The following is a 115,343-nucleotide window of genomic DNA, read 5'->3' as shown; positions in this document are numbered from 1 at the left end:
GTTATGTTAGGAATTAACGAAATTAAAAAGATCATTCCACATAGATTTCCAATGTTGTTATTGGATCGAGTAGAGGAATTAATCCCTGGAGATACAGCGACTGCTTACAAGGCAGTATCGTACAACGAGCCATTTTTCCAAGGACATTATCCAGAAAAACCAGTTATGCCAGGAGTATTAATTATTGAGGCGCTTGCACAAACTGGAGCAGTAGCAATCTTAAGTTGTGAGAAATACAAGGGGAAATTAGTTTACTTTGGTGGAATCACGAAAGCTAGATTCCGTAAGCCAGTAGAACCAGGCTGTATACTTAAACTGATTACAAAGATAACCAAGATGAAAGGTCCCGTTGGTGTTGGAGAAGCAAAAGCATATGTAGGGGACGATTTAGTAGCAGAAGGAGAATTAACATTCTTCTTACAATAAGATAAAGTAGTTATCCATAGGGTATTCGCTAAGAAAAGTGAATGCTCTTTTTTATATTTTTTGTAACGAAACGTGAAATTGTGCTATTAATTATAGAAAACGTAAGGAGAGGAGGATATAGTTTGAATGATAGCAAGGATTCTATGGAACGGATTTATATAGAATACTCGAAGATGGTATATAAATATCTTTTCTCTTTCACACATAATGAAAGTATAGCAGAAGAATTAATGCAAGAAACGTTCTATCAGGCCATTCGTTGTCAATCAAGGTATGATAGGAGTTGCAAGATTACCACATGGTTATGTGCGATAGCGAAAAATCAATGGCGTAATTATTGTAAGAAGCATCATATGGAGGAATCTCTGGGTGAAGAATTAATAGATAAACCAGTACCATCTTCTGAAGATATTGTGTTAAGTAATATGAATAAGATGGAGATTATGAAAGCCTTACACGGGCTAAAGGAACCACAGCGAGAAGTAATGTATCTGAGATTATCTGCTGATCTCTCCTTTCGTGAGATTGGAGAAATCATGGGACAGTCAGAGAACTGGGCAAGAGTAACATATTACCGCGGTAAGGGAAGAGTATTAGAGGAGGTAAGAAACAATGGATCGTAGGTTAAGATGCGAAATAGTTCGTGATTTGTTACCAACTTATATTGATGGATTAACAAGTGAAGTTACAAATGAAGAGATGGAGTCACATCTATCTTCATGTAAGGAATGTGAGATGTTATACAATGAAATGAAGATACCAATAGAAACCCCTATGGAAACGAAGGAAATGGATTACCTAAAGAAGGTAAAGCAACGAACGAATAAAAGGATTATCACAGGGGTTGCACTGATTGTAGGAATGTTCTTGCTGTTTATAGGAATACGCATGTATATAGTCGGAGATGATGTTAATAACGTTGCAAACTATGAAGCTTTCTTGTCTAGGACAGGTGAAGGAAAAGAAGTGTTAATTGTTCAGGGAGAATTAACAAATCGTGCAAGAGTCTATAAGAAACACAAGATAACAGTGAAAGAGGGGACGGCTACTATTGATCTAGTTGAACGGGCCGCCTTACCATGGGAAGACAATAACAAGTATTATGTAGGTTATGAGATACCAAGTGGAGTAAAACGAATTATTATGAATGAACAGGTTATATGGGAAGATGGCATACTAATTAGAGAAGACACGAATGAGATTTATGATACCAAACATGCATACGTAGGGGATATGTCGGCTAATGGTAGAACAGCAGGTGCGTTACAGATTGGAAAGTTTGGACAATTTCTCAGTTCTCTTCAAACGACAGAGGAGCCATATGGTTGGACAATGGAATTTACTGATACGATAACAAAAGATACTATATTTAATGGACGCATGACACAATATGCGTATGTAATTCTATCTCTAATTGATAATCTTGGGGAAGTATCGTGGGAGTATAACAATGGAAGTAAGGTTATCACTAAGACGGTAACAACTGAGGAGGCTACCAAAGCACTAGGGAAGGATATCAAAGAGTATTCAAAGAGTATAGGCCAATTTCAAAATTTGTTAGACCAATTGTATCTCTAGATCGACAGCATAAAAAGAATTTAAATAACGGAGGTAAAAGAATGGGTAACGAGAATGAAGTAAATACGTATCTGCAAAAATTAACAGGGAATGAGAAAGAATGGATGGAGTTTTTTGTAGATTACATGAGAAAAGAACATCCGGATCTGGAAGAGGTAATTTCATATCAAATACCAACATATAAACTTGGAACGGGTAAACAACGCAATTATATAGCGTTTTCCCTTGCTAAAAACCATTTCTCTATGCACTCAATAGATTTTGAATATATTGCATTACTTAGAGAGAAACTCACGAAACCTGGGAAAGGAAAAGGGTGCGTTACTATTCCATATACGAATATAGAGGAGAGAGATATTGTTATTAGCGGAATCGAAGAAATAATAAAACGACATGAATTTAGATAACAGAAGAGGTCCTATGTGTGATAGTTTATTAACACATAAGACCTCTTTTGTTATGGAATTGATGATTTGTTTTAATATTATTTGGGAAATATCCAAATATGCATTTAATGTGTCCAAACCGACAATAGTTACTGCAGGTAATAAGTTTTGATAATCGGTTGTAAGGTGTGATAACAATAGGGTACTAGGGATAATCTAATTAACTGGCAAGATAAAATACCATTGAAATGATATATTTAAAAATTGCAAGATAAAATTTAACTAAAAATTATTGTTATTTTTATAACAAAATAATCCTTGTACAACAAACGAAATAGAGTATAATTGGTAGGGTATACAGATAATTATAATTACGAAAGAAAGAAGGAACAGTATGGCAGTTTTAAAATTACTCCGCGCACCATCAAAATATGTACAAGGCAAGGGTGCATTGTTAAAGTTCTATGAGGAAACAAAGAATTTAGGAGATTCTTATCTCTTTATTTGTAGCAATAGTGGTTATAAGATGTGTCAGGAAAAGATTGAAAAGAGTTTTGAAGGAAGTAACGGTAAACTTCACTTTGAAATCTTTGGAGGTATTAGCTCGAACGGTGAAATTAGCCGAATGAGAAAGATAATACAAGACGAGAAGATTAATGTTGTTGTTGGTGTTGGTGGGGGTTCTGCCATTGATACAGCAAAAGCCTGCGCATATTATGAGAATCTGCCAGTAGCAATCATTCCTACTGTTTGTGCAACGGATGCACCATGTACAGGACTTTCTGTAATATATAATGATGATGGTACTTTCGATACATATATCTTCTATCCTAAGAATCCAGATGCAGTACTTGTTGATTCAGAAATCATTGCAAAAGCACCAGCCAAATTTCTTGTTGCTGGTATGGGTGACGCATTAGGAACATATTTTGAGGCAAGGGCATGTGTTAGAACAGATTCTCCAAGTCTTGAAAATGGAGGTATTTCATTATCTGCTATGGCATTATGTGAGTTATGCTATAAGACACTTTTAAAATGTGGATACCAAGCAAAAAAAGCTTGTGAAAATAATTTGGTTACACCAGCATTAGAGTCAATCATTGAAGCAAATACATATTTAAGTGGTGTGGGTGCAGATAATGGTGGATTGGCAGTAGCACACTCTGTTTATAATGGGTTTACTGCATTGGAAGAATGTGAAGCTACAATGCATGGCTCAATCGTAGCGTATGGAACGATTACACAATTATTAATTGAGAATGCGCCAAAAGAAGAAATTAAAGAAGTTATGGATTTCTGCCACAGCGTAGGATTACCAATAACATTAAAAGAAATGGGTGTTACAGATGTTAAAAGAGTAATGATCGCAGCAGAGAAAGCGTGTGCTCCTGGTGAAAGTATTCATAATATGGCTGGAGATGTTACTCCAGATCAACTTTATGATGCATTATTAGCAGCAGATTTATTAGGACAAGATTATTTGTAATCTTCCAGAGTCATGCAGAATAATTTGGACATGTATGTTAAAGGCTTATATTCAGAAATGTATTCAGAGATTTGGAAGATATGTAGCATTAAGGGAAAACATGTTTAATAATGCTTTGGACAGTTAAAATAAATATTGTAAGTAAAGAGCCATTCCATCGGTGGAATGGCTCTTTTTCTCTTTATTAACTTGTACCTTGACTCGAACAAGTTAAAAAGATATTGCTTTTATCATATTATATGCTTAAGATAGAAGAAAGGTAGCAATTGGAAAAGTCATATAATCTTTGGAGGAATCATATGAAGGTGTTTTTGGTAGAAGATGAAGTGATTGTACGTGAAGGAATTAAGAGAAATATAGATTGGGGCAGGGAGGGGTATGAATTCATAGGAGAAGCTAGTGATGGGGAACTCGCGTATCCTATGATTCAGAAATTAAAGCCAGATATAGTGATTACGGATATTAAGATGCCCTTTATGAATGGCTTAGAGTTAAGTAAGTTAATAAAGAGGGAGATGCCTTGGATACAGATTATCGTGCTTAGCGGTTATGACGAGTTTGAATATGCAAAACAAGCAATAACTATAGGAGTAACGGATTATATTACAAAACCAGTGACGGGAAATGAATTGTTAGTGGCAGTAAATCGCGTCAAAGAAATTATAGAAAGCCAAAAGAAAAAGGAAAAACAAATCCTTATGATGCAGCAAGATATGCAGGAGATTCAGATAATTAAAAGACAAAGATTTTTCTATGACTTAGTAGCAGGAAAGCTGTCCTTATCAGAGATTCATGAATTGTCAGCAAATCTAGAGATTAAACTTGCCTCCAGTAAGTATAGTATTATTCTATATAAACTCTACGAAGGGGAGGAGGAGAATCATAATTATTCAAAGGTCGCAAATGAAATGAAGAACCGATTGAATGAAGACTTCTCGCATGAGCCTTCCATTGCAGTGTTTGAAAGGGAGAATGAAGAAACGGTACTTGTGGTGATGCAACAAGAAGGGGGGAGTTTACATAGTAGTATTAAGGCATATGTGAATCGAATTGTTAGCACGGTTACTAATACGACTCCTGATGCGAATCTAAAGTATTTTGTAGCTATTGGTAAAGAAGTCCAGAGATTGAGTGAACTACCAAAATGCTATGAAGAAGCATGCAAGGCTTTTGCATATCGTTATATTCTTAGTAAGAATCAAGTTGTGGATAGTGATAAGCTAGTGAATTATCAGATTATGCAGGATTCAGGGATTGATATGAGTACACTAGATGTGAATAAGATGGACAAATCAATCGTGATGAATTTCTTAACCTGTGGAGAAGAAGAGGAAGTGGAACATTTTATTGAGGAGTATTTTGCTAGTCTTGGTAAGAGTTCAGTTACTTCTCTTCTCTTTCGCCAGTATATAGCAATGGACATGTATTTTTGTTGTAAATCATTGTTGGAACAATTGGGGATAAGTATAACCATATTGAAGGAGTTTGGGGAAGGATTGAAAGAATCTTCAATTATCTTTCAATCTGTACATGAAACAATTTCATATATGAGTCAAATATTTCATCTTACAATTCAATCAAGAAACGAGTTAGCAAAAGGTAAGTATAGAACGTTAATAAAAGAAGCTAAGGATTTCATTCATGATAACTATTCCAATGAAGATATGTCTTTAAATATGATTGCTTCTCATGTTAATGTTAGTCCAAGCCATTTTAGTAATATCTTTAGTCAGGATATGGGAGAGACGTTTATTGAATATCTAACGAGAATGCGTATGAAGCGTGCCAAGGAATTATTAAAGTGCACGAGTATGAAAAGTTCTGAGATAGGATATGAAATTGGATATAAGGATCCTCATTATTTTAGTTACTTGTTTAAGAAGACACAGAACTGCTCACCTAAGGAATATAGAGAGAAGGGGACCTATGAAGGCAACACTAAAATCTAGAATTAGAATGATGATGTTTGTTATGTTAGCCCCGTTGACCATATTCAGTACATATCTGCTGTATAGAATGAGTTCTTATGCAAATTATTACGATGCAATCTATCAAAACATCTCGGTTGCCAATATCCTAGGGCAAAACTTTAAGCAAGAATTAGATTATAGTATGTATCGTATCGTAATCGGATCAAGTAATTATGACGATGAAAAACCTTATGATCAGATCCAAACGGCAAAGGACATGGTTGCAAAGATGAAGAGCGGCACAAAGCTTAGTGAGAATAAACGAACCGTTAAGAAGCTAATAGGGTTTTTAGATAGTTTACATAATAGTATTCAAATTATAGAGGAGAACTTAGGCAAAGACGGACCGAAGTACGATGTGAATAATACGATTCTTGATAATGACATATACGGAACAACAACCTTGGTTGTTGAGAGTGCACAAGAATATGTATATTATGAGACGCTTCAGATGAAAGAATTACGTTCAAATTATGTTCATGAAATCTATACTACGATTAAGTTTGGCTTAACCATCTTAGGAATTATGTTACTCGTTATTATATTCTGTACAGAGATTATATCTAGAACCATAACGGAGCCAATCAAGAAATTATGTGGGGCAATTAAGAAAGTGGAGACAGGTGACTTTACCGCAAGAGCAGAGCTTGCATCAGATGATGAGATTACTACATTGACGCAGAGTTTTAACAGTATGACGGAAAAGATTGGAGGGCTCGTGGAGGATGTGAAATTAGAGCAGACCAATCTTAAGAAGATGGAACTTCGGTTATTACAGGCACAAATTAATCCACATTTTTTGTATAATACATTTGATACAATTATATGGTTAGCAGAGGATAATCAGAATAAAGAAGTTGTGAGTATGGTAAGTTCATTGTCAAACTTCTTTCGAACTAGCTTAAGTAAAGGAAGAGATTATATTACATTAGGAGAAGAACAGTTGCAAGTAATGAGTTATCTTCAGATACAGCAAACTAGGTACAAGGATATACTTAATTATTCCGTTGAGATACCTGAAGAACTTAATGATTGTATTGTTTTAAAATTAATTTTACAACCAATTGTTGAGAATGCACTGTACCATGGAATAAAGAACAAAAGAGGAATGGGTATGATTCGTGTGTGGGGGGAACAGAAGGAGGATAACTTATACTTTCATATTCAGGATAATGGTATAGGCATGAGGGAAGAGGAGCAAAACAGAGTTCGTATGTTGCTAGCAGAGAGAGCAAGGGACTATGAAGATACATACTCGGGTTTTGGATTGGCGAATGTAAATGAACGTATCCAGTTAAGCTATGGTTTAGAATATGGTATATCGTTTACATCTATATATGGAGAAGGAACTACGATGGTGGTATGTATTCCTGCCAAATCTAATAAAAACTAACTTTTTAACAAAATTATTAAAACTTTTTAAGAAAAATAGCAATTTATATTATTAGCATCTAAAATTCATAAAAAAGTCAAAAAAATCAAAAAATAATGCATTTCTATATTGCATTATTTTTTTTATAATAAGCACATAACAAGTGAAGTAACGGTTGAGGTGATTTACATAAGGCAACTACCTAGTAGTTTCGTGTTGGGGAACTGGGAAGTTATATACCTTGTTATCAAAGTTATACCATTGTTATAAATATATATACCAATGTTATAAAGATCTATGCCATTGATATGAAAAAAATAACAGGGTATGAAGCAAAAATAGGAGGAGATAGATTATGAAAAGAAAAGTGTTTGCGTTACTAATGAGTGTACTATTAATCGGGGCAATGGTAGTAGGTTGTGGAAGCAAGAATTCCACAGATTCAAAAGACACTTCTGGAGATGCTTCTTCGGATGCAAGTCAAAGTGGAGATCTTATTACAATTGGATTCTCGCAAGTTGGCGCTGAAAGCGATTGGCGTGTTGCCAATACGGAATCAATGAAATCCGCATTATCCGAAGAAAATGGTTTCAAGTTAATATTTGCAGACGCACAGCAAAAACAAGAAAATCAAACAAAAGCAGTTAGGGATTTTATTTCACAAGAGGTTGATATTATCGTAATCGCTCCTGTTACAGAAACAGGTTGGGAGACGGTTCTTGGAGAAGCAAAAGATGCAGGAATCCCAGTAATTATCGTGGATAGAATGATTGATGTTTCTGATGATACCTTATATTCCTGTTGGGTTGGTTCAGACTTCAAACAAGAAGGTGTTGATGCAGCAAACTGGTTAGTTGAATACATGGATAAACAAGGAACTGGTGATGCGGAACATAATATAGTTGTTCTACAAGGAACCATTGGTTCATCAGCAGAAATCGGACGTACACAAGGTTTTGATGAAACAATTGCAGCTCATGCAAACTATAAGATACTTGAAGAGCAAACAGGTGAATTTACACAAGCAAAAGGTCAAGAAGTAATGGAAGCATTCCTAAAGAAATATGACAACATTGATGTAGTTATAGCACAAAACGACAACATGGCTTTTGGTGCAATTGATGCATTAAAGGCAGCAGGTAAAACACCGGGGAAAGATGTTACAATTGTATCCTTTGATGCTGTAAAGGCAGCATTCGAATCCATGATTGCAGGGGATATGAATGTTTCTGTTGAGTGTAATCCACTTCATGGACCAAGAGTTTCAGAGCTTGCTAAGAAGTTAATGGCTGGTGAGTCCGTTGAGAAGATTCAGTATGTAGACGAAGGAGTATATCCTGCTGAAACAGCAGAGAAAGAATTACCAAACCGTCAATATTAATTAAGACATATTTAATAACAATATATAGTCAGGTGTGAGCCATGGAAAGCCACCAAGTGGTCGTGCCTCATACCTGACTTTTTATTAAGTATGAAACTCTGGATATGTTCCGTATCATTTAATAATGCGGTGTACACGCATAGAATACTTAGGGGAGTAGCGTGTTTTGTATTATAGACCGTTATTAAAAAGATTTGAATAGCATAACTTGAGTTTGATAAATATGAAAGGATGGTCCACATGGAGAAGGAAAAAAACATTGTGTTATCTATGCGGCATATATATAAGAATTTCCCCGGAGTAGTAGCTCTATCGGATGTGGATTTTACGTTACGTTCTGGAGAGATACATGCACTAATGGGAGAGAATGGGGCAGGGAAATCAACTTTAATTAAGGTGCTTACTGGTGTAGAAGAATTTGAAACAGGGGAAGTCCGTACTGATGGAAAAGCAGATCTAGTTATTAGTCGTTCGCCACAAGAGGCACAGAAACATGGAATCAGTACAGTGTATCAAGAAGTAAATCTTTGCCCAAACTTATCTGTTGCAGAGAATATATTTATCGGAAGAGAGCCTATGAAGTTTGGGAGGATTAACTGGAAGGCGATGAATGTAAAGGCAAAAGAGTTATTAGATAGCCTTAATATAGAGATAGATGTTACAAGAGCACTTGAGAATTATTCAGTTGCAATTCAGCAAATGGTTGCTATTGCAAGAGCAGTTGATATCTCGGCAAAGGTATTAATCTTAGATGAACCAACATCTAGTTTAGATGAATCAGAGATTAGGAAATTGTTCGGGGTAATGAAGAAGTTAAAGGAGCGGGGAACAGGAATTGTATTCGTAACACATTTTCTTGAGCAAGTATATGAAGTATGCGATCGTATTACTGTGTTGAGGAATGGGAGATTAGTTGGAGAGTATGAGGTGGATAATTTACCAAGAGTACAATTAGTAGCTAAGATGATGGGAAAAGAGTTCGATGACCTAGCATCAATAAAAAAATCTTGTTCAAATCAGGCAGAGAATGTGGAGACAGAAAAAGTAATTGATGCTAGAGGACTTGGGCATACGGGAACGATAAAACCTTTCGACCTAGCAGTTCATAAAGGGGAAGTGATTGGTTTATCTGGGCTTCTTGGTTCTGGGCGTTCTGAACTTGCCAAGGTGATCTATGGGGCAGATAAAGCCGATGCGGGTTCTGTGTATATGAAGGGGAAGAAATTAGTATTGAAAGCTCCAATTGATGCAATGAAGGTAGGAATGGCATTTTGTCCGGAGAATCGTAAAGAGGAAGGGATTATAGCAGACTTGTCTGTCAGGGAAAATATGATTCTAGCGCTACAAGCAAAACGTGGTATGTTCCACTTAATCAACAAAAAGGAACAAGAGGAATTAACGGATCGATACATCGATATCTTGCAAGTTAAGACTGCAAGTAGAGAGACACCAATCAAGCAGTTAAGCGGCGGTAATCAACAAAAAGTTATACTTGGTCGTTGGTTAATGACAAATCCAGAATTTCTAATACTTGATGAACCGACAAGAGGGATTGATGTGGGTACTAAGACAGAAATCCAGAAGTTAGTTGTTAAGCTAGCAAGTGAGGGAATGTCCGTTATGTTCATCTCATCGGAGATTGAAGAAATGCTTCGTACTGTCAATCGAATGGCGATTCTTCGTGATGGACGTAAGGTGGGAGAACTTGTAGAGGAGGAGCTATCACAAGACAATATCATGAATGCGATTGCAGGAGGTGGGGAAGTTGAATAGAAAAAAAATAAAACATATTACAAAATATCGCTTATTCTGGCCTATTGTTTGCTTAATCCTTGTGCTGCTGTTCAATCTTATTAAAACACCTACATTCTTCAAAGTGTCAATCAATTCCAATGGAGTCTTGTATGGGTATATTATTGATATTATTAATCGTTCCAGCGAGTTAATTATATTAGCAGTTGGTATGACCTTATGTGTGGCCTCTTCAGCAGGAACCGATATATCAGTGGGAGCTACCATGGCGGTTGCAGGGGCAGTATGTTGTTCTATCTTAGGAAGTGGAGAAGCTTATAATGCACCATATTTTGTAGGAATTCTCGGAGCACTATTAGTTGCTGTTTTGTGTGGGGCATGGAATGGTTTCCTTGTAGCAAAATTAAAGATTCAGCCGATGGTAGCAACATTAATACTATTCACAGCGGGCCGTGGTATTGCACAGTTGATTACAGGAGGAAATATCTTATACATTAAAGTAGATAATTTCAAATACCTTGGTTCAACACTACCTCATGTGCCTGTACCTACTCCTATATTCGTAGCGATTGGTGTTGTTATACTAACCTATCTGTTACTTAAGAAAACAGCTTTGAATATGTACATACAAAGTGTTGGTATCAACTCAAAGGCAAGTCGTCTATTAGGCTTAAATTCTACGCTCATTATATTCCTGACGTATATGTTCTGTGGTTTGTGTGCAGGAATCGCAGGAGTAATTGCCACTTCTAGAATCTATTCTATTGATGCTAATAACGTAGGCCTAAATCTTGAACTAGATGCAATTTTAGCGGTTGCACTTGGTGGAAATAGTTTAGGAGGAGGTAAATTCTCTTTAGCAGGAAGTGTAATTGGTGCTATTACAATTCAAGCACTTTCAACATCTCTATACGCAATGGGAGTATCAGCTGATCAGTTGCCAGTGTATAAGGCGGTGGTAGTAATATTGATTGTTACATTGCAATCACCTGAATTTAAGAAGTTTGTTAATCATCAAAAACAAAAGAGAGTCGAGAAGATAGGAGAGAAGGTGGCATAATGAATATAGCGAAAAAGACAAAGGAAAAATTGGACGGTAATAACTTCTTATTGATGATAACAATCCTTCTGTTTTTTGCATTATACCTAGCTGGAATGTTTGCATTTCATGAGAAAGGGTTTGGTAAGCCACAGGTATTCTTAAATCTATTCATCAGCAATGCAGGCTTGTTGATTGCAGCTGCTGGTATGACAATGGTGTTAATTACAGGTGGAATAGATATATCCATAGGCTCGGTAATTGGTATGACCTGTATGTTACTTGCATGGATGATGGAGAAAAAGGGAATTAGTGCTGGTGCTAGCATTGTGATTGTATTAATCGTGGGTACGGTATTTGGGCTTGTACAAGGATTTTTGATTGCATATCTTAAGATTCAACCGTTCATCGTTACTTTGGCGGGTATGTTTTTTGCCAGGGGTATGACCGCAATTATTAGTAAAGATATGATTACTATAACGAATGAAACATTTCTAAGGATGGCAGGAGAGAAGATTAACTTTAACTTTATTACCACCTATAATAAAAAAGGTATGGCAATTCACCCGTACATCTATGTGAGTGTAATCATAGCGATTATAGTTTTTATTTTGATATTTTTATTTCTTAAATACACTAAGTTCGGACGTTCTATCTATGCGGTGGGTGGTAATGAACAATCTGCTTTGCTTATGGGACTTAATGTTAGGAGAATCAAGTTACGGGTTTACGTTATGAATGGCTTTTTAGCGGCTCTTGCGGGTTTTGTATTCTGTCTTAACTCCAGTGGTGGTTTCGTAGAACAAGCCCGTGGTTTTGAGATGGAGGCGATTGCATCTTCTGTTATAGGTGGAACTCTTCTAACAGGAGGTGTGGGTAATGTCATTGGTAGTCTGTTTGGTGTTTTAATTAAAGGAACGATTGAATCCATTATTACGTTCCAAGGCACATTGTCTTCGTGGTGGACAAAGATTGCAATTGCAGCTTTATTATGTTTCTTTATTGTAATGCAAAGTCTGTTTGCGGCTGTTAAGAAGAAAAAATAGTATAGTCAAACAGGAGAAAATTCTGAGTAACTACAATTAAAAGGTATTACAGGGCAACGATATTTCCATTGTATGGACGATAGCGTTGCCCGTTTTCGTTTAGCTGATCTTTATGAAACGTTTGCAATCATAATATAGAAGTAGTAACGCTTCTATGTGGAATTATATGGGGAAATAGAGTATAATAACAAGAGATTTGATTATAATATAGTTCTACATTCCTACTATGGAACAATAAGAAGAAGGGTTTTGAAGAAAAGAGGTAGACAACATGTACGTACTAGAAAAAGGTAGACCTTCTAACGAAGAAGGTAGATTATCTAAAGAAATTAGAGTATATGACTTACTTGATAGGTTGCATATTGAATATGAAAGAGTCGATCATGAAGAAGCAAATACGATTGAGGCATGTAAAGAAATTGATGAGGTTTTAGGTGAGGAGACAAGTATTTGTAAGAATTTATTCCTGTGTAATTCACAAAAAACAAAATTTTATCTACTAATGTTACCAGGAAGCAAGGTGTTCAAAACAAAGGATTTATCAAAGCAGATAGGTAGTTCCAGATTATCCTTTGCTAACCAAGAATTTATGGAAAATTTTTAGATATAACGCCGGGATCTGTAAGCGTTATGGGTTTAATGAATGATATAGAGAATCAAGTACAATTATTAATTGATAAAGAGGTTGTAGAACCTGAGTTTTTTGCATGTCATCCATGTATCAATACGTCTAGTATTAAGTTGAGATGTAAGGATATCTTACAGGTCTTTTTACCAGATGTTCATCATGAGCCAATCTATGTAGAATTATAGATAGGAATCTGGAATGATATCTTGGGCTGGGGACTGACAGTCTTCGGCGGAGCCACACCAGGAAGCCACTAATCGATGTGAGCGTTTCATGGCAGCCTAGGTTTTTTAGAGGAAGAAAGGAGAAATTAATAATGTTCAATACATATATCTTTGATTTATACGGAACACTTGTAGATATTCGTACTGATGAGGAATCGTTAGAATTATGGGGAAAGATGAGTTTACTTTATGAATACAAGGGTGCTAGTTATACACCTTCAGAGCTTAGAGATGCTTTTGAGCAGTCTATAGAGAATGCATTTGATGAAGCAACAAAGAAGGATAGATCGTTAACGAATACACAGATGTTAGATAGCATTTCGAAAACAACAAAGCTTGAGATTCAAATTGAGTATGTATATCAAGAACTATTTCGGAACAAAGGGGTAGAAGTAACCATCGATGTATGCGTCCAATTAGCAGAGGTTTTCCGAGCATTATCTACGCGATATGTAAAATTGTACAAAGGAGCCGTAGAATTGCTACAAAGTTTAAAGGAAAAGAATAAGAAAGTATATCTCTTAAGCAATGCACAGGCGGTATTTACAAGAGGAGAACTACAATTATTAGGAATCTTGCCATACTTCGACGGAATTTTATTATCATCAGAGGCGGGATATATGAAACCTGATCGTAGATTTTACCAACGTTTATTAGATACGTATCATATCGATCCATCAACTGCGATTATGATTGGTAATGACTATAGAGCAGATAGTATGGGTGGTGCTAACGTAGGATTACATACCTGTTATATTAATTCTAATCTTTCACCTAGTGAAGATGGGAATAGTATTGGTGAAATGAAGGCAGACTTTATTCTTAAGAGTATGGATTTAGGAAAAGTGAAACAGTTAATATTGAGATAATAAAACAGTTATTAATGAGACATTACCCAGTTATTACATTATTCATAATTGGGTGATTAGTGGGAGAAGCATGGTTTATGAAAAAGTCATTGACCATGCTTTTGTTATAAGAAATAATACAAATAAATTATAAAATAAATTTGAAAAAATTGAAGACATATTGCAAACTCATTCGTTATAACTAATGGAGAGTAACAAAAAAGGTAACAGTAAGATAACTAGAGCGTTACTAAGAAGTTACTTGTTTTCTCGCGAGGATAGGTCGACGGCGCCGTCGCCCTGAAAACCGGTTCATAAAACAAACAAGGGGGGTGGATAAAATTCGTGCGCAGGAGTATATTGCAGATTGGATTGAGACGTATCAGAACTTGGTCTTCTCGATCTGCTGTAAGATGACAAGGGATTATTTTATTGCGGAAGACTTAACACAAGAAACGTTTTTATCCGCTTACCGAAACGCAAATTCTTTCGACGGAGAGAATGTGAAAGCATGGCTATGTAGAATCGCAACGAATAAATGTATTGATTATCAAAGGCAGGCAGCAAGAAGAGTCACCCCAGAAGATGATGTGGAGCTTGAACATATAGAATCTAATAGCAGTTTACCAGAAGAGTTGATTATGGAGAAGGAAGTAATCAAGGAATTAAGGAATAAATGCCAACAATTAAAACCGCCATATGACGAAATTGCAATTTTGTATTTTTGTCAAGAGAGAAAACCAGAAGAGATTGCTACAATGAAACAGAAGAATCTTAAGACGATCCAGACACAAATCTATCGTGCAAGGGCGATGTTAAGGAAATTGTATGGAAAGGAGCGATTATAGGATGAAAAACAATATTGTTAGAATGCAAAAAGATAAACAAGATTATCTATCGGAAAAAGAGTTACAGAGTCTGATTGACAGCATTGAGCAAGAAGAGATGGTTCATGCGCCACAGTATCTAAAGGAATCTATCCTAGATAAAATTATGAGTGAAGAGCGTATCAATGCCAGTAGTTCCCATCGCTCCAGCAAAGTACAGCTAATTACGTATGCAATGAAGGTTGGAGCAGCGGCAGCGGCAGCGATTGTTCTCTTGGTGTTAATTCCGGTTAAAGATTATGGTAGTTTCCCGGATGAAGAAACTAGGTATGAAGAGTGGTTGGACTATCAAAATCAAATAGATGATAAGGAAAGATATGAAGAAACTTGGGATAAGGAAAATTCTGAATATTATAAGGGAAATAAAAGCATATATGAAACTACGAACGAAATATGTAGCAAAATATTAGAGAAAACAAATAAATTATTCGGTAAGGAGGATAAATAATGATTCGTAAAAAAAGTAAGTTTTGGACCTTTTGGTTCTCATTTATTCCAGGAGCGGCAGAGATGTATATGGGATTTATGAAGATGGGACTAAGTTTAATGACGGTGTTTTTTGGTCTATTTGCGTTAAGCGTTATATTGGAGTTAGGCCCGGTGATGGTTTTTACGGCCATATCATGGTTTTATAGTTTTTTCCATGCACATAACTTAGCTAGTATGCCTGAACAAGAATTCTACGAAGTTGAAGATACGTATCTCTTTACAGTTGCAGATGCAAAACAAGGTAGCGACTTGATCCGTACGTATCGAAAAACCTTTGCAGTAGTACTGATATTTATAGGTGTTGTATTGACATGGAAAACATGTATGTCCATGCTTTATGGAATCATTCCTTATGAGATATATAATGCATTAAACCATATGATGTATCGTTTTCCACAACTTGTTGTTGGTGTTGCTATTGTTTATCTAGGGGTGGCAATGATTCGTGGAAAGAAAGTGGAACTGGATGAGCAAGCCAGTTATAGTGATTCTAAGGCCGACAACAATTCTATGAGTGATAATATGAATAATAATATGAATTACAACACTATGAATCAAGATATGAATAGTAATGTTGAAAATGATCCATATAGTTCAACCGTTCATGTGAATGCAATTGAGGATAAGAAAGAAGGAAAATAGGATGAATGAGATGGGAGAAATAAAGGAGCTAAGAAAGCATAGAATCGGTAGTTATACGTTCGGTCTAACGCTTATTGTATATGGTGTGTTATTTCTTGTGCATATAGTTGCGCCTGCAATCAGCTATGATTTTATTTTTCGGTTATGGCCGCTATCTTTTATTTCATTAGGTATTGAAGTAATTATAGGATCTCGCAGAGAAGATACAAGATTTGTATATGATAAGGCAGCAATTTTATTACTAATTCTATTGACGTTATTTGCTGTATTTATGGCAGGAGTGGATTGTTTTATGAGGGATTATGAGTATTGGAGAAATATAACTTTTAGCTAAAGATGAATGGATATGAAGGAAAAGGGAAGGCTATAAGACTAATGAACAACCGATAAGATTTTAATATAATAAAGTTGAAAATTAATATATAAGTATTATTAGAGTACTACCTCGTTGAAAATAGCTAATTAAATAGCTAGTTTTAACGGGATAGTGCTCTTTTTTAGTTGGATTTTATTAATATTATACAATATAATGTGATAATCGGTTGTCATAAAAATAATAAACAGACTAATTAGAACTGTATATATCATATAAAAGCAAGCAGAGAATATATATAAAAAATGAATAAAAGCGCATGGAATCAGAGCTTTTGTAAAGGGAATTTATAAAATATAAATAATATAAAGCTTATATCAATTTAAAAATTATAAAAAATGTATATCAACCGATTGACATAACATACAACATATGATATTATACATACATAGCAAAGAACAAAAGCATAAAACAGTCAACTTGCACAAAGACTAACATCCGACATGGCAGATAGAGATAAATACATAAAGAGTCTATTAGTCGTTAGCATGTTGATTGAATAAGGAATTCATTTGGAGGGTAAATTTATGAGAAAGATGAAAAAAGTTATCTCAGCATTACTAATTGGTTCAATGGTAATGACATCACTAGTTGCTTGTGGAAAAAAAGATTCAGGAGAAGGTACCACAGCTAAAAGTGAAGTAGCAATCACATTACTAAATTCTAAAGGTGAAATTCAAGAAGGTCTTGAAGCAATGGCAGAAAGATATGAAGCCAAAACTGGTGTTAGTATCGAAGTTATGGCTTGCGGTTCTGGTGAATCACCATTCCAAAGGATATCAAGTATGTACAGTGCGGGAAATCCACCGACATTAGCAATTCTTGATACTACTGATGTTAAACAATTGGCAGAAGAAAAAGCAGTTGACTTGTCAAACGAAGACTGGGTTAAAGAAATGAACGGTCTTACAGCGGATGTAAATGGTAAAATATATAGTTTCCCATTGTGTATTGAAGGTAGAGGTATTATCTACAATAAGACAGCAATTGAAGAAACACTAGGTAGAGAATTCGACCCATCATCAATTAATTCTTACGATTCTCTAAAAACTACCTTTGAAGAGTTAAGAGCAGCTGGTATGGAATATCCAATCGTAGTTTCGAAAGAAGACTGGTCTTTAGGTGCTCACCAATTACAATATGTATACGAAGTAAAAGATGGTAACTTAGGTTGGGAAGAGGTAATTGATCAATTAAAATCTGGAGAGTTAAAACTTGCAGATTACGATCGCTTTGATCAATTTGTTCAAACCTTTGATTTATTAAAAGAATACAATATCAACAATCCAGAACCTTTAGCAGCAACTTATGAACAAGATCCAATATTCTTAGCTGAAGGAGAAGCAGCATTCTGGTTTAATGGTTCTTGGGCGTGGCCAAACATTGTAGAAGCTGGCGGAGAAGATAATGAATATGGATTTATTCCTTATGTATTCGGTAATGACACATCCGATTTTGCAAACAATAAAATTCAAGCTTGCGCTTCAAAACAAGTTATGATTGATAAAGAAAAAGCTACGGATGAACAAATTCAAGCAGCAAAAGATTTCTTAAACTACTTAGTATACGATGATGAAGGTCAAAAAGCTTTAGTAGAAGATTGTAGTCTTATCCCTGTGGCTTCAAACAACGCTTATGAACCAGCTGATCCACTTGGAAAAGCAATCAAAGCAGCAATGAATGAAGATAAAGTATACACTGCAGCAGCAATCGTTCCTGGTGATCACTGGTCAGTTCTTGGAGCAGCAATGCAAAAGTACCTTGCTGGAGGAAGTACTAAAGACGAGTTAGCAAAATCAATCGAAGACTACTGGACTTCTCAAAACTAACAAAGTAGGATTTAACTAATAAATTAGGAAGAAGATGGGGAGGGGGCTTAATGATTTTGAGCACTCCCATTTTCTGTTTTAGGATTAAGTTTCTTTTAAAGTGGATCTGATAATTAAGAAGAAAGAAGAAAGAAGGAAGAAAGCAATGAGAATTAAAGATAAGAAAGAAGGGCTCAAGGTATTTGGGATATTTGCATTGCCTGGATTATTTGTTTTTGTGGCAGTGGTAATTATTCCGTTTCTATATGGACTATATTTGACATTCACAGATTGGAATGGAATCTCAAGTGCGACAAATCTTATAGGATTTAATAACTATGTTAATGTATTTAAAGATGCAGAATTCTGGAAATCATTACTTCTTACATTAAAATATGTAGTGTGCAGTGTTGTTTTAGTTAATGTTGTAGCATTCTTCCTAGCATATGTGCTAACGAGTAAGCTTAAGGGAGTTGGATTTTTTCGTACAGGATTCTTCACTCCAAACTTAATCGGTGGTGTTGTATTAGGTTTTATATGGCAATTTGTGTTCTCAAGAGTACTTGTTAATATTGGTAGTACTACAGGCATTGGCTTTCTATCAAAATCTTTCCTTGCAGATCCAACAAAGGCATTTTGGGCATTGGTTATTGTTACAGTATGGCAAACTTCTGGTTACATGATGTTAATCTATATTGCAGGTTTTACTGGAATTTCAGCAGATGTACTTGAAGCAGCAAGTATCGATGGAGCTACAGGTTTCCAAAAATTAAAGAGAATTACAGTACCTTTAATGATGCCATCATTTGTAATTTGTATTTTCCTTACGTTATCAAGAAGTTTCATGGTTTACGATTTGAACTTATCATTGACGGGAGGAGAACCATACGGTACGACAGTAATGGCTGCTATGCATGTATACAATAAAGCGTTTACATCTAGACAGTACGGGGTAGGTCAGGCAGAAGCGTTAATATTATTCCTGATGGTTGCAATTATTAGTGGTATTCAGATTTATTTGGGTAAGAGAAAAGAGGTGGAGGCATAATGGCAGCAAATAACATTGGCGGAACCAAAGCAAAGATAAAGAATATTGGTACGTATGTAGGACTTACTTTGGTATTTCTACTATACATGTTTCCATTTATCTTTATACTAATTAACTCATTCAAAACGAAAAAAGAAATTATTAAAACACCTTTAAAACTAATAAGTGATGTTGGGTTGAACTTTGATAACTTTATAAAAGCATACGAAAAGATGGACTTTACAAAAGCGTTCACTAACTCGATGTTCGTTACTATATCATCTACAGTTATTGTAATTACCCTAGCAGCAATGACAGCATATTATTTCGTTAGAATTAACAATAAAATAGCTAAAGTATTTTTTGCATTAATGGTGGCTTCTATGATTATTCCGTTCCAAGCAATCATGATTCCATTAGTTTCTATCTATGGTGCAAAATTAGGTATGTTAAATAGCCGTGTTACATTAATATTCATGCATGTTGGATTCTCCATCAGTATGTCAGTATTCATATTCCATGGATTTATCAAGAGTAATATACCGATTGCATTAGAAGAAGCAGCATACATTGATGGTTGTACAAGAACAAAAACGTTCTTCAAGATAATATTCCCATTATTAAAACCTACAACTGCAACATTGGTTATTCTTAATGTATTAGCGTTCTGGAATGACTTCTTATTGCCATCGCTTGTATTAACAAAAGAAAAACTGTTAACATTGCCATTGTCAACGTACAAATTCTATGGTACGTATTCCGCAGATTTGGGTACCATTATGGCCGCACTTGTATTAACTGTGGCACCAGTCCTTGTCCTTTACGTATTTCTTCAAAAATATATTATTAGCGGTGTTGTTTCAGGTGCAGTTAAATCATAATAGAGAGATTAAATAGCTGGGAGAATAAATATGAAATTTAAGATTAATTGTGAAAAATCCTATCTATGGATTCCTGTGCAAGTGCATGGAGAGCAAACAGAAATTACTTTTGAGATTGATGATGAAAAAGTTATGGAATTTAAGGTTCCGATTGGAAATGACTCTAGTATAGATTTCTATGCGTCTATCCCTATTGATGATTTTAAAGGTAAGACGTTCGTGCTTTCGGGAACGGATGGAATAGACTTTTACAATGGAATAACCCAAGAGGACGTTCCGTATCAAAATAAACAGATTACTAGGCCACAGATACATTTTACAGCGAATACAGGATGGATTAACGATCCGAATGGTCTTGTTTATCAAGATGGTGTGTACCATATGTATTTTCAATATAATCCTTTTCACGTTGAATGGGAGAATATGAGTTGGGGACACGCTACAAGTACAGATTTACTTCACTGGAAACAGGAAGATACAGTATTGTGGCCAGATGAATATGGAATGATGTTTTCTGGTTGTGGTTTACGTAACGATAAGAAATTGCTTGATTTACCAAAAGATACACTAGTATATTATTACTCTGCAGCTGGTGGAACAACTACTTGGTCAAAAAATAGAGAGTTTGTTCAAGGAATCGCTTATAGTACAGATAATGGGAAACATATAACAAAGATGAAAGATGTAAACATTCCTACAATAGAAAAAGAAAATCGTGATCCTAAAGTGTTCTGGCATGAGAAGAGCCAAGCTTATATTATGGTTCTGTGGTTGCAAGAAGATGAGTTCGCGGTACTAAGAAGTACAGATCTTAAGGATTTCACAGTTAGTCAACGACTTCGATTAACAGATGCTTTTGAGTGTCCGGACTTATTTGAGCTACAGGTCGTAGGAGAAGAAGAAACAAGATGGGTGTTTTGGTGTGCAGATGGATATTATTATATTGGCGATTTTGATGGATATACTTTCACAAATCATTCAGATAAACTAGTATCTTATGCTAACAAGCTTCCATATGCGGCACAAACAATTTCAGGACTTGATAACCGCCACGTATCAATTCCATGGCTTCGTGCTAGATTTGAAGGCAAACCTTATACAGGTGCAATGGGAATTCCAAGAGAATTTTCATTACTAAGAACAGATGATGAATTACGTTTACAACATAATCTATGTAAAGAATATAAAGATGCTAGACAACTTATTGGGACAACTTCTTTGACAGATCGAATGGTTATTACCAGATCGCAAGTTCCGATGGAAATAGAAATTACATGGGAAGGCGAATGTAATGATGAACTCACAATTGAGATTGGAGAAGAAATAATTAAAGTTGACTTTATAGGTAGACAACTTAACTACAAAGAGGAAACTAGTTCGTTATTCAATGCTTCAACAGGAGAATTATTATCTATTATTATTGATGAAAATGTAATTGAAGTAACAGCCCAAGATTCTACTATATATGCGGTTTATGAATTGCCAGGACAATCATTTACTGGTAAAATAGGAGTGTATTCCAACAAGTCGGAGAAACATTACAACATAAACATATATGAGATAGAAATGGGGAGTTAGATGGCAACGTTAAAAGACGTAGCCGCAAAGTCAGGAGTTACTGTCACAACGGTATCTCGGGTACTTAATAATCGCGGTTATATTAGTGAAGAAACTAGAGATAAAGTATATTTAGCAATGAAGGAACTTAATTACCAACCTAATGAGATCGCGAGATCGCTTTCAAAACAAAAAAGTAACAATATTGGGATTATTGTTCCTCACATTGAGCACCCATATTTCGCGAGATTAATTGGGTATTTGGAAAGAGAAGCTGTAAAAAAGAATTATAAAATAATACTTTGTAATTCACATGCAAAATTTGAAAAAGAAATAGACTATTTAGAAATGTTTCAATCGCATCGAGTTGCTGGAATTATTTTATGCTCAAGGTCGGTCGATATAGGAAAGTTTGTTTCCTTAAATATTCCTGTAGTGAGTATTGAAAGACCAGTTGATGTAGGGACGACAAGTGTGGAATGTGATAATTATCAAGGAGGTATCCTAGCTGCTAAGCACCTTATTGCTAGAGGATGTAGGCATTTGGTTCATTTCTCAGGTATTGAGAATGAAGCGATGCCAGCGGATGCACGTAGTAAGGGATTTATTAAGGTATGTGAGGATAACAATATCTTACATAAAGAGGTAGAGAGTAAAGCAGATGATTATCTCAATATGGAATATCATTCGTTAATAGAAAGTGTTCTTAAGGAGAACCCAGAGGTAGATGGAATCTTTGCTAGTAGTGACTTAATTGCTGCGCAAGTAATTCAAGTAGCTAGAAAGATGAACATTCAGGTTCCCGATCAATTAAAGATCGTGGGATTTGATGATGTTAGTATTGCCTCTTTGGTTAGTCCGACTATTACAACCATACACCAGCCAATAAAAGAGATGGCACAGGAAGCTATAAACTGTCTGATTAAATGTACTGAAGATAGTGTAGTTCCTTCCCGAATTCAATTACCTGTATCGTTAATTAAGCGAGAAACAACATAGAATAAGTAAAACAGTCTATTTTCTTTTGATCAGAGAAAATAGGCTGTTTTTTTATATAGAAGGGCTCTATAGACTTTTTTGTCAAATACTGTTCAATAACCAAATAGTGCTCTTTTAATCTGGTCTTAAGGAGGAAGTTTAGAATGTATGATGTAGTAACTTTAGGAGAATTATTAGTAGATTTTACACCAAACGGTATTACTGAGAATAAAAACCCAAGCTTTGAAAGAAATCCGGGTGGAGGTCCAGCTAATATGGCGTGTACAGTAGCTAAATTAGGTGGAAAGGTTGCGTTCCTTTCTCAAGTTGGTAATGATATGTTTGGCCAAGCTTTACGAAAAATTGTTGCTAATGAGAACGTAGATTGTACACAAGTTAGATTATCAAACGAGTATAAAACCACATTAGCATTCGTTGGTTTAGATGAATCAGGAGAACGTTCATTTAGCTTTTACCGTAAAAATGGTGCAGACACAATGATGAAGACGAAAGATTATGATTTATCTGTATTAAAAGATACAAAATATTTTTTCTTAAGCAGTGTTTTAATGGCAGAGGGGACAAGTCGTGAAACTAGTTTTGAGATTTTAGAGGAAGCAAAAAAAATTGGTGTACCAGTTGTGTTTGATCCAAATCTTCGCTTTAACCTGTGGGAAGACCATAATGAATTAAAAGAATGCGTGCGGAAAGCATTAACATATGCAGATATCGTGAAAGTTTCAGATGAAGAGCTTGCATATCTAATGGATAGTAATAATTTATCGGAAGCAGCGGTAAAGATGAAAGAAGAATTTAATATTGGAATCCTTTTAGTTACACAAGGGAAAGATGGTTGCGTTGCATATACAGATAAAGGAATTGTAAGACATGAAGGGTTTTCAGTTGAAAAACCAGTTGATACAACAGCAGCAGGGGATTCCTTCACAGGTGGATTTATAAACACTTTAGCACGTTATGATAAAAACTATGCTGAACTATCATTAGATGAGATTAAAAGATGTGTAGAAGTCGGTAATGCAGTGGGAAGTTTAACAGTAACAAAGCGTGGTGCAATCTCAGCGCTTCCTACTTGGAATGATGTGAATAAAATTATTCATTAAAAAACGGATAGTTACTTAATTAGAAACAACGATATGTTTAAAATGGAGTTTTTGCTATGTACAAAGACTCCAGACGTTAAGAATAGGCATGTTTATTATTTGGAAAGCGAGGAATCACTTATGGGACAGAAGAATGCAATTGAAAAGTCATGGTGGAAAGAAAGTGTAGTATATCAGATTTATCCAAGAAGTTATCAAGATAGCAACAGAGATGGAATTGGAGATTTACAAGGTATTATAAAAAGACTACCATACTTGCAATGGTTAGGGGTAGATGTAATTTGGTTAAGCCCAGTTTATAAATCACCTAATGATGATAATGGATATGATATCAGTGATTATAGAGATATTATGACTGAATTCGGTACAATGGAAGATTTTGAGTTACTATTAAAAGAAGCCCATAATCATGATTTGAAGATTATGATGGACTTAGTTGTTAACCATTCTTCTGATGAACATGCTTGGTTTGTGGAGAGTCGTAAATCAAAAGATAATCCTTATCGTGATTACTATATCTGGAGAGAAGGTAAAGATGGAAGGGAACCAAACAATTGGGGAGGTAGTTTTGGAGGTTCTGCATGGAAGTATGATGATGCAACCGATATGTATTTTCTCCATACTTTCTCACCGAAACAACCGGATCTGAATTGGGATAATCCAGTTCTTCGTAATGAAGTATTCGATATGATGAGTTGGTGGTTAGATAAGGGCGTTGATGGATTCCGTATGGACGTAATCAACATGATTTCTAAGGTGCCAGGATTACCAGATGGAAATCAAGAAGGACGTCTATATGGAGACTTCACTCCTTATGTCATGAATGGACCTCATGTACATGAATATCTTAAGGAGATGAATCAGAAAGTTCTTAGTAAATATGATGTAATCACAGTTGGGGAGGCTCCAGCTGTTTCAGTAGAAGAAGCAAAGAAATATGCAGGATTTGATTCAGGTGAACTCAACATGGTATTTGAATTCGAGCATATGTGTGTTGATGAAGGAAAATATGGAAAATGGACGAAGCTTCCACTTGATTTAGTGAAGTTAAAAGAAATACTAACAAAATGGGAAACAGGACTAGACGGACTTGGTTGGAATAGCCTCTACTGGAATAACCATGATCAACCGCGCATCGTAAGTCGGTGGGGAAATGATGGTGAGTACCACAATAAATCAGCTAAGATGTTAGGAACTTGTCTTCATATGTTGCAAGGAACTCCATATATCTACCAAGGTGAAGAGATTGGTATGACAAATGTTGATTTTACTTCCATCAATCAATTCCGTGACATCGAATGCCTGAATCAATATGATGATTTTGTTAATAAAATCGGAATGGACAAAGAAGAAGCATTTGCAAGAATTAAGAAATCTAGCCGTGACAATGCAAGAACACCAATGCAATGGGATTCATCAGTAAATGGCGGTTTCTCAGAAGGAACGCCATGGATTGAAGTAAATCCTAACTATACGAATATCAATGTAGAAGCACAAATAAATGATGAGGATTCCATTTTGCATTTCTACAAGAACCTAATTAAATTCAGAAAGAATCATGAAATCGTCGTATACGGTTCTTATGATTTATTATTAGCAGATGATCCGAATGTATTTGCCTACAAGAGAACTTTAGGTAATCAAACATTATATGTATTATGTAACTTCACAGAACAGTCTGTTGATGTTGAAATTCCAGGATATGAAGAAGATAAGAATCAATTAGTGATTCATAATGACACAGAGTGGACAAAAGGGACATTACACCCTTATGAAGCTAGAGTTTATCTAGTTAATTAACTAATTTGGGGAGCAAAAGCCCATTTATATTTTGATTCGTCCATTTGCACAACTATATGCTAAGTATGTAATGCAAGACATAGTTTATTCGCAACGCGCTCTCGCTTGGATGAAGTTCGTAGTGGTACGTAAGGCTCTAAAATACAGAGCCTAAGTACCAACGACTTCATACAGTTGCTCATCAAACTATGTTCTGCATTACATGAGTTAGGTTAATGTTTGTGCAAATTGACGAAGGTAAGTTTTTGGAGGGCTTTTGAATCTAATTAGTAGTTAATAGGTAATTGAGAAACTTAATATATAATTTTCTTAGTTTCTTAGATGACCTATTATAACACGAAACACGCTTCACATCTAAGCACTTCTAATGAAACAGTTAAATGTAATGAAAGTTTCGAAATTGTATAAAATAACCATATAAGCAAAGAGGAGAGATACCATGCCAATACAGTTTAATGAACCTACAAGAGTATTTACATTGCATACAAAGAATTCGACGTATCAGATGCAGGTAGATAAACATGATTATCTACTACATCTATACTATGGAAGTAAGATTGAGAATCAGGACATGTCTTATCTACTTCAGTATAACGATAGGGGTTTTTCAAGTAATCCAGCGGAAAGTATTAAAGACCGTACCTACTCACTAGATTTTCTTCCGCAGGAATTTAGTGTATTCGGTATGGGAGATTATAGAGAAAGTGCATTACAACTTGTTAATACAGATGGTAGTTTTGATGTTCAACTTAAATATGGATCTCATGAGATATACAAAGGAAAACGTAAGCTAGAAGGTCTTCCTGCTTCCTACGGTACAGAAGACGAAGTGGAGACACTTGTGATTCATCTTGTAGATGAAGTAACGAAAGTAGCAGTAGACTTGAGTTATTCCGTATTCGAAGCACTAGATACGATTACAAGAAGTGCTACCATTATAAATGGTGGAGAGGGCGATGTATATCTAGAAAAAGTCATGTCATGTTGTATTGATTTTATGAACCGAGGCGACTTTGATTACATGACATTCTACGGAAAACATACCTTAGAAAGACAAGTAGAACGTACACCGATCCGTCATGGTAAAGTTAGCGTAGAAAGTGTACGTGGTTGTTCAAGTCACCAACAGAATCCTTTCGTAATCTTATGTGACCAAGATGCAAATGAAGTACATGGAGAATGTTATGGTTTTTCATTGGTATACAGCGGAAACTTCAAAGCAACGGTAGAAGTGGATCAAATCAATCAAACAAGATTTGTTATGGGTATTCATGATACAGGATTTAGATATCTATTACAATCCGGAGAGCATTTTGTAGCCCCAGAAGTAATGATGGTTTATAGTGAGCAAGGATTAGGAGAAATGTCTCGAAACTACCATGCATTAATTCAGGAGCATATCTGCCGTGGTAAATACAAGAAGGCAAGAAGACCTGTTTTAATTAATAACTGGGAAGGAACATATTTTGATTTTACATCAGAAAAATTAGCCAGCATTGCAAAAGATGCCGGTGAACTTGGAATCGAGATGTTTGTTATGGATGATGGTTGGTTTGGTGTAAGAAACGATGACTATGCAGGCCTTGGAGATTGGTTCGTTAATACTGATAAAATACAAGGTGGACTTAAAAAATTAGTAGATGAAGTGAATTCCTATGGAATGAAATTCGGTATCTGGTTCGAGCCAGAGATGGTAAATGAAGATAGTGATCTATACCGTGCTCACCCAGACTGGTGTTTAAAGACCCCTACAAGAGAAGGAAACCGTAGTCGTTACCAATACGTACTTGATATGAGTAGAGAGGATGTTCGTGAATATCTATATGAAAGTATTACAGTAATTCTTAAAGAAGCCAATATTGAATATATCAAATGGGATATGAATCGTCATCTAACTAATGTCTATTCACTTAACCTTCCAGCGAATAGACAAGGCGAAGTTTACCATAGATATGTACTTGGTTTATATGATTTGTTGGAGCGCCTTACGACAGAGAATCCAGAAGTATTATTCGAAGGTTGCTCAGGTGGCGGTGGAAGATTTGATGCGGGAATGTTATATTATTCACCACAAATCTGGACTTCTGATAACACAGACCCAATCGACCGTCTTCGCATCCAATATGGAACAAGCTTTGGTTATCCAGTATCATCAATGGGGGCGCACGTATCAGCCATTCCAAATCATCAGACGGGTAGAATTACGCCACTGAATACACGAGGTGTTGTTGCAATGTCTGGTACCTTTGGTTATGAGTTAGATATGAATAAGATGACAGAAGAAGAGAAGGAAGTCGTTAAAGAACAAGTTGCAACGTATAAGAGAAATTATGACACCATCAATTATGGTAAATATTATCGTTTAACAAATCCTTATTCAAAAGAAAGATTTGTAGCATGGCAATTCGTAGCCGATGACGGATTAAGATCTCTTGTAAACTTCGTTCTTACAAAACCAGAACATAATCCACCAATAATCAATATTAAATTACAAGGGTTGCAACCTGATAGAAAGTACCGTGTGGCTGGTACCGATGAATGTTACACAGGTGCGGCATTAATGAAAGCTGGATACCATCTAAAAGAGCAATTTGGAGATTATACAGCAGTTCAAATTGAGTTGGAACTTTGTGATTAGTGGGACGCACTTTTGTGAAGGGTATTATGGATTGCGAAACTCCTTAGGGGTGTCTACATGCTTCTGGTTTCGTACTATGATACGAAACACGCTTTGTAGATTAGTACTTCTATAGTGCATGCAGTACGTATTTCGCTGAAAGTGATAAATCAAAGATTAATAAATCAATACAAAATAGCTTGTAAAAACATGATGAAGAGACACAAATGAAAGGTTGCCATGATGATAAATAAGGCAGTTCAGGAGGAGTTAGTATGAAAAAGATAGAAAATAAAATTATGTTAATCACATATGCGGATTCTATGGGTAATAATCTTAAGGATCTAAAAACAATTTTAAAAGACCATATTGGAGATGCAATTGGAGGTGTTCATTTACTTCCTTTCTTCCCATCTAGTGGGGACCGTGGTTTTGCTCCTATGACATACCGTGAAGTTGACCCTACTTTTGGCGGTTGGGAAGATGTTATGAGCCTTGCTGACGATTATTATCTTATGTATGATTACATGATTAATCATATCTCAGCACAAAGTGAATATTATAAAGACTTCTTAGCAAAGAAAGATGATTCGGAGTATAGAGATTTATTCATTCGCTATAAAGACTTCTGGAAAAATGGTGAGCCAACGCAAGAAGAAGTAGACGTTATCTATAAGAGAAAGCCTCGTGCACCTTATGTAGATGCAATTTTTGCGGATGGGACTTCAGAAAAGGTTTGGTGTACATTTGATGAAGAACAAATTGATATCAATTGTCCACATGAAGCTGCGAAGAAATTCATTCGTGAAAATCTTCGTTATTTATGTGAACATGGTGCAGCAATTATTCGTTTAGATGCATTTGCATATGCAACGAAGAAAGCTGGTACAAGCTGTTTCTTCATCGAACCAGAGGTATGGAACTTGCTTAATGAATGCGAAGATATTCTTAAAGAATATGGAGTAGCTATTTTACCTGAAATTCATGAACATTATACAATGCAACAAAAGATTGAAGAGAAAGATTTCTACGTATATGACTTTGCTCTTCCAATGCTCTTAATCAATGCATTATATTATGGAAATAGCTCATATTTAAAGAACTGGTTAAACATTTGTCCAAGAAAACAATTTACTACATTAGATACTCATGATGGAATTGGTGTGGTTGATGTTCGTGACTTACTACCAGATGAAGAAATTGATCGTACAAAAGAGGATATTTTCAAGTTCGGAGCTAATGTTAAGAAAATTTACAACACAGCAGCTTACAATAACTTAGATATCTACCAAATTAACTGTACTTACTATTCAGCACTTGGTGATAATGATGCGGCTTATCTTTGCTCACGTGCAGTTCAATTCTTCGCACCTGGAATCCCACAAGTATACTATGTAGGTATGTTAGCAGGTAAGAACGATCTAGAATTATTAGAAGAGACAAAAGTAGGACGTAACATTAACCGTCACTACTATTCAGTAGAAGAAGTAGCCAAAGAAGTAGAACGTCCAGTTGTAAAACGTCTTCTTGAGTTAATGAAATTCCGTAATAGTCATAAGGCATTCGATGGAGAATTCATTCTTAATGAAAGTCCAGACAATATCATAAGCATTACAAGAAGATGTGGTGAAGAAGAAGCTAATCTTGTAGTAAATCTTGTGGATAAGGAGATGAAGATTACTTATACGAAAGATGGAGAGATGGTTGAGTTATAAAATATAGAATTATAATTAAGATAGTAAATTAAAGTTATATATGTTAATAAAGATCGTCTCATTCACGGTGTATGTGGATAAGATGATCTTTTTTCCTGTGTTATAACGATACCTAAGACTGCGGCGACTTCTACAAAGAACTATAATCTACAGCGTGGTAAAATCCTCTTTAAACACACCTTAGTAGAAAGAGTATTAACATTGACAATTCTGACTACATATTGTAGACTGTAAGTGACTACAATATGTAGTCAGAACTGTGTTAGAAAGGCTGGTATATCAAATGGAAGAGTTTTCACTAGGAACAATTGAAGGAAGATTTGCAGATATTATTTGGGAGAAGGAGCCGATTTCTATGAATGAATTAATTAAGATTTGTGAGAAAGAATTTGGTTGGAAAAGAACCACTACATATACTGTTTTAAAGAGATTAAGCCAAAAAGGAGTATTTCAAAACGAGAGCGGTACGGTTACATCAATGTTATCGAAACAAGATTTCTATGCATGTCAAAGTGAACAATACGTAGAGAATAGTTTTGGTGGATCGTTACCTGGATTTTTAGCTGCTTTTACAAGAAGGAAGAAGTTAAGTAAGGCGGATATCGAGAATTTGAAGAAGATAATTGAGAGCTGTGATGAGAATTAAGGAGGAGGGTCTATGACACAAGATATCTTTATTAAGCTGTTGAATATGAGCTACCAAGGCGGTATTGTCATATGTTTTGCTTTATTGGCTAGATATATCTTACGCATAATAAGAGCTCCAAAGAAGTTTGCCTATTATCTATGGCTAATTGCATTTGTACGGTTAATCTGTCCTTTTTCTTTTGAGAGTGTGCTAAGCATCTTGCCAAAGGAGATAGAACCAATTAAACAAGAAATTATATATGAACAGGTACCTGAGATACATACAGGAAGTACCGTAGTTAATCAAGTTGTAAACAACGTACTTCCAAAGGCAGATACGGTATCCAGTATCAATCCTATACAGAGAATTATGGGTATTATGCAAGTAATTTGGTTAGTTGGGATTGGAATAGTTTTTATCTATAGCTTTGTATCTTTTATTCGATTGAAGAAGAAATTAATCGGCAGTATAAGTTTTAACACATTATCAAGTGAACAAAACGGTCTCGATACAATATACCTATCCGATCATATTGCCACACCATTCGTATTGGGCTTTCTAAAACCACGTATTTACTTGCCATCTATAATTAACGAAAAAGAGATCTCTTATATACTAATGCATGAACAAGCTCATATAAAACGAAAAGATCATATGATTAAATTGATCGTATTCGTTATCACGGTTATTCATTGGTTTAATCCCCTTGTTCTAATTGCATATGCAATACTGAATCAGGATATGGAGATGTCATGTGATGAATATGTGATGAAAAACTATAAAGAAGATATTCGAAAGGAATATGCAACCTCTTTACTGAACCTATCTGTGGGGAGAAGATTAATATTAGGAGTGCCTTTAGCATTTGGAGAGGGGAACGTAAAGGGACGTATTAAGAATGTAGCCAGATATAAAAAACCTTTGATATCAGTAGTAATCTGTACAGTAATTGGCGTAATTATATTAGGAATCGCTTTGCTAAGTAACCCCTTATCAACTACTACATTTAATAAAATAGTGGAAGAAGTTAACAGTATAGATGAGGATCAAATCGACTCTATAACAATACGTATGTCTGATAAAGAACAAACATTTCCAGCAGCCTATGGTAATGAATTTATTGAATTTTTCAAGACATTAAGGGTAGAGAAGAAGGAGATTAGTAAAGATCGTAGCGAAAATCGAGATAAAGATATTAGTATTACTATTTCCTATGGAACAGGATATGACAAAAGTTACGCTTTCTATATTACGGGGGAGGAGATTTGGTTTGATAATGAAGTGAATTCTTCGTTTTCGTATCGGATTGTTAATACGAAAGATGTGGAAGATTTCATAAAGAGATTACTTGGTAGTATAGAGGAGGCCTTGCCAGTTACAGAAGATAATGAATTACCATCGCAAGTAGAGGAGTTTTCTGAACAAGAGATGAACGAGGTTGAAGTAACCATCCCTACAATAAATCTAGATGGGAATCTAGGAGCAGATGGAGCTATCCTTGATTATGCAGATGGTAATAATATAATCTTCCATGATTACTTTGGACTTTTTGTTTACGATTTGAATATACAGGAATTTGTTAGAGCCGTTGATCTAGAGGCAATTGGCTGTAACTACACACAAGGGGATAATTATTGTGAAGTATCGGTTTCAGCAGATGGTACTTCTGTGTATCTACACCCACTAAGCGAGAAGGATATGTATGTCTTTTATGTACCCACAGGAAAATTATATAAAACTACCTATGACCTTACAGGTATAACGCTGTTTGATGAACTTGTTGATAATGATTTAGCCGGTAGTGGGAATGGTGTTTATTCAATACAGAAGGTTATATTTAAGACAAATGACCTCACTTATTATGGATATCTATACGCTGGTGGAGAAGCAACGATTAGAGACCTTGCATATGTCGAGGATGATATGATATTTAGTTTATTCGAATCTTTGGAAGATGAGAGTATAGTTCCGGAGGGAATATCCATGTCTGTACAGGTGTATTCTCTAACTAAAAAAGGTGCTGTAATTACATTGTTGAACAAGGCAGATAAGGATTACCAATATGGAGATCAATATTACTTGCAAAAGTATGAAGATGGAAGATGGTATGATGTACCTTATGTTATTGAAGATTTTGGATTTAATGACATTGCGTACGGATTGGAAAAGAATAAAGAAAGTGAATTTATAATCGACTGGAATTGGTTATATGGAGAATTAAAGCCAGGAAAATACCGAATTGTCAAAGATATAATGGATTTTAGAGGTACTGGTGATTATGATGTATATACACTGACCGCAGAATTTATTATTGAATAACAGAGATATATAGACTTCTTTCCCACATTCATTCCTAATGTAGAGATCGACATTGTACGCTATTCATTTTATATAAAATATGCTATGATTACAGATGAAATATATTAGGAATGAGTAGTATTTAATTATGAGTAGGTAATAAATTATGGAAATAGAGAGGTAAACAATGGATAATCAAGAACAACAGCATAAAAGACGTGTTCGTTATAAAGGAACACATCCTAGGAGCTATAAGGAAAAATACAAAGAACACCAACCTGAGAAATATAAGGATACAATAGAGAAAGTAATTAGTAAGGGAAGTACACCAGCAGGGATGCATATATCCATCTGTGTGAATGAGATTTTAGAATTCTTGCAGATTAAGCCTGGACAGATTGGACTAGATGCTACACTTGGTTATGGTGGGCATACTTCACATATGTTAAAATGTCTAGAAGGAAAAGGTCATATCTATGGGCTTGATGTAGATCCTATTGAGTCTGCGAAAACGAAAGAGCGTCTAGAGGGTTTGGGATATGGGACAGATATATTAACGGTTAAATTACTGAACTTTGCAAATATTGATCAAATAATTGCAGAATCAGGACCACTTGACTTTGTATTAGCGGATCTAGGTGTATCCTCTATGCAAATTGATAATCCGGATCGAGGATTTTCATACAAAGTAGAAGGGCCATTGGATCTACGATTAGATCCTAGTAAAGGTATCTCGGCAGCAGAACGTTTGAAAAACATTTCACAACCAGAATTAGAAGGAATGTTAATTGAGAATTCGGATGAACCATATGCAAGAGAGATCTCTCGAGCAATTGTATCTGAAATTAAAAAAGGAAGAGCAATTGATACAACTACTAGACTAAGAGAAGTTATTGAAGGGGTACTTACCTCTGTCCCAGCTTCTGAGAGAAAAGAAATCATTAAGAAGACTTGCCAAAGAACATTCCAAGCACTTCGTATTGATGTAAATAGTGAATTTGAAGTATTGGAGCAATTTATGGAGAAACTCCCTAATGTTCTAGCCAAAGGCGGACGTGTTGCCATATTGACATTCCATTCGGGCGAAGATCGTCTTGTAAAGCAATATTTTAAACACTTTTACAGAGAAGGAATATACAGTGATATAGCAAAGGACGTAATTCGACCATCTTTAGAAGAATGTAATATAAATAGCCGTGCCCGATCAACTAAGATGAGATGGGCTATTAAGGCGTAAAGGCTTATGATTTTGAAGCTTTATTTCATGCCAACATATTTATGTTTTGGTTTCCGTTACGATTTTAGGAAAGTTATAACACTGACATAAAAACATTGATATGTTTGTCGCCATTACAAAGTGTATAACAATTGTCTACACTTTATTATTATGAGAGGAGTCATGCGTAACTTTCTTCATATGATTTATTCTAGAAAAGTCACAAGCAAGATTGTAAGATGCATGGAAATTATTATGAGAATTAGCAAGAATAGAAAAAACAGTCTAAATAAAAGACGAGTTAGCTTGATTATTGCAGCGGCAGTAGTGATGTTTGGATTAAGCGCATGCACAGATGATAATAAAGAGCCAGAGAAGAATTCGACGGAAATTGATGCTCCACAAGAGTCTGCGAAGACAGGAGTGATAGAAGATGAGATGAAGGGCTATGACAAGGCAAAACCAATTATCTATAATGAAGGATACAATATTTACTCGGGGTTAATTGGTGCTAAGAATTCGAAAATCGCCTTATACCGCGGTGATAATGGTGATCAAATGGTTTACGTAGTAATTGATGGAGAGGAAATATCTGCAAATATCACAGCTAGTGAGAATGAATTTAGAATTGACGATTCTGCTGATATAGGTATGATTCTTGTGAAAGAACCCTTTGAATTAGGAATCGTATATACGAACACATTAGGTGGAGATGGCATTATTGGTAAGTTCAATAATGGTGAAGGGTATCAGGAAGTTGAGATGCAATTAGACTCCATCGTAACATATCCAACAGAAGGTTTATCAAGAGAAGAAGTTCAAAAATCAATACAAACCATACGAGATCATATTATCAACAAGGAATGGGATCAAGTGGCAGACTATGTTGAATATCCATTGATTGTTAATGAGAATGGTGAGATAACAAAGATTACTGACAAGAAGGAGTTCCTTGCCACTGTAAATGATGCATATTTTTCAGAGGAGTTTCTTGCGGTATTAGAAAAAGAGGATTGTATATTCCCGTTTTATAATTACCAAGGCTATATGATTGCGAATGGCGCAATATGGTTTAATGAAGTGGATAATGAACTAAAGATTTTTGCAATTAATAAATAAGTATAATAATGCAGAATAGTAGGTAAATTTCCTAATGCATAAATAATAAATAGAGGAAAATCATTTGAATTAATAAATCAATGATTTTCCTCTTTTTCTATAACTATATTACCACAAAATCCACAATTTTTCAAGACTTGTAAATAAAAGGGCGTAGATTTACAATAAATAAATTAATAAATAAATAATTTAAACTAAGTGTTGCTCAGATAGTTCTTCTAATAAATATAGCAACCACCCACTTGAAATGGATTTTTTATGTGCGAAGTTTGAGTAAAGATTCAGGTGCCAAAGCCTTTCGCAAAACTTGCGTTCGTCAATTTGCACATATAACAGTCTCACACATTAATTTGTTCAAATTGACGAGATCGAAATCATAATTGGCCTTTGACACCCCAAATTAGTAAAAAATAGGAGGAAGGTAAAAAGAATGGATGAAGATAAAATCTTTCAATATCTAATAGGCCAGCAAGAAAACAATCAACTGACAATACAAAAGCAGATGAAGGACCTAATGGCTTGTAATGACTACACGAAACAATTTGGGATTCAACTATCAGAGAAAGAGGCGCTGGATTTAATCAAGGAAAGAAGAGAAAACCTTATTAGGCAAGAACGGATTGAGTTTGGGGAAGGGATTATTACTAAGCTAATTTTTACATTCTGTGACTCAACCTATATATATCAAGATAATTATGTGGAAACTATTCAAAGACTTCAAGAGATCTTCTATCTCTACAAGAATGAGTCCCTAGATGAATTGACGGATGATGAGTTATTAGAGTATATGAAAGAACAGCTTGATGGTAAGTGCCAAGGTGACTTGGACTACCTAGAGGATACAGCTTTGGAAGCATTTGCACGGAAGATTCGATGCGGGTGGGATGACTAAAGGATATTACGTATTGAGGTATAGTGAAAAGAATAATGGAGTGTGCTTATGTTAGAGTATGAGATGGAAGAGTTAGTACCAATTGTAGCGAAACTTACTGAGCAATATACGAGTAAGGAAAGTAGTTCAATCCGGTTTGAAACAGCCAGACAATTGATGGAGGCAGCTATATACTGTATTCATCATTCTGAATATATGGTTGACAACAATGAAAAAAGTTCAGCATATGTTATGGTGAATAGAGCCGAGCATTTGTCGGCAAAAGAAGCATATGAACATGGATATCATATTCTTGTAGAGAAAGTAAAACGATTGAACGTAAAGTATTCATCACTGCTATCGTACTTTAATTCGTACAGAAATCAGGCATATTATGATACGATTGTAAAGGGAATGCCAGCTTTCTTTTTGTATTATGATGCTAAGTTTGCACCACAGAATCATATCCTTACACTGGATTATCCGACCTTACGGTTTATAGGAGACGTACAAGGGGTAGATGCAATCGAATTATATCTGAATTACACAGAATATGAGCAGACATTTCTCAAAGCGTTTCCAGAAGAGTATATATTGAAGACCTTGGAATTATATCATACAGACTATGAGGAGCTATTAATCAATGTATGTAGTATTGTTTTGCGTAACGTGTTAGTATGTATGTGGATAGACAAACCGATTTCTGGAAATAGATTCACTAAGAATGAGATTAATTATATTCAGGATAAAATCCTTGAGAAGGGGCAGTTGGAGATTGAAATAATTATAATGAATCTCTTACAAAGCTTAATTAGGATGGGATTTGAAGATAATAAGGAGCTACTAGAATACTTAAGTTATGATATTCATGAATTTAGTACTGAGTTATGGAATGCAGCACAGTACAATAATGTGAATATATTGCTTGGTGGAGAAAAAGCATAAGATATATAAGGGGGAGAGTAAACAAATGACGGTAAATAATGTGTCAAAGAATAAGGAGCAACTGGGCTATCAAGGTATAATTGTTACCGTAGACTTGGATTAGGAACAGAGATTTGTAGACAGATTATCAACGAAGGTAAGAAGTATGGTGCTAACGAGGTGTACCTACAAGTGGCGTCAGTGAACGAGGGTGCTATAAGGCTATATGAGAAACTTGGATTTACAAAGGCATATACTTATTGGTACAGAGTGAAAGGTGGAGAGGAAAATCAATGAAGACATTGTATGTAACAGATTTAGATGGAACCTTATTGAATACCAAAGATCGTGTCAGTGAATATAGCATACGTACAATTAACAGATTAATGGAGAAAGGGATGCTATTCACTTATGCAACAGCACGTTCCCTTGTTTCTGCTTCTGTTGTCACACAGGGCTTATCAATTGACATGCCTGTTATTGTCTATAATGGTTGTTTGGTGATTCAACCAAGAACGGGTAAAGTTCTGTCGTCAATTCAATTTACGAGGAAAGAACGAGAAAAAGCAATAGAAATCATAAAAGGTAATCAGATTTCACCGTTAGTGTATTCATACATAGGGGGGAAAGAATGTGTATCTTGGAATCCAGATAAGGAAAACGAGGGTGTGCAGAGGTATCTGAGTTTACGAAAAGGTGATAAACGGCTACGCCCTGTTGAAGATAATCAACTCTATGATGGAGAGAGTTTTTACTATACCTGTATTGGTGAGAAGGAAAAGCTCCTACCAATCTATGAAGCATTATGTCTTGATAATCGTTATCGTTGTACCTTGGCTCAGGAATTATATCGAGAGGAATACTGGTGTGAAATTATGCCGAGTGCCGCAACCAAGGCGAATGCAATCAAGCAAGTAAAAGAGCTTTTTAATTGTGACAGAGTGGTTGCATTTGGTGATGCAGTTAATGATATGAATATGTTTACGATAGCAGATGAATGTTATGCAGTAGAAAATGCGGTATCCGAACTAAAAGAGGTGGCAACGGGAATTATTGCTTGTAATGATGAAGATGGTGTTGCTAGGTGGCTTGAGGAAAAGGTGAGTAAAGAATTCGGCTGATTTATAGACACCTAGAAAAGCTGTATTAATTAGTAAGGCCAAGGCAATTTAATCGGCCTTGACTTACTAATTAACTAAATAAGCTTTACACTGTGGCATAGTTCAATATATTTTATTAATGCCTTTGGTTTTCAATAGATAAGTAAATTTTATTTTTGAATATTTATTAATGAGTTTTTTATATCTTCTTGATATACTCCACCGTGATAACATATGATTTTTTGGATATCATAATTTAGCAATTTGTTAATAGATTTTATGGCTTCACTCATGTCTAATGTATATTGTGGATTTGCGACTGCTAATTTGCCATTCAAGATAACTAAAGCATCGCCAGCTATTAAAGTTTTACTTTCCTTGAGATAAATTGATATATGCCCTGGCATATGTCCTGGTGTTTCAACGATTTCCATACCATCGCACCAATCAAATATATCACCATCATTTAGTGTTATATCTACATCAACATTATCTACTGATTCTAATAATTTCTGGAATGATAGTGCGGCTTCCTTTTGGTCATCGGGCAAGTCATTGTATATCGATTCTGCTTGTTGAAGCCTTAAAGATTTTTCCTTACCATTGATATATTTTGCATCTTTTGAGGAGGCTAATATTTTTATATTAGGGTATTTGGACTTGAAATCAGCTGCTGAACCCATATGATCAAAGTCATGATGAGTGATGATGAGTTTTGTTAATTTCTCTAAATCTATAGTATTCTTACTTGCACATTCTTCTATTAATTGAAGAAAATTAGGATAACCACAATCAATTAAAATCATTTCATTTTCATCTTGTAATATAACAGGATATATTGAATCTATGGCTCCATTGAGTTCAAAATCTATTTCTAATACATATAATTTATTCATATAATGCCTCCATAATTAATAACCTCTGATCTGATTATAAGTATATCACTAATTATCTAAATGAGCATGTCCATAAACAGTTCTGTATTATTCTTGATAATATATAAGTCAATTATCCCTTGATTTTTCTGATCTTATTATTCTTCTTATACTACTTTCTGTTAGATAGTATTCACCTATTAGCTGACTAATTGCCATTCCTCTTTGATATTTATTATAAATTTCTCTATTTCTATCGCTAAGCTCTTTTTTAAATCCACTTTTTTCACCCCAAGATTTTTTGGAATTGTTCTTAAGTGGTATATATAGATATTCACCATCAACATATTCTTGAAGTAGCTCCAGTACATGCTTAGGTAAAATATCTTGTGCTTTTTTATATTTCATACTCTTTGCTCCTAAACTATTTGAGAATTTAATAAATAGTCCATGCAAAGACTGTATTAAGCATAATATTCTATAGTTAATTACGGCTCCAAACAAAATGTTACTATAATGTTTTACAGTCTTTGCTTGGAGCCTATTGCGATTACCAATTTTGATTTATTTAACATTGTTACATTGCCCTTTCTAGAATAGGTTAAGGTGTAAAACCCTCTCGTAATACTTTCCTTCGCCAATTTGCACATCCTTATGGCCCTCTACCAACTTCAGCGGGGCGAGAGAGCGTTGCGGGTGAACTACGTTGACATAATAGGTTCACACATAAATTTGTAAAAATTGACGAGACCTAAATTAAACTGACTTATGACAAACTGGCCAAAATAATAATATCATAAAATTAAAACCCATATTGACAATTCTGTCAATATGGGTTTCATAAATTTCACTGGTAAAGATGGGGAGATAGTGGATTATTAATTCATTAATCTTCTTAAGTTTTCAATCTCACTTCGAAGCTCACCAGTGACCCAGTTAAAACGCCCTTCATCAGCGAATTGACGATACGGTGTCTCAATTGTCATGGCAAGACGACGCCATATTCGGTACAGGGAGATTCTACGTAGCTCCATCTTGGTAAATGTGTTTTTACCATAGCCGTCTAAGAAGTTTTGATCGATTTCCCCATATCCGGAGAAATCATCTTCTAATAGATAATCACCCCATAGACAGCGCTCGAAATCAATGACTCCTGATAGCGTGTTATTATGAATCATGATATTACCATCCCAGATATCGTTATGAATTAGACATGGCTGTTTACAGTCGTCAAAAGCCTCTTGATTGGCAAGGATTAAATTCCAAAGCTCATCATAAGAGACATATGGAATATCAAGATTCTTAGCTAAGCCATCATCAAGGAGCAATCGGAAAACTCCAAGCATGAATTCGCTATTACTAGATGTGAAGGAATCTGGTAATTGGGGTCTTCCAAACTGTGTGTTTGATATGGTGTTGATTTTGGCTGTAATCTCACCAACTCTGTGTTTCACCTGAGCGCGTTCCAGCTCAGATAAATCCTGAATTACTTTATCATAAGAGATGCCATTAATTTTGCTAATGAATAGGTAGGGTGCTTCACAGATGGTACAACTGGTATCATGTAGTATAACACTGGGGATAGGAATAGAGAGTTTTTGATTAATGAAGGTTAGCATTTGTGCTTCGTTTAATAATAGATTGTTCTCGTCTGACAACATTTCAATATTCTCGTGAGGTGCAATTTTTAGTACCATTTCTTTATCATTTGCAGTAATTAAATATACGGCATTACAGAAACCACCATCTAATGGTTTGGCTAAGAAGGAACGGAGTTGTTCTCCTAGTGCCTTCGCTGTCATTTGCCTCAATGTAGATTCTGTTTGCCAGAATTTAGATACAGCGTCCATCTTGTTACCTCCAATATTTTTTGGAATAAGGGGCTACCCAAAATAATCCTTTTGATTTTATTTGTTTATCGGATACATTTACATACTAGTAAAAAAACAATCTTCACAGTTTATATGCGGCTTCACGGATATTACATATCCGTGTTCCACATACGAATCAGTCGAAAGATTGTTTTTTCAGGTACATTTATTATATTTTAAGCTAAAACGGAATTAGTTAGTTATTATAGTGTAATACTTACAGAAGTACTACCAGAAACTGCAGTAGCTTTCTTATCTGTACCAGCAACAGCTACAGTGAATGACTTGTCTGTCGCAGCATAAGAAACTTCGATTACATTACCATTACGAGTAGCTGTGATATCTGTGAGTTTGTTTGCTTCGCTGTCATAAATCGTAGCAGTAGCAGTTTTACCATCTTCAAGGTTGTAAATAGTAGCTTCTGCGTTGTTAAGGTAATCATAAACCACGTTATTTGATGCAAATTCACCAAAAGTAACGATTGAGTTTGGTCTAGCAAGGATTGGCATCTCGAAGTAATTACATGTTCTTGTGTAATATCTGCCACCTTCGTATACATCGTTAGTTATGATATCATACCAAGTTCCTTCTGGTACATAGAACTCAGCAATTCCTTCTTCGTTCATAACTGGAGCGATTAGAAGATTATCACCTAACATGTATTGTGCATCAAGATATTTACATGCAGGATCATTAGAGAATGCTATAACCATAGAACGCATCATTGGCACACCAACTTCGTGAGTTTTGATTGCTTGTGACCATAAGTAAGGCATTAATCTACCTTTTAATTTGGTGTAGAAGCGAAGTACGTCACATGATTCTTCATCGAAGCTCCATGGAACACGGTATGAACTTGAACCATGTAAACGGCTATGTGTAGACATAAGACCGAATGCGCACCATCTCTTGTATACATCAGCTGGAGCCGTAGCTTCAAATCCACCAATATCGTGGCTGAAGAAACCAAAACCAGTTGAGCATAGAGAAAGTCCACCACGAACTGTTTCTGCCATTGCTGAGTATTCAGCGTAGCAGTCACCACCCCAGTGTACAGGGAATTTTTGTCCGCCAACAGTTGCACTTCTTGCGAATAGACAAGCTTTATCTTTTCCGTAGAATTCTTCTAATGCTTCGAATACACATTTATTGTAAAGGTAAGTGTAGTAGTTATGCATCTTAACAGGGTCCATACCGTTATAATATTTACACTTTGTTGGAATTCTTTCACCAAAGTCTGTTTTGATGTTGTTAACACCCATTTCGAATAATTGTTTTAATAATCCTTTGTACCAATCCCATGCTTCTGGATTTGTGAAGTCAACGATTGCCATTCCTGGTTGCCAGAAATCAGTTTGGAATACGCTACCATCAAGGTTTTTGATGAAGTAACCCTTTTCTTTACCAATATCGAATAACTTAGAACGTTGGCCAACATATGAGTTAATCCATACACATACTTCTAAACCTTTATCGTGAAGTCTCTTAAGCATTGCTGGTGGATTAGGGAATTGTCTGGTATCCCATTCGAAGTTACACCATTCGAATTCTTTCATCCAGAAGCAGTCAAAGTGGAATACTTGAAGAGGAATATCTCTATCAGCCATTCCATCGATGAAAGAGTTGATGGTTTCTTCGTCATAATTAGTTGTAAATGAAGTAGATAACCATAAACCAAATGAATATGCTGGTGGAAGAGCTGGCTTACCAGTTAAGTTTGTGTAGTTCTTTAATACGTCTTCAAGGTTTTCTCCACCGATTACGAAATATTCTAATTCTTCACCAGGTACAGTGAAAGTAACACGAGATACCGTATCAGACATTACTTCGAAAGATACTTTATCAGAACTATTTACTAATACACCGTAGCTCTTTGATGAGATATAGAAAGGAATATTCTTATATCCTTGATCCGTACAAGTACCGCCATCGCTGTTCCAGATTTCAACGTTTTGACCGTTTTTAACGAATGGAGTGAATTTTTCACCAAAACCATAGATACATTCGCCGATATCTGTCTTTAATTGCTCTCTTAGATAGGAAGCGTTATCAGTTACTGGGTAATCGAAGAAGTCATTATCTTTGTTTAATTCCTTTTTAGCATCTACGCTGTATTGATTCTCTGTGATGTAAGAAGTAGCTCTCCATGTATTACCAGTTAAATGTCTGTCTTTATAGTAGAATTGTACATTCCAAGAAGTACCTTTAGCGATTACTACCTTTGTATTACCTGAGATCATCTCGATATATTCTTCAGTATCATTAATGATAGGTTTGAAGTTAGCATCTTCGTTTAATTCGTAGTGAGGTGTGTTATCAAGACCACCCTTATAATGAACGGTACTTACCTTAATGGTATCTTCACAAGTTGATGAGTACGTAACTTCAAGATTTGGGCCTTGAAGAGTCATACCACGGTTTTCGATTACTGCTGATGTTACTAGAACAGTAATGCTATTTTGTGTAGTTGTAATTTCATATGGTTGAGATGCGAACTTCACATCATAACCTTTTTGTGTAACCCAGAATCCGTTTGCGAATTTCATAGCTTTATATCCTCCTTTTAGATGAATGTATATTTTGGTGTATTCAATCTCTGTTGGTGTTTTTTGTATTTACTTTATATTGATATAATAGTATTATATTATTATTGGAACGATTAATATTTAACTAAATAAATAATTTATAACATTATTTTGATAATATCATAGTTAGTTAAATGAATTGTAAGAAGAGGAGCAGAGTAGTAATTACAATTTGTAGTATACAACCTTAAAACAAGGGTTATACACGAAAAAGAGATATGCAATTGTCTACAGGTATTATACAAGTGGAGAGTCTGGATAATATATTGAAAAAAAGAAAGCAGGAGGTGAGAGGATGGATACAATTCAAAAAAGTGGAATAAAAGCCCAAGATAAAGCCAAAGATTATGAAGAGAAGATTAGTCATGGTACGGCAGAAATACCCATTGCATTGCATAAACTAGAATATCCCAAGGGCACGCAGAATGTATTCTATTTGCATTGGCATAGAGAGATAGAGATATTAGTTGTAACCAGGGGAATAATCGAGATACAAGTTGAAGAAACAAAATACGTTCTTGAGAAAGGAGATTGCATCTTCATTAATTCTAATATGTACCATAGTGCAAGAGCAGTAAATACAGATGGTTGTGCGTTCTATGCAGTGGTATTCTCTTATGAGTTCTTGCAAAATGACCTACATACACATTTTAGCAAGCATTATATACGACCAGTTCTAAAAGGTAAGTTATTGTTTACGCCAGTGATTCGTAGAGATAACGGATGGCAATCAAAGATTCTTGACTGGCTTGATGAAATCAATGAACTGGATCATCTAAAACTACTGGATAGCGAATTAATGCTGAAGACACGTATGTATGCTATCTGGGAGCTGTACTATAAACATGGGAAGCTTAATGATGTAATGGAAGATGATAATTCTCTGAATCAAGAAAGAATTAAACCTGTTCTTGCTTATATCGAGGAGAACTATTCCTATGAGGTGACGTTATCAGAATTAGCAGCATTGATTCCTATGAGTGAAGGTCAGTTTTGCAGGGTATTTCGTCAAACGATGAATCGAACTCCAATGCAATATATCATGCGTTATCGTGTTATGCAGAGCTGCCATCTTCTTACGGAGACCAACAAGAAGATTGCGGAGATTGCGAATCTGTCTGGATTTAATAATATCAGTTATTACAACAAGGTGTTCCTTAGTATAGTAGGATGTACACCAAAACAGTATCGAAATTCTAATTTTTAGTTAGTAGGATATAAGGGGTGGAACCTTTTTCTGTTATATGTCGTCAAATCTATGGAAGTAACTATTACGTAAAATAGAATAAAACATAGGAAAGGGGTATTACTATGATTAAGGTTAATAAGCTTTATGTAAAGAGGATTGTATCTATAATTGCTATGACAGGAGTTGTATTCTCTACGACAGGATGTTCTTACAAGATTAAGAGTGCGAATTTAATGAAGAATGTGAAAGCAAGTGTTGTAGAGAAAAAAGAGCTTGATGAAAATTTTATCAAACAAACAGCAAATTTTTCAGTGAAGTTGTTTCGAGAATCGGCAAAGGAGAATGAGAGTTCAATGATTTCACCTGTTTCTGTTATGATGGCGTTATCTATGACGGCAAACGGAGCGGATACTGGTACGAAAAAAGAGATGGAGCAACTATTGGCTGGTGGTGGGTCTATTGATGAGTTGAATGAATATTTATATGCTTATAAAAATCAATTACCATCAGACTCAGATAATAGATTAAGTCTAGCCAATGCAATATGGTTTCGAGACGATAAAGATCAATTAAAGGTAGAGTCTGATTTTCTACAGAAGAATGCAAATTATTATGGGGCAGAAGCTTATGAATCGCCTTTTGATAAAACAACAGTAGATGATATTAATCAATGGGTAAAAGATCATACAGATGGTATGATTGACAATATGGTAGATAGGATTAATAAGGATTCAATTATGTATCTGCTTAATGCAGTAGTTTTTGATGCAAAATGGGAAAACCCATACACGAAAAATGATGTTAATAGTGGAGAATTTTCTGCCTGGGACGGAACAATACGAAGTGTAGATATGATGACTTCAGATGAGAGTATGTATCTTGATGATGGGACTGCTACGGGAATTATTAAAAATTATAAAGGTGGGCAATATAGTTTTGTAGCATTGTTGCCAAATGAAGGAACCAATGTGAATGGTTATCTAGAATCCTTAACAGGAGAACATTTACTTTCTGTTATTGAAAATGCACAATCAACTACGGTAGTAACAAGGATTCCTAAATTTAGCTATAATTACACAATAAAGATGAATGATGCATTAATAGAACTTGGGTTACAGACTGCCTTTGATTCAGATGCAGCGGACTTTTCAAAGTTAGGAAGTTCATCTGATGGAAACATCTATATAGGTGAGGTTCTACATAAGTCATATATCTCAGTTGATGAACTGGGAACGAAAGCTGGAGCTGTCACAAAAGTTGAGATGGTAACGGAGTCTGCTATGGTAACAGGATATGAGGTTTTTCTGAATCGACCTTTTGTATATGCGATTATTGATAATAACACAAAGTTGCCATTATTCTTAGGAACGGTAATGGACATTAATTAGATTATGTTAAGTATTGAAAGGGGTGTGGGAATGATAGACAGAGGAAAAGCAATTAGTACATTACTCATTATAGTTCTAATTGTGATTAGTATTTCTGGCTGTACGAAAGAGAAGAATACATCATCGGATAAATTGAATGTAAATGAAGAGCAGATAATAACAGATGCAAACGAAGAGGGGGTAAAAGAGGAGAATCAACAAAAAAACGAAGAGCTTGATTATGATGAAACTACAACAAAAGATGTTGATAAACAGGAATCTACAAATTCTCAAGGAGAAGATAGCCTAGATGACGACCATATGGGGCAAGAGGCTTCCTTTATCAATTCTAGCGGGAATACAGTAGAGACTAGAATACGAACACCAGAAGGGTATTCTAGAATAGAGGTTACGGATAACAGTTTTGGTGATTATCTTCGTAACTTTGATCTTAAGGAAGATGGTTCCCCTGTTTTATTGTATGATGGAAGAGAAAAGGGAAATCAATCAGCGCATATAGCGGTTTTGGATATGAGGCTCTCGAATAAAGATCTGCAACAGTGCGCAGACTCTGTTATTCGTATGTATGCAGAGTATTATTATGCGAATAAACAGTATGATAAAATTAACTTCCATTTTGTGAGTGGATTTTTGTGTGAATATGAAAAGTGGCAGAAGGGATACCGCGTTAAGGTGGAAGGAAATACTGTTAGCTGGCAAAAGACCAAAGGGTACGATGATTCTTATGAAGCATTTGAAAAGTATCTGGATACCGTGTTTTCCTATGCAAGTACACTTTCTTTAGACAAGGAGTCTTCAAAGATTGATATAACGGATTTACAAATTGGTGATATCTTCTTAAAGGGAGGAAGCCCAGGGCATGTCGTTATGGTTGTAGATATCTGTGAGAATGAACTTGGGGATAAAGCATTTTTATTAGCGCAAGGGTTCATGCCAGCGCAGGAATTTCATGTTTTGAATAACCCATCATCTGAAAGTGATCCTTGGTATTATGTGAATGAAGTGAAGTATCCTTTTCGAACGAGTGAGTACTCATTTGATGAGGGGAGTTTGAAAAAGTTGGAGTATTAGTTTTTGGAGGAGGATTCTTTAGATTTACAAAATATTTATACAATGATTTTAAGCAAAGAGGGGAGTATTTATAGTATGAGATATCTTGTAATTAATGGTAGTCCACATAAGGGAAATACATGGAGGCTAGTTGAGTATGCGGTTTCTTATGTTAGAGAACACGATAAAAGTGCTGAATTCAAAGAGTTTCAATTAATGGATCTGAATCTTCCTTTTTGTACTGGGTGTAGTAATTGTTTCCGAAAAGGAATGGAATTCTGCCCACACTATGAGAAGGTTGGAATAATATATAATGCACTTGAATGGGCAGATGGATTAATTCTATGTAGCACGACATTTAATGTAAGAGAAACCGCGTTATTAAAGAATCTAATAGACCATTTCTGTTATCTAATGCATCGACCACATTTTTTCACAAAAAAGGCGCTCTTTATTACATCGGTTGGAGGAGTAGGAGCAAAAGGTGCTGTAAAGAGTATAGATGGAAGTCTAAGGGCAATTGGATTCAATCGGTGTTATTCTTATAAAGTAAGGACAGTTAGTTGGAATGCGTATAATCCAAACGAAAAGGTACAGAGACAACTTAGTAAAGTTAGTGAGAAGTTCTGTAAAGATGTTATGGAAAAGAAAATGCATTGTCCGAAATCAAACATTTTAATTCCCTATAATCTGTTTCGTGGAATGTGTAGATATTATGCGCCAGGGACAGAATATGAATCTACTGATGGAGTTTATTGGACGGATAAAGAACGTATGACAAGGGCTTATGATAAGGCGGTGCCATTGCATCTCTATCAAAGGGTGCTTGGTGGAATATTCTGCTTTATCGGTAAGACTGCAGGAAAAAAGATGATTGTTACATATAAAAAATAATATTATAATTGTTATTGACTCTCATCTTAGGCTAAGGATTTCGCTAATGTTGATGAAGTAGAATCCTATGGATACGTTATAAAACATGTACAGATTGACGAGTTGATATGGATGGTTGTTGGAAGTAAAGTATAATTGGAGGTACCGATATGAAAATTGCAATAGTTTATAAAAGTATAACAGGAAATACGAAATTAATTGCAGAAGCGATAAAAGAAGAATTAAAAGATAATGAGGTCGTATATTTTGGAGAACCTGCAGAATCCATAGATGCAGATTTCATCTTTTTGGGATCTTGGACAGATAAGGGAATGTGCTGCAAGGAAATTACAGACTTTTGCCATACAATAAGTAATATGCAAATCGCTTATTTTGGAACAGCAGGTTTTGGTGGCTCGGAAGAGTATTATAAGTCCCTTTATAATAGAGTTAAAGAAAGCATACCTTCAAACAACACCGTTGTGGATTACTTCTTCTGTCAAGGTAAAATGCCAATGGCTATTAGAGATAGATATAGTAAGCTAATAACTGAGCACACAGAGGATTCGAATTTAAAAGTTAGTATCGAGAATTTTGATAAAGCTTTGTCCCACCCAGATACTACAGATTTAGAGAACGTGAAGATATGGGCGCGTAAATTAATTAAATAAAACATTAAAAAGTGTCAATTATTTTATTCTATTAGGAAGGTCTTTATGATCAAAGGTATACCTTCCTATAGAAAAAACATGAGGATGTTGCAAAAAATTAAAATGTCTATTTTGCAACATCTTCATGTTTGTCCATACATATGCAATATGTTTTTGGCACCATTAACTAAATCATCTTGAAGATCTCTTGGAGCTAATAATTCAACCTTATCCCCAAAGCTAAAGAGCCAATTTAATACATGTTCTCTGTTTGAAAAATTAAATTTTAAGAGAAGACGTCCATCTTCTTGAGGAATAAGAGAATCTGGTCCATACTCATCGATCAAGCGCCATTTAACACAAGGATCAAAGAGTGCAGTTACTTTAATAGATAATGGTCCAAATGGCTCAGGCTGAACAGGAAGTTCAGGAAGTGTCCTAGGTTCATATTCTTGATGTAGGTTCTCGAGCATTAGGATTCTATGTAATTTATATAATCTAAAGTCTTTGTTCTGTAGACAATATCCCCAAACATACCAAGAAGACCATTGAAAAATCAAAAAATACGGTTCAGTTCGTTTAACACTTTCTCCTCTTGGAGAGCAATAGGTAAAGGAAATCAATTCTCTTTGTTCAATCGCATTCTTAATTAATTCCATCTTAGGAGCAAGCGAAGATTTGTACCAAGAGGAAAGGTTAATCAAAACAGAATTGTTGAGAGCAAGATTAGTTGTACTTTCAACAGATAGTTTATTCATTAGTTGTAGATACTGATTTGATCCGCTAACAGAATCAAGGGTCTGAAGTCCAGTAAGAATTGCCTTCATATCAGCAGAGCTTAATAAGGTTCGCTCAATTCGATAACCCTCCATTATTGAAATTCCACCGTTTTGCCCTTTTGTTGTGACTATCGGAATACCTGCCTTACAAAGGTCTTCAATATCGCGATTAATTGTACGTCTGGACACTTCGAATTTTTCAGCTAGATATGGTGCTGTAACTTTATCTTGTTGTAGTAGGATAGATAGAATGCCGATTAAACGGTCGATTTTCATGGGAGAGTTCCTTTCTGCCAATTATGATAATTAATTCATGGATTTCTGTTATTTTATCATCTGAAAGGTACATAAGTCTAGTATCATGAAAAGTGAATTTGAATTAAAATAAAAGCTAAAATTTAATATACTTACCAACTTTATCACGCAGTGCAAGTAACATACCAACATATTTGTTATGATATTGAGCATGTTAATAGTAAAGGGACGGAGTCTAAATTAGCGCCGTCGACTTAACTGGAATATCAAATTTTGAACTGCTTTTTGCCTTTTCAAAAGGAGGTTATGATGGTAAGAGTAAAAAATAATTTTATAAAGTATATTCTTCTATTTTTTGTAGGAGGTTATGCATATTGTGGTATTGAAATTTTATCAAGAGGTTATTCCCATGTTTCAATGTTAATTGCCGGAGGAGTTTGCTTTATATTAATAGGTTTACTGAATGAAAAATCTCCTTATCGAATGTCATTTGTTAGTCAAATGGTGGTTTCATCTGTTATAATAACAGGAGTAGAATTTGTAACTGGTTTAATTGTTAATGTGTGGTTGGGATTGCATGTATGGGATTATTCACATCAACCATACAATGTATTAGGACAAATCTGTTTATTATATGCTTTTATCTGGTTTTTCTTATCACCGTTGGCAATTATAGCGGATGATTATCTTCGTTATTGGCTCATGGGTGAGAGAAAACCTAGGTATCATTTTTGGTAGTTATTTTGATTTTGTTATGTAGAGAAGATAGCTTGCATGTATGCAGTCATGATGTTTCGCAAACGCTTATAAAACATTTTAAGCAATTGCGAAACTCTTCTCTATGTTGTGAATCAGGTTCTACTAAAACATTTGTATTTGAAAGGAGCTCAATTTGGAGTACTTATATGATAAATTAATAAAATATAGAGAAGAAGATATCTATCCCATGCATATGCCTGGTCATAAGCGTAATCTAGAATTAATGGATATGGTAAATCCATATGCCATTGATATAACGGAAATCGATGGATTTGATAATCTTCATGATGCAGAAGAGATTTTACTTGATAATATGGAGGAAGCAGCGCAGTTATATCATGCGGAACATACACATTATTTAATTAATGGAAGTACGAGTGGATTGCTTGTATCTATTGCAGCGTGTACCAAGAAGGGGGATACCGTCCTTGTGGCAAGGAATTGCCACAAGGCTGTCTATCATGCCATTTTCTTGAATGAGTTAGTTCCAATCTACTTATATCCAGAAGTGGATGACGACTATGGAATTCATAAGGGAATTACGCCTGAGCAAGTTAAGAAGGAATTAGAAGAAAATCCTGATATTAAGATGGTGCTACTTACATCACCAACTTATGAAGGTATCGTTTCTGATATTAGAGAGATTGCTAGTGTAGTCCATTCTTATAATATTCCACTGATTGTAGATGAAGCACATGGAGCACATCTTGGGTTTAGCAAGGATTTCCCTGAGAATTCCGTAACCTGTGGGGCGGATCTGGTTATTCACAGTGTTCACAAAACACTACCGGCATTTACCCAGACGGCACTATTACATAGTAATGGAAGTTTAGTGGATTATGATAAAATAAAGATGTATCTGCAGATTTATCAGACAAGCAGTCCTTCCTATGTGTTGATGTCCGGGATAAGTAATTGTATCCGTATCATAAAGGAACAAGGAAGGCAATTATTCGAAGAATATTATCAAAATTTAAGAGAGTTTTATCAAGCTTGTAATAAACTGAAACATTTAGAAGTCTATCAACCAATAAAATTACAAGAAGAGAAACGTCCATTCGCATTTGATCCTTCTAAAATCTTGATCTTTACGCATCATAGTTCTATAAATGGTATCGAATTGTATGAGATGCTTCTAAATCGTTATCGAATTCAATGTGAGATGGTTTCTAAGAATTATGTATTGGCTATGACAAGTTTAGCTGATACGAAAGAGGGATTCAATCGGCTACTAGCGGCACTTTTAGATATTGATAGGAATATATCAAGAGAGAATAAACAAGAGCAAACCACCCTGTTTTATGTAACGGATTTAAGGCTTGCCTTAACACCATATGAAGCTTATAATCTTAGAAAAGAAAGTATAATAATAGATGAAAGCATCGGTAATATAGCAGCCGAATATATCTATCTATATCCACCAGGAATTCCACTGGTAGTTCCAGGAGAAGAGATAACAAAAGAGATTATTAGTAGAATCAAAGAGTATAAGAAGGCAGGATTGCATATAAAAGGTATGAAAGATCATGATAATGAGACGATTCTTGTAGTAGGAGAAGAATAATATGGGTAAGATATATGTAGTTATTGGAAAAAGTGCTTCGGGAAAAGATTCGATTTTCAAGTACTTGCGGGAAGATGAGACACTTAAGTTGAAGACAGTAGTAGGATATACAACTAGACCAATTCGCATTGGTGAGCAAGATGGTGTTGAATACTTTTTTGTAAGTGATGATAGATTTGAATGCTTAAAGGTAGAAGGGAAGATTATTGAATATCGTACGTATCAGACAATCAATGGTCCTTGGAATTACTTTACCGTTAATGATGGACAGATTGAGCTAGAAAAATCAGATTATTTGTTCATTAATACTCTTGAAGCGTATAATCAGATTAGAAAATACTTTGGAGAAGACAAAGTTATACCGATATATATAGAAGTAGAAGATGGTGAACGTTTGAGTAGAGCACTTAAGCGTGAGAAGAAACAATTAACTCCAAACTATGCTGAATTATGCAGAAGATTTCTTGCAGACAGTGAAGATTTTTCTGAAGAGGAGCTTAGAGAGAGCGGAATAGAGAGAAGGTTTAAGAATAACGATATTCAAGAATGTATTGAAGAGATCAAAAAGTATATTAATAACGACCAAAAGAATGAAAAACTTTAGTGTAATAATGTATATATTTATGATATAATGTAACTTATGAAAGTAGCGAAGCTACTTTTAGGGCTTACACGAAGTGAAAGACCGCAGCTCCGAAGGAGCCATAAGTTAACGAGAGAAAGCACAGAGTGATTTCTCGAGTTTACTGGACCTTAAGGAAAAGCAAAATATGAAAGTAGCGAAGCTACTTTCATAAGTTACTAGTAATTGATTTTTAAACTGCGTCAGGGGGGATAAGAGTGGACATTAAAGTAAATCAAATGCAAAATGTAAATCAAGTAGAGACAAGAAACCAGATTACCGAGAATGATGGTTCTTTTAAATTTACATTGATTAGTAATATAGAGGAGCAAGATTTGCAGTCTCGCTTAAACTTCATGATGAAAGAAATTATACAGCATGGAAACAAATTGGCCAAGCACATGGACATTCGTGACATGAAGAAGTATCGACAATTGATTAAAGAATTCATGAATGAAATTGTTAATCGATCACATAAATTCAGTCGTGAGAATTTCCTTGATAAAAGAGGGAGACATCGTGTCTATGGTATGGTTAAACTTGTGGACAAAACGTTAGATGAACTAGCCACTGAATTAATTAAAGATGAAACAGATCACATTAGTATTCTTAATAAGATAGATGAGATAAAAGGTTTATTACTGGACATATTGGCTTAGTAAGATTAATAAAGGTTACTATGAGGCAACACGAAATAGTAACGAATAGCGGCAGATTGGAGTAGGGATGATGTACGATTTTGGTAGTATTGTTGGACACGAACAGATTATTGAACATTTACAAAGTGCTATTAAGATGGGGAAGGTTTCGCATGCATATATCATTAATGGTGAGAAAGGTATGGGAAAAAAGACCATTGCGTATACCTTTGCAAAGACGTTACAATGTGGAGAGGCTGCAACGAATTCATGTAATACGTGCAAATCCTGTTTACAGGTAGAGTCAGGTAATCACCCCGATGTTATTTCGGTAACTCATGAGAAGTTAAGCATCGGTGTTGATGATATTCGAGTGCAAGTAAACGGAGATATAGCAATCAAGCCTTATAGTGGTCCATATAAGATCTATATCATTGATGATGCAGACAAGATGACAGAACAGGCACAGAATGCACTACTTAAAACAATAGAAGAACCACCTGCCTATGCTATCATTATCCTACTTACCACCAATAGTAGTAAACTACTACCAACAATTCTATCGCGGTGTGTAATGTTGAATTTAAAACCTGTATCTTCAGATGCAATTAAAGAGAATCTAATGAAGGAATATAACGTTCCTGATTACATGGCTAGTATGAGTGCAACATTTTCACAAGGTATCTTGGGACGAGCAATCAGGTATGCATCTTCCGAAGAATTTACACAGTCAAAAGAAGAAGTACTCCATCTATTAAAATATATCGATGATATGGAATTGTACGAGATTATGGAGGCAATTAAGAAGTTGTCAACACATAAGCTTGAAATTAATGATTATCTAGATTTAATGATATTATGGTACAGAGATATTCTTATGTTCAAGGTAACAAAGAATCCAAATCTCTTACTGTTTAAAGAGGAATATAAGTTTATATCAGAACAAGCAAGAAAGAAAGACTATGAAGGTATTGAGAATATCATCATTGCAATGAATAAGGCGAAGATCCGTTTAAATGCGAATGTAAACTTCGATACCGTTATGGAACTTATGTTGCTTACACTAAAAGAGAATTAAAGGAGAGGCATATGATCGTTATAGGAGTTCGCTTTAGAAAAGCGGGGAAAATCTATTTCTTTGACCCAGCAGGGCTTAAGGTTGAGCAAGGTAATAATGTAATTGTAGAAACAGCCAGAGGCGTAGAATACGGATCAGTTGTAATTGGTCCTAGAGATGTTGAAGAAAGTAAGATTGTTCAACCATTAAAGGCAGTTATACGAATTGCAACACCAGAAGATGATGAGATAGAAAGTAAGAATAGACAAAAAGAAAAAGATGCTTTTGGAATCTGCCTAGAGAAGATAAAGAAGCATGGTTTAGAGATGAAGTTGATTGATTCCGAATATACTTTTGACAACAATAAAGTATTATTCTACTTCACCGCAGATGGAAGAATTGACTTCAGAGAATTAGTTAAGGATTTGGCCAGTGTATTCAAAACAAGAATTGAATTACGTCAAATTGGTGTTAGAGATGAAACTAAGATTGTAGGGGGAATTGGTATCTGTGGTAGAGCGCTATGTTGCCATACCTACCTTTCAGAATTCGCTCCTGTTTCTATTAAGATGGCTAAGGAGCAAAATCTTTCATTAAACCCAACTAAGATATCTGGTGTATGTGGAAGACTAATGTGTTGCCTTAAGAATGAAGAAGAAGCTTATGAAGAGGCAAATAGCAAACTTCCTAACCTAGGTGATTTTGTTACAACTAACGATGGTCTGAAAGGCGAAGTACAAAGTGTAAACGTACTAAAACAAATTGTCCGTGTAATCGTAACTCTCGAGAATGATGAAAAAGAAGCGAGAGATTACAAGGTAGATGATTTAAGATTCAAACCACGTAAGAAGAAAGAAAAGATTGCCATTGATGATGAATTAAGAGCATTAGAGTTGCTTGAGAAAAAGGAAGGAAAGTCCCTCTTAGATGATGAATAAGGAACAGTTACTACCAGATGAACGAATCGATGAGTTACATCGAAATGGATATCAAATTATTCAAAATCCAAATAAATTTTGTTTTGGAATGGATGCCGTTTTGCTGTCTGGGTTTGCGAAAGTAAAGCAGAATGAGACATGCCTCGATCTTGGTACGGGCACAGGCATAATTCCAATATTATTAGAAGCTAAGACTCCGGGCAAACAATTTGTAGGTCTAGAGATACAAGAAGAGAGCGCTTCCATGGCAAGAAGAAGCGTTCTCCTTAATAAACAAGAAGAAAAAGTTCAGATTGTAACTGGTGATATCAAGGAAGCATCTTCGATTTTCGGAGCTGCTTCCTTTGATGTGGTTACGTCTAATCCACCATATATGACCAATCAACATGGATTACAAAATCCAAATCTGCCAAAAGCAATTGCTAGACATGAAGTATTATGTACATTAGATGATGTAGTAAGAGAAGCGGCGAGAGTTCTAAAACCAAATGGAAGATTCTATATGGTGCATAGACCATTTCGCTTGGTTGAGATTATATCTTGTATGACCAAATATAAACTAGAACCAAAACGAATGAAATTCGTATATCCCTATGTAGATAAAGAACCTAACATGGTACTAATTGAAGCAATCAAAGGAGCGAAATCTATGGTTAAAGTGGAAGCGCCTCTAATTGTTTATAAAGAACCGAATGTGTATACAGACGAGATTTATGATATATATGGGTATTAAAAGGTTCATTTAATCTATTTGCAACTGTAAATCAAAAGACCAATATTACGTAAAATATAGTTTATTGCGAAACTCTTTAAACATTAAATTGCTTCTTGGTTGATGTACGATAATTAAGAAACAATAGCGTAACACCTATAGTACTTCTTAGTGTGTACTTAGTAACTTAGGAAGGCGAGGCATGGACGCCGAGCCAGCCTGAGCTGAGGCGCAGGAGGCCGAATCGAGGGCGGTTCCGTACCTACTGTACAAACTTGTTGTACACACATAGAAGTACTTAGGTGAGTAGCGTGTTTTGTATTATCGTACGTCAACTAAGAAGCTCTAAAAATAAAATGAGTTTCGCAATTACCTAGCGTAGTAATCAATTGAAAGGAGAACTTTATACATGCCAGGAACACTATATTTGTGTGCGACTCCAATTGGTAATTTGGAGGACATTACATTTCGCGTAATTCGTACACTGAAAGAAGTAGATTTGATTGCGGCAGAAGATACTAGGCATAGTATTAAACTGCTGAATCATTTTGAGATAAAGACTCCGATGACGAGCTATCATGAGTTCAATAAGATAGATAAAGCGAGATACCTGGTAAATCAGTTGCTTGAAGGCGTGAATATAGCAATAATTACAGATGCAGGTACTCCGGGGATCTCTGATCCTGGTGAAGAATTGGTACGCCAAGCGCATGAGGCTGGAATTACTGTTACTTCATTACCAGGCCCAGCAGCCTGTATAACAGCCCTGACGATGTCTGGATTATCAACTAGAAGATTTGCATTCGAGGCGTTTTTACCATCGGATAAAAAGGAAAGACAAATTATTTTACAAGAACTACAAAAAGAAACGAGAACAACGATACTCTATGAAGCGCCACATCGACTATTACGCACGCTTAGAGCGCTATTAGAGACATTGGGGGACCGAAAGGTAACAATATGTAGAGAGTTAACAAAAAAATACGAGACGGCATTTTTAACAACTCTAGAAGGGGCTATAGCACATTATGAGGTACAAGAACCAAAAGGAGAATGTGTTATTGTAATGGAAGGGATTAGCCATCAGCAAATTGCAGAGGAAAAACAAAAAGAATGGGAAGAAATGACTATCAGGGAGCATATGGATGTCTACCTACAGCAGGGCATAGATAAGAAAGAAGCTATGAAATTAGTTGCAAAGGATCGTGGAGTACCAAAGAGAGATATCTATCAACAATTAATATAAAAAAGAACCGATACGATTGGGAGAAAGTATCGGTTCTTCTTTATTGCTCACTGAGGAACATAATCTCAATTTTCATCTATAAGCTTGGGAGTTGCTTATATAATACTTATATGTATTATTCGATGATTCCTGCTAATTTAGCAAGTTGAGAAATTGATTCTTTAGAAACTTTCTTTCCGCAGAAGTCAAATAACTCGTTTTTGTCGCCAGTGAAGATATCAGTTGGCTCGTATTTTTGAAGAATGATTCTGTCTTCTTCAACGAAGATTTCTAGAGGATCTCTTTCGCTTACTCCTAGAGTTCTTCTAAGTTCGATTGGAAGTGTGATACGACCAAGTTCGTCAAGTTTTCTTACTATTCCCGTACTTTTCATAATTAATTCTCTCCTTTACTTTTCTCGTTGACAATAGAAAAAATGTGGCTCTACTGTATGTTACAACAAGTATTTCTGTCTGTTGATAAAGTTATTTGCACCCCCGAAATATGTAATATTTTCCTTATTCATGGAAAAATATATAGGATACTAATATAAAATAACACACCACCTAGATAATGTCAATTCATATTATTATCAAATTATAGCACAAATTTAATATGTAAAATTATAGAAAAACAAAAAAATAAAAAAAATTACCAATAATGATTTATACAAAATAAGTAAAATTTTAGAGAATCGTTAATTGTCATGCGTTTACACACAACAATTTAGTAAAATAAAGTAATAAATTGTTTTATAATAGTTGTATCAATTGAAGCAAAATTTACACACAATTATTTGCAGATTTAATAAAATTTTAATTTTTAGATGAAAAATATGCTATGGAATAAAAAATGGAATCTTATAATATATTAAATATAATCAAACATATATACATAAATTTTGTTTTCAAGAAGTATATAGCTTGCGAAAAGATAGCATTTTTTGTAGGCTTTTGAAACAATTTGGATAAGGAGGATACTTGTTAAATTATATTTGGGGATTTTTAATTATAGCGGGAATTGTTGTTGGTGTTTTTACAGGCAATATAGCAAATGTTAGTGAGGCGGCGCTAAGTTCAAGCAAGGAAGCTGTTACTCTTTGCATAACAATGCTTGGTATCATGGCCCTTTGGACTGGAATTATGCAGATAGCTCGTGCAACGGGGCTGATTGCAACACTCACAAGAGGTTTGCTTCCAATTATACGGCTTTTATTTCCTGATTTACCAAAGGGTCATGTAGTTAATGAGTATATCGCTTCTAATATGATTGCTAATATATTAGGGCTTGGTTGGGCAGCAACACCAATGGGGGCTTGTAGAGTTATAATGACTAAAGCAGGATACTCTATAGAATAGAGGGGAGGTTATAGAGAATTATTATCAAGTAGCTAGTATCGCTAAGAGATTTGAAGAGATTGAGGTTTAAAAGTGTTAAGAAATATGATATGTTATAATCAGATAAAAGAATGTAGAGGGGGGATTAAAATAAGAAAAATACGAATGAATCGGATTAGAGATTTAGATTATATAAAATTAATGAAATATGGAGTGGGAGCCCTACTGGCATCGGCCATAGCAACTGCAATTAATGTCCAATATAGCTTAGCAGCAGGAATAATAACTCTTTTGACAATACAGGATACCAAGAAGGAGACAGTAACTGTTGCACTTAAAAGAATAACAATATTTTTTATAATGACTGCTTTATCTGCAATTATATTACCTTCCTATGGATACAATCTAGTTTCGTTTGGAATTATTATGTTTCCATATTTGTTTTTCTGTCTAGTATTGAATATGAAAGAAGCCATAGCACCGATAGCAGTGCTATGCACGCATTATATTTCATCGAAGAGCTGTTCTTTAGAGATGATATATAACGAATTCTTAATCCTTGTAATTGGTTGTGGAATCGGAATTATCTTAAATCTTTTTATGGTAAATAGTTATAAACAGATTCGAAGTATACAAAGAGAGATTGACGAAATAATTTTAAGTATCATAGGAAGAATGGCAATTAATATTAAGGAAGAAGACAAAAGCAAATATACGGGAAATTGCTTTGAAGAATTGGAAAACTTATTGGATAAAATGAGAAAAGAGTCATTAAATTACATGAATAATCATTTTTATGGTACTAATGATTACTTTTATAAATATATGCAGATGAGAACGGAACAATGTTTAATACTTAAGAGGGTATTTGCGGATATTAAGAGGCTTGAATATACAACAACACAAGCAGTAAAATTATCCGAGTACCTATACAAAATCTGTGATGAATTTGATGAAGCCAATAATGCAGTTAGTTTACTTGAGGGATTGAACAAGTTATCTGACTCCTATAAAGACGAAAAGCTACCTGTGACAAGAAGCGAATTTGAGAATAGAGCAGTTCTATATAATATATTATCGGAATTGAGGGAATTTGTAGAAATCAAGAAAGAATTCACCGAAGGACTAACAGAGTCTGAAATAGCAAAATATTGGGGAGGAAAATGAGGTTTCTAAAATTAAAAGAAGAACTAAAACTAGGGCTATTGTAAGGAGTCTTTGTATTGTAGATGAGGAATTCATCTATAAAACAAAGGCTCTTTTGTCATACTTATCTATCGGATGAGGTCTGGGAATAGGGGATGGGACGTGCATAATTTGTCTTTACAATTAATAGATTGGAAAGAATGTAAGTCTTATCAGGAGGGATTTGATGATATTACCTGAAGAACTAAAAAGGATGAGCCAGATTGATGTATCAAGCGTTAATCCAGATGAATTAGTTGATGTAAGGGATGTACAGATTGATAAGAATCTTAATGATGAAGAAAGAATTGAGGATTACATAGAGAAAATAAAAAACCCATATGTATATAAATACGGTGATTACATAGTAAAACTTGAATTCGATAATGAATCAGGAATTACCTTAAATGAACTGCTAGAGGAAATGGCCAAAAAGATAGCAGAGGGGATGACTTTGTAGTATGAAATCCTCAATGAACAAAATGTATTATACAGCCGTGTATCTTCGATTATCCAAAGAGGATAGCGACATGTCTTTACATGACAATAAGAAGGAAAGTAATAGCATTACCAATCAGAAGTTAATAATCAAAGAATTCCTTAAAGCAATGCCGGAGGTTGAGATATATGATTATTATATTGATGACGGTTATAGTGGTTCTAATTTTGAACGACCAGATTTCAAGCGAATGAGGGAGGATATCTATGAAGGAAAAGTAAATATGGTTATTGTGAAAGACTTTTCTAGATTTGGTAGGGAGTATATCGATACCGGCAGATATATTCAGAAGATATTTCCAAGGCTTGGTATAAGGTTCATATCTGTAATTGATCATTTTGATTCGGATGCAGCAACTACCAATGATATGCATCTATTGGTGCCAGTTAAGAATTTTGTAAATGATAATTATTGTAGAGATATTTCTCAAAGAGTGAGGACACACCAAGAAGCTATGAGGAAAAACGGTTTATATATTGGGGCTTATGTTGCATATGGATATAAGAAGGATTCCGATGATAAGAATAAGATTGTTATAGATGAACAGGCGGCAGATATTGTGAAGAAGATCTTCGCATGGCGCTTGAGCGGAATGAATGTATACTCTATAGTTAGGAAGCTAAATGCATTAGGAATTCCGTCGCCAATGGCGTATAAGAGAATGCAGGGCATTAACTTTAAAACGGGATTTAGCGAAGGCAATCATACTAAGTGGTGCGATTCAACTGTGTATGGAATACTGAAGAATAAGATATATGTTGGGGTATTAGAGCAAGGGAAAAAAAGTAGAATCAGTTACAAGGTTAAAAAAACTGTCAATAAACCCAGAGAAGAATGGGCAGTTTTAGAAGAAAATCATGATGCAATAATATCAAAAAGTGATTTTAAGAAGGTTGAACAATTATCAAAAAGAGATACAAAACGCTCGAAAGAGGAAAAGAATGTATATCTATTCTCGGGAATGTTGTTTTGTAGGGATTGTAAGAAGCAGATGACAAGAAGGTGTACAAAATATAAAGGCAAGCAGTATGTGTCCTATATTTGTTCCACCTATAATAAGCAACAAGGATGTACAAGGCATGGTATTAAGGAGGAAAAAATAACAGAAATTGTATTGACAGCACTACAAGAACAGATTGAATTCGTTGGTAAGCTTAAAAACGCGCTAGACATAGCTGTGTTTACTAAGGATCATACGGAAGATCCTACCAAAGATCTTACCAAAGATCCTACCAATGATCTTGCCAATTCAGTAAGAGAGGATTTGATAGCATATGATATGCGAATAAAAGAAAAAAAAGATGAGCATAGCCAGTGTTCGGGTATCATATCTTCCTTGTATGATGATTTGCAGGAAGGAATTATTAAAGAGGAGGAGTACGTTAGCTACCGAGGGATTTATGAAGAAAAGCGACGACTCTTAGAGAGTCAAATTGCCTCTATAGCGAAAGAAATGAATATGCTTATGGAGAATAAAAAAAAGTCAAGGGACTGGATAAGGCAAATGTATGATCTAGGCAATCTGACAGAACTGAATAGGCTAATTCTTGTTAGTTTAGTGGATAGGATATGTTGTGGTGAAGATAATCAAATCCTCATTAAGTTAAGGTATCAGGATGAGTTAATTCAAGAGGAGGTAATATAATTGGCAAGACCTTCTAATAGGGGGATGGAGCGAGTAGTCAAGGAGAACATAGGAAACGGTAGTAATTATTTCTGCACAGCCATCTATATAAGATTGTCATATGAGAGTGATTATACAGGTAGTGAATCCATAGAAAATCAGAAAGTATTGTTAAAGGACTATCTGCAAAGCCATAAAGAGTTCGTGTTGTGCGAACAATTCATTGACGATGGAAAGACAGGTACGAATTTTGAGCGTCCTGCTTTTGAACGAATGATAAAAGAGGTTAAAGAAGGTTCCATTAACTGTATTATCGTTAAAGATGTATCCCGCTTTGGAAGAAATTATGTGGAGGTTGGAGACTATATCGAAAGAATATTTCCCTTTCTTGGAGTAAGATTCATCTCTATTAATGATGGATACGATAGCTTTAATCCGGCTTGCGATAAGGATCAGTTACTATTATCAATTAAGAATCTTATGCACGAGATGTATGCACGAGATGTATCAAAGAAAATATCCAGTTCTATAAGGATAAAGCAAAAGACAGGAAAATTCTATCGAACGGCAATCATTCCATATGGTTATAAAATGGGGGCGTCAGAGTACGAGATAGATGAACAAGCAGCTTCTGTTGTAAGAAGAATATTCAACAGTTTCGTTTCAGGTGATACGGTGTATCAGATATGCGCTCTTTTAAACAAAGAAGGAATCGCATCACCAAAAGACTATACTACCAACAAGTTATTATATTCAAAGGAGAGTTCAGATACTTGTTGGCTTGTTTCCACTGTTAATCGGATGCTGAAAAATGAAGTGTATATGGGGCATATGGTTCGACATAAGAGAGAGCAAGAGTTCTATAGTAATAAGAAAGCAAGAGCGGTAGAGGAAAAGGATTGGTTGAGAGCGCAGTATACCCATCCGGCAATTATAGATAAGATAATCTTTATGGAGGTACAAAGAAAATTCCTGCAAAGAAAATACCAGCAAAGTAAATTTCAGCAAAATAATAAGACGACTAAAAGCATAGTGGACCCCAAACACCGCAAGAAGTATTGTTATGATGAGAATATATTTAAGAATAAGATATTCTGTGGGGAATGTAGGACAGCTATGATAAGAGTAAATGTTGAAACATTTGCTAATACGAATACCCTAAACTATAAGGGATTTTCCTGCGGGTTACATAGAAATTGTTTGAGTAAGTGTAGCCATAAAGAGACAATAGCGGAAGACGTATTGTGTAACCTAGTAAATAGAATTGCCGTAGTTCAAGCTAAGTTGTATCAAGGAATACTCTCACTAATTAGAAGAAAAGGGGAAGATATCTTCAATAAAGAACGTGATTTAATTGCAGCGGATAGAAAAGCAATTATTTCTACTATGAAAAAACATGAAGAAGCAAGATTGGCTGTCTTAGAAGAATATCATCAAGGCAAAATTGACAAGTCCCAAGTAATGATGAGAAGGAGTGAAATACAAAATCTTATTACGGAATGGGAAGAACGGGATAAATTGCTTGAAAAACAGTTGCTACAGGTTGAGAGCTTAGAGAAGGCATATGTTGATTTGATGTATGCATGGTTTAAGGATGCACAATATCCCAAGATAACGAAAGAAGTGGTTGCATTATTTGTTGAAAGGATTGATGTGTACTCAAATAAACGTGTTGTACTCAAACTACAACATATAGATTATGTAATGGCGATCATCGCATTTGCATAGGAAGGAGGAGAGAATAACGGGAGTGTTAGCAACATATTTGAGGTTGTCGAAAGAGGATGAGGATATTCTGTATGAACGAAAAGAGGAAAGTAATAGTATACGTACACAGAGACTACTATTGCAGGGCTATATTAGTCAATGTGATGATCTTAGAGAATATCAGATCATGGAGTATGTAGATGATGGTTATAGTGGGAAGAACTTCGATAGACCGGAGATAAAAAGGTTGTTAAGTGATGTTCGTAACAACAGAATACAATGTATTATGGTCAAGGATTTTTCGAGATTCGGAAGGGATTACGTGGAGGTTGGCAATTACATTGAAAAGGTATTTCCCTTTATGGGTATCCGATTCATTGCAGTAAATAACCATTTTGATAGTATTACGATGAAAGCTGGAGAGGTACCAGATATGGATTTTTCTTTCCAGAATCTAATCTATGATTACTATAGTGTTGAGAATTCAATCAAAACAAAAAAGGTGCAGGAAAAAAGAAGGCAAGAAGGTAAATACATGTCGGTCTATGCACCCTATGGATACCTGAAAGATCCACAAGATAATAATCATCTTTTAATTGATGAAGAAGCGGCTATGCATATAAGAGATATCTATGCGTGGTATCTGGAAGGAAAGACAAAAGCGGAGATTGCAAGGATATTAGATGCAAGGAAGGTACTTACTCCTGCAGAATATATGACAGCAAAAGGAAGTAATTATAATTGGCGATACAAAGAATCACAAGGTAAGTGGTGTGGGGCTATAATTGGTAGAATATTAAGAAATAGAATATACACAGGAACGCTTGTTAGTGGGAAAACGGAGTCTATAGAAATCGGTGGAAAGCGGGTGAGATATAAGAAGAAAGAGGAATGGTGTAGTATCAAGAATACGCATCAACCGATTATCTCTAAGGAGCTTTATGAAGAGGTTCAGAACTTAGCAATAAATTATAAAGGAAATAAAAATAATAGAGGTAGTAAGAGCAATAAAAACAATAGAAGTAATATAGGTAATATAAGTATCATAGGTAATACAAGTAATAATGATAATAAGCATAATAAAGATAATTATATAAGGGAAGTCAACGATGCACTATTAATAGGATATTTACAATGTGGAGGTTGCAAACACAAACTTACAAAGAGAGATCGGTTGAAGGTCTCATTCTATTGTAGATATTATTATGAGCTACATAATGAAAACTGCATTAGAGGTAATGTTTATCAAGATAAAATATTCGAGGTTGTACTAGATACAATTAGAAAGCAGGTGCTTCTGACAGGTAATAGTAATTACCTTTTAGACATGAAACGTCATGTGGAGCAAACTAGAGAACGTGCATGGAAGAATAGTAGACGCAGAGTAGAAGATGAGATGGATAAACTAAAACAGGATAATTTCCGCAAGTATATATTGTTTCGAACGGGTGAGATGGAGAAAGAACGGTATCTGGCTGGAAAGCAGAATAATGAAAAATTAATAAAACAGCTAGAAGAGAGATACATAGAATATAAGGACAACGCAGATGCTTCACATAATATTTCCGAAAGGCAGACATTTTTAGATGTGCTAGAACCATCGGGAAATATTAAGTCACTTACCAAAGATCTTATAGACGCTTTGATTGAATCAATCGAGGTATATCCAGGGAATCGAGTCATTATCCGCGTTAAAAATAAGAGCATTTGGTCATTAACACCTGACAAGCGGGACTAATGGCAATGAAGGAATTGGCTACATTGAATGATAACAAAGAGAGAGCCAGTTGCGATATGTGTACATTCCTAATAATTAATATCTCTTCCTTGCAGCTAATTCCAGTTAATATTATCGCATATCGAAGTCAATATGGTTCTGTTAGACCGACGGAGATATTGGGTCTTGCAATTGTGGCAACCTTGTTCTCAACGATTGTTGGAGTAGTATTCTCAATCGTTGCAAGAAAGAGAGGTAGAAGATGACATTTCTCTTATATCTATCAGACTATATGATACCGTTTGTGATTTTTTATGTAGTAGGCTATGGCATTCTTACAAAGACTGCAATCTTTGATGAATTTGTAAAAGGTGCAAAAGATGGCTTTAAGGTAGTTATAGATATCTTGCCGACATTAATTGGACTCATGGTGGGTATTGGAATTATGCGTGCCTCAGGTGCATTTGATATGCTTGCCAATCTATTAAAACCTCTTATGGCATTGCTGAGATTCCCAGCAGAATTAGTTCCATTAGTAATCGTGAAGATGTTCTCTTCTTCAGCCGCAACGAGTTTAGTATTAGATATCTTCAAACAGTATGGTCCAGACTCCTATCTAGGTACACTTACTTCCTTATTGATGAGTTGTACAGAGACTATTTTTTACACAATGGCAGTTTATTTTATGACAGCTAAAGTTAAGAAAACTAGATATACGTTAGCAGGTGCCTTGATAGCAACGTTATCAGGTGTAATAATTAGCACAATTCTGGCTAATCTAATGTGATGTGCAACCGTTAGTCAAAGTGGTAAAGAAAAGCTGCACACGGATTCTACTGTGTGCAGCTGATTGATTGAGAATATTCAGGTTGACTAACGTGCTGTATTGCGTGTAGAATATAAGTAATTAATTACATATTCATATTGGAATACAAGGGATTGAGGAGGATTATTTTTGTGAAGATATCAACAAAAGGAAGATATGCGTTAAGGCTTATGCTTGATCTAGCGTTAAACAATACGGGAGAACCAGTTAGAATTAAAGATATAGCTAGCAGACAAGAAATCTCTGATAAGTATCTGGAACAGATTATATCGGTACTTAATAAAGCGGGCTATGTAAGAAGTTTAAGGGGACCACAAGGGGGGTACAAGCTAGCTAGGGATCCAAAAGAATATACAGTGGGTATGATTTTACGATTAACAGAAGGTAGTCTAGCACCCGTAGCATGTTTAGAAGATGAAGAAAATCTATGTGCAAGACAGGATGAATGCGCAACTTTAATTTTATGGGAAAAGTTATATGATGCCATTAAAGAGGTAGTAGATGGGTATACATTAGCTGATTTAGTAGATTGGCAAATGGAAAAAGTGGACCATTATATTATCTAGATTCGCGGGGAAGAGAGTAGTGAGTATATGATAATACAAATTGATGGGTTAGATAGGATAATTCATGGAAGAGAAGGTGAAAATCTTCTTACTGTATTAAGAGAGGAACAAGTTGATATTCCTGCAATATGTGGGGGACGTGGAACTTGTGGCAAATGTAAAGTACAAGTGCTCTCGGGTGAAGTTACACCAATAACTTCGAAGGAGATGGAGCTTCTTACACCATCAGAAGTAGAGCGTGGAGTGCGGTTTGCATGTCATCTTACTGTACAGAATGATATTAGAATTCGCTTGTTTGGAAAAACGAAGGATACAGATAGAAAGAGTAAGTTAATGAAACTTCCTCAGTGGTGTTTAGATACCATTAATACCTATGCGGATAAGCACTCGGAGAATGGTTATGGAGTAGCGTTTGATATTGGGACAACCACTGTTGTTGGTCTTTTGTGGAATCTAAGAACGAGCGAATTGATTCATGTAATAGCCAAGACGAACCCGCAAAGAGTGGTTGGCGCGGATGTAATATCTAGAATTCAATATAGTATGAAATCAGAGGATAATAAGAATCATATCTATCAATTAATTATGGAATGTCTGAATCAAATGTTATACGAATTTGGTAAGATAATAAAAGAGCATTCGTTAATAAAACGAGTATGTATAGTCGGCAATACGGCTATGAGTTTAATTGCACAAAATATGGAGGTTAGTCAACTTGTAAAACCACCTTTTCCCAAAGGAATATATAAATCACAACAATGTAGTGGTATAGAAACTGAATTTTCTGTGTCTGATGAGACGGTCGTTACTTATCTGCCGGGAATTGGTGGACATATTGGCTCCGATATTACGGCTATGATTGTAGCGACGGATATTAAAAACCATGCAGGAGTAACGCTGGCAATTGATATCGGAACGAATGGTGAAATTGTACTTGCTAAAGATGGACAATTGGTATCTTGTTCCACAGCAGCCGGCCCTGCTTTCGAAGGTGCTAGCATACGCTTTGGTATGCGTGCAGCGAAAGGGGCAATAGAAGGAGTTGTAATACATGGTTCGTTTGTGGAGCTACAGATTATAGAAGAGGCAGAAGCGGAAGGTATCTGTGGTTCGGGTTTAATAGATGCTATAGCAGCGATGTTAGACATTGGCGTTATAGATGAAACGGGCCGAATCCTTGAACTGGCGGAGGCTGTGGCAGCTGGGGTTTCTAAAGTGATTGCCACAAGATTACAAAAGACTCCTAATGGTATGCAATTTGTACTGCAATATCGATATGCAAAAGAACCAATTGTAATCACACAAAGAGATGTGCGTGAAGTTCAACTTGCGAAAGGTGCAATTTCTGCAGGCATGCAAATCCTTATGAGAGAGATGGGAATTACGAAAGACTCCCTTGATCGTATATTTCTAGCGGGCGCTTTTGGTTCCTATCTCAAGATTTCTAGTGCAAGAAGAATTGGATTATTGCCTAATGTTCCATTAGAGAAGATTCATTCCGTGGGTAATGCTGCTGGTGTAGGAGCGAGTATGTCGGTACTAGCAAAGCCATATGAGGAGGAATGTCAAGTAATTGCACAAACTACAAGACAGATAGAACTATCTATGCATGATTCTTTCCAAGAAGAATTCGTTCAATGTATGAATTTTGAAAAAATGAAGAATGAATAAAAAAAAGACAACGATTCGATTAATATTGAATCGTTGTTTTTTGATGGTGCGAATAAACTGTGTTTTGCATTACATACTGATATAAAAATTGTGCAAATTGACGATTCAAAATATAAAAGTGGCTTTTGACACCCTAACCAAAAATAAAATAACAAAATAACCTATTGACAAAGTATGAAAAGTAGGTTATTATATCGAAAATATCATAGTAAACTTATATGAAATGTATGTTAATAACTGACTGGAGAACCAGAGGTTTTAAATAGCACAGTAAATCCGCTATTTAAAACCTCTTTTTGTTCTTAATAAAATGAAAAGCAGTTTTATTCTAGGAAAGAGGGTGGGAGTTATATGCTACAAGTTACAAGCAACAATTATCATAAGATATTATCCAGTCATGATACGATCCATGTGTTTGAATTCTATAGCAAATTATGTGGTCATTGTAAGATGCTTCAAAAGGAACTAGAGGAATTATCAAGAGAGTCGGAGGAAGATATTATTTTTGGGAAGGTAGATATAGAAGAGGAGCTATTTCTTCTTCAAAAATACGATATTAGCTCTGTTCCTACAATCTTATTCATAAAAAATGGTGAGATGAAAGAAAAATTAGTCGGTTATTATCCAAAAGTTATTATTAATGAAAATATTAAAAAAATAAAATAAGAAAGTTATTAGGAGGAAAAGAATATGGGGCATCCAACAATTTATCCAACAGGGGTTACTTATTATAACAAAGAAAAGGCCTTCAACGGTTATACAATCTATCCATCAGCAAAAGGAGCGTTACTTATTGATATGAATGGAAATGAAGTGCAGCTATGGGCGGGACTTGGTGGTTTTCCTAACAAAATATTACCAGGAGGATTTGTATTCGGAACAACAGGTGCCAGAGAATCCAAATATGCTTTTCAAGACGAAAACGACTTAGTACAGGTAGACTGGGAAGGAAAGATTGTTTGGAAATTCGACAAGACAGAATTAATTGCTGATCCGGGATCTGAGCCAAAGTATATCGCCAGACAACATCATGATTTTCAACGAGAGGGTTCATCGACTGGGTACTATGCACCAAACTCTGAGCCGTATACAGACCACGGGAGTACATTGATTTTGACCCATGAAAATATTTATAATCATGATATTTCTGATAAAAGATTAATTGATGACAAGATTATTGAAGTAACCTGGGAAGGAGAAATCGTATGGACATGGAAAGCAAACGAGCATTTTCAGGAACTAGGTTTTGATGAGAGTGCAAAGAATGTATTGTTCAGAGACCCAGGACTTCGAGGTGATTTAGGTGGTGACTGGATGCACATTAACAGTATTTCCATATTGGGGCCTAATAAATGGTATGAATCGGGAGATGAGCGCTTTCATCCGGATAATATAATTTTTGATGCGAGGAATTCCAATATTCTAGCAATTATAAGTAAAAAGACGGGTGAAATCGTATGGCGTATTGGCCCGGATTTCAATGAGAGTGAGGCTACTAAGAAATTAGGTTGGATTATTGGTCAACATCATTTACATATGATACCGAAAGGACTTCCAGGTGAGGGTGATTTGTTAGTTTACGATAACGGTGGAGCTGGTGGTTATGGAGCACCAAATCCAACATCGACATATGGAATTGATAATGCAAAAAGAGATTATTCTAGAGTGTTACAGTTCAATCCAGTTACACTAGAGATTACTTGGCAGTATACGCCACAGGAAGCGGGAGCAATCTTATTCACAGATGGATCCAAGTTTTACAGTCCATATATTAGCTCTGCACAAAGGCTTCCAAACGGAAACACTTTAATTACAGAAGGTTCAGACGGTAGAGTGTTTGAAGTAACACCAGAGCATGAAATTGTGTGGGAATTTATAAACCCATATTACAGAACGTTCTTTGGTAGATTTAATAATAATATGGTTTACCGTGCTTACCGAGTTCCATATGAATGGATTCCTCAATTAGATAAACCAGTAGAGACTTCAATTGAGAGGATAGAGGTATCAACATTCCGTGTTCCAGGTGCATCGATAGGAGAAGGCACTGGTAAGGTTACGGTAGTTGAAGGGGTAGATCCTAACAAAAAAGTTACCACCGGTACAGGAGATGATAAGGATGAACCAGTCAATTTCTGTACAGCTACAGTAACTAAGGACTCATTAGATAAGGAGTAGATTAATTGTGGAATGGGCATGTCTTTTTGCATTACCAAGTGTTTCAAAAATGACTAAGTAATAACATTATGGGAGGATTGAGAAAATGTATGTTGAACTGAAAAATATTAATAAATCATTTGGAGATTATAAGGCCTCCGATAATGTGTCATTCAGTATAGAAAAGGGAAAACTGATTGGATTGTTGGGACCAAGTGGAAGTGGAAAGACAACTATTCTTAGAATATTGGCGGGACTTGAAAAACAGGATTCTGGTGATGTTTACATTAATGGGGAACTGGTTAATAATCAGCCATCTAGCAAAAGAGAGATCGGATTTGTGTTTCAAAATTATGGACTTTTTCCATATATGACAGTCTATGATAACATTGCTTATGGTTTGAAGGTACAAAAGAAGAATAAAGATTTTATCAAAACCAGAGTTACGGAGCTACTTAATCTAGTGGGGCTTCCAGGGCTGGACGGAAGATACCCATCGCAGTTATCCGGAGGTCAAAAACAGCGAATTGCTTTTGCAAGGGCATTAGCGCCGAATCCACAACTGTTATTACTTGATGAGCCGTTTGCTGCTATTGATGCAAAGGTACGCCAAGAACTACGAAGCTGGTTACGAGAGATGATTAGCAAGATTGGAATTACTAGTATATTTGTTACACATGACCAAGAGGAAGCAATTGAAGTTGCAGACGAGATTGTTATAACTAATCTGGGTAGGATAGAACAGATGGGTTCCCCAGTAGAGATTTATAAAAACCCTCAAACCGCTTTTGTTGCAAGGTTCATTGGAAACTCTACGATAATTGAAAATTATTCTAGGTTAAAGGGATTTGCTGAAGTGGCAAGGAAGGATAAGGCTGTTATCAGACCAGAATTCGTTAAGGTGTTTCAATATGGGACTCAGGAGCAGTATACGAGTGTACTTGAAGAAGGAATCGTAATAAACTCCATATTTAGAGGGAATTTCATTGAACTTGAGGTAGATGTGCAGGGGATTTTCATAAAAGCCCTATGGGCGTTAGATGAAGAAATAATAAAAGCTGGTGATAAGGTTCAATTATTAATAACTAAGCTATATGTATTTGATGATAAGGGGACATACCGATTGATCAATAAAGGTTTAGATACGTCATCTATATTCTATATTTAGAAGGGGGAGAAAAGTAATGGCGGTTAAGATCAAAAAAAATGACGTAAAATTATCTGGATTTTTTAAAAGGATAATAAAGCATGGTTTATTTTCTTGGGTATTATTGATGGCCATCTGGCAGGTAGGTTCCTTATCTTATTCCGATTATTTCTTGCCAGGTCCACTATCGGTGTTAAAGGGGTTTAAGCAGCTTGTAGAAAATGGAGTCCTGTGGACGGATATTGTTGTGAGTGTGGAAAGAGCGGGAAGAGGTTGGTTTACAGGAATAATAATGGCGGTACCATTAGGCTTGTTAATTGGGCATTTTGATAAAGTCAGATGGCTTGTAGAACCAGTGCTTAATTACTTTAGATTTGTACCTGTTTTGGCATTAACAAGTCTTTTCCTTATGTGGTTTGGCGTTTTGGAGGGCTCTAAAACGGCACTTATTGCGTATGCTACTTTCTTCCCAATGCTTATCAATACAATAGCGGGAGTAGCTTCTACAGACAAAACATTAGTAGAAGCGGCTCAGTGTATGGGGGCATCAAAATTCAAGGTGTTTTTTACTGTAATTGTGCCATCCGCAGTACCATCTATATTTACGGGAATTAGGTTGGGACTTAGCGGATCGATTCTATGTGTTGTTGCCGCAGAGATGTTAGTATCAAATAATGGGTTAGGATATCTTGTGTATAGCTCTAGATTATACTATAGAACTAATTGGATGTTCGTAGGGATTATTACACTTGGCCTTCTTGGGTTTGTAGCGGATCGGTTGATATCTTACACAGGTAAAAGGTTATTAAAACAATTTGGAGTTAAGTAGAAAAAGGCTTTTTGGCTAATAAAATAAAGAGGGGTAGAAGAATATGAATAGAAAAATAATTAGTTTAGCCATCATTATAATACTGGGTACAATGTTATTAACAGGTTGTAGAAATGAAACGGACTCTGTTGACAGCAGTTCTAAAAATGGATTAACAACAGTGCGTGTTGCTGTTATGACTGGAAATTTTACACAATATACAGCATTGATAGGAAAGCAGCAAGGGATTTTTGAAAAGAATGGAATCAACTTGGAGATTACTGAATATGCAGCAGGTGTAAATACCATTGACGCCGTAGTAGCTGGTCAGGCGGATATTGGGAATATGGCGGATTATGCTGCAGTAAACCGAATTGGTAATACATTAGATACGAATAATCTAGTTATAGTGTCAGAAATTCAAGGAGGAGATGTAAACGGATTCTTATACACGGCTCCTGAGTATGCAGACGATCTTAAGAAGTTAGATGGAAAAGGATTTATAAATTCAGTTGGAACGGTAAATGAATATTATAATAGTCAAATATTTGGATATCTTGGATTTGATGAAGGCAAGCAAAATCTTGTGAATTCCGATAGTACTACAACGAGTTTAGCTCTGGCCCAGTCTGGTGATGTAGCAGCAGTATTTTCATCTGGCTCTGGTTCAACCTACTTTGAAGGTATTGGTTGGAAAAAAGCCATTGATGGAGCTGATTTAGGTATTGAAACCTACAGCTATTATATGACAACGGAAGAATTTAATAGTAGTCATGTACAGGTGCTAGCTGATTTTTTGAAAGCAACACAGGAAAGTTATGACTATATTATGGAGCATCTTGACGAAACCGCAAAGTACCTAGAAACAACACTTGGAATCTCTGCGGACAATTTTAAGAGTGACTGGTCAATTGCAAAGTCTAGAATTGGATTCAGTCAAGAGGGTGTTGAGCAATTGATAGAAATTGAAGACTGGGCTTTTAATAATGGAAGGTATGAAAAAAAATACGATATTAGTAATTATATCAATACGGATGCTTTGGAAAAGATATATCCAGATAAAGTTACTGTAAAATAATAAAATGCTGAAAAATAGTTGACAAATCCTAAAATTATGTTAAAACTATAATATACTATTCTTATATGAATACAATGAAAAGGAGGGATATAATTGAAGATATCTACAAAAGGGAGATATGCGTTAAGGCTTATGCTAGATCTAGCGCTCAATGATACGGGGGAAACCATTCGTATTAAAGATATAGCTGCACGTCAAGAGATATCAGAGAAATATCTCGAACAGATTATTGCAGTTTTGAATAAAGCAGGATTTGTGAGAAGTGTAAGAGGTCCACAAGGGGGATACCGTTTAGCTAGAAAGCCAAAAGACTATACAGTTGGTATGATTTTACGGTTAACAGAGGGAAGCCTTGCACCAGTTCCTTGTTTAGATGATGATCCGAATGAATGTAATAGACAGGAAGATTGCGTGACGATATTCATCTGGGAAAAGCTATACGAAGCAATTAACAGTGTAGTAGATGGATTTACTTTAGCAGATTTAGTAGAACTAGAATTAGCCAAGGCAGACCATTATGTTATCTAGTGATAGTATTCTAATATAGCAGTTAGCCACTTATCGTAATCTTCAAATGTGAAGTTTGAGTTATTGGTTAGAGTATCAAAAGCCATTTTAATTTTGATTTCGTCACTTTGCACAAATATATGTGTGAGCATGTTAGGTCAAACGTAGTTCACTCGCAACGCGCTCTCGCCCCGCTGAAGTACGTAGTGGTACATAAGGCTCTAAAATACAGAGCCTAAGTACCAACGACTTCATACAGCTGCTCATCGAACTATGTTCGACATAACATTAGTTAAGTTTTATATGTGCAAATTGACCAAGTAAGTTTTACGAGAGGCTTTTGACACTATAACCAGTTATAAAATTACAATGATACGCACACCAGAAAAAACAAATTTTCTTTGCTTGCCACCTAGTGAACAGAAATGTTCACATATGACAACAGCTTTGTAAAATTTGTTTTTTTATGTTGTTTTTCGTATATATTAAGTCATACTCAAATAATAAAAAATTAGAAGTTATAAATAAAACATATTGACAAAGTATGGAAAGTAGGTTATTATACTAAAAAGCAAATCATAGTAATACAATATGAAATATATGAAAAGATTAGTAGGAATTTAATACAGAAGAAAAATAATAAAGAAAGGGGAGGAATAGAGAGGGGGATTCTGTGAGAAAGCTGAAAGATATTGGAATTCAATTAATTATTCCAATTATAATCGTATTGGCCTGGCATTTTACTACCACGTATACAGATACACCATCGAGTATCTTACCGAGTATATCTAAGGTGAAGAAAGCATTCGGAGGCATGGTACAGACAGGACAATTGCAAGAAGATTTGCGTGTTAGTTTTACAAGAGTTACGAAGGGATATGCGTATTCCATTTTGTTTGGTGGGATACTGGGTATCTTAATGGGGATGTTCCCTGTTGTTAAGAAGCTATTTGGATTGATAACTACGGTTATCCGTCAGATTCCAATGATTGCGTGGATACCACTTGTTATACTATGGTGTGGTATTGGCGAAGAATCAAAGATTGTTATTATAGTGATTGCCGCTTTCTTCCCTATTATGATAAATACATTGAATGGTGTTGAAAGTACACCAACTGGGTACATAGAAGTTGCAAGGTTGTATAAGTTAGGTAAGATTAAAACATTTGCGAAGGTGTATTTGCCACATGCATTACCACAAATGTTGGTTGGATTAAAGTTAGGTTTGGGAGTATCCTGGATGGCAGTTGTTGCTTCCGAGTTAATAGCAGCTACCGCAGGAATTGGCTATCGTATGAGTGATGCAAGAAGCTTAATGCGATCGGATATCGTAATTGTCTGCATGTTAGTCATTGGCTTGGTTGGCATTATTATGGATAAGGGGTTATCTCTATTATTCAAAGCACTCACTCCATGGGAGAGAAGAAGTGGAGGAAAGGCAAATGGCTAAGGAGATCTTGCAAATCAAAAACTTAGATAAAAGATTTATTGTCAATAAACAAGAGGTTCCCATTCTAAAAGGTATTAATCTTACTGTGGAAGAAGGAGAATTCATCACCATAGTTGGTCATAGCGGTTGTGGTAAGAGTACTTTGTTGAAGATTATTGCTGGATTGGTTGACTATGAGGAAGGTGAGGTTATACGTAATGGTAAGAAAGTAGTTCAACCAGGTACCGATTGCGGTATGGTATTCCAGGAACATCGATTATTACCATGGTTAAAGATTAGAGATAACGTGGGATTTGGAATTAAGAATCTTGATAAGAGGGAAAGAGAGAAGTTGATCGAGAAACATATTGAACTAGTGGGACTCGAGGGCTTCGAGAAGGCGTATCCAAGTCAATTATCTGGAGGGATGTCACAAAGAGCGGCAATAGCGAGAGGGCTTGTGGCAAACCCAAGTATCTTACTACTAGATGAACCTTTTGGTGCATTAGATGCATTAACGAGGATTCAGATGCAAAAAGAGATTCTACGAATACAAAAGGAAGAGAAGACGACAATGATTATGGTTACCCATGATATTGATGAAGCTATATACCTTGGAAGAAGAGTTATTGTAATGTCAGCAAGACCAGGTGAGATCAAATCTATATTGACAATTGAATCATCCGTTGCTAAAAACAGAGGTGGTGCCGAATTTAGCTATTATAAGAAAAAGATATTAGACCACTTCTTTGAAGAAAGCGAAGAAGCAATTGAGTACACGATATAGGCTATTGGTACATATAACAGAACGTATTGTAGTATAAGGAGGAGAGTTATGAGCGCATATAAGAAGAATGCAATTAGTGATACTGATATGAATAAAATAAGGGAATTCCTTGAGACGATTCAATACGGTTCGGTTACGGTAATAGTACAGGATGGAAAGGTCATTCAAATAGAAAAGAATGAGAAGGTCCGAATAAAATAAATATATGATGTTAAACTGACTAGAAAACTAGAGGTTTCAGATGGTGTTATACCATCTGAAACCTCTTTTCGAGTTTTAGAGAATGCCATAGATACAACCTGATTAGGAGGTGTCAGGTCACATTTGGCTTTATAATAATTAAAAGAGACATTAAGAATGGAGGATTTATTATGGGAAAATTATTCACATCAGAATCAGTAACAGAAGGGCATCCAGATAAGATTGCAGATCAAATCTCAGATGCAATCTTAGATGCATTATTAGAGCAGGATCCATATTCAAGAGTAGCAGCAGAAACAACAGTGGCAACAGGTTTAGCACTAGTAGTTGGTGAGATTACCACAGATGCCTATGTGGACATAGCCAAGGTAGTCCGAAAGACAATAAGGGATATTGGATATACGAAGAATGCAGGAGGATTTGATGCGGATTCCATTGCAGTTCTTACCTCCATAGATGAGCAATCTGCGGATATTGCACTGGGGGTGGATAAAGCATACGAATCAAAGCAAGAAGGAGTAGAAGAAGACTTCGGAACAGGAGCAGGCGATCAAGGAATTATATTTGGCTATGCAACTAACGAAACATCGGAGTATCTACCACCAGCCATATCGTATGCTCATCGTTTGACAAGAAGATTAACAAAAGTAAGGAAAGAAGGACTTTTACCTTATCTAAGACCCGATGGTAAATCGCAAGTTACGGTGGAGTTCGATGAGGAAGGTAAAGTGGCCAGAATCGATACAATCGTTATCTCAACACAACATAGCGAAGTTGTAACGTTAGGACAGATTAAGCAAGACGTAATCAGATCTGTTATCAAAGAAGTAATACCTCCCCAGTTATTAGATGAGAATACGAAGTATTTCATCAATCCTACGGGAAGATTCGTAATTGGTGGCCCACAAGGAGATGCTGGATTAACAGGAAGAAAGATTATCGTAGATACATATGGAGGTACCGGTAGACATGGAGGTGGTGCATTCTCTGGTAAGGATCCAACCAAGGTTGACCGATCGGCAGCATATGCAGCAAGGTGGGTAGCTAAGAACATTGTTGCAGCGGGAATTGCTGATAAGGCGGAGATAGAACTAGCCTATGCGATTGGAGTAGCAAAACCTGTATCTATCGCTGTGGATACTTTTGGTACTGGTAAGTATTCAGATGAGAAGATTGTTGAGGTAATAGAAAAGGTATTTGATCTACGTCCCGAGGCAATTATTAATGCATTGGATTTAAGAAGACCAATCTATAAGCAAACAGCGGCTTACGGTCATTTTGGCAGAACTGATATAGAACTTCCTTGGGAAGAGTTAAACAAGGTTGATGAGATCAATGAATTGATAGATGAATCTTTTACACGCAACTTTGTGCCTGCGGCCCAAAGTTTACAGGCTAAGGAAGGGCATGGTTATTAATATGAGTAAGAAAATAGGAAAACATATAGCTATTTATGGTAAAGGTGGAATTGGAAAATCAACCACCACCTCCAATATCAGTGCCGCTTTAGCAGAGGCGGGATATCGAGTAATTCAGATAGGGTGTGACCCAAAGAGTGACTCAACAAATACTTTACGAGGTAATAATTATCTACCCACTGTACTTGATAGTTTAAGAGAAGGGAAGAAGATTCATCTAGAGGATATATCGGTAGTTGGTTTTAAAGGTGTCTTATGTATCGAGTCGGGTGGCCCTGTTCCTGGGGTTGGCTGTGCAGGACGTGGAATTAATGCAGCAGTTAATTTGTTACAAGAGTTGAATCTATTCGAAGAATTCAAGCCTGATTATGTATTATATGATGTTCTTGGAGATGTTGTATGTGGCGGATTTGCCGTTCCAATCAGAGATGGAATTACCGATCGGGCATATGTTGTAAGTTCCTCCGACTTTATGGCAATATATGCAGCGAATAATCTTTTCAAAGCCATTAACAAGTATGCCCCTTCAGGCGGGGCAAAGCTTGGCGGCGTAATCGGGAACGGCTTATCTGCTGGTTATTCTAAATCTATTATTAATGATTTCACAGAAAAGACAGGAACAAAAACGGTTGGCTATATTCCACGTTCACTAGTTGTATCACAAAGTGAGTTGTTTGGAAAGACAGTGATAGAGGCACATCCAAGAGATCCACATGCTGGGATTTATCGTAACTTATCTACGTATATAGCAGAAAGTGAGGATTTGGTGATACCAAATCCACTGGGGGTGACGGAACTAAAGGATTGGGCAAGAGAGTGGGGAGATAAGATCTATGACCTTGAGACAGGGGTAATTAGTGGGTCGGAAGCTATCTAGAAAGGAGGCGTTCATGGGGGTTTTAGATGAAAGGAAATTAGTAGCGAGAGAAAAGAGAAATTCTACAATTACAGCGTACTATGGCCAGGTAGAAAACTTACGAGAAGACTTAGAAGTTTCAGAGATACGCCAAAGGATACGAACCTTCTCGCAAACTACATCGGATGAGTTAATCGTGGCCCTTGATCTCTTAAGCACCATACAAGACATAGCGGTTGTGGTTCATGGTGCGACGGGTTGTAGTGCATCGATGATCGGTTACCAGTTTAGAAACGCTAGACAATTTAAGAAAGATGGGGCAATCTCAAGTGATCGGTCTACCTGGTATTCAACTAATCTAGATGAAAGAGATACCATTATGGGTGGAGATGAGAAATTAAGAATCGTCATAGAACGTGCGTATAATGATCATAAACCGAACGTGATATTTGTTGTTGGAACTTGTGTTGTGGCAATCAATAATGATGATATGTCCTCTGTAGTATTAGAATTACAAGAGGAGTTAGAGATTCCCATTATAGTAATTGATACAGATGGATTTAAGTCAAAGGCTGGCATTAATGGAAGTGATATTGTGCTACATGGTATTGGAAAATATTTGATCTCTCAAAACGCTACCGATAAACAGATTAGACAGGTCAACATCATTAGTACCACGTTGAATTACAAAACTAAAAAAGAGCTACATCGTATATTTGATAAGCTAGGACTAAAAGCGAATGTAATTCCAAGGTATGCAACAATTGATGAAATTCAGAAAGCAAATAAAAGTATCGCCTCTATGGCATTAAACGGTGAGGAAGCAGAAGTTCTTCTACAAGGTTTGGAGGAGATAGGCATTCCCGCAATCACAGCACAAGCACCCATTGGAACACCCGCAATTAGTAAATGGCTCAATGAATTAGGGAAACATCTAGAAATCCAAGATGAAATTGAGATATTCATTAGGGAAGAGGAGAAGAACGTACAAAGTTACATAGCAAGTCAACCTCTAAAGGGAGAAAAAGTATATATTGATCTGCCTGCGAGTCTAGCAAAAAGTATAGTTGAATTGGTAGAAGATCTTGGTGGTGAAGTGGTTGGAATTACAATACCTTTTGTCGATGTGAGTAACAAAGAGAGTCTGAAGAGCTTGAAGAAAGAGGCATATATACAGGTGGGAGACGGTCAGCTATTTGAATTAGCCAATATATTTAGTAAGAACCAAGTAACTTTTTATATAGCAGAGAAGGCAATTGGGGACTTTGTTTCCAAGCAAGGAGTTATTCCCATACCGATTGGCAATAAGAATATCTTCTTCTATCAAGGAATTAAGACCTTTGTTAATAGTATTCACCGCGCAAAACGAAGCGTGTCTTATACAAGGTATATTAGTGAGGATGCAGTTAATCCTTATGCAAATACGTGGACGAAAAAAAGCACGAATTGGTATATTAAGCAGGAGGTGAAGTAAGGTGTCAAAAAGCATTGAGAGAGGTCGTTATGGGTGCAATCTACACGGTGCGATACAAACCATAACTCAGATTCAGGGAGTTGTACCGATATTGCACACTACACCAGGCTGTGGATTGCAACACGATATTGCTAAGAAGGTAGGGAGCGCCTTTGCAGCTTACGTTCAGGGGTATGAAATACCAAGTTCTAATGTCTATGAGAAGCAAGTCATCTTTGGTGGGACATCAAGATTGCGTGAACAGATTAAGAATACCGTCAAGGTAATGAATGGAGATCTATACGTTACTTTGTCCGGATGTGAGTCTGAGATGGTTGGAGATGATAGTATCTCCATGACGCAGGAGATTGTGGATCAAGGTGAGAAAGCAATCAATTACAGAGCTCCAGGGTTCAAAGGAGATCAATATATTGGATATGAAGGAATCGTCAGCACGTTGATTGATAAACTACCAAGTGTATATGAAAACGTAGAGGAGGAAAGTAGCGATAATCGTATTAAGGTCAATATTCTAGGGATAATTCCAGTGCAGGATATCTACTGGCAAGGTAATTTAGATGAGATACAGCGAGTATTGCAACCACTAGGAATCAAAGTCAATAAACTCTTGGGATACAAACAATCCATTGATAATTGGAGAAGAATGAATACGGCTAATTTGAATATTGTAGTTTCTAAGTGGGGAATTGAAGCCGCGAAGAAACTTAAGAAGCTATACCATACACCGTATATAGTAGTTGATAATCTTGGAATGGGACCTGATGCCATGGAGTTGTTGGTAGATCAAATAGCGAAGGAAATACCAATCAAAGTAGAGATTGCTAGAGACTTCTTCCGTGCAGGAAAAGAACGATTCCGCTATGCCTTAAAACAAATTACCGAATATTACTACGATTATGATTTTCAGAAAAGCGTAGTCATAGTAGGCGATGAAAGCACGACAATTCGATATGCCGATTTTTTAACTAGGTATCTTGGTATGGAGATTCTAGCGATTATTATTACTGACTTTGTTGGAGAAGAGACGAAACAGGAACCAAGTGAATATCTAAGGTCACTGGCATATGACATTTACTATAAGAAGGATACAAGAGAAATCAGTCAGCTCATTGAAGAAGCAAATCCAGAGCTAGTATTAGGAAGCAGTTTGGAAGAAGAGATAGCAAGGAGCCTTGGTGCTTATCACTATACAATCTCCTATCCTGCATATAACAAGGTAATTATTAGCAGTTGCAATGTTGGATATGAAGGAGGAATTGGGCTGATAGAGAATCTAAGCAGTGTTTTATTACAGTGAATCGTATGGTATGTCGTCTGTTGACATTACAAGGAGATTAGCTGTGAAGATCTATTATATTTTGAAAGGGGTAAGTATATGCGTAATCGAAAGGAAGCTTTGTATAAAGAAATTGAGTTAAGAAGTAACATAGGTGTAGAAGGTGTTCGATTTGATCCAAACATCTTTAAGAGTGTACTTGAGAAAGATGCCAACATAGCTGCATCCCATAACTGCATGGACTTCTCACTTGATGATACGACTAATGTAGAGATACCAGGTGGATTTCGATTAGACCATGGCATTGGTGTTCAATTGAATAAGAATTATCGCTCCCCCTATTATCTAGAAGAGGAAGATGGAACCATCTATCTGAAGAATGATGGAGTAGTATTATCAAAGATAGAGGTTACGAAGGCTTCACCAATCTATGGTAAGAATACTTCTGATGGAACATCAATGAAAACAATTGTTGCAGCGGGGGACGGACAATATGGTGATAAACAGATTCTAGTTGCTTACAGTAATGAATGTGCACTGAAAGATAAGGGCCTTGATTGTTTGTTCTGTAATATTAATGCAACGAAAGATCGTTTCGCTGAGAAAGAGAAGATTGAGTGGAAGAATCCAAAGCAAATCGCTGAAACAGTAAAAGCAGCGTATGAATTAGGATATAATCATCTAACCATTACAGGTGGCTTCATTCCTGAGCGACGTGAAGTGGAGTATTACTTAGATACGGCAGAGACCATACGTGAATATCTAGGAACAGATACTTTCAATGGAACAGCTTGTATTGGTGCACCACAAGATATATCGGTACTTGAGAAGTATAAAGAGGCAGGCTTTAGTACAGTAGGCATTAATCTAGAGGTATGGAATAAAGATTTCTTCAAAGCGATCTGCCCCGGTAAAGCGCAATTATGTGGCGGATATGATAACTGGATCAAAGCGATTGATTATGCGATTCAAGTGTTTGGAGTGGGTAATGTTCGTAGCAATTTCGTTCCAGGATTAGAGCCAAAAGAGTATCTGTTAGAAGGAATAGAAACCTTAGCAGAGAAAGGTGTTGTAGCAACAGCGGCGCTAAGTTGGGTACCGAATATTGGATCGAAATTAGAAGGGCATAGAACCCCAACGCCAGAATGGCACTGGGATGTTCAACAGAAGATTTATCGTATTCTTAGGAAATATGGACGCACCTTTGAACAAGTATATAATGCAACACCGGGAGCAATTCTATTACATGATTTTTATAAGGTTGAGGATGGTTTATTGCTCCATAAGAATGTGTAAGATAACGCAAGAGAAATATGGTGTCATAGCCAAGGGGAAAGGCAAGAGTCTGCAAAACTTAGATTACCGGTTCGAATCCGGTGGGCACCATTTAATCTATCAAGATAAGGTATGATGATAGCTAACTAGATAACTGGAGGCTAATGTATACGTATAATTACGTTACATTAGCCTTTTGTAGTTCGTGTAAAAAAGTGATAGTGCAGGTTTTGAGAAAGGCAGGGTAATTTATATGAAGAGATTAAAACAGCGATGGAGATGGCGTTATGTAGCAATTAGTTTTTGTCTTCTAACTACTGCGTTTTTGTGCGTTGCATGTAGTGGTAAAACAAAGAGTAAAGAAGTAACCAGTGAGAGTATTGTACCGGAGAGTAAGGAAGAAAAGGATCTCAAAGAATTACGTTTAGCATTAACATCAGAAAATAATGATTTAACAGGAATCTTATTGCTTGCGGATCAGCAAAATTACATTCAGGAGGAACTAGAAGCAGTTGGTTATAAACTTGAGGTTTATGGATTTGCACAGGCGGGCCCTGCTATCAATGAAGCGTTTGCAGGGAAGAGTATTGATATTGCCATCTATGGGAATCTACCACCATTGGTTTTGAAATCCAACGGTATTGATGTATCAGTAGTTGCTTTAACGGATTCGGAATTAGATCAATGTATTATTGTTCCGAAGGATTCTACGATTCAAACTGTGAAGGACTTGAAAGGTAAGACCGTAATTAGTGGAAAAGGTACAATATTAGATGAATATTTTAAAAAAGTATTGTACGCCAATGATTTGAAAATTGAGGATATTAATGTGATTAATGATGTAGCTACCGCAGCAGCTACCTTCACAAGCAACAATGCGGATGCTCTGGTAATAAGTCATACACAGGCACTACTGATAGATGAGCAATTTCCTATTCGATTTATTGAGTCAACGACTAATAGTCATCAGGAGTTAGTTGGTCAGTTAGTACTAGTAGCAAGGAATGAATTCTTGCAAGACCATCCGGAGGTTATGACAGCATTCTTAAGAGCATATATCCGTGGTTATCAATATGCTATTAGTAATGAGGAAGAGGCATTTGATGCATTTGTGAATGACAAGGTTAGCCGGGAGCTGGTTGAAAAGGTATATGGTAGTAAGGAAAAAGTATTCTCTAATCTATCGGGTGAGATTACACAAAAAGATATTAATCGATTACAAGAAGTAGATACCTTCCTCTTAGAAAATGGATTAATAAGTAAAAGTGTTGATTTGAAGGAATTTGTTAATGATAGCTTCTATAAAGAGGCGTTACAAGAAGTATCTAAGTAGATGTAATTGAGCACTGCATTGACGTAATTCGGGTTTGGGAATTGTAACGGTTCATAAAACACATGGATATATTTGTCGTTGTTACGAAGAGTTTAGCAATTACGTGTTGTGTATAGAAAGGAGAACAAGATGAGTAGTATAACAAGGAAAGAAATAAAAAGTAAAGACGAATTATATGAGGAATTAAAATTAACCCTACAACTTCCCATAAAAGGAATATCTTTTGAACCGGATACCTTCAAGGAGATAATCGAAAAACACCCAGAATTACAGTTGTTACATCTATGTATGAACCCATCGAAAGATTCTACAGTGGGATATTATATACCAGCTTCTTACTATACAGAAAGCGGTTTTCAGGTATATGGTGGACTGAACAAGAGAGGAGTATACCATATCGAGAAAGAACAAGGGGGTTTATTATATAGCGGATAAGAAATAACGGTTTGCTAAGCTTCAAGTGCGAAGTGTGAGTTAAATAATACATAATAACAGATAGGGAGATGAAGATGATGAAAAGGATAGAGAGAACAAGTAGGATAATTCTTATTATGGTGGTAGTAGTGTTAATGAGTGGCTGCTTCAAGAAATCCAACGAGGAAAAAGAGAAAGCCGCAGACGTTGTTGCACAAACAGAGCCTGTGGAGAGTACGGTTTTACCTACTGGACATAAGGTAGATACGGTAAAGATTGGCTACGTTGATGTGACTGGTGGCGGTGTCTTATCTGATATGTTAGGAGTCGCAAGGGATCAAGGCTTTATAGAAGAAGAACTAAGTGCAATTGGTGTAAAGGCAGAACTTGTGCCCATGACAGGTGCTGGTCCAGCAATTAATGAGGCCCTAGCTGGTGAACATCTAGATATTGGGGTGCTTGGAGATGTTCCAGCAGTGATAGGTAAGGCATCGGGAATTGATACGCAAATTATTGCATACAGTGGTTTGAATAATGGTGCTTCCTTGGTTGTAGGTAAAGATGCAACGTATGATTCCTTAGAGGATATGAAGGGAAAGAAAATCGCAACACAACGTGGAGCATTTATGCATCGGACCCTACAGTATATGCTAAATGATGTAAGCTTGAAAGAGAGAGATATAGAATTCGTGAATGCGAATGCACAGGATAGCGCAGAACTTTTGGTAACTGGCAATGTAGATGGTGCGGTAGTAGGTGGGGTTACTCTGACACGCTTGGTAGAACAAGGATTTAAGGTCATATGTGATTATAGAGAACATCCAGAATGGACGGCTGGAAGCTATGTAATTGCACGCACGGAATATATTGAGGAAAACCCGGATATCATTCTGGCATTTGTTCGAGCTTTAGTTAAGGCAAAGGAACTGTGTGAGCAAGAAAAGGATACACTATTAGATCAATGGGTAAGCACAGGGGAAAGTGAAGCTTCCTATGAATATCTGTATCCAAATTATGATAATTATTATACTCTTGGAAGCAGCGAGGCAACTATACAGAATGGAAAGAATACATTGCAGTTTTTATTAGATAATAAATTAATCGTGGAAGGTTTTGATATTGAAAAGTGGGAGAATGCTACCTTTTATACGGAGGCATTTAAAGAATTAGGAGAAAAACAATAGAATATTAAGTAAATTCGGGAGGAAAACGTCATGAGTAATAATAACCAAAACAATAGAACAATCAAGGAGTTAAAGCAACAATTGTATAAAGAAGTTGAACTCAAATCACAAATCATTGTTCATGGAATTAAGGTTAATCCAACGATTTTTAAACATCTTGAGTTAGGAGAGAAGGTGCAAGAACAGATTCATGGCCTCTTTGAGATGGACCATAAAGAACACGCAGGTGTTGCCTTCCCATGTAGTTTCACATCACCTAGTGGTATTAACTATAGTTTCACATGGGACCCTGACTCTGATATTACAATTGATTATGTAGAGAATCAATATATTCTATATGATCGTGGGGAAGAGAAGTTTCCAATTACATTTACGGAGCGTCCGAAGTATTATAAGTTACTTACCTCTGATCAGGTGGAGATGTCTCATGTAGCTAGTTTTAATCCTACTAAAACAGTTGGAGTGGCCTATAGCAATGAATGTGCGTTAAAGGATAAAGGATTAGATTGCTTGTTCTGCAATGCCAATGCAACGAAAAATACCTATGCAGACATAGAGAATATTAAGTGGAAGAATCCAAAGCAAATTGCAGAGACGGTGAAAGCAGCATATGAATTAGATGGAGGGCTTCATGTTAATATAACGGGAGGATTTATCCCCGAACGAAGGGAAGTAGATTACTATATTGATGTTGCAGAGGCAATCCAAGAGGAACTCGGTCAAAAGGACTTTAATGGAACGGCGGTTATTGGTGCTCCGGAAGATCTCTCGGTAATTGATAAGTATAAGGAGGCTGGATACCGAACATTAGCAATTCAAATCGAGATATGGGATAAGAATATATTCAAGACGATTTGTCCGGGGAAGGAAAAAGAGTGCGGTGGCTGGCAACACTGGGTAGATGCTTTGGAATATGCAGTTAAGGTATTCGGATTTGGAAAAGTAAGAACTGGGTTTGTAGCAGGAATTGAGCCGAAAGAAAAAACATTAGAAGGCGTAGAGTATCTTGCGAAAAGGGGGATTCTAAGTTTGACCAATGCATGGAATCCAAATCCAGGATCGAAATTAGAAGGACATAGAACTCCATCACCAGAGTGGCACTTCGATCTTGCCAAGAAGACATATGCCATCTTTAAACAAGTAGGCTTTACATACGAGCAATATTTTGATGTATCACCATCAGCGGATTTTCTTGTTCATGATTTGTATCGTATTGATGAAGAACGTTTACCTATTTATTAATTTTATTAATGGATGAACCTTTTGGAGCACTCGATGCACTGACGAGAGAGGAACGTACAAGATTTCACTTGCAAAATCTGGTGGGATACTGGCAAAACAATAAACATTCTGAACAGATATTTTGTCTAGTAATAGAGATATCTGTTCTTTTTTATTTAAAATATATTGACTTTTATAAACAGGAGAGGTATACTCTTAATCATATAATCCATATTGTATTAGTATGAATAAGAGTGAATAAGAACTGACTGGAAAACCAGAGGTTTTAGATAGTATAGAAGTATACTATTTAAGGCCTCTTTTTGCGTTTTTTTGGTGATGATGTTAGCTATGTTGCTGGTTTAGGGAATACCAGAGGATTTAATAATTATCAATCAAAAAAATAAAAAAATGAAAAAATATACTAATCCTATTGACATAGTATGGAATAAGTGGTATATTTTAGAAAATTATTTCATATTAATCCAATATGAAATATAAGAATAGGTTTATACGTCAATCTAAAACGGGGTAGCAGATTGGTGTGAGAGAAAAAGGGAGGACGTTATATGAAGAAAAGAATGAAGAGAATGGTTGCACTAAGTTTTGTTTTGTTGTTAGCAGTTGAGGGATTATCAGGCTGCAAGAAGAATTCCTCTTCCTCAGATGGTTCCGTTGAGATAACCAATGTATCTTATGATCCTACTAGAGAATTTTATGAGGAATATAACGTAGAATTCGCCAAGTATTGGAAGGATAAAACGGGGCAAGAAGTGACCGTTACTCAATCACATGGTGGTTCGGGAAAACAGGCACGTTCCGTTATTGAAGGTAATGAAGCAGATGTTGTTACACTGGCATTAGCACATGATATTACAGCAATTGAAGAGGCTGGATTAATTGAGGAAGGTTGGATTAATGAATTTGAAAAGAATAGTTCTCCATATACTTCTACAATTGTTTTCCTTGTTCGAAAAGGAAATGATAAGGATATTAAAGACTGGTCAGATCTGATTAAAGACGGTGTGAATGTAATTACGCCAAATCCAAAAACTTCAGGTGGAGCTTGTTGGAATTTCCTATCTGCATGGGCCTATGCAAAGAATCAATATAATGGGGACGAAACCCAGATTAAAGATTTTGTTACGAAGTTATATAAGAACGTAAGTGTATTAGATTCTGGAGCAAGGGGAGCAACGACAACATTTGTTGAGAATGGTCAGGGAGATGTTTTAATTGCTTGGGAGAATGAAGCCTATCTTACACTTGATGAACATCCGGATGAGTTTGAGATTGTGACACCTAGCATCAGTATCCTTGCAGAACCTTCTGTAGCAATCGTTGATTCCGTAGCTAAGAAACGAGGAACGGAGGAAGTAGCGAAAGAATATCTTACGTATCTGTACTCTGATGTTGGCCAAAGATTAGCTGGAGAAAATTATTATCGCCCTACAAATACTGATATTCTAAAGGAATTTTCTGATGTATTTAATTTAGACCTCAATATGGTTAGTATAGATGATTTTGGTGGTTGGAATGAAGCGTATGAAGTGTATTTTCAAGATGGCGGTATATTTGATCAAATCTATACACAGTAAATCACTAACACCTTGTGTTTGTTCTAGATACGTATCTAGAGTACTAAGGTATAAAAAGGTATTGAATTATCTAGGCAATTGGATATTTAGAATCATCATGGAAAGGGAGAATTCAACATGGAGTATAAATTGAAACGAATAAAGAGAAGAAGGGTAATACCTGGATTCCCCTTATCAATGGGGATTACATTAGCAATGGTTAGTATGATTGTGCTGATTCCCATGGCATCTATTATAATCTGTGCTTCCGACCTTTCTTTACAGGAGTTTATACAAATAGTAACGGCAAAGGATGTAGTATCGGGATATGTAGTTAGCTTCTCTTGTGCACTTATAGCAGCGATTATAAATTGTATATTTGGAGTTATTCTCGCTTGGGTATTGGTTCGATATGAGTTCCCAGGGAAGAGGTTCCTTGATGGATTAATTGAGCTTCCCTTTGCGCTTCCAACAGCAGTTGCAGGTATATCGTTAACGGCATTATATTCGGATCAAGGTTGGATTGGAGGTATATTCGCTAAGTTTGGAATTAAAATTGCCTATACGAAAGTAGGGATTACCATTGCAATGATTTTTATAGGAATTCCTTTCGTGGTCAGAGCGATTCAGCCGGTTTTAGAAAAATTTGACCCACAGTACGAAGAAGCAGCCTCAATGCTTGGAGCAAATGGTAGTAGAACATTCTTCCGAGTAATCTTCCCGGAGATTTTGCCAGCTATGCTAACTGGATTTGGGTTAGCATTGGCTAGGGGAATTGGTGAGTATGGAAGCGTTGTATTCATAGCAGGTAATATTCCATATAAAACACAGATTGCACCGCTACTTATTATGTCGAAGTTAGAGCAACTGAAATATACCGATGCAACAGCCATTGCGCTAGTTATGCTAGTGGTATCCTTTCTAATCTTGCTTTTGCTTAATATTATTCAGGTTCATGCAACTAAGAGAACAACATAGAAAGTAGAGGTTGATATGAGTATAAAACAAGATTCAGTAGATTTAAAAAAAGGTGCCAAGATTACAAAGACAGTATTAATTACAGTAAGTTTATTATTTGTCATTATTATGCTTGTAATACCAATGCTTATATTAATTGTCTATGCTTTTAAAGATGGATTTACAAAGTACATAGAGGCGATTACAGATACCTATACGATTAAGGCACTACGGTTAACTATAATAGCAACCATTACGGCAGTTGCGATTAATACGTTCTTTGGACTATTCGCAGCTTGGGCAGTTACTAAGTTTTATTTTAAGGGTAAGCAATTACTACTTACCTTAATTGATATTCCCTTTGCTGTTTCACCAGTAATAGCAGGTTTGATCTTCATTCTTACATTTGGCAGAATTGGTTGGGCACACGGATTTCTAGAGGCACACGATATTCAGATTGTTTTTGCAGTCCCAGGTGTAATTATCGCTACGATATTTGTAACATTTCCATTCATATCAAGAGAAATTATACCTGTTTTGAATGCGCAAGGAAAAGATGAGGAAGAAGCGGCGGCACTTATGGGAGCAAGTGGATTCCGCATATTTAGAAAAATAACGCTTCCTCATATGAAGTGGGCGCTGTTATACGGAATTGTATTATGTAGTGCAAGAGCTATGGGAGAGTTCGGTGCGGTATCTGTTTTGTCAGGGCATCTGCGTGGTAAAACCAATACACTTCCTCTACATGTAGAGATTATATACAATGAGTTCAAATTATCTGCTGCATTTGCAGTGTCGTCAATCTTAGTGGTGTTGGCGGTAATTATATTAATACTGCGAAATATAGTGGAATATAAGGCGAAGAAGGGAGGACGGTAATATGTACGTAGAACTAAAAAACATCACGAAAACATTTCAGGATTATAAAGCATCGGATAATGTCAGTTTTGGAATTGAGAAAGGTAAATTAATTGGTTTGTTAGGGCCCAGTGGGAGCGGAAAGACAACAATCCTTCGTATGATAGCCGGATTGGAACAGCCAGATTCGGGAGATATCTTCATTAATGGGGAAAGAGTAAATGATATTCCGGCAAGTAAGAGAGGGATAGGGTTTGTGTTCCAAAGCTATGCGCTGTTTCGTTATATGGACGTATTTGATAACATTGCATTCGGTTTGGAGATTCAGAAAAAGAATAAGAAAGAAATCAAAGATCGCGTCCTCGAATTGATTAAATTAATTGGATTAGAAGGGCTTGAACATCGTTATCCTAATCAGTTATCAGGTGGGCAAAGACAAAGAGTTGCATTTGCAAGGGCATTAGCACCAAATCCGCAATTGCTGTTATTAGATGAACCATTTGCTGCAATTGATGCTAAGGTAAGGCAAGAGCTAAGAAGCTGGCTCAAGGAAATGATTAGCCGAGTTGGAATTACGAGTATATTCGTTACACATGACCAAGACGAAGCCATCGAAGTCGCCGATGAGATCATCATAACCAACCAAGGGCGGGTTGATCAGATGGGTTCCCCTCTTGAAATATATAAGAAACCTGGGACTCCATTTGTTGCACAGTTTATCGGTCAATCTAGCATAGTTGAGGATTACAGTAGCTTAGTTGGATTCGATAAGGTAGAGTCGATGAATCAAGCAATTATTCGCCCAGAGTTTATAAGGATAGCAAAACGTGGGGAATTAAAGCAATATCTTAGTGCTGCTGAAGAAGGTGTCGTGGAGAGCATCGCTTTTAGGGGAAATAACTTAGAGGTTAAGGTTCAGGTAAATGGACAGAATTTCACCGCTACAAGGTCTCTTGAGAAGGAAAGCATTCAAGTAGGTGAGGAAGTAGACGTATTGATCTATCGCTTGTATGTATTTGATGAGGATAGAACCTATCTACTTGAGAATAAAGCAATGAAAGACGATAACCCTGTGTTTATATAAGGGGGACGGTAATTACGAAACCCATGTAGTCTGTATATATACTTCTTTCCTTGTAACTATGCACGAAACACGCTACGTAGATAAGTGCTTCTAAGTATGTGCATATAGTTGCTTAAAGTGAACGGAATCACTTTCAACACGACATCCTGTCGTGGTGAAAGTTGGCTCGGCGTCCATGCCTCGCCTTCCTACGTTGTCAAGCACATACTAAGAAGTACTAATTCTACTACGCTATCGTTTCTTAGCATAGTTACAAGGAAAGAAGTATAGGTTAAGGTTATGGAGTTTCGTAATTACCTGAGATTGAGGTATATGTACGTGTTATCAAGTATGGGAATAGATATATGATCACATATATAAGTATACGAATGCAGATATAGGAATTGAGGCAGAAAGGTAGGGTATGAATGAGTAAAAAAATTACAGTGAAAACCTATAAGACGGAGATCTTAATTATCGGTGGTGGTACAGCTGGATGTTATGCGGCGCTTACCATTCGGGAGAAATCAAATGCAAGTGTGATTATTGCTGAGAAGGCCAATATTAAAAGAAGTGGTTGTTTAGCAGCAGGAGTAAATGCCATTAATGCATACATCGTGAAGGGAAGAACCCCTAGAGATTATGTGGAATATGCTACGAAAGATGCGGCAGGAATTGTAAGAGATGACTTGCTACTTACGATGTCAGAAGGGCTTAACCGGGTAACGAAGAAACTGGAGGACCTTGGTTTAGTGATTTTGAAAGATGAGAATGGTGAGTATGTCGCTAGAGGTAATCGTAATATTAAAATCAATGGAGAGAATATTAAGCCGATTCTTGCGGATGCCGTAGATGCTTTGGAGAATGTAACCGTGTTAAACCGAGTTGCCGTTACGGAGTATCTAGTAAAAGACAATCAAATCTACGGTGCGTTGGCTATTGATACCAAAGAGAATGTGCTTTATGAGATTCATGCAAAGAAAGTAATCTGTGCTACTGGTGGTGCGGCAGGATTATATAGACCAAACAATCCGGGATTTTCAAGGCATAAGATGTGGTATCCGCCGTTTAACACAGGTGCGGGATATGCCATGGGAATTCTATCAGGAGCAGAGATGACTACCTTTGAGATGCGATTTATTGCCCTACGTTGTAAAGATACCATTGCTCCAACAGGTACCATCGCTCAAGGAGTGGGAGCAAAACAGGTGAATTCTATAGGAGAAGTTTATGACGACAAATACGGGAATACAACTTCGGAGAGAGTATATGGAACGGTACGAGAGAACCTAGAAGGGCGGGGACCTTGTTATCTAAGAACCGAAGGGATAACGCAGGAACAAGATAGAGAGCTTCTACGAGCATATCTAAACATGGCACCAAGTCAAACGCTTAAGTGGATTGAATCTGGTAAGAATCCAAGTGAGCAAAATGTTGAGATAGAGGGTACGGAACCGTATATCGTTGGTGGTCATACAGCAAGTGGATATTGGGTAGATACCAATAGACAGACCACAATACATGGACTATATGCGGCAGGTGATGTAGCAGGTGGATGTCCGCAAAAATATGTTACAGGTGCATTAGTTGAGGGCGAAATTGCAGCAAATGCAGTTATAGAAGCAATAGAGAAAGAGAAAGGTAAGAGTGAAAACATAGACCATATTTATTCAGATACTGATTTCATTAGAGATAAGAAAAAGGAAATAGAATCTATTCTTAACCGTCAAGATGCTATCTTTACAACAGAGCAATTAGAAGAGGCGATGCAGAAGGTTATGGACACCTATGCAGGAGGAATTGGCAGTCATTATCAATATAATGAAAAGCAATTAGACCTAGCGGAGGAAAAGATTGAACAGATTATTAAGTTAAGCGAACGCTTACAGGCTGCTACTATGCATGAATTGCTATTTGTATATGAATTACGAGAACGACTGGTAGTCTGCCAGAGCGTAATTGCACATCTTAAGGCAAGAAAAGAAACGAGATGGCATAGTTTTGCAGAAAACTTAGATTACCCGAATAGCAGTGAGAATTGGTTACGATATGTGAACTCAAAACGAGATGATGGTGAGCTTAAGATAATCTATCGAGACTTGGTAAAGCGAGGTGAAACTTATGAGCATAGCAATTAGTCAAAGCAAATGTACTGGTTGTAAGATGTGTACCACGGTTTGTCCAGGGAGTTTGCTATCAATAAATGAGAATAAGAAGGCATATATTGAGTATCCAAAAGATTGTTGGGGTTGTGCCTCTTGCGTGAAAGAATGCAAATTCGGAGCAATTTCTTTATATCTTGGAGCGGACATTGGAGGAAGAGGAAGTCATCTTTCTACAAAGTGTGAAGAAGATATTGTAACTTGGTTAATTGAGAACCCTAATGGAGAGAATCAAACGATTGTAATCAATCGTAAGGAATCTAATAAGTATTAGATAATAAGGAGGAATAATATGGATCATTTGGATACATTGGAAGCGGAAAGTATATTTATTCTAAGGGAAGCGTACAAGAAATTAGGAAAGCTTGGTATGCTTTGGTCAATCGGAAAGGATTCTACAGTTTTATTATGGTTAGCAAAGAAAGCATTTTTTGGACATTGTCCATTTCCATTCATTCATGTAGATACTACTTACAAGATTCCAGAGATGATTGCTTATCGTGATAAGGTGGCGAAAGAATTAAACTTAGACTTAATCGTACATACAAACTGGGAAGCAATTGATGCTGGAATGGGACCTGAACAAGGTAGATTAGTATGCTGTAAGGCATTGAAGACAGAAGGATTACAACAAGTAGTTAAGAAATACGAGTTTGATGGTTTGATCGTTGGTGTTCGTCGTGATGAAGAAGGTTCTCGCTCGAAAGAGAGAGTGTTCTCAGAACGTAATAAAAATGATGAGTGGGATTATTCTAACCAACCACCTGAACTTTGGGATCAGTTTAAGACAGATTTTCCAAAGGGTAATCATATCCGAGTGCATCCGCTATTGCATTGGAATGAAATTGATATCTGGGAGTATATCAAAAGAGAAAATATGCCTATTATCGATTTGTATTTTGCAAGAGATGGTAAACGTTATCGTAGTTTAGGTTGTGCGCCTTGTACAGGTAAGATTGATTCGAATGCAACATCAGTTGCAGATATTATAGAAGAGTTGAAGCACACAACAGTAAGTGAACGTGCCGGAAGAGCACAAGACCAGGAAGATTCTTATGCAATGCAAAAGTTACGCAAAGACGGATACATGTAAAAATTGTGTCTGCTTCAAAAGCAGGCGATAGAAAGGGTATGGTTATTAATATGGCTCAGATTGAAAATATAGATAGATTAAAGATAGTAGTTGTAGGGCATGTTGATCATGGTAAGTCGACGGTTATTGGGCGCTTATTATATGATACACATTCGTTACCACAGGGGACGATTGATAAGGTTAAAAAGATTGCTAAGGAGACAGGAAAACCATTCGAATATGCGTATTTATTAGACGCATTTGAAGAGGAACAAAAGCAAGGGATAACCATTGATACCACACAGATTCAGTTTCAAACAGAGAAGAGAGAGTATGTAATTATTGATGCTCCAGGTCATAAGGAATTCCTTAAGAATATGATTTCAGGTGCAGCCAATGCAGAAGCGGCATTTCTTATCATTGATGCCAAGGAAGGTGTACAAGAACAGTCGAAGCGACATGCATATATTCTATCCTTAATTGGAATCAAGAAAGTTTATGTTGTGTTGAACAAGATGGACCTGGTTGATTATTCGAAGGAAGTATATGAATCGGTTAAGAAGGACATGACGGAATTCCTTGATACGCTTAACATCAAACCAATTGATTATATTCCGATTTCAGCCTATTACGGGGAGAATATATTGGAGAAATCAGATAAATTAGATTGGTTCAAAGGGAAGTCTGTGATCGAGGCAATGGATAGTATCGAGAAAGAAAAAGGCCTTGATAAGAAACCGCTTCGTTTTCCTATTCAAGATGTTTATAAATTTGATGACCGCAGAATTATTGCAGGCCGTATTGAGTCAGGGACTCTACAGGTAGGCGATAAGATTACCATATATCCAGAGGGCAAGAAGACGACGGTTAAGACAATTGAATACTGGGCAGACAGGGATAAGACAGATGTTGTATCAGCAGGTCAGGCAGTGGGAATCACGGTTAGTGATGAATTCTTTAATAAACGTGGAGAAATAATTGCCTTTGAGGATAGTAAACCGCTTGTAACGAACTCCTTCCGTGCAAGTATCTTCTGGATGGGTAAGAATAATTTAATTAAGAATAAGACATATAAGATTAAGTTAGCAACGAGGGAAATTGAAGGAGAATTAGAAGAGATTATCAAAGTTATCGATGCTTCTAGTTTGGATTCAAGTGAACAGGTTCAAAAGGTAGCGCTCAATGATGTTGCTGAGGTTATTATAACCACCAAAGAGCCAGTTGCATTTGATCAATTCTCTCAAAGTCAGGTAACAGGAAGATTTGTAATCGTTGATGGGTATGATGTTGCAGGTGGTGGAATTATAACACAGGCAGAGGAAGAGAAAGAGAACAAAGAGTTAGAGACGTTCCGTAATGGTAAATTGAAAGCAAGAGGAGATATCTTCGAAGAATTTTACTATAATGTAGACCAATTTACAGTAAACAAAACAAGTGTGACATCGAATACATATACAATTGGAGATGCGATTCCACTAAAAGGGGAGAGTTACGAGTATCCAGGGAATTTTGATATCTTGGAATTACGTGATAAAGTAGCAATTCAAATTAGAGATGGAAAGATTGCTGATATTTTCCCATTACAAGAGTATCGTTATGGAGGTCATCCGATTACAAACGGAAGAGGCTTCGCAGCGAAAGTAAATTCTGAGGAAGAATTAAAACAATTCTTACAAGAATACAAAGAATTAGATGAAAGAAGTGAAGTTGCATTCTTGAATAAATGGTTATCTTTCGATACCTACCGCTGGGTAGTATTCCATGGTAACTACTGGGTGATATAAGTTTACAGCGATTGACCAGCGCTTGTGTATGATCAACGTAGATAAGCAAAACTCTTAGTAACATATTATTGATTCTATACTGGTGTACTTTGACTAAAAAACACTTAGAAGTACTTAGATGTGTAGCGTGTTTGGTGTCATAGTACGCCAGCATAGAAGCCGTGAAAATGTAGAAGAGTTTTCCAGCAAGTGCTATGAAATGGGGGGAGAATTATGGAAGAAACGATAAAGTTCAATACAGCTTTGCTACATAGTAATGTAGAAGGCGATAAGAGGACTGGTGCAACGCTAACTCCAATCTATCAAGCTAGTGCCTTTGAACAGGAATCGGCAGAGAAGCTAGAAAAAGTTTTTGTGAACGCTATGCCGGGTTATTCTTATACAAGAGTTAGTAATCCAACCAATACCTCCTTCGAACAACGGATTACGAATCTAGAAGGTGGAATTAGTACCGTGGCGTGCGCATCAGGAATGGCAGCAATCTTCAACGCCATTATGAATGTAGTGCAAAGTTCTGATGAGATTATATCGAGTATAGGAATATTCGGTGGGACAATTGGGCTATTCAAAGATTTAGAAGCATTTGATATACATACAAAATATGTTCTTCAGTTAACACCAGAAGAAATTGAGAAGAATATTACAGAACGTACCAAGGTAATCTTTGCTGAGATCATTGGTAATCCCAAGTTAGACGTACTCGATATTGAGGCAATTGCCGCGGTTGCTAAGAAACATAATATTCTATTCATCGTTGATAATACGATAGCAACACCGTATCTTGTAAAACCACTACAGTTAGGCGCGGATATCGTCATTCACTCCTCCTCAAAGTATATCAACGGTAGCGGCAATTCTATTAGTGGAGTAATAACGGATAGTGGTAAGTTTAAGTGGAATGAGAAACAGTATCCTCAGATTATGAAATATAAAAAGATGGGACCATATGCATATGTTGCAAAACTAAGAGAAGCACTATTTCGCAATACAGGTGCATGTTTGTCGCCGTTTAACTCGTATCTTAATTGCTTAGGACTTGAGACCTTAGGGCTTCGAATGGAACGTACTTGTGCCAATGCATTAGCATTAGCGAGATGGTTTGAAACTTGCAAACAGGTAGAATATGTGAACTATCCAGGATTAGAAAGTAGCCCATACCATGAGACTGCGAAGAAGCAGTTTCATAATGGATACGGTGGTATGGTGACCATAAGAATGGGATCAAAAGAAAAAGCATTTCAGGTTATTAATAATCTTAAATACGCATTGAAGGTATCTAACATAGGAGACACGAAGACGCTAGTAATCCATCCTGCGTCTACCATCTATCATTCAAGTTCTAGTACAGAGAAGGTAAATGCAGGGGTATATGAGGATTTGATACGTATTAGTGTTGGGATTGAAGATATAGAGGATTTGATTGCGGACTTTAAGGGGGCAATTGAAAACAGTTAATCGTGCTGGAATTCAGCATAAGGTGACGCCAAAATCAAATTAACATAAAGGAGAGAGTATAGTGGCAATTGATTATAGTGCTTTGAAAAAAGGTGGATTTATGCGCCAGAAGCAAAAAGGAAGATTCTCACTACGCTTACAGGTTGTAGGTGGTACGTTAACATCAGAGAATCTTCAAGTGATATACAAAGTAGCAGATAAGTTTGGTAATGGATATGTACATCTAACCTCCCGTCAAGGTGTAGAGATTCCTTACATTCGTGTTGAAGATATAGAAGAAGTGAAAGAAGAATTAGCTAAGGGTGGTTGTAAACCTGGAGTTTGTGGGCCTAGAGTTCGAACGGTTACAGCTTGCCAAGGTAATACGGTATGTCCAAGCGGTAATGTGGATTGCTATAAGATTGCAACAGAACTTGATCAGAGATATTATGCGAGAGAATTACCTCATAAGTTTAAATTTGGTGTTACAGGTTGTCAGAATAACTGCCTAAAGGCGGAAGAGAATGACATCGGTGTAAAAGGTGCTTTAGATATTCAATGGGAAAAAGACAAATGTATCTTCTGTGGAGTATGTGAGAAGGCATGTCGTGTAGGTGCGATTAAGATTGAAGGAGACAATATTCTTCTAGATGAAAGCAAATGTAATTATTGCGGTCGTTGTGCAAAAGCCTGTCCTACAGAAGCATGGGATGGTGAGGAAGCGTATATTCTTTCTTTTGGAGGTTTGTTTGGTAATACCATTAATAAAGGATCTAGTATCTTACCATTAGTTAAATCAGAAGAGCAATTATATCGTATAACCGATGCGGCAATACAATTTTTTAATGACAATGGAAAACCTAGTGAGCGATTCAAGTTTACCATTGACCGTGTAGGTTGGGATACATTTCAAGAGGTAGTAGAGGAGGCATATAATGGCTGAATTTAAGATTGATGATACCGTTGATATTACAGACGTGGTATGTCCACTGACATTCGTAAAAGCAAAGGTAGCTATTGAAGAGTTAGAGGACGGTCAGGTGCTATCGGTTAAGATGAATGACGGAGAACCAGTTCAGAATGTACCACGAAGTCTGAAAGAGGAAGGACATCAGATTCTAAAATTACTTGATAATGGTGATGGTACCTATAACCTTTTGGTTAAGAAGGTAGAAGAGTGAGAAGGCAATTAAATAGAAAACAGGAGGTGAGTTTATGGCAATCCGAGTGAATCAAGATAGTTTTGAGGTTGAAGTGTTGCAAGCCAAGGGACCTGTATTGGTGGATTTTTATTCGGATTCTTGCATTCCATGTAAACAGATGTCTCCAATTCTATCACAACTAGCAGAGGAATATGGTGAACAAGTTAAGATTGTTAAGGTCAATGTGAACTTCGATATGGAACTTGCGGATCGTTATCTTGTTATGGGAGCACCAACGTTCGTTGTATTTGTTGATGGGAAGGTTGTAAATCATAGCCATGGAGTAAAGAAAAGAGAAGAAATAAAAGAATTGATAGAAGAATTTATCCTTTAGCGATTATGATAGTAAGTTGACAATAGTAGAATACATATAAGAATAGATTGAATGGAGGTATCACATGAATATAACAGTTGCGGGTAAGAAAACAGAAGTAGAAGAGGGAATTTCAATTGCAAAGTTAATTGAAGTTGTCAAAGTAGAAAATCCCCTATATGTTACAGTGAGTATAAATGAAGAATTCGTCGATTCCAAAGCTTTTGAAGAAACCGTATTAAAAGAAAATGATTTTGTAGAGTTCTTGTACTTTATGGGAGGAGGGAGCTTCTAATGGCGTTTACGAATGAGCAGTTAGAACGTTATTCGAGACATATTATATTACAAGAAGTTGGTGCGAAAGGGCAGAAGAAGCTTCTTAATGCTAAAGTATTAATTATCGGAGCAGGAGGGCTTGGAGCACCGGTGGCTATGTATTTAGCGGCAGCGGGAGTTGGCACCATTGGTATTGTAGATGCGGATGAAGTAGATCTATCCAATCTACAAAGACAAATCATACATGCAACCAAAGATGTAGGAAAACCAAAAGTAACTTCTGCAAAAGAGACTATGAATGAGATGAATCCAGATGTTACAGTGAATACGTATCATACCTTTGTTACGTCTGAGAATATCCTTGATTTAGTCAAGGAATATGATTTCGTTATTGATGGTACTGATAACTTCCCAGCCAAATTTCTAATTAATGATGCGTGTGTTATGGCAAAAAAACCATTTTCTCACGCTGGAATTATAAGGTTTAAAGGTCAATTGATGACGTACGTTCCTGGTGAGGGGCCTTGTTATCGTTGCGTATTCCAGTCACCGCCACCAAAAGATGCAGTCCCAACTTGTAAGCAAGCAGGAGTTATAGGCGCGATGGGTGGTGTTATAGGAAGCTTACAAGCGTTGGAGGCATTAAAATACATATTAGGAGTCGGTGAGTTACTTGTTGGAAAACTATTAACGTATGATGCTCTTAAGATGGAGTTTCGAACAGTGAAGTTGCCGAATCACGGAAAAGGTTGTGCTGTGTGTTCAGATGCTCCAACGATAACAGAATTGATTGACTACGAACTTACAGAATGTGATGGAAAGTAGGGATTAAGTTGATACAGATTGGACAAGAAGAGTATAAGACAATCATTAAGCATGCCAAAGAGGGTCTACCGAACGAGGCCTGTGGTTTACTAGGAGGCATAGTTGTAAGCGGTGTAACTTATGTGAAGAAGATTTATTGCCTCACGAATACGGATGCTAGTAGGGAACATTTCTCAATGGATCCCAAGGAACAATTTGCCGCCATTAAAGATATTCGCAGTAATAATCTACAATTAATCGGAAACTTTCATTCGCACCCGGAAACACCTGCTAGGCCATCGGATGAGGACAAAAGACTTGCATATGATTCAACGTTACTTTATGGAATTGTTTCTTTAATGGCAGAAGATTCTCCTGTGTTTAAAGTGTTTCATATCAATGAAGCTAAGGAAGTATCGGAAGAGGAAGTTGTCATAATATAAAAGGATTAGAGAGTGGGGATAATTTTCTTCATCTCATCTATGGTATATCCTTTTACATCTTGTGGTCTGCCTATAATAATACAAGTGACACCGGCTTGTTTAGCAGCTTCGATTTTCTCGGCGAAACCACCTGGTAAGCCAGATTCTTTTGTAACAAGATATTTGGCATGGGTATGAAGTAGCATAGCGTAATTGAGCTCCACTGAGAATGGTCCTTGCATACCGATGAGGTGCTTACCTTGAATACCAAGCTCATAACACTCCTTTACCACACTTGGTGATGAAAGAGTCCTGGCATAGATACGAGTCTTAAAGTCAGGAAGTTGTGTATAGGAATATAATTCTTTACTTCCGGTGGTCACAAAGATATTACCTGAGGTTTCCTTGAGATAAGTAACCGCATCCTCAACAGATTCAACGAATACTGTGTGTGAACTTCTGACAAGTAACTCAGAAGATTCTCTAATTACACGATAGTAGATGGTGTTTGTTGCTTGGCAAGCTGATTGTATGTTGGCTGATACAATTGTTGCATAAGGATGTGTTGCATCAATTACAGCAGAAAATGCTTCCTGATTTATAAGTGAAATCATATCATCTGCTGTTAAGCGAGTGGATGTAGTTTCTACATATTCTAGATTTAGTAAAAGTTGTTCACCATATTCAGTGGCTACACATGCGTGTGTAGCTATTTTTAATGTATTAAGATATTCTGCTAGAATACGTCCTTCTGTTGTACCAGCGAAGAGTAAAATGTGTTTCATAAGACCTCCAATTTATAAGCTATTACGTTACCGTTTAAACCAATATTAGAATTAGTATAAACGGTAACGTGTAGAATGTATACATTAAATCTGTAGGCACATATATATGCAGTTAATACATATAATATTAAAGAACAAAAAGATGGGAGAAGTATATTGGAGATTCTTGATGAAAACTATTATGATCAAATAATTGATAATGTTTTAGTCCCTTTCTATGATACGGGTAACAATATTACATATATAAATGAAAGACATTCTTTGCTTCATATATTAGTTAATCAGCCAAATCCTTGTGATTTGGGTACAAATCCATATCATAGATTTCCATCTCTATTCACATTAGAATCAATGGAAAGTTTAGAAAAATCAAACATTAGAAGTGTACAGAGAAATCCTAATTTTGCACTATATGGGCAGGGGGTTGTAGTCGGTGTAATAGATACAGGAGTTGATTATACGCATCCAGCTTTTCGTAATACGGATGGTTCAACTAGAATACATTCTATTTGGGATCAAACCATACAAGGTGAAGCAGTACCAGAGGGATTTACTTTTGGTACAGAGTATGGAAGGGAACAGATTAATCTTGCGCTGCAATCTACAGAGCCGTTATCTGTTGTACCAACGGTTGATACGAACGGACACGGAACAGCTATTGCAAGTATTTTAGCAGGAACTCAAGATACAACCAATGACTTTAGTGGTGTGGTACCAGAAGCAGATTTGGTGGTAATTAAACTAAAAGAGGCTAAGCAAAATTTAAAACAGATTTTTTGTGTTCCTGCAGATGCCATCTGTTATCAAGAGTCAGACATTATGCTTGGAGCTCGATATGCGCTTTCTGTTGCATTGAAGTTAAATAAACCACTTGCAATATGTATAGCACTAGGAAGTAGCCAGGGAGGACATGATGGACGTGGTGCGTTAAGCAGCTATTTAGCCTATCTTTCACAGCTCTCTAGAACGGGAGTAGCAGTAGGAGGGGGGAACGAAGGAAATAAGAGAAGGCATTATTATGGAGTTATGACAACTGACATACAACATAAGGAGTTTGAGCTTAATGTGGATGGTAAAGATACCATGTTTTCTATGGAAGTATGGGTGGATACGCCAGGGCGGTTTGCGATTGCTATAACAGCGCCGACAGGAGAAACAACACAACTTATATATCCGAAGATAGGCGTATGTACCGAATACACTCTTATTTTTACAGATACTAGGATCTGGGTGAATAATATATTATTTGAAGAGGAATCGGGAGATCCATTAATATTAGTTCGATTTAGAAACATAATGCAGGGTATTTGGCGTTTTCGACTGCAGAGTATTGATAAAGAGAATACTTCATTCAACGTGTGGTTACCTTCGGAAAATTTATTATCAAGGGATACTTATTTTTTGGAGCCTGATCCCAACATCACAATCACCTCTCCAGGAAATGGAGTATTTCAGCTTACAGTAGCGGCATATAACCAGAATAATAACAGCATCATGCAGGAGTCCGGTAGAGGGTATAATAGATTGGGGGACATAAAACCTAATGTTGCAGCACCAGGGTATCAATTATCATGCGCGGTACCAGGTAATAGATATGGTGCATTAACAGGAACAGGAGGAGCCGCAGCGCACACAGCGGGAATAATAGCTATGATTTTAGAGTGGGCCGTGACGAGAGGGAATTATGGAACAATTACTGGAAACAATATTAATCACTTGATCATTAGAGGAGCGTATCGGGAGGTAGATTTGATATATCCTAATAATGTATGGGGATATGGTAGAGTTAATGTAAGTGGTATATTTGAACGACTAACCGTATAAGGATTAATTTGAGCCTTATATAAAGAGACAGAACATGTAAAATGTAGTAAGACAGGATTGTTAGAGAAACGTCATCCACACGATAGTAGAGTTCATATTCATTATAGATAAATAGAGTATCTATATAAAACATGAAGCTGGGAGCGTAGAAGTTATGAATAAAGTAGTTGATGAAAACTATTATGATTTAATTATTAATAACGTTATTGTACCGTCTTATGATACAGGGGATAACATTACTTACATTAATGAAACAAATTCGTTGCTTCATGTATTTAATGATAGAAATTCCCCTTGCGATTTAGGTAGGCAACCATATCACCGGTTTCCATCTATATTTACATTAGAATCTGATATAAGTATTCAAAAATCAAACATAGATAAAGTGCAGAGAAATACGCATCTAGGACTATATGGACAGGGGGTTATTGTAGGCATTATTGATACGGGGATTGATTATCAACATCCAGCTTTTCAGCACAATGATGGAAGTACTAGAATATTACACATATGGGATCAAAGCGTGCAGGATGGAAGGGTACCCGAAGGGTTCACGTTTGGTTCTGAATATAATGCAGAGCAAATCAATATCGCATTACACTCAACCGATCCCTTAACTATGGTGCCATCAGTAGATACGAATGGGCATGGAACTGCTATAGCAAGTATTATAGCAGGCAAGGAGAATGAAAGTGACGAATTTAGTGGTGTTGTACCTGATAGTGAAATCGTAGTCGTTAAGCTTAAAGAGGCTAAGAAAAATCTGCATAATGTATTTTTTTTACGAGACGATGCAGTATGTTATCAGGAATCTGATATTTTACTTGGTTTACGCTATTTACTTATGGTTTCAAAGAAACTAAATCGACCTCTTGCAATATGTGTTGCCCTTGGAACGAGTCAAAGTGGTCATAATGGTCGTGGAGCTACAAGTAGCTATCTAGACTATCTATCAGGTATTTCGCGTATTGGCCTTGCTATTCCAGCAGGAAACGAAGGGAATGCTCAAAGGCATTATTTTGGGGCATCAAATTCTACAGCAGTATATAATGAATTCGAACTTAGAGTAGATGAAAAGGATAAGCTGTTTTGGATGGAGATCTGGCCAGATCCGATAGCAAGACTTGCGATTGAAATAATAACTCCAACTGGAGAATCAACTAAATTTATCTATCCAACAAGGAATGATTGTGTTGAAAACAACTTTATCTATAGCCCAGGTATTGTATGGGTAAATAATATTGTTTTAGAAGAGGAAAATGGAAATCAGCTTATACTTGTTCGTTTTAGAAATCCCATTCAGGGAATTTGGCATTTTCGTGTTTTAAATATAGAAACGGAGGCCTTTTCCTTTAACGCATGGTTACCAAATGGCGAATTAATTTCTAAGGACACTTATTTTTTAAACCCAGATCCCAATACTACTATAACAGAATCAGGAAATGCACCAGGTCTTTTAACTGTAGCTGCTTATAATCAAAATACAGATAGCATTCTGTTAGAGTCAGGTAGAGGATATACGAGGTCCGGTATTGTAAAACCAGATATTGCAGCGCCAGGATACAATCTTGCTTGCGCATTACCGAATAATCGGTATGGTACAATAACAGGCACAGGTGCTGCATCAGCCCATACGGTGGGGATTATTGCCATGATCTTAGAGTGGGCAGTGGTACGAGGAAACTACACGTCCATAACAGGAAGTAATATTAATGCACTGATTATTCGGGGAGCAAGACGTAAGGATACCTTAGTATACCCCAATAATATATGGGGATACGGAGAGATAGATGCCTATGCAATATTTGTTCGCCTTAGCCTTTAAGAGCCACAAGGGTCAAAAAACAACATCATATGGGCAGATAACGGCGGCAATAGTTACACCATTTGCTGCTGTTTTTCTAATAAGTATAGTTCCAGTTGGTTCCAGATAAAGTGCAGCTCTTTCACATACATTGTCAATCCCAGTGACAGATTTCACGAAGGATGATGGTGTAAAATCTCCAGTTAAAGATGACAATTCTTTAGCTGAATGAACGATAAATGGAAGATCGTACTTTTGGCAGAAGTCTAGTAATCCTATTTCATTAACTTTTAGATCAATACTCGCCACTTGCTTCACTGCATGTATGGAGATGTGATGTTCGGCTAGCGTATGCTGGACCCTAGATTCAATAACCTCCATAGGAGTGTCTTTCTTACAACCAATGCCCAGGGTGATTATTCTAGGAATAAGATGAAGCGTTCTGTCGAAGGGAGAACTATGTTCGTCTAGAGTGATGGAAATACCTAAGGGGTACTCATTAGGTGTACGCATTGAAAGTCTATTTTGTGATTGTATAGGTAGTTCGGTTTGTAATTGTGCTTGTGGGTTGTCAGATACCAGAACTAACTGTTTAGGTAACTGAGAGTTGATCGGGAAATCGGTGTTCACCCCAACTTCTTTATGATTAAGTAATTCACTAGATACTTGTTTGGCAAGAGTCATGTTATCCATATACATATTATTCTTAGTTGCAAAAACATCAACCGCAAAGAGATTATTCAAATCTGTGGCAGTTGAGATAATTGGAGTAGCACCAATGAAGCCAGCCACATATTTGGTTAACTCATTACCACCGCCAATATGGCCTGACAATAAAGAGATAGCATATTGCCCAAGTTCATCAATGACGATGACAGCAGGGTCAGTTGTTTTACTCTCTAGGTAGGGTGCAATGGAACGGACAGCTATTGCGCAAGCACTTATAAAGATGATGGCATCTACGTTATGAAAGACCTCTTTCACTTGCTCTTTTAGTGGTATATTAAGTTTTATCAGGTGAGGAGGAAGTTCTGATTTTACGGTTGTATAAGAAGTACAACTATTGTTTTGATTGATAATATGACTATGCAAATGACTGCTGAGTGTGGCAGCTTTTGATGTAAATGAAAACATTACGTAACGCATGTTGTGTCCTCCTAAATTATTTGACTTTAGTATAGCCTAGATTTTATATAATGTATATGGATAAAATCAAAACTAGTGTTACCATTACGAAGAAAACTTTATGTATATTTATTTATAAATATCATATAATTACTAGCAAAGATTTTAATGTTGTGGAACGCAAGTTAAGTTTTTGTGAATTATGTGCATGATTACTGCTAATAGGTCATAGTTTTTAATAGGTCCAGAACCTAAGATAATATATATGTCATATGATTGACAAGTAAACATGCACATGCTACTCTATTAAAGTAAATTCAATATTGTTTTTGTTTTCAGGATTATTTATGGATTTTTCCATGAATGGGGAAGCAGGTTAAAATCCTGCGCAGTACCCGCTGCTGTAAGGGAATAGTAGTACTTCATTATGTCACTGTGAATAATGGGAAGACGAAGTACTATGTTTGACGCCTAAGCCAGAACACCCGACTGAAAACGAATTTACGAGGTTACGGGGATATAACCAGGTAGTGAACTAGAGAGTAAGGAATAGAATAATACCTCCTCTCTTTCTTTTCGTACCTGTTGTTGTATCAAGGAAGGTAAGAATTAGAAAGAGAAGGAGGATTTTTTATGTCGAAAAGACAAAAACTCGTGTTCAGAGCTTCTATACTAGTAGCTCTTAGTTTAGGTATTGCACCTGTAACATCAGCAATGCACATTATGGAGGGGTATCTCCCGCTATCCTATTGTGTTATGTGGGGTGTTTTATGTCTCCCATTCTTAGTTTATGGTGTGTTTTCAATCAAGAAGCAATTAAAGGATAACAGAAGATTGCTTCTCATCTTTGCAATGGTAGGTGCTTATGCATTCGTACTATCAGCACTTAAGATTCCGTCTGTTACAGGAAGTAGTTCACATCCTACAGGAACAGGTTTAAGTGCAATCTTATTTGGTCCAGGAGCAACTGCGTTAATCGGTATTATTGTATTGTTATTCCAAGCAATTTTACTTGCGCATGGTGGTTTGACAACCCTTGGTGCTAATACATTCTCCATGGCTATAGCTGGTCCTATCGTATCATTTCTTATATATAAATTAGTATTAAAATGTAAAGGTTCTCGCTATGTAGCAATCTTCTTAGCTGCATCTCTGGGAGACTTATTCACATATGTTGTAACTTCCTTGCAATTAGGTCTTGCGTTTCCAAGTACAGATGGTGGTGTATTCACTTCTATTGGAAAATTCATGGGAGTGTTTGCGGTTACTCAGATTCCACTTGCAATAATAGAAGGTATCTTAACTGTTATTGTAGTAATTGCTTTAGAATCATTTGCAAAAACAGAATTAGAGGATCTTGGGTTTGGAAGGAAGGTGCGTGAAGTTGAGTAAGAAAAAGCTTATTATTATATTATTAGTGCTTTGTGTATTAATAGCTACGGTTCCATTACTTATGAATAGAGAGAGTGAGTTTGGAGGAGCAGATGGTCAAGCAGAAGATTTAATTTCAGAGATTAATCCAGATTATGAGGCTTGGGCTGACCCTGTTATGGAACCACCGGGTGGAGAAACAGAATCGTTATTGTTTTGCCTACAAGCAGCTCTTGGTGCAGGAGTTTTTGGTTATGGCTTAGGGGTTTTAAGAGAAAGAAGCCGTAAGGAGAGTAAGTCTGCATGATCATGATGGATAAATGGGCATACAGTTCAAAGCTCAGAGAAAGAAATCCATATAGTAAATTACTCTTTGGAGTAGGCAACTTATTGATATGTGTTTTATGTAGGTCCAATGTGGTATCCTTATGCATATTCTTGATAATGTTAGCGTTGGTTGTTTTGATAGGGAAGATGCCGTTTCGGGCGTATCTACGACTATTATGTATACCATTAATTTTCTTAGTTATTAGTACAATAACAGTTATATTTGAAGTCGGACATGTGGAGTCAGCCAAGATACTTGTATCCTTGGCTGGCGGCCATATCTATATGACCAAATGGTCTCTAACTAGAGGAATTCAGCTGTTTTTGTCATCTTTCGCATCGGTTACTTGTTTATATTTTCTAGCAGTTACGACTCCTGTGATTGATATGATTCAAGTCCTTAGAAGTCTTCATCTTCCCAAAATCGTAATTGAGCTAATGTATCTAATCTATCGCTTTATTTTTCTATTATTAGAGACAGGAAATGCAATTGTAGTAGCGCAGGATTGTAGATTAGGATATAAGGATAGAAAGACTTCTGTGCAATCCACAAGTAAGATGGCGGCGGTACTATTCGTACGTGCTTACCAGAAAGCAGATGCATTATTTTGTTCTATGGAATCAAGAGGTTACGATGGGGACTTATGTGTACTGAGTACAATAGAGCGACCGCGTGTCCCAGAAGTGATCGTAATGCTTGCAATTACTCTATTGGAAGGAATCGTCTGTTATTATTTCTTAGGAAATATGCCTGCTATATAGAGCAAAGTTGAAAGAATTAAAAGACTATAAAGGGGGCCATGCATTGCGTACTTTCAACTTATTAGATGAGCAGTATCATAAACCAGTTTGTGATATGCATGGGGATACAATGATTGAAATAAAGAACCTTAATTATCAATATGAGGATGGAACTGTTGCCTTACAGAATGTGAATCTAACAATTAATAAAGGTGAGAAAATTGCTATTATGGGGCCAAACGGATCCGGGAAATCAACCTTATTTCTCTGTTTGAACGGCGTTTATAAACCGACTAATGGGAGTATTCAAGTGAATGGAGAGCCTGTTACTTATAATAGAAATGGACTCAAGAAATTAAGACAGATCATTGGAATTGTATTTCAGAATCCAGATAATCAACTATTTAGTGCAGATGTTTTTCAAGAGATTTCCTTTGGGCCAATGAATCTAGGACTAGAAAAAGAGGTTGTAAGAGAACGAGTAGAATCTGTGTTAGAATCTCTTCATATACAACATCTTAAGAAAAGACCTACTCATTTCTTAAGTGGGGGACAGAAGAAGCAGGTTGCCATAGCGGATATCTTGGCAATGAAGCCTGAAGTGATTTTGTTTGATGAGCCTACAGCTGCACTGGATTCGTATCACAGTCAATTAGTGAATGATTTAGTCGATGAATTATGTGAAGCAGGAATCACAGTGATTCAGGCAACTCACGACAGTGATTATGCTATGGCATGGGCAGATCGGATTATTGTTATTCAAGATGGGAAGGTATTAGTAAAGGATACTCCACAGAAGGTATTTGAGAATGTAGAGTTAAGGAAGAAGGCATATCTTGAAGAACCAAACGTCTTAAAAATGTATAATTGTTTATGTAAGGCTAATATAATAGAACAAACGAATAATCCAATATGTCCAAAATCGATAGATGAATTAATAAAGGGATTAGAATAGAGATATAAGAATAGAGAGATATATATAATCCTTCAGTATGAACGTGGCAGAAAAAGTTAGAAGGTTGGAAGTAGCGAAACACTTTGAGAAGCGTTTCGTAACTTCCCGATTTTGAGAGGAGTTATGTTAGATAATGAAAAAAGCAATCGTAGTAATTAGTTTTGGTACAAGTCATGAAGATACAAGAAAGAAAACAATAGAGGCAATTGAACGAGGGATAGCAGAAGAATTCAAAGATCATGAAGTATTTCGTGCTTTTACAAGTAAGATTATAATTAAGAAATTAAGAGAAAGAGATAACTTAATTGTACCAACAGTACAAGAGTTAATGGAACAATTGGTTGAAGACGGATATACAGATGTAATTATTCAACCAACACATATTATTAATGGAATTGAGAATGACAATATGTTAGAAGACCTATCGCCTTATGTTAAAAAATTCAGTAGTATTCGTATTGGAAAGCCACTCTTATCTGATACCGAAGATTATAAGCAATTAGTAAGTTGTATCGTTGAGGAAAATCATGTTGGAGAAAAGGAAGCAATTTTGTTGATGGGGCATGGAACCAGCCATCATGCAAATGCGGTCTATCCAGCAGTTGACTATACATTTAGAGCAGAAGGCTATTCAAACATCTATATGGCGACAGTGGAAGGCTATCCAACTTTAGACGATGCTATGGGACTTATGGAAAAGAATGAGTATAAGAAAGTATTGCTGATTCCGTTCATGATTGTTGCAGGTGATCATGCCAAGAATGATATGGCTGGAGATGAGGAAGATTCATGGAAATCAGTTCTTGAAAAAGAGGGATACGAAGTGGATTGTAAGTTACAAGGATTGGGTGAACTAAGAGTGGTACAAGATATGTTTATTCGACATATTAGGGAAGCAGAGTAACAATTTTTAGTTTGTATATTAAGTAGACAGTAAATTAGACAATTTATAAGCAAACTATCATTAATAGTTTGGTTTATTTAATCTCTTGCGAATGTGCAAGTAGATAAGGAGGAAGGTAGATGGAGGCAGTGCCTTTAGTGAATACAAAAAAGAAACTACGCAGTGGTTATACTACTGGAAGTTGTGCGGCGGCAGCGGCAAAGGCAGCGACAAGTATGCTATTGAGTGGAGTTATTGTTAATAAGGTATCCTTACTGACTCCTAAAGGTGTAACCTTGCAACTAACAATTGAAGATATTAATATGTCAAAGGATTCGGTACGGTGTGCCATTCGTAAGGATAGTGGAGATGATCCAGATGTAACTAATGGGATACTAGTCTATGCGAAGGTTAACAGAATACAGGGAAATCAAACAATAGTAGATGGCGGTATCGGAGTGGGTAGAGTAACGCTACCAGGATTATGGCAAAAAATTGGAGAAGCAGCAATTAATAAGGTACCAAGGCAAATGATTATGCAGGAAGTTACCACAGTATGTGAACAAATGGGATATGATGGGGGATTAAGAGTTATCATTGAGATACCCGAAGGTGTAGAGATTGCGAAAAGGACGTTCAACCCAAGGCTAGGCATTGAAGGTGGAATATCAGTTCTTGGAACTACAGGAATTGTGGAACCTATGAGTGAGAGTGCATTAATTGATTCTATAGCACTAGAGATTAAAGTTAAGAAGGCAAATGGACAGGAGATACTCATTCTTACACCAGGTAATTACGGTGCAGACTTTTTGAATGAGACCCTTCATATAGATATTAATAAGGCAGTAAAGTGTAGTAATTATGTAGGTGAGGCATTAGATACGGCAGTAGAAGTTGGTTATATGAAGATTCTTATGGTTGGACATGTCGGTAAGTTTGTTAAGCTTGCAGCGGGGATTATGAATACACATTCAAAACAAGCAGATGCCAGAATGGAAATATTTCTAGCAAATGCGGCATTAGAAGGAGCTAATCTAGAGACGTTACAAGCAATTGAGCAAGCTATTACAACGGATGAAATGATATCGATATTAAAACAATCCGGCCATCTAGATAGTGTTATGAAGAGAATTATGAACCGTATTCAGTTCTATGTACAGCATAGACTTGGTATGGATATCAAAGTCGGAATAATGGTGTTCTCTGTAGAATATGGTTTGCTTGGACAGACGGAAGGAACAGAGGATTTAATAATAGAAGAGATAGGAGATAACAGGGTTACATCATAGGGAATTGGAATGACGAACACACAATTCACCAAACAGTAACGCCAGACATAAAACACATTGATATGTTTGTCGGCATTACAAAGAGTTTCCAATTGCCTAAGGTTACATCATCATGAAAGGAGCCATGCGTTATAGTTTTTTTATTTATTTGTTTTATCAATGAAGAAAGTATTTAGTAAGCATGGGTATAGAATGAAAGGTATATTATACGGAATAGGAACGGGTCCAGGAGACCCTGAATTATTGACATTAAAAGCTGTACGACTATTAAAAGAAAGTGATGTAATTGCCATAGCGGTTACGGATAGCACATTAGAAGAACCATTCTTAGAGGGGCGTGAACAAGGATTAGATGTTGATAAGGATTGTGATTCTTATCGTCAGGGCTGCGTTGCTTATTGTATAGCAGTACAGAGTGTACCAGAGATTGCAGATAAAACAATCTTGCATTTACCAACGGTTATGACGAAAGATAAGAAGAAATTGCAAGAAGGATATGAGAAAGCAGCTAAGGCGGTTGAAGATTTACTTGAACAGGGAAAACAGGTTTCCTTTATAACATTAGGTGATCCAACCATATATTCAACGTACCTTTATGTACATGCACTTATCAAGGAAGCAGGATTTGATACCCAAATCATTAGCGGTATTCCGTCATTTTGTGCCGCAGCAGCAAGGATGAATCAAGGGTTGGTGGAACGTTCTGAACAGTTGCATATTATACCGGGTTCATATGGCGTCGAAGAAGCATTAACAATGAAAGGTACTAAGGTTTTCATGAAGGTTGCAAGTAAGATGCCTATGGTGAAGGAATATATTCGCAAGCATCATAATGATGTCGTTATGGTTGAGAATTGTGGTATGGATGGCGAGCAGGTTTATACAAGTTGTGAAGATATACCAGAGAATGCAAGCTATTATTCGCTGTTAATTGTGAAGGAGGATAAATAATGGTTCAATTCGTAGGAGCAGGTTCAGGAGCAGCTGATCTTATTACTGTAAGAGGGCAGCGATTACTTATGGAAGCTGATGTGATAATCTATGCGGGCTCATTAGTTAATCCAGAGCTATTGGAGTATAAGAAAGATTCGGCAGAAGTGTATAACAGTGCATATATGACTTTGGAAGAAGTGATTGAAGTAATGGTAAGTGCACATCAAGAGAATAAGAAGATAGTTAGACTTCATACAGGTGACCCTTGTCTTTATGGAGCGATTAAGGAACAGATGGACGAACTTGTGAAGCATGATATACCATATGAGGTTTGCCCGGGAGTTAGTTCATTCTGTGGGGCAGCAGCGGCTCTACAAGCTGAATATACCTTGCCAAATGTATCTCAATCAGTAATTATTACTCGTATGGCTGGTAGAACTCCAGTCCCAGAGAAAGAAGAGATAGCTAAACTGGCATCTCATCAAGCAACTATGGTAATATTCTTAAGTACAGGTCTATTAGAACAATTACAAGTGGAACTGATGAAAGGTGGATATCCAGCTGATACGAAAGCTGCGATTGTGTATAAAGCAACTTGGCCAGATGAAAAAGTATATCGTTGTACAGTAGACACATTGGCACAGACGGCTAAAGACAATAACGTAACGAAAACCGCACTCATTGTTGTTGGGAATGTATTAGAGGGAGAGTATGATCGTTCGGAACTATATAATCCTGCATTCGCAACAATGTTTAGGGAAGCAAGTAAGTAAAGTCTGGTTATGTTGGCTAGTGAATATGTGAATCTAAAAGGAGACAACTATGAATAAAATATATGTAGTAGGAATTGGGCCTGGAGCTTATGAGCAGATGACAATTCAGGCGGTTAAGGTCCTAGAATCTTGTGATGTCATTGTTGGTTATACCGTTTATGTTGATTTGGTAAAAGAACATTTTGCAGATAAGGAGTTCTTAACCACACCTATGAAGCAGGAAGTAAAGCGTTGCGAATTGGCATTCGAGGAGGCAAAGAAGGGGCAGATTGTTGCTATGATCTGTAGTGGCGATGCAGGAGTTTATGGAATGGCAGGATTAATTTATGAGGTTGGAGAAGCTTACCCTGAAGTTGAGGTAGAGATTATACCTGGTATTACAGCAGCACTTTCTGGTGCGAGTGTACTTGGAGCGCCGTTAATTCATGACTTTGCAGTAATCAGCCTAAGTGATTTGCTTACTCCATGGGAGAAGATTGAGGCGAGAGTAAGGTCGGCGGCTGAAGCTGATTTCTCTATCTGTCTTTACAATCCTTCAAGTAAGAAAAGAGCAGATTATCTTATGAAAGCTTGTGATTATATGTTAGAGTATAAATCCCCAGAAACGATCTGTGGAATTGTACGAAACATTGGAAGAGAAGGAGAAGAATCCGAAGTACTTACATTACAGCAGTTACGAGATACTACGGTTGATATGTTCACGACGGTATTCATTGGGAATAGCCAAACGAAAGTAGTTGCAGGTAAAATCGTAACGCCAAGAGGTTATACAGTAGAATAAGCAAAACTCATGCATGTTACCGAACGCTAAACCAACGTATCGTTTTATGAGACGAAGAACCCTCAATACGGCATCCTGCCGTGGCTCAGGTTGACTCGGCCGCAATGCCTCGTATTCCTATGTGTCCAGTACACTTGGTTTGCTAAGCATGGTATAGTTTTAAATCCCAAATTAAGAAAAGGAGGACTACGAGATGAATAGGAAGAAGGTTTATCTAATTGGAGTTGGAATGGGTTCTGAGAGTTCCTTAACCAAGGAAGCAATCGATATTCTTAGTCAGGTGCCAGTTGTGATTGGAGCTAGGCGTATGATTCAAAGTTTTCAGAATACGTCCATATGGATCACAAGAGAAGAGATGGGGAATCAACCAGAAGTTTATGTTGAGTACCATTCTTTAGAAATTGCTGATTATATAAAGGGGTTAGAACAATTTCCGGTTGCGATTCTTCTTTCTGGGGATGTGGGTTTTTGTAGCGGTGCGAAGAAGCTATTAAAGGCGCTAGAATTTTGTGAGGTTATGATGTTACCTGGAATTACCACTGTAGCATACTTGGCTTCGAGATTTAACCTTTCGTGGGATGATATGAATTTGACATCCTTGCATGGAACGGCCAATGCAATTGTTAATAGAGTACATCACAATGCTTATACATTTGCATTATTAGGAGGCAAGGACAGTGTGAACCAACTTTGTAATCTGCTCATGGAATATGGAATGGAGCAAGTCAAACTTCATGTGGGAGAATGCTTATCCTATCCAAGTGAGAAGATACAGACAATTAGCCCGTTAGAAGGATATATGGGTGGGCAACAAGAATTAGCGGCAGTAATTATAGAAAACCCTAATCCATGTAATGAGATTTCTTCTAGTATAGTTGATGACGACTTTATTCGTGGTAAAGTCCCTATGACAA

The 115,343-nt window shown here is 36.4% G+C and carries 106 protein-coding genes, 1 tRNA gene, 4 pseudogenes and 1 riboswitch (1 of these 112 cut by a window edge); of the genes and pseudogenes, 103 read left to right on the top strand and 8 right to left on the bottom strand.

The annotated features are described in order from the left end of the window. The first annotated feature begins 3 nt into the window (after positions 1-3). The 34 genes and pseudogenes from fabZ to BUB90_RS04445 all read left to right on the top strand — a co-directional run bounded on the left by fabZ (position 4) and on the right by BUB90_RS04445 (position 38,208). A complete protein-coding gene (gene fabZ / locus BUB90_RS04610; RefSeq protein WP_073283556.1) occupies positions 4-426 on the top strand; it encodes a 3-hydroxyacyl-ACP dehydratase FabZ in 423 nt (140 codons plus the stop codon). Positions 427-548: 122 nt separating this feature from the next. Beyond that, entirely contained in the window at positions 549-1,049 is a 501-nt protein-coding gene (locus BUB90_RS04605; RefSeq protein ID WP_242952478.1) for an RNA polymerase sigma factor, read from the top strand. After that, entirely contained in the window at positions 1,039-2,004 is a 966-nt protein-coding gene (locus tag BUB90_RS04600; RefSeq protein WP_073283553.1) for a DUF4825 domain-containing protein, read from the top strand. The genes BUB90_RS04605 and BUB90_RS04600 overlap by 11 nt, the downstream gene beginning before the upstream one ends. A 41-nt stretch (positions 2,005-2,045) precedes the next feature. Next, positions 2,046-2,411 carry an iron chaperone gene (locus BUB90_RS04595; RefSeq protein ID WP_073283548.1) on the top strand — a complete coding sequence of 122 codons (366 nt, stop codon included), beginning with the start codon at positions 2,046-2,048 and terminating at the stop codon, positions 2,409-2,411. A 373-nt stretch (positions 2,412-2,784) separates the two neighbouring features. After that, positions 2,785-3,876, top strand: a complete 1,092-nt coding sequence (locus BUB90_RS04590) for a glycerol dehydrogenase (RefSeq protein ID WP_073283545.1) — start codon at positions 2,785-2,787, stop codon at positions 3,874-3,876. A 299-nt stretch (positions 3,877-4,175) separates the two neighbouring features. Next, positions 4,176-5,825, top strand: a complete 1,650-nt coding sequence (locus BUB90_RS04585) for a response regulator (protein WP_073283541.1) — start codon at positions 4,176-4,178, stop codon at positions 5,823-5,825. Then, positions 5,803-7,239 carry a sensor histidine kinase gene (locus BUB90_RS04580; protein ID WP_073283538.1) on the top strand — a complete coding sequence of 479 codons (1,437 nt, stop codon included), beginning with the start codon at positions 5,803-5,805 and terminating at the stop codon, positions 7,237-7,239. The genes BUB90_RS04585 and BUB90_RS04580 overlap by 23 nt, the downstream gene beginning before the upstream one ends. Before the next feature lie 334 nt (positions 7,240-7,573). Further along, positions 7,574-8,599, top strand: coding sequence for an ABC transporter substrate-binding protein (locus tag BUB90_RS04575; protein ID WP_073283534.1), 1,026 nt, complete (start codon positions 7,574-7,576; stop codon positions 8,597-8,599). 240 nt (positions 8,600-8,839) lie between these two features. Beyond that, complete coding sequence (locus tag BUB90_RS04570) at positions 8,840-10,372, top strand: sugar ABC transporter ATP-binding protein (protein WP_073283531.1); 1,533 nt, start codon at positions 8,840-8,842, stop codon at positions 10,370-10,372. Further along, entirely contained in the window at positions 10,341-11,411 is a 1,071-nt protein-coding gene (locus tag BUB90_RS04565; RefSeq protein ID WP_073283528.1) for an ABC transporter permease, read from the top strand. The genes BUB90_RS04570 and BUB90_RS04565 overlap by 32 nt, the downstream gene beginning before the upstream one ends. Further along, the gene (locus BUB90_RS04560; protein ID WP_073283525.1) at positions 11,411-12,436 is read left to right on the top strand and encodes an ABC transporter permease subunit; all 1,026 of its coding nucleotides are present in this window, start codon (positions 11,411-11,413) and stop codon (positions 12,434-12,436) included. Before BUB90_RS04565 ends, BUB90_RS04560 begins: the two co-directional genes overlap by 1 nt. Positions 12,437-12,707: 271 nt before the next feature. Next, positions 12,708-13,249, top strand: a pseudogene (locus BUB90_RS24270) (prolyl-tRNA synthetase associated domain-containing protein). Positions 13,250-13,380: 131 nt separating this feature from the next. Beyond that, positions 13,381-14,157, top strand: a complete 777-nt coding sequence (locus BUB90_RS04550) for an HAD family hydrolase (RefSeq protein WP_073283521.1) — start codon at positions 13,381-13,383, stop codon at positions 14,155-14,157. A gap of 311 nt (positions 14,158-14,468) precedes the next feature. Continuing rightward, a complete protein-coding gene (locus BUB90_RS04545; RefSeq protein ID WP_139241700.1) occupies positions 14,469-14,984 on the top strand; it encodes an RNA polymerase sigma factor in 516 nt (171 codons plus the stop codon). Position 14,985: 1 nt separating this feature from the next. Next, on the top strand, positions 14,986-15,471 hold the full coding sequence (locus BUB90_RS04540; protein ID WP_073283514.1) for a hypothetical protein: 486 nt from the start codon (positions 14,986-14,988) through the stop codon (positions 15,469-15,471). Beyond that, a complete protein-coding gene (locus tag BUB90_RS04535; protein ID WP_073283511.1) occupies positions 15,471-16,154 on the top strand; it encodes a hypothetical protein in 684 nt (227 codons plus the stop codon). The genes BUB90_RS04540 and BUB90_RS04535 overlap by 1 nt, the downstream gene beginning before the upstream one ends. 10 nt (positions 16,155-16,164) lie before the next feature. Continuing rightward, positions 16,165-16,488, top strand: coding sequence for a LiaI-LiaF-like domain-containing protein (locus BUB90_RS04530; RefSeq protein ID WP_139241699.1), 324 nt, complete (start codon positions 16,165-16,167; stop codon positions 16,486-16,488). 566 nt (positions 16,489-17,054) lie between these two features. Next, entirely contained in the window at positions 17,055-18,356 is a 1,302-nt protein-coding gene (locus BUB90_RS04525) for a sugar ABC transporter substrate-binding protein (protein WP_073283505.1), read from the top strand. A 151-nt stretch (positions 18,357-18,507) separates the two neighbouring features. Next, positions 18,508-19,383: a carbohydrate ABC transporter permease gene (locus BUB90_RS04520; RefSeq protein WP_073283852.1), complete on the top strand. Its 876-nt coding sequence runs from the start codon at positions 18,508-18,510 to the stop codon at positions 19,381-19,383. Then, the gene (locus BUB90_RS04515; RefSeq protein ID WP_073283501.1) at positions 19,383-20,243 is read left to right on the top strand and encodes a carbohydrate ABC transporter permease; all 861 of its coding nucleotides are present in this window, start codon (positions 19,383-19,385) and stop codon (positions 20,241-20,243) included. The genes BUB90_RS04520 and BUB90_RS04515 overlap by 1 nt, the downstream gene beginning before the upstream one ends. 30 nt (positions 20,244-20,273) lie before the next feature. After that, positions 20,274-21,821 (top strand): glycoside hydrolase family 32 protein, encoded by a 1,548-nt coding sequence (locus tag BUB90_RS04510; RefSeq protein ID WP_073283498.1) that lies wholly within the window; start codon positions 20,274-20,276, stop codon positions 21,819-21,821. Continuing rightward, positions 21,822-22,799, top strand: a complete 978-nt coding sequence (locus BUB90_RS04505; RefSeq protein ID WP_073283494.1) for a LacI family DNA-binding transcriptional regulator — start codon at positions 21,822-21,824, stop codon at positions 22,797-22,799. A gap of 143 nt (positions 22,800-22,942) precedes the next feature. Next, positions 22,943-23,899, top strand: coding sequence for a carbohydrate kinase family protein (locus BUB90_RS04500; RefSeq protein WP_073283491.1), 957 nt, complete (start codon positions 22,943-22,945; stop codon positions 23,897-23,899). A 120-nt stretch (positions 23,900-24,019) separates the two neighbouring features. Further along, the gene (locus BUB90_RS04495; protein ID WP_330393742.1) at positions 24,020-25,699 is read left to right on the top strand and encodes a glycoside hydrolase family 13 protein; all 1,680 of its coding nucleotides are present in this window, start codon (positions 24,020-24,022) and stop codon (positions 25,697-25,699) included. Between the two features lie 439 nt (positions 25,700-26,138). After that, a complete protein-coding gene (locus tag BUB90_RS04490; protein WP_073283487.1) occupies positions 26,139-28,337 on the top strand; it encodes an alpha-galactosidase in 2,199 nt (732 codons plus the stop codon). A gap of 254 nt (positions 28,338-28,591) precedes the next feature. Then, positions 28,592-30,031, top strand: a complete 1,440-nt coding sequence (gene gtfA, locus BUB90_RS04485) for a sucrose phosphorylase (protein WP_073283483.1) — start codon at positions 28,592-28,594, stop codon at positions 30,029-30,031. 283 nt (positions 30,032-30,314) lie between these two features. Beyond that, a complete protein-coding gene (locus BUB90_RS04480) occupies positions 30,315-30,677 on the top strand; it encodes a BlaI/MecI/CopY family transcriptional regulator (RefSeq protein ID WP_073283480.1) in 363 nt (120 codons plus the stop codon). 12 nt (positions 30,678-30,689) lie between these two features. Then, positions 30,690-32,978, top strand: coding sequence for a M56 family metallopeptidase (locus tag BUB90_RS04475; protein WP_073283477.1), 2,289 nt, complete (start codon positions 30,690-30,692; stop codon positions 32,976-32,978). A gap of 166 nt (positions 32,979-33,144) precedes the next feature. Next, on the top strand, positions 33,145-34,194 hold the full coding sequence (rsmH, locus tag BUB90_RS04470) for a 16S rRNA (cytosine(1402)-N(4))-methyltransferase RsmH (RefSeq protein WP_073283473.1): 1,050 nt from the start codon (positions 33,145-33,147) through the stop codon (positions 34,192-34,194). 234 nt (positions 34,195-34,428) lie between these two features. Then, a complete protein-coding gene (locus BUB90_RS04465; protein WP_139241698.1) occupies positions 34,429-35,292 on the top strand; it encodes a hypothetical protein in 864 nt (287 codons plus the stop codon). Between the two features lie 430 nt (positions 35,293-35,722). Next, positions 35,723-36,184 carry a DUF6323 family protein gene (locus tag BUB90_RS04460; protein ID WP_242952477.1) on the top strand — a complete coding sequence of 154 codons (462 nt, stop codon included), beginning with the start codon at positions 35,723-35,725 and terminating at the stop codon, positions 36,182-36,184. Between the two features lie 48 nt (positions 36,185-36,232). Then, the gene (locus tag BUB90_RS04455) at positions 36,233-37,108 is read left to right on the top strand and encodes a DUF6179 domain-containing protein (RefSeq protein WP_073283467.1); all 876 of its coding nucleotides are present in this window, start codon (positions 36,233-36,235) and stop codon (positions 37,106-37,108) included. 90 nt (positions 37,109-37,198) lie between these two features. After that, positions 37,199-37,384, top strand: a pseudogene (locus tag BUB90_RS24385) (GNAT family N-acetyltransferase); the annotation flags it as partial. Then, complete coding sequence (locus BUB90_RS04445) at positions 37,381-38,208, top strand: HAD family hydrolase (RefSeq protein WP_073283464.1); 828 nt, start codon at positions 37,381-37,383, stop codon at positions 38,206-38,208. The pseudogene BUB90_RS24385 and the gene BUB90_RS04445, both read left to right, overlap by 4 nt. Before the next feature lie 149 nt (positions 38,209-38,357). Here BUB90_RS04445 and BUB90_RS04440 read toward each other — a convergent pair whose 3' ends face one another. The 4 genes from BUB90_RS04440 to yicI form a co-directional block, all read right to left on the bottom strand. Beyond that, positions 38,358-39,083, bottom strand: a complete 726-nt coding sequence (locus tag BUB90_RS04440; protein ID WP_073283461.1) for an MBL fold metallo-hydrolase — start codon at positions 39,081-39,083, stop codon at positions 38,358-38,360. A gap of 108 nt (positions 39,084-39,191) precedes the next feature. Further along, on the bottom strand, positions 39,192-39,518 hold the full coding sequence (locus BUB90_RS04435) for a CD3324 family protein (RefSeq protein ID WP_330393748.1): 327 nt from the start codon (positions 39,516-39,518) through the stop codon (positions 39,192-39,194). Positions 39,519-39,940: 422 nt separating this feature from the next. Beyond that, on the bottom strand, positions 39,941-40,912 hold the full coding sequence (locus BUB90_RS04430) for a phosphotransferase family protein (protein WP_073283455.1): 972 nt from the start codon (positions 40,910-40,912) through the stop codon (positions 39,941-39,943). Between the two features lie 224 nt (positions 40,913-41,136). Beyond that, complete coding sequence (yicI, locus tag BUB90_RS04425; RefSeq protein WP_073283452.1) at positions 41,137-43,479, bottom strand: alpha-xylosidase; 2,343 nt, start codon at positions 43,477-43,479, stop codon at positions 41,137-41,139. Between the two features lie 334 nt (positions 43,480-43,813). On the opposite strand from yicI, the gene BUB90_RS04420 reads away from it, so the two are divergent. The 5 genes from BUB90_RS04420 (at position 43,814) to bilS (ending at position 48,689) form a co-directional block, all read left to right on the top strand. Further along, complete coding sequence (locus BUB90_RS04420) at positions 43,814-44,725, top strand: helix-turn-helix domain-containing protein (RefSeq protein WP_073283450.1); 912 nt, start codon at positions 43,814-43,816, stop codon at positions 44,723-44,725. A 104-nt stretch (positions 44,726-44,829) separates the two neighbouring features. Beyond that, the gene (locus tag BUB90_RS04415; protein ID WP_073283446.1) at positions 44,830-46,095 is read left to right on the top strand and encodes a serpin family protein; all 1,266 of its coding nucleotides are present in this window, start codon (positions 44,830-44,832) and stop codon (positions 46,093-46,095) included. 30 nt (positions 46,096-46,125) lie between these two features. Beyond that, a complete protein-coding gene (locus BUB90_RS04410) occupies positions 46,126-47,166 on the top strand; it encodes a DUF4846 domain-containing protein (protein WP_073283443.1) in 1,041 nt (346 codons plus the stop codon). Between the two features lie 75 nt (positions 47,167-47,241). Continuing rightward, positions 47,242-48,039 carry a flavodoxin family protein gene (locus tag BUB90_RS04405; RefSeq protein ID WP_073283843.1) on the top strand — a complete coding sequence of 266 codons (798 nt, stop codon included), beginning with the start codon at positions 47,242-47,244 and terminating at the stop codon, positions 48,037-48,039. 149 nt (positions 48,040-48,188) lie between these two features. Then, a complete protein-coding gene (bilS, locus tag BUB90_RS04400; RefSeq protein ID WP_073283440.1) occupies positions 48,189-48,689 on the top strand; it encodes a flavodoxin family protein BilS in 501 nt (166 codons plus the stop codon). Positions 48,690-48,811: 122 nt separating this feature from the next. Here the strand turns inward: bilS and BUB90_RS04395 are convergent, their stop codons facing one another. Then, a complete protein-coding gene (locus BUB90_RS04395) occupies positions 48,812-49,723 on the bottom strand; it encodes a helix-turn-helix transcriptional regulator (RefSeq protein WP_073283436.1) in 912 nt (303 codons plus the stop codon). Between the two features lie 288 nt (positions 49,724-50,011). On the opposite strand from BUB90_RS04395, the gene BUB90_RS04390 reads away from it, so the two are divergent. The 8 genes from BUB90_RS04390 to rsmI all read left to right on the top strand — a co-directional run bounded on the left by BUB90_RS04390 (position 50,012) and on the right by rsmI (position 57,238). Beyond that, positions 50,012-50,440, top strand: a complete 429-nt coding sequence (locus BUB90_RS04390; RefSeq protein ID WP_073283433.1) for a putative ABC transporter permease — start codon at positions 50,012-50,014, stop codon at positions 50,438-50,440. A gap of 154 nt (positions 50,441-50,594) precedes the next feature. Next, the gene (locus tag BUB90_RS04385) at positions 50,595-52,025 is read left to right on the top strand and encodes an aminotransferase class I/II-fold pyridoxal phosphate-dependent enzyme (protein ID WP_073283430.1); all 1,431 of its coding nucleotides are present in this window, start codon (positions 50,595-50,597) and stop codon (positions 52,023-52,025) included. A gap of 1 nt (position 52,026) precedes the next feature. Then, on the top strand, positions 52,027-52,629 hold the full coding sequence (locus BUB90_RS04380) for a nucleoside/nucleotide kinase family protein (protein WP_073283425.1): 603 nt from the start codon (positions 52,027-52,029) through the stop codon (positions 52,627-52,629). Between the two features lie 236 nt (positions 52,630-52,865). Continuing rightward, positions 52,866-53,306, top strand: a complete 441-nt coding sequence (locus BUB90_RS04375; RefSeq protein WP_073283421.1) for a YaaR family protein — start codon at positions 52,866-52,868, stop codon at positions 53,304-53,306. A gap of 70 nt (positions 53,307-53,376) precedes the next feature. After that, positions 53,377-54,363, top strand: a complete 987-nt coding sequence (gene holB, locus BUB90_RS04370; protein ID WP_073283418.1) for a DNA polymerase III subunit delta' — start codon at positions 53,377-53,379, stop codon at positions 54,361-54,363. 11 nt (positions 54,364-54,374) lie between these two features. Then, complete coding sequence (locus tag BUB90_RS04365) at positions 54,375-55,280, top strand: PSP1 domain-containing protein (protein WP_073283416.1); 906 nt, start codon at positions 54,375-54,377, stop codon at positions 55,278-55,280. After that, entirely contained in the window at positions 55,273-56,013 is a 741-nt protein-coding gene (locus tag BUB90_RS04360) for a tRNA1(Val) (adenine(37)-N6)-methyltransferase (protein ID WP_073283838.1), read from the top strand. The genes BUB90_RS04365 and BUB90_RS04360 overlap by 8 nt, the downstream gene beginning before the upstream one ends. Positions 56,014-56,401: 388 nt before the next feature. Continuing rightward, the gene (rsmI, locus tag BUB90_RS04355) at positions 56,402-57,238 is read left to right on the top strand and encodes a 16S rRNA (cytidine(1402)-2'-O)-methyltransferase (RefSeq protein WP_073283413.1); all 837 of its coding nucleotides are present in this window, start codon (positions 56,402-56,404) and stop codon (positions 57,236-57,238) included. A gap of 115 nt (positions 57,239-57,353) precedes the next feature. On the opposite strand, the gene BUB90_RS04350 is transcribed toward rsmI, so the two are convergent. Beyond that, the gene (locus tag BUB90_RS04350) at positions 57,354-57,611 is read right to left on the bottom strand and encodes an AbrB/MazE/SpoVT family DNA-binding domain-containing protein (RefSeq protein WP_073283409.1); all 258 of its coding nucleotides are present in this window, start codon (positions 57,609-57,611) and stop codon (positions 57,354-57,356) included. A 586-nt stretch (positions 57,612-58,197) separates the two neighbouring features. Here BUB90_RS04350 and BUB90_RS04345 point away from each other — a divergent pair. The 44 genes and pseudogenes from BUB90_RS04345 (at position 58,198) to BUB90_RS04125 (ending at position 100,859) form a co-directional block, all read left to right on the top strand. After that, positions 58,198-58,575, top strand: coding sequence for a hypothetical protein (locus BUB90_RS04345; RefSeq protein WP_073283405.1), 378 nt, complete (start codon positions 58,198-58,200; stop codon positions 58,573-58,575). A 144-nt stretch (positions 58,576-58,719) separates the two neighbouring features. Further along, complete coding sequence (locus tag BUB90_RS04340; protein WP_073283402.1) at positions 58,720-59,721, top strand: aromatic acid exporter family protein; 1,002 nt, start codon at positions 58,720-58,722, stop codon at positions 59,719-59,721. Positions 59,722-59,926: 205 nt separating this feature from the next. Then, complete coding sequence (locus BUB90_RS04335) at positions 59,927-60,199, top strand: DUF6870 family protein (protein WP_073283399.1); 273 nt, start codon at positions 59,927-59,929, stop codon at positions 60,197-60,199. A gap of 1 nt (position 60,200) precedes the next feature. Continuing rightward, positions 60,201-61,883 (top strand): recombinase family protein, encoded by a 1,683-nt coding sequence (locus BUB90_RS04330; protein ID WP_084139080.1) that lies wholly within the window; start codon positions 60,201-60,203, stop codon positions 61,881-61,883. After that, positions 61,884-63,590, top strand: coding sequence for a recombinase family protein (locus BUB90_RS04325; protein ID WP_073283394.1), 1,707 nt, complete (start codon positions 61,884-61,886; stop codon positions 63,588-63,590). It begins immediately after the preceding gene. Positions 63,591-63,612: 22 nt separating this feature from the next. Further along, a complete protein-coding gene (locus BUB90_RS24380; protein WP_073283389.1) occupies positions 63,613-65,307 on the top strand; it encodes a recombinase family protein in 1,695 nt (564 codons plus the stop codon). Next, positions 65,298-65,552 (top strand): annotated as a pseudogene (locus BUB90_RS04315) (nucleoside recognition protein); the annotation flags it as partial. The gene BUB90_RS24380 and the pseudogene BUB90_RS04315, both read left to right, overlap by 10 nt. Then, a complete protein-coding gene (locus BUB90_RS04310; protein ID WP_073283383.1) occupies positions 65,549-66,073 on the top strand; it encodes a spore maturation protein in 525 nt (174 codons plus the stop codon). The pseudogene BUB90_RS04315 and the gene BUB90_RS04310, both read left to right, overlap by 4 nt. Positions 66,074-66,243: 170 nt before the next feature. Next, entirely contained in the window at positions 66,244-66,678 is a 435-nt protein-coding gene (locus BUB90_RS04305; protein WP_073283380.1) for an RrF2 family transcriptional regulator, read from the top strand. 27 nt (positions 66,679-66,705) lie between these two features. Next, a complete protein-coding gene (locus tag BUB90_RS04300; RefSeq protein ID WP_073283377.1) occupies positions 66,706-68,349 on the top strand; it encodes an ASKHA domain-containing protein in 1,644 nt (547 codons plus the stop codon). A gap of 342 nt (positions 68,350-68,691) precedes the next feature. Continuing rightward, positions 68,692-69,015, top strand: a pseudogene (locus BUB90_RS04295) (thioredoxin family protein); the annotation flags it as partial. Between the two features lie 24 nt (positions 69,016-69,039). Beyond that, the gene (locus BUB90_RS04290; protein WP_073283371.1) at positions 69,040-70,527 is read left to right on the top strand and encodes an aryl-sulfate sulfotransferase; all 1,488 of its coding nucleotides are present in this window, start codon (positions 69,040-69,042) and stop codon (positions 70,525-70,527) included. Positions 70,528-70,612: 85 nt separating this feature from the next. Further along, complete coding sequence (locus BUB90_RS04285) at positions 70,613-71,674, top strand: sulfate/molybdate ABC transporter ATP-binding protein (protein WP_073283366.1); 1,062 nt, start codon at positions 70,613-70,615, stop codon at positions 71,672-71,674. A 16-nt stretch (positions 71,675-71,690) separates the two neighbouring features. After that, a complete protein-coding gene (locus tag BUB90_RS04280) occupies positions 71,691-72,482 on the top strand; it encodes an ABC transporter permease (RefSeq protein WP_073283362.1) in 792 nt (263 codons plus the stop codon). A gap of 43 nt (positions 72,483-72,525) precedes the next feature. After that, the gene (locus BUB90_RS04275; RefSeq protein ID WP_073283357.1) at positions 72,526-73,539 is read left to right on the top strand and encodes an ABC transporter substrate-binding protein; all 1,014 of its coding nucleotides are present in this window, start codon (positions 72,526-72,528) and stop codon (positions 73,537-73,539) included. Positions 73,540-73,632: 93 nt separating this feature from the next. Then, positions 73,633-74,067 carry an RrF2 family transcriptional regulator gene (locus tag BUB90_RS04270; RefSeq protein WP_073283354.1) on the top strand — a complete coding sequence of 145 codons (435 nt, stop codon included), beginning with the start codon at positions 73,633-73,635 and terminating at the stop codon, positions 74,065-74,067. A 652-nt stretch (positions 74,068-74,719) separates the two neighbouring features. After that, positions 74,720-75,496: an ABC transporter permease gene (locus BUB90_RS04265; protein WP_073283350.1), complete on the top strand. Its 777-nt coding sequence runs from the start codon at positions 74,720-74,722 to the stop codon at positions 75,494-75,496. Then, positions 75,489-76,262: an ABC transporter ATP-binding protein gene (locus BUB90_RS04260; protein WP_073283347.1), complete on the top strand. Its 774-nt coding sequence runs from the start codon at positions 75,489-75,491 to the stop codon at positions 76,260-76,262. The genes BUB90_RS04265 and BUB90_RS04260 overlap by 8 nt, the downstream gene beginning before the upstream one ends. 48 nt (positions 76,263-76,310) lie before the next feature. Further along, positions 76,311-76,463, top strand: a complete 153-nt coding sequence (locus tag BUB90_RS04255) for a YezD family protein (protein ID WP_073283343.1) — start codon at positions 76,311-76,313, stop codon at positions 76,461-76,463. A 170-nt stretch (positions 76,464-76,633) separates the two neighbouring features. Continuing rightward, positions 76,634-77,881, top strand: a complete 1,248-nt coding sequence (gene metK / locus BUB90_RS04250) for a methionine adenosyltransferase (protein WP_084139079.1) — start codon at positions 76,634-76,636, stop codon at positions 77,879-77,881. Position 77,882: 1 nt separating this feature from the next. Next, complete coding sequence (locus BUB90_RS04245) at positions 77,883-78,758, top strand: nucleotide-binding protein (protein WP_073283833.1); 876 nt, start codon at positions 77,883-77,885, stop codon at positions 78,756-78,758. A 13-nt stretch (positions 78,759-78,771) separates the two neighbouring features. Then, a complete protein-coding gene (locus tag BUB90_RS04240; RefSeq protein ID WP_073283340.1) occupies positions 78,772-80,211 on the top strand; it encodes a nitrogenase component 1 in 1,440 nt (479 codons plus the stop codon). 1 nt (position 80,212) lies between these two features. After that, the gene (locus BUB90_RS04235; RefSeq protein ID WP_073283336.1) at positions 80,213-81,508 is read left to right on the top strand and encodes a nitrogenase component 1; all 1,296 of its coding nucleotides are present in this window, start codon (positions 80,213-80,215) and stop codon (positions 81,506-81,508) included. A 78-nt stretch (positions 81,509-81,586) separates the two neighbouring features. Continuing rightward, entirely contained in the window at positions 81,587-82,783 is a 1,197-nt protein-coding gene (locus tag BUB90_RS04230; RefSeq protein WP_073283330.1) for a radical SAM protein, read from the top strand. A 19-nt stretch (positions 82,784-82,802) separates the two neighbouring features. Then, positions 82,803-82,873 (top strand) — tRNA-Cys (locus BUB90_RS04225). A 142-nt stretch (positions 82,874-83,015) separates the two neighbouring features. Beyond that, entirely contained in the window at positions 83,016-84,095 is a 1,080-nt protein-coding gene (locus BUB90_RS04220; protein WP_073283327.1) for an ABC transporter substrate-binding protein, read from the top strand. A 129-nt stretch (positions 84,096-84,224) separates the two neighbouring features. Next, positions 84,225-84,530: a hypothetical protein gene (locus BUB90_RS04215; RefSeq protein WP_073283323.1), complete on the top strand. Its 306-nt coding sequence runs from the start codon at positions 84,225-84,227 to the stop codon at positions 84,528-84,530. 74 nt (positions 84,531-84,604) lie between these two features. Continuing rightward, complete coding sequence (locus tag BUB90_RS04210; protein ID WP_242952476.1) at positions 84,605-85,693, top strand: ABC transporter substrate-binding protein; 1,089 nt, start codon at positions 84,605-84,607, stop codon at positions 85,691-85,693. Positions 85,694-85,723: 30 nt separating this feature from the next. Then, positions 85,724-86,935, top strand: a complete 1,212-nt coding sequence (locus BUB90_RS04205; RefSeq protein WP_073283320.1) for a radical SAM protein — start codon at positions 85,724-85,726, stop codon at positions 86,933-86,935. Positions 86,936-87,483: 548 nt separating this feature from the next. Next, complete coding sequence (locus tag BUB90_RS04195) at positions 87,484-88,512, top strand: sulfate ABC transporter substrate-binding protein (RefSeq protein WP_073283312.1); 1,029 nt, start codon at positions 87,484-87,486, stop codon at positions 88,510-88,512. A 117-nt stretch (positions 88,513-88,629) separates the two neighbouring features. After that, positions 88,630-89,469 carry a sulfate ABC transporter permease subunit CysT gene (cysT, locus tag BUB90_RS04190; protein WP_073283308.1) on the top strand — a complete coding sequence of 280 codons (840 nt, stop codon included), beginning with the start codon at positions 88,630-88,632 and terminating at the stop codon, positions 89,467-89,469. A gap of 15 nt (positions 89,470-89,484) precedes the next feature. Further along, complete coding sequence (gene cysW, locus BUB90_RS04185; protein WP_073283305.1) at positions 89,485-90,327, top strand: sulfate ABC transporter permease subunit CysW; 843 nt, start codon at positions 89,485-89,487, stop codon at positions 90,325-90,327. A 1-nt stretch (position 90,328) separates the two neighbouring features. After that, positions 90,329-91,390 carry an ABC transporter ATP-binding protein gene (locus BUB90_RS04180; protein WP_073283302.1) on the top strand — a complete coding sequence of 354 codons (1,062 nt, stop codon included), beginning with the start codon at positions 90,329-90,331 and terminating at the stop codon, positions 91,388-91,390. Positions 91,391-91,797: 407 nt separating this feature from the next. Further along, entirely contained in the window at positions 91,798-93,507 is a 1,710-nt protein-coding gene (locus BUB90_RS04175) for an adenylyl-sulfate reductase subunit alpha (protein ID WP_073283299.1), read from the top strand. Further along, the gene (locus BUB90_RS04170) at positions 93,491-93,805 is read left to right on the top strand and encodes an indolepyruvate ferredoxin oxidoreductase subunit alpha (protein WP_073283296.1); all 315 of its coding nucleotides are present in this window, start codon (positions 93,491-93,493) and stop codon (positions 93,803-93,805) included. Before BUB90_RS04175 ends, BUB90_RS04170 begins: the two co-directional genes overlap by 17 nt. 18 nt (positions 93,806-93,823) lie before the next feature. Continuing rightward, complete coding sequence (gene cysD, locus BUB90_RS04165; protein ID WP_073283292.1) at positions 93,824-94,624, top strand: sulfate adenylyltransferase subunit CysD; 801 nt, start codon at positions 93,824-93,826, stop codon at positions 94,622-94,624. 38 nt (positions 94,625-94,662) lie between these two features. Further along, positions 94,663-96,387: a sulfate adenylyltransferase subunit 1 gene (locus tag BUB90_RS04160; RefSeq protein ID WP_242952475.1), complete on the top strand. Its 1,725-nt coding sequence runs from the start codon at positions 94,663-94,665 to the stop codon at positions 96,385-96,387. 225 nt (positions 96,388-96,612) lie between these two features. After that, positions 96,613-97,842 carry an O-acetylhomoserine aminocarboxypropyltransferase/cysteine synthase family protein gene (locus tag BUB90_RS04155; RefSeq protein WP_073283825.1) on the top strand — a complete coding sequence of 410 codons (1,230 nt, stop codon included), beginning with the start codon at positions 96,613-96,615 and terminating at the stop codon, positions 97,840-97,842. A gap of 100 nt (positions 97,843-97,942) precedes the next feature. Further along, positions 97,943-98,764: a 4Fe-4S binding protein gene (locus tag BUB90_RS04150; RefSeq protein WP_170865436.1), complete on the top strand. Its 822-nt coding sequence runs from the start codon at positions 97,943-97,945 to the stop codon at positions 98,762-98,764. After that, entirely contained in the window at positions 98,757-99,002 is a 246-nt protein-coding gene (locus BUB90_RS04145; protein WP_073283284.1) for a sulfurtransferase TusA family protein, read from the top strand. Before BUB90_RS04150 ends, BUB90_RS04145 begins: the two co-directional genes overlap by 8 nt. Positions 99,003-99,036: 34 nt before the next feature. After that, positions 99,037-99,357, top strand: a complete 321-nt coding sequence (locus tag BUB90_RS04140; RefSeq protein ID WP_073283281.1) for a thioredoxin family protein — start codon at positions 99,037-99,039, stop codon at positions 99,355-99,357. Between the two features lie 64 nt (positions 99,358-99,421). Then, positions 99,422-99,631, top strand: a complete 210-nt coding sequence (thiS, locus tag BUB90_RS04135) for a sulfur carrier protein ThiS (RefSeq protein WP_073283277.1) — start codon at positions 99,422-99,424, stop codon at positions 99,629-99,631. Further along, positions 99,631-100,437 (top strand): thiazole biosynthesis adenylyltransferase ThiF, encoded by an 807-nt coding sequence (thiF, locus tag BUB90_RS04130; protein ID WP_073283274.1) that lies wholly within the window; start codon positions 99,631-99,633, stop codon positions 100,435-100,437. Before thiS ends, thiF begins: the two co-directional genes overlap by 1 nt. An 8-nt stretch (positions 100,438-100,445) precedes the next feature. Continuing rightward, positions 100,446-100,859: a M67 family metallopeptidase gene (locus tag BUB90_RS04125; protein ID WP_073283270.1), complete on the top strand. Its 414-nt coding sequence runs from the start codon at positions 100,446-100,448 to the stop codon at positions 100,857-100,859. A 5-nt stretch (positions 100,860-100,864) separates the two neighbouring features. On the opposite strand, the gene cobK is transcribed toward BUB90_RS04125, so the two are convergent. Continuing rightward, on the bottom strand, positions 100,865-101,623 hold the full coding sequence (gene cobK / locus BUB90_RS04120; RefSeq protein ID WP_073283267.1) for a precorrin-6A reductase: 759 nt from the start codon (positions 101,621-101,623) through the stop codon (positions 100,865-100,867). Between the two features lie 156 nt (positions 101,624-101,779). On the opposite strand from cobK, the gene BUB90_RS04115 reads away from it, so the two are divergent. Both BUB90_RS04115 and BUB90_RS04110 read left to right on the top strand, forming a co-directional pair. After that, a complete protein-coding gene (locus tag BUB90_RS04115; protein ID WP_073283263.1) occupies positions 101,780-103,447 on the top strand; it encodes a S8 family peptidase in 1,668 nt (555 codons plus the stop codon). A 154-nt stretch (positions 103,448-103,601) separates the two neighbouring features. Further along, the gene (locus BUB90_RS04110; protein ID WP_073283260.1) at positions 103,602-105,272 is read left to right on the top strand and encodes a S8 family peptidase; all 1,671 of its coding nucleotides are present in this window, start codon (positions 103,602-103,604) and stop codon (positions 105,270-105,272) included. Between the two features lie 12 nt (positions 105,273-105,284). Here BUB90_RS04110 and BUB90_RS04105 read toward each other — a convergent pair whose 3' ends face one another. Further along, complete coding sequence (locus BUB90_RS04105) at positions 105,285-106,397, bottom strand: cobalt-precorrin 5A hydrolase (RefSeq protein ID WP_073283257.1); 1,113 nt, start codon at positions 106,395-106,397, stop codon at positions 105,285-105,287. 299 nt (positions 106,398-106,696) lie between these two features. After that, positions 106,697-106,883, top strand: a riboswitch (cobalamin riboswitch). Between the two features lie 126 nt (positions 106,884-107,009). Here BUB90_RS04105 and BUB90_RS04100 point away from each other — a divergent pair. The 10 genes from BUB90_RS04100 to BUB90_RS04055 form a co-directional block, all read left to right on the top strand. Continuing rightward, positions 107,010-107,768: an energy-coupling factor ABC transporter permease gene (locus BUB90_RS04100; protein WP_073283253.1), complete on the top strand. Its 759-nt coding sequence runs from the start codon at positions 107,010-107,012 to the stop codon at positions 107,766-107,768. Then, positions 107,761-108,054 (top strand): energy-coupling factor ABC transporter substrate-binding protein, encoded by a 294-nt coding sequence (locus tag BUB90_RS04095; protein ID WP_139241696.1) that lies wholly within the window; start codon positions 107,761-107,763, stop codon positions 108,052-108,054. The genes BUB90_RS04100 and BUB90_RS04095 overlap by 8 nt, the downstream gene beginning before the upstream one ends. Then, entirely contained in the window at positions 108,051-108,836 is a 786-nt protein-coding gene (gene cbiQ / locus BUB90_RS04090) for a cobalt ECF transporter T component CbiQ (protein ID WP_073283247.1), read from the top strand. The genes BUB90_RS04095 and cbiQ overlap by 4 nt, the downstream gene beginning before the upstream one ends. A 43-nt stretch (positions 108,837-108,879) precedes the next feature. Then, a complete protein-coding gene (locus tag BUB90_RS04085; protein WP_242952474.1) occupies positions 108,880-109,770 on the top strand; it encodes an energy-coupling factor ABC transporter ATP-binding protein in 891 nt (296 codons plus the stop codon). A 133-nt stretch (positions 109,771-109,903) separates the two neighbouring features. Further along, positions 109,904-110,674, top strand: coding sequence for a sirohydrochlorin cobaltochelatase (locus BUB90_RS04080; protein WP_073283243.1), 771 nt, complete (start codon positions 109,904-109,906; stop codon positions 110,672-110,674). A gap of 119 nt (positions 110,675-110,793) precedes the next feature. Continuing rightward, positions 110,794-111,942 (top strand): cobalt-precorrin-5B (C(1))-methyltransferase CbiD, encoded by a 1,149-nt coding sequence (gene cbiD / locus BUB90_RS04075; RefSeq protein WP_073283239.1) that lies wholly within the window; start codon positions 110,794-110,796, stop codon positions 111,940-111,942. 192 nt (positions 111,943-112,134) lie between these two features. Next, on the top strand, positions 112,135-112,893 hold the full coding sequence (locus BUB90_RS04070; protein WP_073283236.1) for a precorrin-2 C(20)-methyltransferase: 759 nt from the start codon (positions 112,135-112,137) through the stop codon (positions 112,891-112,893). Next, the gene (cobM, locus tag BUB90_RS04065) at positions 112,893-113,648 is read left to right on the top strand and encodes a precorrin-4 C(11)-methyltransferase (RefSeq protein WP_073283233.1); all 756 of its coding nucleotides are present in this window, start codon (positions 112,893-112,895) and stop codon (positions 113,646-113,648) included. The genes BUB90_RS04070 and cobM overlap by 1 nt, the downstream gene beginning before the upstream one ends. A 49-nt stretch (positions 113,649-113,697) precedes the next feature. After that, a complete protein-coding gene (gene cobJ / locus BUB90_RS04060) occupies positions 113,698-114,429 on the top strand; it encodes a precorrin-3B C(17)-methyltransferase (RefSeq protein WP_073283229.1) in 732 nt (243 codons plus the stop codon). A 193-nt stretch (positions 114,430-114,622) separates the two neighbouring features. Further along, on the top strand, positions 114,623-115,343 hold the 5' portion of the coding sequence (locus BUB90_RS04055) for a bifunctional cobalt-precorrin-7 (C(5))-methyltransferase/cobalt-precorrin-6B (C(15))-methyltransferase (RefSeq protein ID WP_073283224.1). The gene runs 515 nt beyond the window's last position; only the first 721 of its 1,236 coding nucleotides appear in the window; the start codon lies at positions 114,623-114,625; its stop codon lies beyond the right edge, outside the window.

Origin of the sequence: Anaerosporobacter mobilis DSM 15930 (genome assembly GCF_900142955.1) — a bacterium.
Classification (GTDB): Bacteria; Bacillota; Clostridia; order Lachnospirales; family Lachnospiraceae; genus Anaerosporobacter; species Anaerosporobacter mobilis.
The sequence above is the reverse complement of the archived record's forward strand: the minus strand, read 5'-3'. Positions and strand labels throughout refer to the sequence as shown.

Bases quoted from the DNA above. Each gene is read 5' to 3' on its own strand.
- BUB90_RS04430 (WP_073283455.1), bottom strand. From the start codon at position 40,912: ATGGACGCTGTATCTAAATTCTGGCAAACAGAATCTACATTGAGGCAA.
- BUB90_RS04575 (WP_073283534.1), top strand. From the start codon at position 7,574: ATGAAAAGAAAAGTGTTTGCGTTACTAATGAGTGTACTATTAATCGGG.
- BUB90_RS04380 (WP_073283425.1), top strand. From the start codon at position 52,027: ATGGGTAAGATATATGTAGTTATTGGAAAAAGTGCTTCGGGAAAAGAT.
- BUB90_RS04600 (WP_073283553.1), top strand. From the start codon at position 1,039: ATGGATCGTAGGTTAAGATGCGAAATAGTTCGTGATTTGTTACCAACT.
- cysD (WP_073283292.1), top strand. From the start codon at position 93,824: ATGGATCATTTGGATACATTGGAAGCGGAAAGTATATTTATTCTAAGG.
- BUB90_RS04495 (WP_330393742.1), top strand. From the start codon at position 24,020: ATGGGACAGAAGAATGCAATTGAAAAGTCATGGTGGAAAGAAAGTGTA.
- BUB90_RS04310 (WP_073283383.1), top strand. From the start codon at position 65,549: ATGACATTTCTCTTATATCTATCAGACTATATGATACCGTTTGTGATT.
- BUB90_RS04275 (WP_073283357.1), top strand. From the start codon at position 72,526: ATGAATAGAAAAATAATTAGTTTAGCCATCATTATAATACTGGGTACA.
- BUB90_RS04395 (WP_073283436.1), bottom strand. From the start codon at position 49,723: ATGAAAATCGACCGTTTAATCGGCATTCTATCTATCCTACTACAACAA.
- BUB90_RS04340 (WP_073283402.1), top strand. From the start codon at position 58,720: ATGAATCGGATTAGAGATTTAGATTATATAAAATTAATGAAATATGGA.
- BUB90_RS04175 (WP_073283299.1), top strand. From the start codon at position 91,798: ATGAGTAAAAAAATTACAGTGAAAACCTATAAGACGGAGATCTTAATT.
- BUB90_RS04150 (WP_170865436.1), top strand. From the start codon at position 97,943: ATGCGCCAGAAGCAAAAAGGAAGATTCTCACTACGCTTACAGGTTGTA.
- BUB90_RS04195 (WP_073283312.1), top strand. From the start codon at position 87,484: ATGAAGAAAAGAATGAAGAGAATGGTTGCACTAAGTTTTGTTTTGTTG.
- BUB90_RS04360 (WP_073283838.1), top strand. From the start codon at position 55,273: ATGAATAAGGAACAGTTACTACCAGATGAACGAATCGATGAGTTACAT.
- BUB90_RS04365 (WP_073283416.1), top strand. From the start codon at position 54,375: ATGATCGTTATAGGAGTTCGCTTTAGAAAAGCGGGGAAAATCTATTTC.
- bilS (WP_073283440.1), top strand. From the start codon at position 48,189: ATGAAAATTGCAATAGTTTATAAAAGTATAACAGGAAATACGAAATTA.
- BUB90_RS04505 (WP_073283494.1), top strand. From the start codon at position 21,822: ATGGCAACGTTAAAAGACGTAGCCGCAAAGTCAGGAGTTACTGTCACA.
- BUB90_RS04475 (WP_073283477.1), top strand. From the start codon at position 30,690: ATGACACAAGATATCTTTATTAAGCTGTTGAATATGAGCTACCAAGGC.
- BUB90_RS04415 (WP_073283446.1), top strand. From the start codon at position 44,830: ATGATTAAGGTTAATAAGCTTTATGTAAAGAGGATTGTATCTATAATT.
- gtfA (WP_073283483.1), top strand. From the start codon at position 28,592: ATGAAAAAGATAGAAAATAAAATTATGTTAATCACATATGCGGATTCT.
- cobK (WP_073283267.1), bottom strand. From the start codon at position 101,623: ATGAAACACATTTTACTCTTCGCTGGTACAACAGAAGGACGTATTCTA.
- BUB90_RS04100 (WP_073283253.1), top strand. From the start codon at position 107,010: ATGTCGAAAAGACAAAAACTCGTGTTCAGAGCTTCTATACTAGTAGCT.
- BUB90_RS04410 (WP_073283443.1), top strand. From the start codon at position 46,126: ATGATAGACAGAGGAAAAGCAATTAGTACATTACTCATTATAGTTCTA.
- BUB90_RS04440 (WP_073283461.1), bottom strand. From the start codon at position 39,083: ATGAATAAATTATATGTATTAGAAATAGATTTTGAACTCAATGGAGCC.
- cysT (WP_073283308.1), top strand. From the start codon at position 88,630: ATGGAGTATAAATTGAAACGAATAAAGAGAAGAAGGGTAATACCTGGA.
- BUB90_RS04460 (WP_242952477.1), top strand. From the start codon at position 35,723: ATGGATGAAGATAAAATCTTTCAATATCTAATAGGCCAGCAAGAAAAC.
- BUB90_RS04210 (WP_242952476.1), top strand. From the start codon at position 84,605: ATGATGAAAAGGATAGAGAGAACAAGTAGGATAATTCTTATTATGGTG.
- BUB90_RS04300 (WP_073283377.1), top strand. From the start codon at position 66,706: ATGATAATACAAATTGATGGGTTAGATAGGATAATTCATGGAAGAGAA.
- BUB90_RS04530 (WP_139241699.1), top strand. From the start codon at position 16,165: ATGGGAGAAATAAAGGAGCTAAGAAAGCATAGAATCGGTAGTTATACG.
- BUB90_RS04180 (WP_073283302.1), top strand. From the start codon at position 90,329: ATGTACGTAGAACTAAAAAACATCACGAAAACATTTCAGGATTATAAA.
- BUB90_RS04215 (WP_073283323.1), top strand. From the start codon at position 84,225: ATGAGTAGTATAACAAGGAAAGAAATAAAAAGTAAAGACGAATTATAT.
- BUB90_RS04465 (WP_139241698.1), top strand. From the start codon at position 34,429: ATGAGAATTAGCAAGAATAGAAAAAACAGTCTAAATAAAAGACGAGTT.
- cobM (WP_073283233.1), top strand. From the start codon at position 112,893: ATGGTTCAATTCGTAGGAGCAGGTTCAGGAGCAGCTGATCTTATTACT.
- BUB90_RS04550 (WP_073283521.1), top strand. From the start codon at position 13,381: ATGTTCAATACATATATCTTTGATTTATACGGAACACTTGTAGATATT.
- cbiQ (WP_073283247.1), top strand. From the start codon at position 108,051: ATGATCATGATGGATAAATGGGCATACAGTTCAAAGCTCAGAGAAAGA.
- BUB90_RS04580 (WP_073283538.1), top strand. From the start codon at position 5,803: ATGAAGGCAACACTAAAATCTAGAATTAGAATGATGATGTTTGTTATG.
- rsmH (WP_073283473.1), top strand. From the start codon at position 33,145: ATGGATAATCAAGAACAACAGCATAAAAGACGTGTTCGTTATAAAGGA.
- BUB90_RS04405 (WP_073283843.1), top strand. From the start codon at position 47,242: ATGAGATATCTTGTAATTAATGGTAGTCCACATAAGGGAAATACATGG.
- cysW (WP_073283305.1), top strand. From the start codon at position 89,485: ATGAGTATAAAACAAGATTCAGTAGATTTAAAAAAAGGTGCCAAGATT.
- BUB90_RS04420 (WP_073283450.1), top strand. From the start codon at position 43,814: ATGGATACAATTCAAAAAAGTGGAATAAAAGCCCAAGATAAAGCCAAA.
- rsmI (WP_073283413.1), top strand. From the start codon at position 56,402: ATGCCAGGAACACTATATTTGTGTGCGACTCCAATTGGTAATTTGGAG.
- fabZ (WP_073283556.1), top strand. From the start codon at position 4: ATGTTAGGAATTAACGAAATTAAAAAGATCATTCCACATAGATTTCCA.
- BUB90_RS04205 (WP_073283320.1), top strand. From the start codon at position 85,724: ATGAGTAATAATAACCAAAACAATAGAACAATCAAGGAGTTAAAGCAA.
- cbiD (WP_073283239.1), top strand. From the start codon at position 110,794: ATGGAGGCAGTGCCTTTAGTGAATACAAAAAAGAAACTACGCAGTGGT.
- BUB90_RS04255 (WP_073283343.1), top strand. From the start codon at position 76,311: ATGAGCGCATATAAGAAGAATGCAATTAGTGATACTGATATGAATAAA.
- BUB90_RS04480 (WP_073283480.1), top strand. From the start codon at position 30,315: ATGGAAGAGTTTTCACTAGGAACAATTGAAGGAAGATTTGCAGATATT.
- BUB90_RS04280 (WP_073283362.1), top strand. From the start codon at position 71,691: ATGGCGGTTAAGATCAAAAAAAATGACGTAAAATTATCTGGATTTTTT.
- BUB90_RS04240 (WP_073283340.1), top strand. From the start codon at position 78,772: ATGGGGGTTTTAGATGAAAGGAAATTAGTAGCGAGAGAAAAGAGAAAT.
- BUB90_RS04510 (WP_073283498.1), top strand. From the start codon at position 20,274: ATGAAATTTAAGATTAATTGTGAAAAATCCTATCTATGGATTCCTGTG.
- BUB90_RS04390 (WP_073283433.1), top strand. From the start codon at position 50,012: ATGGTAAGAGTAAAAAATAATTTTATAAAGTATATTCTTCTATTTTTT.
- thiS (WP_073283277.1), top strand. From the start codon at position 99,422: ATGAATATAACAGTTGCGGGTAAGAAAACAGAAGTAGAAGAGGGAATT.
- BUB90_RS04565 (WP_073283528.1), top strand. From the start codon at position 10,341: ATGCGATTGCAGGAGGTGGGGAAGTTGAATAGAAAAAAAATAAAACAT.
- yicI (WP_073283452.1), bottom strand. From the start codon at position 43,479: ATGAAATTCGCAAACGGATTCTGGGTTACACAAAAAGGTTATGATGTG.
- BUB90_RS04290 (WP_073283371.1), top strand. From the start codon at position 69,040: ATGGGGCATCCAACAATTTATCCAACAGGGGTTACTTATTATAACAAA.
- BUB90_RS04500 (WP_073283491.1), top strand. From the start codon at position 22,943: ATGTATGATGTAGTAACTTTAGGAGAATTATTAGTAGATTTTACACCA.
- BUB90_RS04595 (WP_073283548.1), top strand. From the start codon at position 2,046: ATGGGTAACGAGAATGAAGTAAATACGTATCTGCAAAAATTAACAGGG.
- BUB90_RS04110 (WP_073283260.1), top strand. From the start codon at position 103,602: ATGAATAAAGTAGTTGATGAAAACTATTATGATTTAATTATTAATAAC.
- BUB90_RS04260 (WP_073283347.1), top strand. From the start codon at position 75,489: ATGGCTAAGGAGATCTTGCAAATCAAAAACTTAGATAAAAGATTTATT.
- BUB90_RS04245 (WP_073283833.1), top strand. From the start codon at position 77,883: ATGAGTAAGAAAATAGGAAAACATATAGCTATTTATGGTAAAGGTGGA.
- BUB90_RS04445 (WP_073283464.1), top strand. From the start codon at position 37,381: ATGAAGACATTGTATGTAACAGATTTAGATGGAACCTTATTGAATACC.
- BUB90_RS04535 (WP_073283511.1), top strand. From the start codon at position 15,471: ATGATTCGTAAAAAAAGTAAGTTTTGGACCTTTTGGTTCTCATTTATT.
- BUB90_RS04540 (WP_073283514.1), top strand. From the start codon at position 14,986: ATGAAAAACAATATTGTTAGAATGCAAAAAGATAAACAAGATTATCTA.
- BUB90_RS04350 (WP_073283409.1), bottom strand. From the start codon at position 57,611: ATGAAAAGTACGGGAATAGTAAGAAAACTTGACGAACTTGGTCGTATC.
- BUB90_RS04145 (WP_073283284.1), top strand. From the start codon at position 98,757: ATGGCTGAATTTAAGATTGATGATACCGTTGATATTACAGACGTGGTA.
- BUB90_RS04080 (WP_073283243.1), top strand. From the start codon at position 109,904: ATGAAAAAAGCAATCGTAGTAATTAGTTTTGGTACAAGTCATGAAGAT.
- BUB90_RS04570 (WP_073283531.1), top strand. From the start codon at position 8,840: ATGGAGAAGGAAAAAAACATTGTGTTATCTATGCGGCATATATATAAG.
- BUB90_RS04230 (WP_073283330.1), top strand. From the start codon at position 81,587: ATGCGTAATCGAAAGGAAGCTTTGTATAAAGAAATTGAGTTAAGAAGT.
- thiF (WP_073283274.1), top strand. From the start codon at position 99,631: ATGGCGTTTACGAATGAGCAGTTAGAACGTTATTCGAGACATATTATA.
- BUB90_RS04525 (WP_073283505.1), top strand. From the start codon at position 17,055: ATGAGAAAGATGAAAAAAGTTATCTCAGCATTACTAATTGGTTCAATG.
- BUB90_RS04590 (WP_073283545.1), top strand. From the start codon at position 2,785: ATGGCAGTTTTAAAATTACTCCGCGCACCATCAAAATATGTACAAGGC.
- BUB90_RS04335 (WP_073283399.1), top strand. From the start codon at position 59,927: ATGATATTACCTGAAGAACTAAAAAGGATGAGCCAGATTGATGTATCA.
- cobJ (WP_073283229.1), top strand. From the start codon at position 113,698: ATGAATAAAATATATGTAGTAGGAATTGGGCCTGGAGCTTATGAGCAG.
- BUB90_RS04140 (WP_073283281.1), top strand. From the start codon at position 99,037: ATGGCAATCCGAGTGAATCAAGATAGTTTTGAGGTTGAAGTGTTGCAA.
- BUB90_RS04330 (WP_084139080.1), top strand. From the start codon at position 60,201: ATGAAATCCTCAATGAACAAAATGTATTATACAGCCGTGTATCTTCGA.
- BUB90_RS04160 (WP_242952475.1), top strand. From the start codon at position 94,663: ATGGTTATTAATATGGCTCAGATTGAAAATATAGATAGATTAAAGATA.
- BUB90_RS04285 (WP_073283366.1), top strand. From the start codon at position 70,613: ATGTATGTTGAACTGAAAAATATTAATAAATCATTTGGAGATTATAAG.
- holB (WP_073283418.1), top strand. From the start codon at position 53,377: ATGTACGATTTTGGTAGTATTGTTGGACACGAACAGATTATTGAACAT.
- BUB90_RS04490 (WP_073283487.1), top strand. From the start codon at position 26,139: ATGCCAATACAGTTTAATGAACCTACAAGAGTATTTACATTGCATACA.
- BUB90_RS04560 (WP_073283525.1), top strand. From the start codon at position 11,411: ATGAATATAGCGAAAAAGACAAAGGAAAAATTGGACGGTAATAACTTC.
- BUB90_RS04455 (WP_073283467.1), top strand. From the start codon at position 36,233: ATGTTAGAGTATGAGATGGAAGAGTTAGTACCAATTGTAGCGAAACTT.
- BUB90_RS04220 (WP_073283327.1), top strand. From the start codon at position 83,016: ATGAAGAGATTAAAACAGCGATGGAGATGGCGTTATGTAGCAATTAGT.
- BUB90_RS04515 (WP_073283501.1), top strand. From the start codon at position 19,383: ATGGCAGCAAATAACATTGGCGGAACCAAAGCAAAGATAAAGAATATT.
- BUB90_RS04585 (WP_073283541.1), top strand. From the start codon at position 4,176: ATGAAGGTGTTTTTGGTAGAAGATGAAGTGATTGTACGTGAAGGAATT.
- BUB90_RS04070 (WP_073283236.1), top strand. From the start codon at position 112,135: ATGAAAGGTATATTATACGGAATAGGAACGGGTCCAGGAGACCCTGAA.
- metK (WP_084139079.1), top strand. From the start codon at position 76,634: ATGGGAAAATTATTCACATCAGAATCAGTAACAGAAGGGCATCCAGAT.
- BUB90_RS04105 (WP_073283257.1), bottom strand. From the start codon at position 106,397: ATGCGTTACGTAATGTTTTCATTTACATCAAAAGCTGCCACACTCAGC.
- BUB90_RS04170 (WP_073283296.1), top strand. From the start codon at position 93,491: ATGAGCATAGCAATTAGTCAAAGCAAATGTACTGGTTGTAAGATGTGT.